The organism is Chryseobacterium sp. PvR013 (assembly GCF_017833095.1).
Taxonomy (GTDB): Bacteria; Bacteroidota; Bacteroidia; order Flavobacteriales; family Weeksellaceae; genus Chryseobacterium; species Chryseobacterium culicis_A.
This window is the reverse complement of sequence record NZ_JAFIBT010000001.1, coordinates 2,703,698-2,819,040: the sequence shown is the minus strand read 5'-3', so window position 1 is coordinate 2,819,040 and position 115,343 is coordinate 2,703,698. Positions and strand designations below refer to the sequence as shown.

107 protein-coding genes, 4 tRNA genes and 1 pseudogene (2 of these 112 running past the window's edge) are annotated in these 115,343 nt (G+C 35.8%); 60 read left to right on the top strand and 52 right to left on the bottom strand.

Annotation, left to right across the window (positions count from 1 at the left end; translation table 11 throughout):
• From JOE44_RS12725 to JOE44_RS12705, 5 genes are all read left to right on the top strand, one after another.
• Window positions 1-340, top strand: the 3' portion of a protein-coding gene (locus JOE44_RS12725) for a hypothetical protein (RefSeq protein ID WP_105684235.1). Its footprint begins 458 nt before the window's first position; the window shows 340 of its 798 coding nt (coding positions 459-798); the start codon falls outside the window, past its left edge; its stop codon occupies window positions 338-340.
• A 200-nt stretch (window positions 341-540) separates the two neighbouring features.
• Window positions 541-2,643 (top strand): T9SS type B sorting domain-containing protein, encoded by a 2,103-nt coding sequence (locus JOE44_RS12720; RefSeq protein ID WP_209785874.1) that lies wholly within the window; start codon window positions 541-543, stop codon window positions 2,641-2,643.
• Between the two features lie 88 nt (window positions 2,644-2,731).
• Window positions 2,732-3,322: a DUF1572 family protein gene (locus tag JOE44_RS12715; protein WP_209785873.1), complete on the top strand. Its 591-nt coding sequence runs from the start codon at window positions 2,732-2,734 to the stop codon at window positions 3,320-3,322.
• A gap of 66 nt (window positions 3,323-3,388) precedes the next feature.
• A complete protein-coding gene (mtaB, locus tag JOE44_RS12710; RefSeq protein WP_209785872.1) occupies window positions 3,389-4,735 on the top strand; it encodes a tRNA (N(6)-L-threonylcarbamoyladenosine(37)-C(2))-methylthiotransferase MtaB in 1,347 nt (448 codons plus the stop codon).
• A 54-nt stretch (window positions 4,736-4,789) separates the two neighbouring features.
• Window positions 4,790-6,307: an FMN-binding glutamate synthase family protein gene (locus JOE44_RS12705; RefSeq protein ID WP_105684231.1), complete on the top strand. Its 1,518-nt coding sequence runs from the start codon at window positions 4,790-4,792 to the stop codon at window positions 6,305-6,307.
• Between the two features lie 61 nt (window positions 6,308-6,368).
• Here JOE44_RS12705 and JOE44_RS12700 read toward each other — a convergent pair whose 3' ends face one another.
• Window positions 6,369-7,148 (bottom strand): hypothetical protein, encoded by a 780-nt coding sequence (locus JOE44_RS12700; protein WP_209785871.1) that lies wholly within the window; start codon window positions 7,146-7,148, stop codon window positions 6,369-6,371.
• Between the two features lie 55 nt (window positions 7,149-7,203).
• Here JOE44_RS12700 and JOE44_RS12695 point away from each other — a divergent pair, with 55 nt between their 5' ends.
• A complete protein-coding gene (locus tag JOE44_RS12695; protein WP_209785870.1) occupies window positions 7,204-7,650 on the top strand; it encodes an RNA-binding S4 domain-containing protein in 447 nt (148 codons plus the stop codon).
• A 16-nt stretch (window positions 7,651-7,666) separates the two neighbouring features.
• Here JOE44_RS12695 and JOE44_RS12690 read toward each other — a convergent pair whose 3' ends face one another.
• Window positions 7,667-8,182: a shikimate kinase gene (locus JOE44_RS12690; protein WP_105684228.1), complete on the bottom strand. Its 516-nt coding sequence runs from the start codon at window positions 8,180-8,182 to the stop codon at window positions 7,667-7,669.
• A gap of 115 nt (window positions 8,183-8,297) precedes the next feature.
• Here JOE44_RS12690 and JOE44_RS12685 point away from each other — a divergent pair.
• From JOE44_RS12685 to JOE44_RS12675, 3 genes are all read left to right on the top strand, one after another.
• A tRNA-Lys gene (locus tag JOE44_RS12685) sits at window positions 8,298-8,370 on the top strand.
• 35 nt (window positions 8,371-8,405) lie between these two features.
• Window positions 8,406-8,488, top strand: a tRNA-Leu gene (locus JOE44_RS12680).
• 55 nt (window positions 8,489-8,543) lie between these two features.
• A tRNA-Lys gene (locus JOE44_RS12675) sits at window positions 8,544-8,616 on the top strand.
• 186 nt (window positions 8,617-8,802) lie between these two features.
• On the opposite strand, the gene panC is transcribed toward JOE44_RS12675, so the two are convergent.
• A complete protein-coding gene (gene panC / locus JOE44_RS12670; protein WP_209785869.1) occupies window positions 8,803-9,651 on the bottom strand; it encodes a pantoate--beta-alanine ligase in 849 nt (282 codons plus the stop codon).
• A gap of 171 nt (window positions 9,652-9,822) precedes the next feature.
• On the opposite strand from panC, the gene JOE44_RS12665 reads away from it, so the two are divergent.
• The 9 genes from JOE44_RS12665 to JOE44_RS12625 all read left to right on the top strand — a co-directional run bounded on the left by JOE44_RS12665 (window position 9,823) and on the right by JOE44_RS12625 (window position 20,418).
• Window positions 9,823-10,593, top strand: coding sequence for a glycogen/starch synthase (locus tag JOE44_RS12665; RefSeq protein ID WP_105684721.1), 771 nt, complete (start codon window positions 9,823-9,825; stop codon window positions 10,591-10,593).
• A gap of 13 nt (window positions 10,594-10,606) precedes the next feature.
• Entirely contained in the window at window positions 10,607-12,253 is a 1,647-nt protein-coding gene (locus JOE44_RS12660) for a DUF4270 family protein (protein ID WP_209785868.1), read from the top strand.
• 29 nt (window positions 12,254-12,282) lie between these two features.
• Window positions 12,283-14,136, top strand: a complete 1,854-nt coding sequence (gene glmS / locus JOE44_RS12655) for a glutamine--fructose-6-phosphate transaminase (isomerizing) (protein ID WP_209785867.1) — start codon at window positions 12,283-12,285, stop codon at window positions 14,134-14,136.
• A gap of 108 nt (window positions 14,137-14,244) precedes the next feature.
• The gene (gene gldK / locus JOE44_RS12650) at window positions 14,245-15,666 is read left to right on the top strand and encodes a gliding motility lipoprotein GldK (RefSeq protein WP_105684724.1); all 1,422 of its coding nucleotides are present in this window, start codon (window positions 14,245-14,247) and stop codon (window positions 15,664-15,666) included.
• Window positions 15,667-15,726: 60 nt separating this feature from the next.
• The gene (gene gldL / locus JOE44_RS12645; protein WP_105684725.1) at window positions 15,727-16,425 is read left to right on the top strand and encodes a gliding motility protein GldL; all 699 of its coding nucleotides are present in this window, start codon (window positions 15,727-15,729) and stop codon (window positions 16,423-16,425) included.
• Window positions 16,426-16,477: 52 nt separating this feature from the next.
• Window positions 16,478-18,070 (top strand): GldM family protein, encoded by a 1,593-nt coding sequence (locus JOE44_RS12640; RefSeq protein ID WP_209785866.1) that lies wholly within the window; start codon window positions 16,478-16,480, stop codon window positions 18,068-18,070.
• Window positions 18,071-18,090: 20 nt separating this feature from the next.
• The gene (gene gldN, locus JOE44_RS12635) at window positions 18,091-19,029 is read left to right on the top strand and encodes a gliding motility protein GldN (protein WP_209785865.1); all 939 of its coding nucleotides are present in this window, start codon (window positions 18,091-18,093) and stop codon (window positions 19,027-19,029) included.
• A 54-nt stretch (window positions 19,030-19,083) separates the two neighbouring features.
• Entirely contained in the window at window positions 19,084-20,118 is a 1,035-nt protein-coding gene (locus JOE44_RS12630) for an FAD-dependent oxidoreductase (protein ID WP_209785864.1), read from the top strand.
• Window positions 20,119-20,154: 36 nt separating this feature from the next.
• A complete protein-coding gene (locus tag JOE44_RS12625; RefSeq protein ID WP_209785863.1) occupies window positions 20,155-20,418 on the top strand; it encodes a SemiSWEET transporter in 264 nt (87 codons plus the stop codon).
• Between the two features lie 62 nt (window positions 20,419-20,480).
• On the opposite strand, the gene JOE44_RS12620 is transcribed toward JOE44_RS12625, so the two are convergent.
• On the bottom strand, window positions 20,481-20,915 hold the full coding sequence (locus JOE44_RS12620; protein WP_209785862.1) for an META domain-containing protein: 435 nt from the start codon (window positions 20,913-20,915) through the stop codon (window positions 20,481-20,483).
• A gap of 37 nt (window positions 20,916-20,952) precedes the next feature.
• Window positions 20,953-21,345 carry a multicopper oxidase domain-containing protein gene (locus tag JOE44_RS12615; RefSeq protein WP_209785861.1) on the bottom strand — a complete coding sequence of 131 codons (393 nt, stop codon included), beginning with the start codon at window positions 21,343-21,345 and terminating at the stop codon, window positions 20,953-20,955.
• Between the two features lie 659 nt (window positions 21,346-22,004).
• Here JOE44_RS12615 and JOE44_RS12610 point away from each other — a divergent pair.
• From JOE44_RS12610 to map, 20 genes and pseudogenes are all read left to right on the top strand, one after another.
• Window positions 22,005-22,391: a hypothetical protein gene (locus JOE44_RS12610; RefSeq protein WP_105684730.1), complete on the top strand. Its 387-nt coding sequence runs from the start codon at window positions 22,005-22,007 to the stop codon at window positions 22,389-22,391.
• A gap of 147 nt (window positions 22,392-22,538) precedes the next feature.
• On the top strand, window positions 22,539-23,624 hold the full coding sequence (locus JOE44_RS12605; RefSeq protein ID WP_209785860.1) for an efflux RND transporter periplasmic adaptor subunit: 1,086 nt from the start codon (window positions 22,539-22,541) through the stop codon (window positions 23,622-23,624).
• 21 nt (window positions 23,625-23,645) lie between these two features.
• The gene (locus JOE44_RS12600; RefSeq protein WP_105684731.1) at window positions 23,646-26,837 is read left to right on the top strand and encodes an efflux RND transporter permease subunit; all 3,192 of its coding nucleotides are present in this window, start codon (window positions 23,646-23,648) and stop codon (window positions 26,835-26,837) included.
• Complete coding sequence (locus tag JOE44_RS12595) at window positions 26,809-28,266, top strand: efflux transporter outer membrane subunit (RefSeq protein ID WP_209785859.1); 1,458 nt, start codon at window positions 26,809-26,811, stop codon at window positions 28,264-28,266. Before JOE44_RS12600 ends, JOE44_RS12595 begins: the two co-directional genes overlap by 29 nt.
• Before the next feature lie 275 nt (window positions 28,267-28,541).
• The gene (locus JOE44_RS12590; RefSeq protein ID WP_245169780.1) at window positions 28,542-29,915 is read left to right on the top strand and encodes a T9SS C-terminal target domain-containing protein; all 1,374 of its coding nucleotides are present in this window, start codon (window positions 28,542-28,544) and stop codon (window positions 29,913-29,915) included.
• The gene (locus JOE44_RS25165; RefSeq protein ID WP_348635056.1) at window positions 29,866-30,180 is read left to right on the top strand and encodes a T9SS type A sorting domain-containing protein; all 315 of its coding nucleotides are present in this window, start codon (window positions 29,866-29,868) and stop codon (window positions 30,178-30,180) included. The genes JOE44_RS12590 and JOE44_RS25165 overlap by 50 nt, the downstream gene beginning before the upstream one ends.
• Before the next feature lie 7 nt (window positions 30,181-30,187).
• Window positions 30,188-33,349 (top strand): hypothetical protein, encoded by a 3,162-nt coding sequence (locus tag JOE44_RS12585; RefSeq protein ID WP_209785311.1) that lies wholly within the window; start codon window positions 30,188-30,190, stop codon window positions 33,347-33,349.
• 5 nt (window positions 33,350-33,354) lie between these two features.
• Window positions 33,355-36,840: a DUF6443 domain-containing protein gene (locus tag JOE44_RS12580; RefSeq protein ID WP_245169778.1), complete on the top strand. Its 3,486-nt coding sequence runs from the start codon at window positions 33,355-33,357 to the stop codon at window positions 36,838-36,840.
• Window positions 36,830-37,288, top strand: a complete 459-nt coding sequence (locus JOE44_RS12575) for a hypothetical protein (RefSeq protein ID WP_209785858.1) — start codon at window positions 36,830-36,832, stop codon at window positions 37,286-37,288. The genes JOE44_RS12580 and JOE44_RS12575 overlap by 11 nt, the downstream gene beginning before the upstream one ends.
• Before the next feature lie 114 nt (window positions 37,289-37,402).
• Window positions 37,403-38,395, top strand: a complete 993-nt coding sequence (locus JOE44_RS12570) for an RHS repeat-associated core domain-containing protein (protein ID WP_209789199.1) — start codon at window positions 37,403-37,405, stop codon at window positions 38,393-38,395.
• Window positions 38,376-38,669, top strand: coding sequence for a hypothetical protein (locus JOE44_RS12565; protein ID WP_209785857.1), 294 nt, complete (start codon window positions 38,376-38,378; stop codon window positions 38,667-38,669). The genes JOE44_RS12570 and JOE44_RS12565 overlap by 20 nt, the downstream gene beginning before the upstream one ends.
• Window positions 38,659-39,876, top strand: a complete 1,218-nt coding sequence (locus JOE44_RS12560) for an RHS repeat-associated core domain-containing protein (RefSeq protein WP_245169776.1) — start codon at window positions 38,659-38,661, stop codon at window positions 39,874-39,876. Before JOE44_RS12565 ends, JOE44_RS12560 begins: the two co-directional genes overlap by 11 nt.
• A gap of 15 nt (window positions 39,877-39,891) precedes the next feature.
• Window positions 39,892-40,584: a hypothetical protein gene (locus tag JOE44_RS12555; RefSeq protein WP_209785855.1), complete on the top strand. Its 693-nt coding sequence runs from the start codon at window positions 39,892-39,894 to the stop codon at window positions 40,582-40,584.
• A 142-nt stretch (window positions 40,585-40,726) separates the two neighbouring features.
• Window positions 40,727-41,092 (top strand): annotated as a pseudogene (locus JOE44_RS25160) (RHS repeat-associated core domain-containing protein); the annotation flags it as partial.
• A 673-nt stretch (window positions 41,093-41,765) separates the two neighbouring features.
• Window positions 41,766-42,224 carry a hypothetical protein gene (locus tag JOE44_RS12545; protein WP_209785854.1) on the top strand — a complete coding sequence of 153 codons (459 nt, stop codon included), beginning with the start codon at window positions 41,766-41,768 and terminating at the stop codon, window positions 42,222-42,224.
• Window positions 42,225-42,253: 29 nt separating this feature from the next.
• Complete coding sequence (locus JOE44_RS12540) at window positions 42,254-43,417, top strand: RHS repeat-associated core domain-containing protein (RefSeq protein WP_245169775.1); 1,164 nt, start codon at window positions 42,254-42,256, stop codon at window positions 43,415-43,417.
• Complete coding sequence (locus JOE44_RS12535) at window positions 43,414-43,905, top strand: hypothetical protein (RefSeq protein ID WP_209785853.1); 492 nt, start codon at window positions 43,414-43,416, stop codon at window positions 43,903-43,905. The genes JOE44_RS12540 and JOE44_RS12535 overlap by 4 nt, the downstream gene beginning before the upstream one ends.
• Window positions 43,906-44,090: 185 nt before the next feature.
• Entirely contained in the window at window positions 44,091-44,414 is a 324-nt protein-coding gene (locus JOE44_RS12530; RefSeq protein ID WP_209785852.1) for a hypothetical protein, read from the top strand.
• A gap of 1 nt (window position 44,415) precedes the next feature.
• Complete coding sequence (locus tag JOE44_RS12525) at window positions 44,416-44,787, top strand: hypothetical protein (protein WP_209785851.1); 372 nt, start codon at window positions 44,416-44,418, stop codon at window positions 44,785-44,787.
• 816 nt (window positions 44,788-45,603) lie between these two features.
• Window positions 45,604-46,368 carry a type I methionyl aminopeptidase gene (gene map / locus JOE44_RS12520; RefSeq protein ID WP_209785850.1) on the top strand — a complete coding sequence of 255 codons (765 nt, stop codon included), beginning with the start codon at window positions 45,604-45,606 and terminating at the stop codon, window positions 46,366-46,368.
• Window positions 46,369-46,634: 266 nt separating this feature from the next.
• On the opposite strand, the gene JOE44_RS12515 is transcribed toward map, so the two are convergent.
• Window positions 46,635-47,222, bottom strand: coding sequence for an NAD(P)H-dependent oxidoreductase (locus tag JOE44_RS12515; protein WP_209785849.1), 588 nt, complete (start codon window positions 47,220-47,222; stop codon window positions 46,635-46,637).
• 241 nt (window positions 47,223-47,463) lie between these two features.
• Between JOE44_RS12515 and JOE44_RS12510 the strand changes: the two genes are divergently transcribed.
• Together JOE44_RS12510 and JOE44_RS12505 are read left to right on the top strand one after the other, a co-directional pair.
• Window positions 47,464-48,996 carry a M20/M25/M40 family metallo-hydrolase gene (locus JOE44_RS12510; protein WP_209785848.1) on the top strand — a complete coding sequence of 511 codons (1,533 nt, stop codon included), beginning with the start codon at window positions 47,464-47,466 and terminating at the stop codon, window positions 48,994-48,996.
• Window positions 48,997-49,357: 361 nt separating this feature from the next.
• A complete protein-coding gene (locus JOE44_RS12505) occupies window positions 49,358-50,053 on the top strand; it encodes a hypothetical protein (protein ID WP_209785847.1) in 696 nt (231 codons plus the stop codon).
• Between the two features lie 120 nt (window positions 50,054-50,173).
• On the opposite strand, the gene JOE44_RS12500 is transcribed toward JOE44_RS12505, so the two are convergent.
• Window positions 50,174-50,965, bottom strand: coding sequence for a DUF2490 domain-containing protein (locus JOE44_RS12500; RefSeq protein ID WP_209785846.1), 792 nt, complete (start codon window positions 50,963-50,965; stop codon window positions 50,174-50,176).
• Window positions 50,966-51,456: 491 nt separating this feature from the next.
• On the opposite strand from JOE44_RS12500, the gene JOE44_RS12495 reads away from it, so the two are divergent.
• On the top strand, window positions 51,457-52,191 hold the full coding sequence (locus JOE44_RS12495) for a hypothetical protein (protein WP_209785845.1): 735 nt from the start codon (window positions 51,457-51,459) through the stop codon (window positions 52,189-52,191).
• A gap of 382 nt (window positions 52,192-52,573) precedes the next feature.
• Window positions 52,574-53,308, top strand: a complete 735-nt coding sequence (locus tag JOE44_RS12490; protein ID WP_209785844.1) for a hypothetical protein — start codon at window positions 52,574-52,576, stop codon at window positions 53,306-53,308.
• A gap of 113 nt (window positions 53,309-53,421) precedes the next feature.
• Here JOE44_RS12490 and JOE44_RS12485 read toward each other — a convergent pair whose 3' ends face one another.
• From JOE44_RS12485 to JOE44_RS12475, 3 genes are all read right to left on the bottom strand, one after another.
• A complete protein-coding gene (locus tag JOE44_RS12485) occupies window positions 53,422-53,835 on the bottom strand; it encodes a hypothetical protein (RefSeq protein ID WP_209785843.1) in 414 nt (137 codons plus the stop codon).
• Window positions 53,836-54,022: 187 nt separating this feature from the next.
• A tRNA-Ser gene (locus tag JOE44_RS12480) sits at window positions 54,023-54,109 on the bottom strand.
• Between the two features lie 55 nt (window positions 54,110-54,164).
• Window positions 54,165-55,181, bottom strand: coding sequence for an asparaginase (locus JOE44_RS12475; RefSeq protein WP_105684535.1), 1,017 nt, complete (start codon window positions 55,179-55,181; stop codon window positions 54,165-54,167).
• A 162-nt stretch (window positions 55,182-55,343) separates the two neighbouring features.
• On the opposite strand from JOE44_RS12475, the gene JOE44_RS12470 reads away from it, so the two are divergent.
• On the top strand, window positions 55,344-56,024 hold the full coding sequence (locus tag JOE44_RS12470) for an RNA methyltransferase (RefSeq protein ID WP_209789193.1): 681 nt from the start codon (window positions 55,344-55,346) through the stop codon (window positions 56,022-56,024).
• A gap of 49 nt (window positions 56,025-56,073) precedes the next feature.
• On the opposite strand, the gene JOE44_RS12465 is transcribed toward JOE44_RS12470, so the two are convergent.
• The 3 genes from JOE44_RS12465 to tsaD are packed head-to-tail and all read right to left on the bottom strand — an operon-like array spanning window position 56,074 to window position 58,174.
• A complete protein-coding gene (locus tag JOE44_RS12465) occupies window positions 56,074-56,769 on the bottom strand; it encodes an RsmE family RNA methyltransferase (RefSeq protein WP_209785842.1) in 696 nt (231 codons plus the stop codon).
• On the bottom strand, window positions 56,766-57,161 hold the full coding sequence (locus JOE44_RS12460) for a hypothetical protein (protein ID WP_209785841.1): 396 nt from the start codon (window positions 57,159-57,161) through the stop codon (window positions 56,766-56,768). Before JOE44_RS12460 ends, JOE44_RS12465 begins: the two co-directional genes overlap by 4 nt.
• Window positions 57,158-58,174, bottom strand: coding sequence for a tRNA (adenosine(37)-N6)-threonylcarbamoyltransferase complex transferase subunit TsaD (gene tsaD, locus JOE44_RS12455; protein ID WP_105684531.1), 1,017 nt, complete (start codon window positions 58,172-58,174; stop codon window positions 57,158-57,160). The genes JOE44_RS12460 and tsaD overlap by 4 nt, the downstream gene beginning before the upstream one ends.
• A 4-nt stretch (window positions 58,175-58,178) precedes the next feature.
• On the opposite strand from tsaD, the gene JOE44_RS12450 reads away from it, so the two are divergent.
• The 3 genes from JOE44_RS12450 to JOE44_RS12440 all read left to right on the top strand — a co-directional run bounded on the left by JOE44_RS12450 (window position 58,179) and on the right by JOE44_RS12440 (window position 64,021).
• The gene (locus JOE44_RS12450; protein WP_209785840.1) at window positions 58,179-62,969 is read left to right on the top strand and encodes a translocation/assembly module TamB; all 4,791 of its coding nucleotides are present in this window, start codon (window positions 58,179-58,181) and stop codon (window positions 62,967-62,969) included.
• A 134-nt stretch (window positions 62,970-63,103) separates the two neighbouring features.
• On the top strand, window positions 63,104-63,574 hold the full coding sequence (locus tag JOE44_RS12445) for an AsnC family transcriptional regulator (RefSeq protein WP_034696982.1): 471 nt from the start codon (window positions 63,104-63,106) through the stop codon (window positions 63,572-63,574).
• Window positions 63,575-63,643: 69 nt separating this feature from the next.
• Complete coding sequence (locus tag JOE44_RS12440) at window positions 63,644-64,021, top strand: hypothetical protein (RefSeq protein ID WP_209785839.1); 378 nt, start codon at window positions 63,644-63,646, stop codon at window positions 64,019-64,021.
• An 87-nt stretch (window positions 64,022-64,108) separates the two neighbouring features.
• On the opposite strand, the gene gwsS is transcribed toward JOE44_RS12440, so the two are convergent.
• From gwsS to JOE44_RS12370, 14 genes are all read right to left on the bottom strand, one after another.
• Window positions 64,109-65,176 (bottom strand): grasp-with-spasm system SPASM domain peptide maturase, encoded by a 1,068-nt coding sequence (gwsS, locus tag JOE44_RS12435; RefSeq protein WP_209785838.1) that lies wholly within the window; start codon window positions 65,174-65,176, stop codon window positions 64,109-64,111.
• Between the two features lie 44 nt (window positions 65,177-65,220).
• Complete coding sequence (locus JOE44_RS12430; protein ID WP_245169774.1) at window positions 65,221-65,958, bottom strand: hypothetical protein; 738 nt, start codon at window positions 65,956-65,958, stop codon at window positions 65,221-65,223.
• A gap of 146 nt (window positions 65,959-66,104) precedes the next feature.
• Window positions 66,105-66,284: a hypothetical protein gene (locus JOE44_RS12425; RefSeq protein WP_209785836.1), complete on the bottom strand. Its 180-nt coding sequence runs from the start codon at window positions 66,282-66,284 to the stop codon at window positions 66,105-66,107.
• Window positions 66,281-67,186: a grasp-with-spasm system ATP-grasp peptide maturase gene (gene gwsG / locus JOE44_RS12420; RefSeq protein ID WP_209785835.1), complete on the bottom strand. Its 906-nt coding sequence runs from the start codon at window positions 67,184-67,186 to the stop codon at window positions 66,281-66,283. The genes JOE44_RS12425 and gwsG (JOE44_RS12420) overlap by 4 nt, the downstream gene beginning before the upstream one ends.
• Entirely contained in the window at window positions 67,183-68,079 is an 897-nt protein-coding gene (locus JOE44_RS12415) for a hypothetical protein (protein WP_245169773.1), read from the bottom strand. The genes gwsG (JOE44_RS12420) and JOE44_RS12415 overlap by 4 nt, the downstream gene beginning before the upstream one ends.
• Window positions 68,080-68,254: 175 nt before the next feature.
• The gene (gene gwsG / locus JOE44_RS12410; protein WP_209785834.1) at window positions 68,255-69,157 is read right to left on the bottom strand and encodes a grasp-with-spasm system ATP-grasp peptide maturase; all 903 of its coding nucleotides are present in this window, start codon (window positions 69,155-69,157) and stop codon (window positions 68,255-68,257) included.
• Window positions 69,154-69,924: a hypothetical protein gene (locus JOE44_RS12405; RefSeq protein WP_209785833.1), complete on the bottom strand. Its 771-nt coding sequence runs from the start codon at window positions 69,922-69,924 to the stop codon at window positions 69,154-69,156. The genes gwsG (JOE44_RS12410) and JOE44_RS12405 overlap by 4 nt, the downstream gene beginning before the upstream one ends.
• A 240-nt stretch (window positions 69,925-70,164) precedes the next feature.
• Entirely contained in the window at window positions 70,165-70,359 is a 195-nt protein-coding gene (locus JOE44_RS12400; protein ID WP_209785832.1) for a grasp-with-spasm system A modified peptide, read from the bottom strand.
• Between the two features lie 247 nt (window positions 70,360-70,606).
• Window positions 70,607-71,500, bottom strand: coding sequence for a helix-turn-helix transcriptional regulator (locus tag JOE44_RS12395; RefSeq protein WP_209785831.1), 894 nt, complete (start codon window positions 71,498-71,500; stop codon window positions 70,607-70,609).
• Window positions 71,501-72,024: 524 nt separating this feature from the next.
• A complete protein-coding gene (locus JOE44_RS12390) occupies window positions 72,025-72,207 on the bottom strand; it encodes a hypothetical protein (RefSeq protein ID WP_209785830.1) in 183 nt (60 codons plus the stop codon).
• Entirely contained in the window at window positions 72,204-73,106 is a 903-nt protein-coding gene (gene gwsG / locus JOE44_RS12385) for a grasp-with-spasm system ATP-grasp peptide maturase (protein WP_209785829.1), read from the bottom strand. Before gwsG (JOE44_RS12385) ends, JOE44_RS12390 begins: the two co-directional genes overlap by 4 nt.
• Complete coding sequence (locus JOE44_RS12380) at window positions 73,103-74,008, bottom strand: hypothetical protein (protein WP_209785828.1); 906 nt, start codon at window positions 74,006-74,008, stop codon at window positions 73,103-73,105. Before JOE44_RS12380 ends, gwsG (JOE44_RS12385) begins: the two co-directional genes overlap by 4 nt.
• A 113-nt stretch (window positions 74,009-74,121) precedes the next feature.
• A complete protein-coding gene (locus tag JOE44_RS12375; protein WP_209785827.1) occupies window positions 74,122-74,322 on the bottom strand; it encodes a TIGR04139 family peptide modification target in 201 nt (66 codons plus the stop codon).
• Window positions 74,323-74,933: 611 nt separating this feature from the next.
• Complete coding sequence (locus JOE44_RS12370; RefSeq protein ID WP_209785826.1) at window positions 74,934-76,784, bottom strand: hypothetical protein; 1,851 nt, start codon at window positions 76,782-76,784, stop codon at window positions 74,934-74,936.
• Between the two features lie 238 nt (window positions 76,785-77,022).
• Here JOE44_RS12370 and JOE44_RS12365 point away from each other — a divergent pair, with 238 nt between their 5' ends.
• The 4 genes from JOE44_RS12365 to JOE44_RS12350 all read left to right on the top strand — a co-directional run bounded on the left by JOE44_RS12365 (window position 77,023) and on the right by JOE44_RS12350 (window position 79,214).
• Window positions 77,023-77,343 carry a DUF4870 domain-containing protein gene (locus tag JOE44_RS12365; protein ID WP_209785825.1) on the top strand — a complete coding sequence of 107 codons (321 nt, stop codon included), beginning with the start codon at window positions 77,023-77,025 and terminating at the stop codon, window positions 77,341-77,343.
• 205 nt (window positions 77,344-77,548) lie between these two features.
• Window positions 77,549-78,082 (top strand): DUF4303 domain-containing protein, encoded by a 534-nt coding sequence (locus JOE44_RS12360; protein ID WP_209785824.1) that lies wholly within the window; start codon window positions 77,549-77,551, stop codon window positions 78,080-78,082.
• Window positions 78,083-78,235: 153 nt separating this feature from the next.
• On the top strand, window positions 78,236-78,715 hold the full coding sequence (locus tag JOE44_RS12355) for a hypothetical protein (RefSeq protein WP_209785823.1): 480 nt from the start codon (window positions 78,236-78,238) through the stop codon (window positions 78,713-78,715).
• Window positions 78,693-79,214, top strand: a complete 522-nt coding sequence (locus tag JOE44_RS12350; protein ID WP_245169772.1) for a hypothetical protein — start codon at window positions 78,693-78,695, stop codon at window positions 79,212-79,214. Before JOE44_RS12355 ends, JOE44_RS12350 begins: the two co-directional genes overlap by 23 nt.
• A gap of 169 nt (window positions 79,215-79,383) precedes the next feature.
• Here JOE44_RS12350 and JOE44_RS12345 read toward each other — a convergent pair whose 3' ends face one another.
• From JOE44_RS12345 to JOE44_RS12335, 3 genes are all read right to left on the bottom strand, one after another.
• Window positions 79,384-80,328, bottom strand: a complete 945-nt coding sequence (locus JOE44_RS12345) for a transketolase family protein (protein ID WP_105684517.1) — start codon at window positions 80,326-80,328, stop codon at window positions 79,384-79,386.
• Window positions 80,329-80,426: 98 nt separating this feature from the next.
• Window positions 80,427-81,311: a transketolase gene (locus tag JOE44_RS12340; protein ID WP_309513422.1), complete on the bottom strand. Its 885-nt coding sequence runs from the start codon at window positions 81,309-81,311 to the stop codon at window positions 80,427-80,429.
• A 78-nt stretch (window positions 81,312-81,389) separates the two neighbouring features.
• The gene (locus JOE44_RS12335) at window positions 81,390-81,908 is read right to left on the bottom strand and encodes a hypothetical protein (protein ID WP_209785821.1); all 519 of its coding nucleotides are present in this window, start codon (window positions 81,906-81,908) and stop codon (window positions 81,390-81,392) included.
• Window positions 81,909-82,249: 341 nt separating this feature from the next.
• Between JOE44_RS12335 and JOE44_RS12330 the strand changes: the two genes are divergently transcribed.
• Together JOE44_RS12330 and JOE44_RS12325 are read left to right on the top strand one after the other, a co-directional pair.
• Window positions 82,250-84,487 (top strand): reprolysin-like metallopeptidase, encoded by a 2,238-nt coding sequence (locus JOE44_RS12330; RefSeq protein WP_209785820.1) that lies wholly within the window; start codon window positions 82,250-82,252, stop codon window positions 84,485-84,487.
• A 301-nt stretch (window positions 84,488-84,788) separates the two neighbouring features.
• A complete protein-coding gene (locus JOE44_RS12325) occupies window positions 84,789-87,023 on the top strand; it encodes a reprolysin-like metallopeptidase (RefSeq protein ID WP_209785819.1) in 2,235 nt (744 codons plus the stop codon).
• A gap of 66 nt (window positions 87,024-87,089) precedes the next feature.
• Here JOE44_RS12325 and JOE44_RS12320 read toward each other — a convergent pair whose 3' ends face one another.
• The 13 genes from JOE44_RS12320 to JOE44_RS12260 all read right to left on the bottom strand — a co-directional run bounded on the left by JOE44_RS12320 (window position 87,090) and on the right by JOE44_RS12260 (window position 99,730).
• Window positions 87,090-88,649: a sodium:solute symporter gene (locus JOE44_RS12320; RefSeq protein ID WP_209785818.1), complete on the bottom strand. Its 1,560-nt coding sequence runs from the start codon at window positions 88,647-88,649 to the stop codon at window positions 87,090-87,092.
• 171 nt (window positions 88,650-88,820) lie between these two features.
• Window positions 88,821-89,108, bottom strand: a complete 288-nt coding sequence (locus JOE44_RS12315) for a GNAT family N-acetyltransferase (protein ID WP_209785817.1) — start codon at window positions 89,106-89,108, stop codon at window positions 88,821-88,823.
• Between the two features lies 1 nt (window position 89,109).
• Window positions 89,110-89,505 (bottom strand): OsmC family protein, encoded by a 396-nt coding sequence (locus JOE44_RS12310; RefSeq protein WP_209785816.1) that lies wholly within the window; start codon window positions 89,503-89,505, stop codon window positions 89,110-89,112.
• On the bottom strand, window positions 89,505-89,723 hold the full coding sequence (locus tag JOE44_RS12305) for a (4Fe-4S)-binding protein (RefSeq protein WP_209785815.1): 219 nt from the start codon (window positions 89,721-89,723) through the stop codon (window positions 89,505-89,507). Before JOE44_RS12305 ends, JOE44_RS12310 begins: the two co-directional genes overlap by 1 nt.
• A gap of 1 nt (window position 89,724) precedes the next feature.
• Complete coding sequence (locus tag JOE44_RS12300; protein ID WP_209785814.1) at window positions 89,725-90,303, bottom strand: TMEM175 family protein; 579 nt, start codon at window positions 90,301-90,303, stop codon at window positions 89,725-89,727.
• Window positions 90,304-90,834, bottom strand: a complete 531-nt coding sequence (locus JOE44_RS12295) for an NAD(P)H-dependent oxidoreductase (RefSeq protein WP_209785813.1) — start codon at window positions 90,832-90,834, stop codon at window positions 90,304-90,306.
• Between the two features lie 21 nt (window positions 90,835-90,855).
• Entirely contained in the window at window positions 90,856-91,755 is a 900-nt protein-coding gene (locus JOE44_RS12290; RefSeq protein ID WP_209785812.1) for a pirin family protein, read from the bottom strand.
• A 59-nt stretch (window positions 91,756-91,814) separates the two neighbouring features.
• On the bottom strand, window positions 91,815-92,126 hold the full coding sequence (locus JOE44_RS12285) for a GNAT family N-acetyltransferase (protein WP_209785811.1): 312 nt from the start codon (window positions 92,124-92,126) through the stop codon (window positions 91,815-91,817).
• Window positions 92,127-92,273: 147 nt separating this feature from the next.
• Entirely contained in the window at window positions 92,274-93,149 is an 876-nt protein-coding gene (locus JOE44_RS12280; protein ID WP_209785810.1) for a pirin family protein, read from the bottom strand.
• 131 nt (window positions 93,150-93,280) lie between these two features.
• Window positions 93,281-94,684 carry an MFS transporter gene (locus tag JOE44_RS12275; protein ID WP_209785809.1) on the bottom strand — a complete coding sequence of 468 codons (1,404 nt, stop codon included), beginning with the start codon at window positions 94,682-94,684 and terminating at the stop codon, window positions 93,281-93,283.
• 139 nt (window positions 94,685-94,823) lie between these two features.
• Complete coding sequence (locus tag JOE44_RS12270; protein ID WP_245169771.1) at window positions 94,824-95,666, bottom strand: hypothetical protein; 843 nt, start codon at window positions 95,664-95,666, stop codon at window positions 94,824-94,826.
• Between the two features lie 408 nt (window positions 95,667-96,074).
• A complete protein-coding gene (gene asnB, locus JOE44_RS12265) occupies window positions 96,075-97,742 on the bottom strand; it encodes an asparagine synthase B (protein WP_209785808.1) in 1,668 nt (555 codons plus the stop codon).
• Window positions 97,743-98,062: 320 nt separating this feature from the next.
• The gene (locus JOE44_RS12260) at window positions 98,063-99,730 is read right to left on the bottom strand and encodes a GLPGLI family protein (protein ID WP_209785807.1); all 1,668 of its coding nucleotides are present in this window, start codon (window positions 99,728-99,730) and stop codon (window positions 98,063-98,065) included.
• A gap of 187 nt (window positions 99,731-99,917) precedes the next feature.
• On the opposite strand from JOE44_RS12260, the gene JOE44_RS12255 reads away from it, so the two are divergent.
• Complete coding sequence (locus tag JOE44_RS12255) at window positions 99,918-100,868, top strand: hypothetical protein (protein WP_209785806.1); 951 nt, start codon at window positions 99,918-99,920, stop codon at window positions 100,866-100,868.
• 27 nt (window positions 100,869-100,895) lie between these two features.
• Here JOE44_RS12255 and JOE44_RS12250 read toward each other — a convergent pair whose 3' ends face one another.
• Entirely contained in the window at window positions 100,896-102,101 is a 1,206-nt protein-coding gene (locus tag JOE44_RS12250; protein WP_209785805.1) for an RsmB/NOP family class I SAM-dependent RNA methyltransferase, read from the bottom strand.
• A gap of 459 nt (window positions 102,102-102,560) precedes the next feature.
• Between JOE44_RS12250 and JOE44_RS12245 the strand changes: the two genes are divergently transcribed.
• Entirely contained in the window at window positions 102,561-102,905 is a 345-nt protein-coding gene (locus JOE44_RS12245; RefSeq protein ID WP_209785804.1) for a zinc ribbon domain-containing protein YjdM, read from the top strand.
• Between the two features lie 306 nt (window positions 102,906-103,211).
• On the opposite strand, the gene JOE44_RS12240 is transcribed toward JOE44_RS12245, so the two are convergent.
• Window positions 103,212-104,147 carry an ABC transporter ATP-binding protein gene (locus JOE44_RS12240; protein ID WP_209785803.1) on the bottom strand — a complete coding sequence of 312 codons (936 nt, stop codon included), beginning with the start codon at window positions 104,145-104,147 and terminating at the stop codon, window positions 103,212-103,214.
• Between the two features lie 75 nt (window positions 104,148-104,222).
• Between JOE44_RS12240 and JOE44_RS12235 the strand changes: the two genes are divergently transcribed.
• Window positions 104,223-104,882, top strand: coding sequence for a YceI family protein (locus JOE44_RS12235; RefSeq protein WP_105684498.1), 660 nt, complete (start codon window positions 104,223-104,225; stop codon window positions 104,880-104,882).
• 127 nt (window positions 104,883-105,009) lie between these two features.
• On the top strand, window positions 105,010-106,020 hold the full coding sequence (gene pheS, locus JOE44_RS12230; RefSeq protein ID WP_047429302.1) for a phenylalanine--tRNA ligase subunit alpha: 1,011 nt from the start codon (window positions 105,010-105,012) through the stop codon (window positions 106,018-106,020).
• A 286-nt stretch (window positions 106,021-106,306) separates the two neighbouring features.
• On the opposite strand, the gene JOE44_RS12225 is transcribed toward pheS, so the two are convergent.
• Window positions 106,307-107,077: a DUF3108 domain-containing protein gene (locus JOE44_RS12225; RefSeq protein ID WP_209785802.1), complete on the bottom strand. Its 771-nt coding sequence runs from the start codon at window positions 107,075-107,077 to the stop codon at window positions 106,307-106,309.
• 153 nt (window positions 107,078-107,230) lie between these two features.
• Here JOE44_RS12225 and JOE44_RS12220 point away from each other — a divergent pair, with 153 nt between their 5' ends.
• Together JOE44_RS12220 and JOE44_RS12215 are read left to right on the top strand one after the other, a co-directional pair.
• Window positions 107,231-108,286 carry an NAD(P)/FAD-dependent oxidoreductase gene (locus JOE44_RS12220; RefSeq protein WP_034697025.1) on the top strand — a complete coding sequence of 352 codons (1,056 nt, stop codon included), beginning with the start codon at window positions 107,231-107,233 and terminating at the stop codon, window positions 108,284-108,286.
• Window positions 108,287-108,298: 12 nt separating this feature from the next.
• Window positions 108,299-108,628, top strand: coding sequence for a 2Fe-2S iron-sulfur cluster-binding protein (locus tag JOE44_RS12215; RefSeq protein ID WP_034697026.1), 330 nt, complete (start codon window positions 108,299-108,301; stop codon window positions 108,626-108,628).
• Window positions 108,629-108,686: 58 nt separating this feature from the next.
• Here the strand turns inward: JOE44_RS12215 and JOE44_RS12210 are convergent, their stop codons facing one another.
• The 4 genes from JOE44_RS12210 to JOE44_RS12195 form a co-directional block, all read right to left on the bottom strand.
• A complete protein-coding gene (locus JOE44_RS12210; protein WP_209785801.1) occupies window positions 108,687-109,268 on the bottom strand; it encodes a TIGR00730 family Rossman fold protein in 582 nt (193 codons plus the stop codon).
• 96 nt (window positions 109,269-109,364) lie between these two features.
• Window positions 109,365-110,807, bottom strand: a complete 1,443-nt coding sequence (locus JOE44_RS12205; protein ID WP_209785800.1) for an aminoacyl-histidine dipeptidase — start codon at window positions 110,805-110,807, stop codon at window positions 109,365-109,367.
• 84 nt (window positions 110,808-110,891) lie between these two features.
• Window positions 110,892-111,383 (bottom strand): hypothetical protein, encoded by a 492-nt coding sequence (locus JOE44_RS12200; RefSeq protein ID WP_209785799.1) that lies wholly within the window; start codon window positions 111,381-111,383, stop codon window positions 110,892-110,894.
• Between the two features lie 23 nt (window positions 111,384-111,406).
• Window positions 111,407-112,012, bottom strand: coding sequence for a hypothetical protein (locus JOE44_RS12195; protein ID WP_184559331.1), 606 nt, complete (start codon window positions 112,010-112,012; stop codon window positions 111,407-111,409).
• A 237-nt stretch (window positions 112,013-112,249) separates the two neighbouring features.
• Between JOE44_RS12195 and recR the strand changes: the two genes are divergently transcribed.
• Both recR and JOE44_RS12185 read left to right on the top strand, forming a co-directional pair.
• The gene (gene recR, locus JOE44_RS12190) at window positions 112,250-112,861 is read left to right on the top strand and encodes a recombination mediator RecR (protein WP_209785798.1); all 612 of its coding nucleotides are present in this window, start codon (window positions 112,250-112,252) and stop codon (window positions 112,859-112,861) included.
• 1 nt (window position 112,862) lies between these two features.
• Window positions 112,863-113,696, top strand: coding sequence for a glycosyltransferase family 2 protein (locus tag JOE44_RS12185; RefSeq protein WP_209785797.1), 834 nt, complete (start codon window positions 112,863-112,865; stop codon window positions 113,694-113,696).
• 50 nt (window positions 113,697-113,746) lie between these two features.
• On the opposite strand, the gene secG is transcribed toward JOE44_RS12185, so the two are convergent.
• Together secG and JOE44_RS12175 are read right to left on the bottom strand one after the other, a co-directional pair.
• Window positions 113,747-114,097, bottom strand: a complete 351-nt coding sequence (gene secG / locus JOE44_RS12180; RefSeq protein WP_209785796.1) for a preprotein translocase subunit SecG — start codon at window positions 114,095-114,097, stop codon at window positions 113,747-113,749.
• A gap of 133 nt (window positions 114,098-114,230) precedes the next feature.
• On the bottom strand, window positions 114,231-115,343 hold the 3' portion of the coding sequence (locus tag JOE44_RS12175) for a pitrilysin family protein (RefSeq protein WP_209785795.1). Its footprint extends 933 nt past the window's final position; only the last 1,113 of its 2,046 coding nucleotides appear in the window; its start codon lies beyond the right edge, outside the window; its stop codon occupies window positions 114,231-114,233.

Sequence of the window (115,343 nt, the reverse complement as noted above, 5' to 3'; positions counted from 1 at the left end):
TAAGACCATCAAAAAAAACAAACCGGTAGGCTGCATAAAAAGTGTAAGAAAATCTTTTCATCGCAGAAATGTATTTATCACCCACGAATACAGTATGAATCTGTTTGATGAACTCTGTTCGGAAAAAATTCTGGAACTCATTGAAAAGAAGAATGAAAAGTTTCCTTATTATGATACTTCTGTAGATGAATGCTGGCTGGTTATTGTTTCCGATATGAATTCTATTGCTTCAAGATATACTTTCATTCAGGATAAAGAACATTTGAAAGAAGTAAAAAGTCCTTTCCATAAAATATTTCATCTGGAAAATCTCTGTGGAAATATTACTAGTATAAAATAAAGCTGATATTTTATTGTGTTTGGTTATTTTACTCTTTAATTTGAGATAATGTGAATAATTTCAAATTATTTAATGTTTTAATTTGTAATAGTTTAAAATTATTTAGATTTTATTGTTTTTAATTAAAATAAGATTATATTTGATGTGCATTGAATATCAATACGATGTATAACTGATGTAACCATAAAAACATTAAATCTATGAGAAAACTTTTACTTTTCATACTTCTATGTCTCTCTCATACTTTCTATGCTCAGGCCGATTGTGCTACCGCACTTTCTGTTTGCGGAAACTCAAATATCACTTATAGTCCTACAGGATATGGTAATATAAAAGAATTGGTCAATTCGGGAAGCTGTATAGACTTTACTGGAGAGCACAACTCTATTTGGTATAAAATTACAATCGCTACAGGAGGAACTCTTACTTTTGATCTTGTTCCCAATAATCCGGATGCCGATTATGACTGGGCAATTTTTGGTCCTAATGTAACCTGCGGAAGTTTGGGGTCACCCATACGTTGTAATGCTGCAACGGTTATCGGGCCTGGGCCTGCTACAGGATTGAACATGACAAGTACGCTTTTAAGTGCTGCCGGAGGTTCTTTAACTCCGTATTGCAAATATCTTGATGTTTTACCAGGACAAACTTATTATTTGTTTATTGACAACTGGGTAAGCAGTACAAGTTCTACCACAGCTCCGTTTTCTTTGACATGGGGCGGAACTGCAACACTGGCTTCACCATTTACAGATCCGGCTATACAGACTCAGCCTTTTAATCCTCCCGGAATTCCGGCTGCAAATCCTGCAGACCCAAGAGAAGTGGTGATATGTTCTGCAACAGCTTTATTTGATTTTTCTACATTGTCCCCAGGAATTCTTAATGGAAATCAAAACTTTGGGGTAAGCTATCACCTGAGCCAGAATGATGCTCTTACAGGGAATAACCCTATTACAGCTCCTATCACGGTAAATACAACCACTGTCTATTATTACAGTATCAATTACACCGATCCTGCTAATGCGGCTAACCCTCTTAATAAATGCAAACAGGTCGGAACATTCAAATTCAAAGATGGATCTATTACCGCTAAAAATGCAACATTAACTCAGTGTAACAATAATAATGCGGGCACAGCTTTATTTGATTTAACCACGGCAGACGTTATTGGAAACCCGAATGTTACTAAGAAATATTATCCCACAATGGCGGATCTCAATGCCGGAACCAATGAGATTACCACTCCAATGGCATTTGTGTCCGCAGAAGGAATTATTTATGTGAAAGTAACCTCTGAGTTTGGATGTACTGCAGTAGCACAGATTACCTTGAAGTTTTATCCGGTTGTAGTTGTGAATGAGACCACTTTGAGATCATGCTTCATCGAAGCCAGCCCGTCTACAGCTTCTTTTAATCTGGTCAATGCTTCAGTAACTGGTCAAACTAATCCTACAAAAAAATATTATCCTTCACTCACTGATGCTGTTAGCCAGACCAATGAAATTCTGAATGCCAATAATTACATTGCACCTAATGGATTTGTATATGTGAGAGTTTCCAATTCCCAGGGATGTTATAATGTGGCTAAGGTGACTTTAGTGGTTATTCCCCCTGTATATTCTGATAAACTTAAAGATGTGACTATTTGTGCAGAAGATCAGACAACTCTGGATGCAGGACCTGGATTTAAAAGTTACGAGTGGAGTACAGGAGCCACTACCCAAACAATTAAAGCCGGAATAGGAACCTATTGGGTGAAACTTAAAACAGGAGAATGTGTTACAACACAAACAGTAAAAGTACTTCCTTCCGAACAGCCGGTTGTTTCCGGTATTGATATTTCGAATAATACAATCACAGTATCTGTAATAGGAGGAACTCCAGCTTACCAATATTCAATAGATAATATTATCTGGCAGGATTCCAATGTGTTCAATAATCTTTCAAGAGGAGATCATAAAGTCTATGTAAAAGATTCCTATGACTGTGATCCGATAGAGATAGGAATTGTAGTCCCTAATTTGATTAATGTGATTACCCCGAATGCCGATGGAATAAATGATGTAATTGATTATTCTGCATTGGCCAACAAACAAAATCTGATCATGAATGTTTTTGACCGATATGGAAATAAAATATTCCAGGCAGACAGATCAAATGGCTATAAGTGGGACGGCACCCAGGGCGGAAGAAGAGTTCCTACCGGAACCTATTGGTATTCTATTACTTGGAATGAAAATGATAAAAAGAATACCGCCATTAAATTTACCGGTTGGGTATTGGTGAAAAACAGAGAATAACAATAAATTTTATACATAGATAAAACCACTTCATTTGAAGTGGTTTTTATTTTTGAAAGTTATTAAATTAGATAGCAAAATAGAAAAAATGAAAGACCTCTTTGTAAAACGTTTTGAATACTATAAATCTCTTGGTGATAAGACATTCGTTCAGTTGACAGATGAGCAGATGTTCTGGCAGTACAATGAAGAAAGTAATTCTATTGCCATCATTGTGAAACATCTTGCCGGAAATATGCTGTCAAGATGGACAAATTTCCTGACTGAAGACGGAGAGAAATCCTGGCGTAACCGCGATGGAGAATTTGTCAATACCTTTACTACTAAAGAACAGGTTCTGGATTTTTGGGAACAGGGCTGGAAATGCTTTTTTGATGCTCTTGAGAAAATAAATGAGGATAATCTTTATGCAATAACCTATATCAGAGGAGAGGCACATCCGGTGATTGATGCGGTACTTCGTCAATTGGCTCATTATCCTTACCATATCGGGCAGATTGTTTATATTGCTAAAATGATAAAAAATGAAGACTGGAGCACACTGTCTATTGCCCGGAATCGGTCTCAAGAGTTTAATACAGAAATGAAAACCCAATTTTCAAATCAAGATACGGAAGCCAATTCTTCCCCCGTCTGTTTTCAAAACAGCCCTGAAGTAAGGGATGAATATAAACAATAGATTGAATCAATCTTGGATTCTTATTAAAATTACTATCTTTGCACCCATAAAATTCAGGAGTAACAAATGTCTACTTTTCACAGAACTGCCGCGTTTCATACACTTGGCTGCAAATTAAACTTTGCAGAAACATCTACTATTGCCCGTCAATTAACAGATGCAGGTTATGATAAGGTAAGTTTTGATGAAAAAGCAAACGTATATGTTATCAATACATGTTCTGTGACTGAAAATGCTGACCGTGAATGTAAACTTCATGTGAAAAGAGCAATGAAAGCCAATCCGGAAGGACTGGTCGTTATTGTAGGATGCTATGCACAGCTAAAGCCTGAAGAAATTTCACAGATTGAAGGTGTTGACCTGGTTTTAGGAGCAAAAGAAAAATTCAATATTCTGAGCTACCTTGATGATTTGGAGAAATCTGAAAGCGAAGGGGTAGTACATTCATGTGAAATTGAAGAAACCGATTTCTTTATCGGAAGCTATTCTATTGGAGACAGAACCAGAGCTTTCCTGAAAGTACAGGATGGCTGCGACTATAAATGTACCTATTGTACGATTCCGTTGGCCAGAGGAATTTCGCGTTCAGATACTATCGAAAACGTTCTCAAAAATGCTACAGAAATTGCGGCAAGAGATATCAAAGAAATTGTTCTTACAGGGGTGAATATCGGTGATTATGGTAAAGGAGAATTTGGAAACAAAAGACATGAACATACTTTCCTTGATCTTATTTCAGAACTGGATAAAGTAGATGGAATAGAAAGAATCCGTATATCCTCTATTGAACCCAATCTTTTAAAAGATGAAAGTATAGAGCTGGTTTCTAAAAGTAAAAGTTTTGTTCCGCATTTTCATATCCCGTTACAATCCGGAAGCGATGATCTTTTGAAAAAGATGAAACGTCGTTACCTGACCAAACTGTACAATGACAGAGTCAATAAGATCCGCGAGGTTATGCCTGATGCGGCTATTGGTGTGGATGTTATTGTAGGATTTCCTGGAGAAACAGAAGAGAGATTCATAGAAACCTATAATTTCCTGAATAATCTTCCTATTACTTACCTGCACGTATTTACTTATTCTGAAAGAGAAAATACGGAAGCAGTTGCTATGGATGGAGTAGTTCCTGTAGCAGAAAGAAAAAAACGTAATAAAATGCTGAGAATTCTTTCTGAAAAGAAGAAAATGGCATTTTATCAGACACAACTTGGTAAAACGCTTCCTGTTCTTTGGGAGCACGAAAATAAAGACGGGAAAATGTTTGGCTTCACAGAAAACTATGTGAGAGTTCAGAAAGATTTTGATCCTGCATCCGTAAACCAAATTGAATTTCTAAATTTAGAAAAAATCCTGTCAGATGGCACGGTTTCTGTGCAATCTTCTTACCAAAGTTTTTTAGCAAAAGCATAGGCTCTTTGCAAAAATTCTACTAAATTTATTTTTAAACTTTTAAATACTACATTCATGAGAGATAAGTTTTTATCTTGGGGAATTGTATTAGTAGCTGCTACATGGATTATAGCACTGCTGATCAGAGCGCATTATTGGATACCTACGCTGTTATCCGCAATTTATGCATTGGGTGTTTACAATGCTTACCAATCGAAACATGCTATTTTGAGGAACTTTCCTGTATTGGGATACTTCAGGTATTTTTTCGAGAGTATCTCACCCGAAATGCAGCAATACTTTATTGAAAGGGAAACAGACGGAAAACCGTTTCCAAGAAACCAGCGTTCTGCAGTATACAGACGTGCAAAAAATTTAAGTGATACTGTGGCTTTTGGTACACAGCTGGAAGTAAATCACAGAAAATATGAAGGGATCAAGCATTCTATTTATGCAAAATCACCATCAGAAGAGCTCCCAAGAGTATGGGTTGGAGGAGAACAGTGTACCCAGCCTTACCACGCTTCTTTATTCAATATCTCAGCAATGAGTTTCGGAGCATTAAGTGACAGAGCACAGATTTCCCTGAACAGAGGAGCAAAAAAAGGAAATTTCTATCATAATACCGGAGAAGGGGGAATTTCACCTTATCATATGGAAGGAGGAGATTTATGCTGGCAAATCGGAACAGGATATTTCGGATGTCGTGATGATGAAGGGAAATTTAATCCTGAATTATTCACAAAATATTCAACTCTTCCTAATGTGAAAATGATAGAAATCAAATTGTCACAGGGAGCAAAACCAGGACATGGAGGAGTACTTCCGGGAGTGAAAAATACACCTGAAATTGCAGCAATCCGTCACGTAACACCAGGTATGACTGTTATTTCACCACCCTCACATACTTCATTTTCTGATGCAGCAGGACTGTTGAGGTTCGTACAGCAATTAAGAGATCTTTCAGGCGGGAAACCTGTTGGTTTTAAACTGTGTATCGGAGATACCAGAGAATTTGAAGATATCTGTGTTCAGATGAATGTTCTGAAGATTTATCCGGACTTTATTACCATAGATGGGGCAGAAGGAGGAACTGGAGCAGCACCACCGGAATTTTCAGATGGAGTAGGAATGCCGTTAGAGCCAGCTTTGATATTTGTCAACAGAACACTTAATAATTATAACTTAAGAGATAAATTAAGAGTGATTGCCAGCGGTAAAGTGCTTACCAGTCTTGATATTCTGAGAGCAATTTCGATGGGTGCTGATATGTGTAACAATGCCAGAGGATTTATGTTTTCTTTAGGATGTATTCAGGCGTTGAGATGTAATACAAATAACTGCCCTACAGGAGTGGCTACACAGGATAAAATGCTTATCAAAGGACTTGAGGTGACGGATAAAGCAGAAAGAGTATATCACTTTCATAAAAATACCCTTCATACCTGCAATGAATTGATTGCGGCTGCAGGAAGAAGCTCTTATGAAGAAGTAGATGCCACCATGTTTATGAGAGGAGATGAGTTTGATCACCTTGCGGACCTTTACTTCCCTGATATTTTAGGAAATGTAAAGCAGAAGGCAAGATCATAATAACATACGATAAAATAAAAACACCGTCATTGAGACGGTGTTTTTTATGATGTGATTATTTTTATTGTTGTTGTTCAGAAGTTTGTTTTTGATCATCTGGTCTGTTATCTCGGCCATAAATCTGAAAGTTGAATACAAAAGATTTGTTTCTGTAAGAAGCATTTAAGTACGGATAATGAGGATTTCTTGCAAAAGCAGCTCTGGAAGGAACAATAATTACTCCCTGTAAGTTATAAGGTGTTTCACTGGAAAGATTATTGAATGCTTTGAATTTCTGCAAAGCTTCTCTGAAACCAGGGATTTGATAATACTTGGCTTTTTTTGCTGCATCAGTTGTACCAGCATCCAGTATTGATTTCTTTACGTAATAAAACATAGGGTCAATAGCAGGAATACCACTTCCGTCAATCGTATTTAAAAAGGTAGCTTTTGATGTAAATGAAGTGTTTCCGTCAGAATTAACTGCCAGATAAGAGTAAGCTCTTACCATGAACTTAATAATATCATCAGTTTTGACAGTCTGATCATAAACAGGATCAGGATTAACAGGAGGCTGAGCACCGTTTCTAACGATATAGATAGCTCCCGAAGGAAGTGTTACAGGTGCCAGTTCAGATAATTTTTTTTCGTTATCATCTGCTGTATCCGTAGAACTGAAGGCTTTTATATTACCCTGTGCATCCAGATAATTATCATCCATGAATTTCTTAATGGCCTGATCATCATAGGTGTTTTGTGTATTAATGTCTTCCGGCTCTACATAGGTTGACACATCATCATCTTTCTTACAAGCAGAAAAACACAAAGATCCTGCAAGGATATATAAAAATATTTTTTTCATTTCAAAAAACTTTAATTACTTTACAAATAATATAACGGCAAAAGTATAAAAAAATATGAGAATAGATAAATTTTTATGGAGCATTCGTTTTTATAAGACGAGAAGTATTGCAGCAGAGGAGATTAAAAAGAATAGAGTTTCTATAGGAACGTCTGCCGTAAAGTCATCTAAAGAGGTAAAAGAAGGAGATACTATTAAAATCCGTAAGAATCAAATTGATTATAAAATAAAAGTAATTCAGATTCCTAAAAGCAGAATAGGAGCCAAGCTGGTGCCTCTTCATATTAAAGATGTGACAGATAAAGAACAGTACGAACTGTTGAAGCTTCGTAAAATGTCACAAGATTATTACAGAAATAAAGGCGAGGGAAGACCAACCAAAAAAGACAGAAGAGAAATGGACGATTACGTAGGGGTAGGTAACGATATCGATTCTGACTTTACAGATTGGGATGATTTCTTTGGTGAGACGGGTGACGAAGCCGGTGATGAAGATCAATAAATAAAATAGAAAAGCTCTAGAGATAGAGCTTTTCTACTATTTCGTTAACAATGTCCTCCGGTTCTCTGGAATCTGTTCCTACAGTATACTGTGCTTTGCTGTAAAATTGATTTCTTTCAAATAAATGTTTTGCAATGAATTCCGGAAGGTCTTCATCCGAGATATTGGCAATCAATGGCCTTTTTTCTTTCTGTTTTGAAAGTCTTTCTACCAATGTTCCTACCGATGTTCTTAAGAAAAAACTTTTAGAATTGTGATTAATGATCTCCATGTTATTATAATACACAGGAGTTCCTCCGCCAAGGCTTAAAACTACATTTTCTTCCGAAGCCAATATCTCTTCCAAGGCTTCTCTTTCCAGTTTTCTAAAGTAAATCTCTCCCTTTTTTTCAAAAATTTCCGGGATGGTTAATTTGTTTCTTCTTGAAATCTCTTTATCGAGGTCAATTAATTTAAAATTGATTTTTTCGCTTAATATTTTGGAAATGTGAGATTTGCCACTTCCCATGTATCCGATCAATGAAATTACCATGAATTTTTTTAAAACAAATTTGCGAAAAAGTTTTGAGATAAAGAAAAAAGTTATATCTTTGCACCACTTAAAACAAGGGACATTACTTAAATGAAAACTTGTTGCATAAGTGGCCGACTCGGTAGCTCAGCTGGTAGAGCAATACACTTTTAATGTATGGGTCCTGGGTTCGAATCCCAGCCGGGTCACTAGCAATAAATATTACGAATTTTGTGATTTTATTGCCTGCGTGGTGAAATTGGTAGACACGCCATCTTGAGGGGGTGGTTTCCTAAGGATGTGCTGGTTCGAGTCCAGTCGCAGGCACTGCAAAGAAAATTTTATAATTAATATTGAAATTTATTTCATTTTAATTGTGGCCGACTCGGTAGCTCAGCTGGTAGAGCAATACACTTTTAATGTATGGGTCCTGGGTTCGAATCCCAGCCGGGTCACAAGTTTACTGAAAAGTAAATTTTTTTCATATTAATATTTTGTGATTTGGTGTTTCAAAGGCTTCCTTCAGGAGGCCTTTGATTTTTGTATGAAGTCTGATACTGAACTTCCTTTCTTTTTATTATACATTCAAAAAAAATCCCCAACCATAACAGTCAGGGATATTATATTTTAATTTGGAAAAATCAATCCAAATGCATATTGTCAATTAATCTTACTCCGTCTACAACGACTACGATAAACGCTCTGAAACTTCTATCTTTATAGAAAAAATCGGTTTCCTGTAATGTATTTTCATCAGCAATAAGGAAATATTCAAGTTTCATTCCCGGCTGGTCATCGAAAATATCAGCTACTCTTTCCTTGATTTCCGGAATAGTAACGGTTCTGAACCAGTCGTTTACCTTTTTTAAAGTCTCATAAATTACTTTAGAGGCTTCTTTTCGGTCTTCATGAAGTCTTTGGTTTCTTGAACTTAATGCCAGTCCGTTTTCTGCCCTGTAAATAGAAACTCCGGTTATTTTAACGGGAAGATGCTTTTTCTCTACCATTTTTTTTATAATAGCGAGCTGCTGGAAATCTTTTTCCCCAAAATAAGCATTGTCAGGCTGTATCTGTCTGAAAAGTTCCTCTACAACAGTTCCTACTCCGTCGAAATGTCCCGGTCTTGATTTTCCTTCCATCTCATTTTCCAATCCATCAAAATCATATTGCTGGCTTTCAGCTTTCTCAGGGTAAATATCGGCTACCTCAGGAATATAAACGGCATCTACAAGACCTGAATTCTGAAGAATAAGTATATCTCTGTTGACATCTCTTGGGTATTTTTCAAGATCCTCAGGATTGTTGAATTGGGTTGGATTTACAAAAATTGAAGAAATGACAAGATCATTCTCTTTTCTTGCCTCTTCATACAGAGAAAGATGACCATTGTGCAAGGCGCCCATAGTAGGAGCAAAGCCAATTCTTTTTCCCATTTCTTTCTGTCTTTCAATGAAATCCTGAAGGACTTTTCTGTTTTTTAGAACTTCCATAGTTTGTTTTAATACTATTTCAAAAATACTAAAAATATCGCATAATAATATGTACTTTTAATAATTTGGAAAAGGTAATTTTCGTAAAAAAATGTTAATTAAAATAATGTTGGATGTTTTTTTGTAATTTTGCACATTAAAGCATTTTTACAAAAATTAGATAGAAAGTTTATGCCGAATCAAAAAATACTGTACATTACTACAGAGATGTATCCATATCAGGAAGATACAAATATGGCTGCAGTGGTAAACAAAATGGCACTTAAGATGCACCAAGAAGGCAATGATGTAAGAGTTTTTATGCCAAGATTTGGACAAATAAGTGAGAGAAAGTTTCAGCTTCATGAGGTAATCCGTCTTTCAGGGATGAATATTATTATCAATGACCTGGACCAGCCTCTAATCATTAAAGTAGCGTCTCTTCCGGGGGAAAGACTTCAGGTTTACTTTATTGACAATGAAGAATACTTCAAAAGAAAACAATATTATTTCGACGATGAAGGAAACCCTTTCGAAGACAATGACGAAAGAGCGATTTTCTTTGCCAGAGGAGTTATTGAAACAATTAAGAAACTAAACTGGGTACCGGATGTTATCCATTTAAATGGATGGATGGCTTCTTTCGTTCCAATTTATCTTAAAACGTATTACGAATCAGATACTTATTTCAAAGACGCGAAAATTGTACTTTCTCTTTACAATGAGAAAGATGCTGACCTGGATAAAAAGATTGACGAAAAACTACAGTTTGATAATATTTCAGGATTAAAAGCGTTAGATAACCCAACTATTAAAAGTTTTGTTATCGAGAGTATGAACTATGTAGATGCCGTTGTGAAAGGAGACGAGTTTCTGGATGAAGACCTGGATAAGGCTTTCAATGAAACAGCAACCCAAAAATCGGAATATCTGGACATAGATTCTATAAATCAACTTTATTAAAAACACATTTTTAATGACTCATAATCTTAAAAAGACCTTCGCCATGCTTCTATTGGCGATTTTTGGAAGTACATTCCTTTATAACTGTGAACCTGATCCGGATTCTCTTGGTGAGCAGTTGTTCAATAATGATGCTGCGCAAGGTAATGAAATTTCATATCCCGTTATCGCATACAATTACAACAATAATGATTCCATCAGAAGTGATGCTGCCAGACTGATCAGTGGGGTGAGCGAATCTGGTGCTGCTTCTTATGTAGGTGTACTGGGAGCCTTTACTGAAGGTGAATTTGGAATGCAGAGAGCATCGTATGTTACCCAGCTAAGAATGCCGGTAGATAATTTCGACTTCAATGGGGCAAATCCGAAAGTGGATTCTGTAGTCCTTGTGGTAAGACCACCAGCCAATACAACTACGAATACTTACTTCTTTGAAAGCGATTCATTAAAAACAAATACATTTGAGAAAAGTGATTTCCCTGTAGACGGAGTTGCTACGGCTGTTTCAATTGAGAGAAAAACGTATCCTGTTCGTAAATACGGTAAAATAGGAGGGGCTTCAAAATCAATGAAAATCAATGTACATGAAGTTACTACATTTTTAGACTCGAATGACGATACTTTCAAACGTTCCAATAAGAATATAAGTACTGGTGAACTGTTAGGTTCAGGAGTATTTAACGGTAACATCAGTTCTTTATCTATTACTAAAAAATCTGATAACTCAGTTGTATTTACCGGAAACTTAGGATTCAGAATAAAACTGAGCAATACAAACTTTTTCCAGACTCATATCCTTGATAAAAAAGGAAAACCAGAGCTTCAGGATGCTTCAAACTTTATCAGATATTTCAAAGGAATAAAGATTTCTGTGGATGAAACAGATAAATACCTTTACCAGTTCTCTCCTGATGATTTACAGCTTGTCATGTATTATAAATATGATAAAACAGAGAATGGAGCAACTACAAGACCACAAACAACACTTAATTTCAACTTAGGAGGTTCTAATGCTCATATCGGATTGTATGAATACAGCAGATCAGGATCATCTGTAGCTAATGCATTGGCTGCAAGTAATCCTAATGAAGGTGATGAGAGACTTTTTGTTCAGGGAATGGGAGGTCCTTCTGTTGTCGTGAAAATTAAGGATGAAACAATTGCACAACTTAAAGATGTTTACAATAAAGAAAAAGCAGGTATTGTAAGTGCTAAAGTTAGAATATATCTGGATCCTTTAAGCTGGAAAAATAAAAATTCAACAGAAGATCGTAAGTTTTCAATTTTGACCAATACATTAAACAGTAATGGTACTATTGATTACTCAAAGCTAGGCTTTACATCAGATCTGACTTCAGGACTTGGCCTATATTATTATAAAGAAAATCCTGGGTACTATGATTTTGTAGTAACAAAAACCATCAAGGATCTTGTTGAAGGTAAAAAAGAAACTGTAAGTGGAGTTGAGCAGCCGGTAACGAATAAACCGTTGGTGATCAGTGCCGGAACATTTGCCGCAACTGCTACAGGAAGCCTTTTAGGAGTTCGTAATACGACAAGAGCAATCGATATGAACAGAATTATCCTGACAGGTATAGATAAAACAAATACGAATCCAAAAAGAATCCAGCTAATGGTGACTTACGGGACGAAAAAATAAACATTAAACAACACTAGACAAAATAAAATATGTGCGGAATAGTAGGATATACAGGTTTTCAAGACGCTTATGAAATCGTAATTAATGGTCTTAGAAGATTGGAATATAGAGGGTATGACAGTGCCGGAATTGTTTTAGAAGGTTCAGATAACAAGCTGGAAGTAGAAAAAACAAAAGGTAAGGTTGAGGATTTGGTGAATATTTCGAAAGAACTAAAAGGAAAGTCTAAAATTGGAATGGGACATACCCGTTGGGCAACCCACGGAGTTCCTAGTGACAGAAATTCCCACCCGCACTTGTCAAATAACGGCAAAATCGCAATCGTACATAACGGTATCATTGAAAATTATGATACTATTAAAACGATGCTTACTGAAAAAGGATTTACTTTCAAATCAGAAACAGATACAGAAGTACTGGTAAACCTTATCCAGTATTTTATGGATCTTAATCCTGAAACTGATTTCCCAACTGCGGTAAGATATGCATTGAATGAAGTATATGGAGCCTATGCAATCACTGTACTTCATGAAGATTATCCTGGAGTATTGGTGGTAGGAAGATTAGGTTCTCCTCTGGCAATCGGAATCGGAGATAAAGAATACTTTATTGCTTCTGATGCCTCTCCTTTCGTAGAATTTACAAAAGAAGCCATTTATCTTGAAGAAGGACATATGGCAACAATCTCTCTTGAAAATGGAGTAGATATCAGAACCATCAATGATAACTCTAAAATTGAGCCGGAAATTCAGGAGCTTAAATTAAGCCTTGAACAGATTGAAAAAGGTGGATATGAGCATTTCATGCTTAAAGAAATCTTTGAACAGCCTAAATCGGTACACGATACAATGAGAGGAAGACTTCTTGTAGATGAGGGTGTGATTAAAATGGCCGGAATCTGGGATCATGTGGAAAGATTCAAAAATGCTAACAGAATTATTATTATTGCCTGTGGTACTTCTTGGCATGCAGGTCTTATCGGAGAATATCTGATAGAAGAATATGCAAGAATTCCTGTTGAAGTAGAGTATGCATCAGAGTTCAGATACAGAAACCCTATCATTACAGATAAAGATGTGGTGATTGCAATTTCTCAGTCTGGAGAAACAGCTGATACAATGGCTGCTTTAAAATTAGCAAAAGAAAAAGGTGCATTTATATATGGTATATGTAATGTTGTGGATTCTTCAATCGCAAGAATTACCGATGCAGGTTCATATACACATGCCGGTCCTGAAATTGGGGTTGCTTCTACAAAAGCATTTACAGCGCAGCTTACAATTCTTACTTTAATTGCATTTAAACTAGGAAAACACAACGGAAACTTAGGAAACGCTGAATTTATGAGCTTAATCTCTGAGCTTGATGCTCTTCCTAAGAAAATTGAAGAAGTGTTAAATACCACTCATGAGCTTACTCAGAATATTGCAAAAGATTTTGTGAAAGCTACTAATTTCCTTTATTTAGGAAGAGGATACAATTATCCTGCTGCCTTAGAAGGAGCCTTAAAATTAAAAGAAATTTCTTATATCCATGCAGAAGGATACCCGGCTGCAGAAATGAAGCACGGTCCAATTGCCCTGATCGATGAAAACATGCCAATTGTAATCATAGCACCTAAAAAAGGACACTATGATAAAATTGTAAGTAACGTTCAGGAAATTAAAGCGAGAAAAGGAAAAATTATCGCTGTAGTTAATAAAGGAGACCGTCAGGTGAGTGAAATGGCTGATTATGTTATTGAAATCCCTGAAACTTCAGAATGTTTCTCTCCAATCGTTGCTTCCGTACCTCTGCAACTGCTTGCTTATTACATTGCAGTATATAGAGGAGCCAACGTAGATCAACCGAGAAACCTTGCAAAATCTGTTACCGTGGAATAAAAAGATGTTGTAAATAAAATAAATTTAGATTTATTCCGTTATTTCAAAAAAAATCTTAAAAGTTTCTTAAAAAAATTATATATTTACGGCTTAATTATAAAAATTAACATGAAAAGGATATTTCTTTTATTATTGTCTGCGTCGGTAGCATCGGTATCTTGTTCAGGTGGTGGCAGCTCTTCTGTAGGGAAGCCAGGAACAAAAGGAGAATTGATACCAAGAGAAAAAACTAAATCATTTGTTGCGGAAAGACCATACGGAATGGTCGCAATTCCTGCAGGTTCATTTGTTGCTGGTTTAGCAGACCAGGATCCAACAAATACTCCTGAAAAAGCATCATTGAAGACTGTTACTGTTTCTTCTTTCTTCATGGATGAAGCAGAAACTACCAACTCGGAGTACAGAGTATTTATCAATTATGTAAGAGACTCTATTGCGAGAACTTTACTAGCTGAAGCTGCCGGAGAAGGTGGTGATGAAGGCGGACGTAAAGGAGCAGCAATAGGTGATTATGCATATCTTGCTAAAAAAGAAGAAAATTTAACACCTTATCAAGAATATATGGAAGGCCAGGGTGGCCGAGAAGACGGAAGCTATGATGCCAGCAAAAGATTAGATTGGAAAATTCCTTTACACTGGAGCACATCAAAATATCCGGATGTAGAATACGCAGAGGTTTTAGAATCTATGTATCTACCTTCTTCTTCAAGAATCGGAAACGAAAGAATTTTAGATGTAAGTAAGCTGAAATATACATACCGTTGGGGAGATATGGACGCTGCTGTTGCAGATAACGAAAGAGGAGCTAATTACCTAAAAAGCGAAAGTATTGCGATTTATCCTGATACTACAGTTTGGGTAAAAGATTTCCACTTTGCTTACAATGAGCCATTGTTTGAACAGTATTTCTGGCACAAGGCTTATAAAGACTATCCTGTTGTTGGGGTAACCTGGGATCAGGCAAGGGCTTATTGTAACTTTAGATCTAAATTGAAAACTGATTACAACGAAAGTTTAAAAAGAAAAAAACAAAGACCATTAGAGTTCCGTCTTCCAACAGAAACTGAATGGGAATATGCTGCAAGAGGAGGTATGCAAAATGCTACTTACCCTTGGGGTGGTCCATATTTAATGGACGACAGAGGTTGTTATCTGGCTAACTTTAAGCCTAAAAGAGGTAACTACATGGAAGACGAGAAAAAAGGTACTTATACATATACAGCTCCAGTTAAGAAATTTAAGAAAAATGGGTTTGGGTTATTTGATATGGCTGGAAACGTTTCTGAGTGGACATTATCTGCGTACAACAATTCTTCATACGGATTCTCTTCTACATTAAATCCTTCTACTAAAGATAAAAAGGATACTAAGAAGTCTGTAAGAGGTGGATCTTGGAAAGATATAGGATATGCACTAATGACAGGTGCTAGAGATTGGGAAAGAAAAGATTCCGCAAGAAGCTATATCGGATTCAGAACTGTACAGGACATTCCTGAAGCAGCAGTTAAGCCAAGAAGAGTTAACAGATAACTAATCAGATAATTATTTTTCAATAACAATTTTATTTAACATTAAAAAAACTAACTCAATATGTTTAAGACTAAAGATGCTTGGATGAATTTCTTTTATTCATTCGGTGCTGCAATTGTAATTCTTGGAGCTTGGCTTAAAATTACTCACATTACCTTGGGACCTATTAACGGTAACATCGCTCTTACCGTAGGACTTATTACTGAGGCGATTATCTTTATCATTTTTGCATTTGACCCTCCGAAATCAGAAGAGTCTTATGCTTGGGAAAATGTTTATCCTGAGTTATTAGATAAACATGCTAATCCAAATCCACTACACTCTAATGTATCTTCTAGAAATAATAACGCAGCAGCTCAATTTGCAGAATTAGAAAACTCTCTTTCAACCAAATTGGATAAAATGCTTGAAGATGCTAGGCTAGATGTTCAATTATTTGAAAGACTAAGAACAGGAATTGATAAATTTTCAAACTCTGTTGATCAGATCAATCAAACGGTTGACGTATCTGCTTCTACACATAAATATAACGACCAATTAAATAAGGCTGCTCAGCACATGGAAAGCATGAATGCTCTTTATGTAATGCAACTTGAAAGCGGTAAAAGACAATCTGAATTTGCTAACAAGTATGTGGCAGATATGCAGAAGTCTGCAGAGCAATCTGAAAAATTCAATCAAGAGCTACAAGGTTTAACATCTAATCTTAATAACTTAAATAGAGTTTATGGTGGTATGCTAACTGCTATGAAGTCTTAATTCCTAACCATTTCTAAATTTAACTACTTAATCAAAAAACAAAGAAAAGAGAATGGCACAAGGAAAACAGACCCCTCGTCAGAAGATGATCAACCTGATGTATTTGGTGTTCATCGCGATGATGGCCCTAAATATTGATGCAGAAATCATCAGATCATATTATGATTCTACTAAAGCATTAAATGAAACCAGAACTTTAACAGAAAGAAAGAACGAGAAGATCTTTGAAAGAACATTGGAAGCTAAGGCTCAACAAGTTCCGGATACTTACGCACAGCCTTGGGGACAGTACAAAGTATTGAAATCCAAAATTGATCTGTTGGTAAAATCCTCTCAGGATATCAAAGATTTGTTAAAAAAACAATCTGAGTTTCATGATAAAGATCCTCAAACAGGAAAAGAAATTGATGTAAGCGAAAATTTTGCTGCATTGAACAATAATGAAGCAACTACTGAATATTTCTTTAAAGAAGGTGATGAAAATACTCCTTCGAAGAATGCATTAGATCTGAAAGCTAAAATTGATGATGTAAGAAATTACATTAACGCTACTTTTGGAAATAATGAGCAGTTAAAAGATCTAGTTGCCAGAGCAAATAAGTCTCTTATTGCGGAGTACCCTAAAGGAACATCTCCAAATGAAAAGACTTGGTTCCAGAATAAATTTTATCACCAGCCATTAATCGCTGCAATATCTAATCTGGAAATTATCCAAAATGATGCCAGAAACGTTCAGTCTGATGCATTGGCACTATTACTTCAGGAAAAAGTAGATGCGAGTATTAAATTCTCAAGCTACGAACCTATTGTTTCAGGTCCGGTAGATATCCAGGCAGGAAAACAGGCAGAAGTAAAAGTAATGTTGGGTACTTATTCTAACAGTAATAAGATCAGCATCTCTGGTGTAGGTAAAGTTGAAAATGGTAAAGGAACAATCGCAATTTCAGGTTCTGGAATTGGAGAGCATAAATTAGGAGGTACCATTACATTAACAGATGCTTCAGGTAAGCCACAATCTTTCCCATGGACGCATACTTATAATGTAATCGCAGGACCAAGAGAAGTAAAACTTGAAAAAGGATTATTACTTTCTGCAGATAAGATGAATGTAATGTATAGAGGACTTGAGAACCCTGTTTCAGGATCAATCTTAGGTGCTGACAATTCTAAACTTTCATTATCTGCTCCAGGTGCATCTGTAAGAAATACAGGCCCAGGAAAATGGATCGTAAAACCAACTTCAGGGAATACAGTTAAGTTGACATTATCAGGAATAGATCCTTATGGAAAATCTGTATCTCAGGTATTTGAATATAGAATTAAGAATGTTCCACCACCACAAGGTCAGATCAGAGGACAGAGTATAGTATCTATGCCTGCAACTTCTATCCAGAACCAAACGGTACAGGCAGCAATTCCTGACTTTGACTTCCCGGTTTCATTTACTGTAACTCAGTTTATGGTGAGAGTACCAGGTAGAGCAGCGTTACTGGTTCACGGAAATTCATTAAATGATGCCGCTGGATTAGTGAAAAATCTTAGATCCGGAGACGTAGTTTCTGTATTTGATATTAAAGTTACTGCTCAAGGTTTAGATGGTCAGGTTATTAAAAACATTACTCCTATAATCATTAACATTCCATAGGACTAAAATTGTAATTTATTATGAAAAAATATATTAGCACCCTTTTAGTATTAGTTTCGGGATTTGCTTTTTCCCAGACTATTCTGAACGCAGCTTCTCCGGAAGAGTTCAGACAGATGAGAGCAGAAAACAAACAAAAAGTTGGTGATACTATTGTAGATAAAACAGTAAAGCCTCTTGAATATGGTTTTGTAGAAGATAAAGATATCCTGAAGAGTATGTTTGTATGGGAGATCATTGATATGAATGATAAGATCAACCAGCCTTTCTACTATGACAATCCGGATGGTCTTCTTGCTACTCCTACAAGATCTTTATACCAGTTATTATTGGACGCTGCCTTAAGCGGAAAGATTGAGCAGGTATATGATGATGAAAACTTTACAGTAAAACTTTCTCCGGAAGGAATTCAGAAAAGATTAGAAAAAGTAATCATCAATGATGCTGCTATTGATATCTTAAACTCAGGAAGACAATTAACTGAGGCTGAAAAGAAACAATATACTGACGTTTTTAAGACGACTACTGACAAGGTAAAAGTTCTTAAGATCATGGGTATGTGGTTTATTGATAAAAGAGACGGACAGATGAAATACAGACCTCTTGGTATTGCTGCAATGGGACCAGATCCTGCAGTACAGGGAGTTATCGGTCCAGATGGTAAGCCTATCGCAAGTAATGATGAGCTTATTGACCTGTTCTGGATCTATTATCCAAGTGCAAGAGATATTTTAGCTAATAATTTTGTCTTCAACAGAAAGAATTCTTCTGCTGATCTATCTTTCGATGATGTTATCAATGCAAGAAGATTCTCTTCTATCATTTATAAATCTTCAAACGGTTTAGGAGACGGTACTATCAAGGACTATATCCCTAAAAATGCTGATGAGCAGTTGGAAGAAAGCGATAGAATCAAGGCACAGATTCTTGACATGGAAAATGATATGTGGAATTACTAGATTTCACTTGATATTTATAGAAAACCTGAGTATTTTTACTCAGGTTTTTTTATTATGAGAAATGTAGATTATATTATCGTAGGAGATGGATACGCAGGGCTTTTCCTGGCTCATCAGCTAATTAAGAATAACAAGTCCTTTGTGATCTTTTCTGAAGGAAGAAAAAGTGCTTCACAGGTGTCGGCCGGGATTATTAATCCTGTGGTCCTAAAAAAGTTTACCACATTCTGGAAAGCACAGGAACAAATAGATTTTCTTAAAGATAATTTGAAACAAATAGAATCGTATACTGGAGAAAACTATCTGATTGATGCTCCTATTCATAGAATCTTTCATGATGAAAATGAACAGAATTTATGGCTGAAAAAATCGGGAATTGAAGAATTATCGCATTTTCTTAACAAAAAATTTGATCGTTTAAATGTGGTAAAAAATGATTTTCTTACCGGAAAGGTGAATCAGTCTGCCAGACTCAATGTTAATGGATTTTTCAGTGGTTTATTCAGTTATTTCGAAAAAAATGATCATTGGGTAAAAGAAAAATTTGATTATACCCAATTGCATCCTTCAGAATCCACTTATAAAGATTTGAGTTTCAAAAATATTATCTTTTGTGAAGGAATGGGAGTGAAAGATAATCCCTACTTCTCAGAAATAGCGGTAATCCCCAATAAGGGACACCATATCAAAGTGAAACTTTCTCAACCTCTTTCTGAAAACATAACGATTAAGAAGAAACATTTTTTATTTCCAACCGGAAGTGATCTGTATTTTTATGGAGGAACTTATGACAGGGAACAGCTACATCATCACATTGATGAATCCGCAGTGGAACAACTGGTGAAAGGTCTTTCCGAATTTTATCCTTATGATTTTGAAGTGGAAGAAGTGCATTTTGGATTCCGCCCAACAGTAAAAGACAGAAGACCCATCATCGGAAGACATGAAACATTCCGTAATCTGTATGTTTTTAATGGACTTGGGGCCCGTGGAATCCTTAACGGATGCTATTTTTCCGGGGATTTGTTCCGTTTTATTGAAGAAGATATTCCATTGCATGAAGAAGTATCCCTGAACAGGTTTCAATAATGTATCTTAGTATAGATATTAAAAGCTGCAAAATTTATGAATGAAAATATATTAGGCATCGTTGCCGGAGTTCTTACTTCTGTTTCCATGATTCCACAGCTTGTAAAAGTAATCAGAGAAAAGAATGTAGAAGATATTTCTCTGCTCATGCTTTTAGTCCTCATTTCAGGGCTATCATTGTGGGTATGGTATGGTTTTGAAAAAGACGAGCTGCCTATTATCTTATCAAATGCTTTTGCTGTGATTGTGAATATAAGCCTTCTGGTATGCTATATAATCTACAATAAAAAAAGTAGATAAAGCACATAAAAAAGACGCCATACGAATATGGCGTCTTTTTATTTTTATGTAAGTGATATCAATTACTGAAGAACAAATTTTGCCAAAGGAGCCATTCTTGCTTTATTTAAAGTAAGAGTATTTCCATTTACAGAATAATTATCTGCGGCAAGGATTGCTTTGGTAAACTGATTTTCAATATCAAGATCTTCACAAGCCATCATGGTAGACATTCCCTGATTGAACTTAATTCTCATCATTTCAGGTTTGATCTCAAATGTTCCTCCTAAACCATTACATCCGGCATGTCCCTGGTATCTCATTCCATCCATTTCAAGTTTGAAATAAGGATTGTTTTTAGGGTTTTTCAGTTCAATCGGCTTCCCGTTAAGCTCCGTAAGTTTCCAGGTTTTTCCTGTAATATCACTCGTTGGCTTTTGTGCATTCTGTGTTTTACAAGAAACCACTAAAAATGTTGCGATAACAAGTGCCGATAAATAATAATATAAGCTTTTCATAATGTTTATTTTTTTAAGATGAATGCTAATCCCCATGCTAATACGATGCCATTTTTGCAGGACCAGACTCTTTTTTTGCCTGTTTAAGATGGAACAGAACCATATCTACATTCTTTTTCAGGAAAGTGATATTGCCTTTAATATCAGAGTATTGATACTCTTCATTGGAGGCCGTATATTCAGGTAAAGCATCACTTTTTTTAAGGTCAAAAGTTTTGCCGTTTAAATGGATTGTTGCTGTATTTTTGGTGTTGTTGATGGTTACTTCTATCTTTTCTCCATAGCTGTCCACATACACCTCTTTTGAGATGTCATCTGTATTTTCGGGAACAACAGCAGTGATGGTTTCAGCTTCTTTTCCGGGATGTTTACACGCTGTTAGGGAAATAATGGTCAATCCAAAAAGGACTGGTAATAATATTTTTTTCATAGTGATAAGTGATTTTAAAGTGTTTCATGAACTACGATGTTAATGCCTTATAAATTTACGAATATTTTTAATAAATATATGTTAATTTTTCATAAACTAACAGAAAGTTAAGATTTTAGCCAATTTAACTCACTGTTTTTTGAAACATTATTCACGAAACAGAAAGTAATAATTATGGTAGGAAATTGATGGGAGTCGTTGTTAATTCAGGTTTTTTAACGAACGTATTTTCAGAAGTATACTCTGTGTTTTTTTCATTTCTCATTTGTTGTTTGAATTTTCGGCAAAAATAATTCAAAAAGAAGAGAGTAACAATAAGTTAATGTTAATAATTCTAATTCATGATAAAGTTTAGGTTGAACTATTTTAACTTTCAGTTTTCAAATAAAAAGCTTCAAAAAAGAACAATTGTGCACTTCATGATGTTCAAAAAAGCAACAACACTATCATTAAATTTTCCTTAAATTGAAAAATATGGCTTGATTTTTGAAAATTGAAAACTGCGCAGATAGAATATCAAAATTGCTTGTATTGTGCTTGAATAGGCTAAAAGTTCACTATTTTTCAAACTTTTTTATTCAGGTATTTTAAAGGATAGTTAAATTTTGTTAATCTACTATGATAATATCATAATCTGGGTGTACATTTGCCACTTCAAAATGAGAAACTTTATAGTATACTTTTTAACGGGTCTTTTTCTGCTCTTTGTAGTAGAAAGTAGACTTGATGTTAAAACGCTAAGAAACGACTACAACGGTCATGTTTCTCATCATATGCCAAAAAGAGCCAACCGCCTGAACCAGACTTTTGAAAAACTCTCCGTTCAGCAGATGGCCGATAATGTAGACAATTCCACTTTAGAACTTGCCGAAAATGACTTTCAGCTGTCTGATGTATGGCAGGCTATTGTTGTCTTTGCCGGAGTTTTCAGCCTTGTCTATATTTTTGGATTAAAAAGCTACAAACGCTTTAGACAGGATATTCATGGCTTTGTTCTTGGATTAGCCACAAAAAGGTTTATTCTGATCCGCTCCATTAGAATTTAAAATTTTATCGATCTATTCTTTTTCTGCCTGATTTTCCGGGTGGAAATACTTTACGTTGTGTATATGTTGGTAATCAGCACATCGTACCCCTTTTATTACCGTTTATTTCTATTCAAAACATTAACGATTTATATAAACTCTAGAATTATGATAAAAAGAGTTGCTTCGGGAATTGCGCTGAGTGCCCTTCTGTTGGCTGTTGGCTGCAATAAGAAAAAAGAAGAAAAAGAAGAAGTTACCGTATATCCGGTGACATCCCCTGTAGTAATGGATACTGTAATCAACAAAGAATACGTAGCCCAGATTCAATCCGTAAAAAACATTGAAGTGAGAGCTCAGGAAAAAGGTTTCCTGGAAAAAATCTTTGTAGACGAAGGACAATACGTACAGGCAGGACAAACATTGTTCCGAATTATGCCTAAACTGTATCAGGCAGAATTATTAAAAGCAAAAGCAGAGGTAGAACAGGCTTCTATCGAGCTGAAAAATGCAAGTACATTGGCAGGAAATAATATTGTTTCCAAAAACGAAAAAGCAATGGCGAAAGCCAAGCTGGATGCCGCCAATGCAGAAATGAAACTGGCTCAGATCCACCTTTCATTTACAGATATTAAAGCACCATTCTCCGGTGTTATTAACAGAATTCCTTTAAAACTGGGAAGTCTTGTAGATGAAGGAGATTTGTTGACTTCATTATCAGACAATACAAGTATCTACACTTATTTCAATGTTTCAGAACCTGAATATTTGAGCTATCAGACCCATGCGGCTGACAGAGGCAGCAATCAGGTCGCTCTGATTACGGCAAATGGAGAAACGTATACCCAGAAAGGAGAAATCCAGACGATTGAAGGAGAATTTGATAATGAAACAGGAAATATTGCCTTCCGTGCAAAATTCCCAAATCCTGATAAACTTCTGAGAAACGGAGAAACGGGTAAAGTACAGATGTCAATGCCTGTTCATAATGCTTTGATTATTCCGCAGAAAGCCACTTATGAAATACAGGATCAGAAATATGTATTTGTTATTGATAAAAACGGAGTAGCAAAATCCAGAAATATCAAAGTAGCTTATGAACTTCAGGATCTTTATGTAGTAGGTTCAGGAATTTCAAAAGGAGATCAGATTCTTCTGGAAGGAGTTCAGAAAGTGAAGGATGACCAAAAGGTGAAAACAAAATTCCAGGATCCTAAGAAAGTTCTTCAATCATTGAAATTAAAAGCAGAGTAATGGTCTCTAAAGTGAAGCAGTATGTTTAAAAAATTCATTCGCAGACCAGTTCTGTCTATAGTAATCTCATTGATTATTGTATTTATGGGAATATTGTCATTGGTGAAACTTCCGGTGACCCAGTTCCCATCCATTTCTCCCCCTAAAGTAAATATCACCGCAGAATATCCCGGAGCGAACAACGAATTGTTGATTAAATCCGTAGTGATCCCCTTGGAAAGAGGATTAAATGGTGTTCCCGGAATGAAATATATGACCTCAGATGCAGGGAATGACGGGGAAGCTTCCATCCAGATTGTATTTGACCTGGGGACAGATCCCAATGTAGCCGCAGTTAACGTTCAGAACCGTGTATCTTCAGTAGTAAATAAGTTACCTCCTCTTGTAGTACGTGAAGGGGTGAAGATCACTCGTGAAGAGCCTAACATGTTGATGTATATTAACCTGTACAGTGATGATCCTAAAGCTGACCAGAAATTCCTCTTCAACTATGCAGATATCAATGTGATGTCTGAGTTGAGAAGGGTAAGTGGTGTTGGTTTTGCGGATATCCTGGGAACCCGTGAATATGCCATGCGTATCTGGCTTAAACCGGATAGATTAACCGCTTATAATATTTCAGCTGATGAAGTAATGGAATCTCTGAATGAGCAGAGTTTGGAAGCTTCCCCCGGGAAAACGGGAGAAAGTTCCGGAAAGCGCTCTCAGTCCTTCGAATATGTATTAAAATATCCTGGACGTTTTAATAATGAAAAAGATTACGGAAACATTATTCTAAAGGCAAAACCGAATGGAGAATCTGTAAGGCTGAAAGACGTTGCCGATATAGAATTTGGAAGTTCCATGTATGATATTTATTCCACATTGAACGGAAAACCTTCTGCGGCGATCACCGTAAAACAATCCTATGGTTCCAATGCAAGTGACGTTATCAAAAACGTGAAAGCATTAATGAAGGATCTGGAGAAAAATAACTTCCCGAAAGGAATGCACTACGATATCAGCTATGACGTTTCAAGATTCCTGGATGCATCCATGGAAAAAGTAATCCATACCTTGTTTGAAGCCTTTATTCTGGTAGCAATTGTGGTATTCCTGTTCTTGGGTGACTGGCGTTCTACATTGATTCCTGCACTGGCAGTTCCGGTTTCATTGGTAGGAACATTTGCCGTCATGTCCGCATTTGGAATTACCCTGAATATGATTTCCCTCTTTGCTTTGGTAATGGCAATCGGGGTAGTAGTAGATGACGCGATTGTAGTGATTGAAGCCGTTCACGCCAAGATGGAAGAGAAGCATCTTTCCCCTTTGAAAGCCACAGAAGAAGCAATGCATGAGATCAGTGGAGCAATTATCGCAATTACATTGGTAATGGCATCCGTATTTATTCCGATTGCATTTATGTCTGGTCCGGTTGGGGTATTTTACCGCCAGTTCTCCATTACAATGGCTTCATCCATTATCCTATCGGGAATTGTTGCCCTTACTTTGACACCGGCATTATGTGCGCTGATCTTGAAAAATAATCACGGAAAAGCTAAAAAGAAAACTCCGATTACTATCTTCCTTGATAAATTCAATAACCTGTTTACAAAAGGAGCAGGGAAATATGAGAAGATGCTGAATAAAACAGTGACAAAAAAGACAATAACATTACCATTGTTATTAGCATTTTGTGCCTGTACATTCTTCCTGAGTAACTCTTTGCCTTCAGGATTTATTCCTGCGGAAGATCAGGGAATGATTTACGCAATTATTCAGACACCTCCGGGATCTACTTTGGAAAGAACCAATCAGATTGCCAAAGAGCTTTTAAGAGAATCTGAAGATATTGATGGCGTGCAGTCCGTTTCCTCCCTTGCAGGATATGAGATCTTGACTGAAGGTACGGGATCCAACTCCGGAACCTGTCTGATCAACCTTAAAAGCTGGGAAGAACGTAAGGAATCTGCTGCTGAAATCATTGAAAAACTCGAAGAAAAAGCCAAAAATATTCCCGGAGCCAATATTGAATTCTTCCAGCCGCCTTCCGTTCCCGGATATGGAGCTGCAGGAGGTTTTGAACTTCGTTTGCTGGATAAAGCAGGAAGTGGAGATTATCATAAAATGGAGCAGGTAAGTAATGATTTTGTGAAGGAGCTTAAAAAACGTCCGGAACTTGGATCTGCATTTACATTCTATTCTGCGAGTTTCCCACAGTACATGCTTAAAATAGACAACGATCTTGCAGAGCAAAAAGGGGTAACCATTGAAAAAGCAATGGATAACTTATCTACATTGATCGGATCCAACTATGAGACGAGTTTCATCCGTTTCGACAGACCTTATAAAGTAATTGTTCAGGCCGGTCCTCAATACCGTGCTTTGCCAACAGATCTGTTGAAACTCTATGTTAAAAACGATAAAGATCAGATGGTTCCTTACTCGGATTTCATGAGATTGGAAAAAGTATACGGATTATCAGAGATCACAAGACACAATATGTATAACTCAGCAGAGGTGAGTGGAACTCCTGCGCCGGGATATAGTAGTGGACAGGCGATTAAGGCCATTCAGGAAGTAGCAGACAAAACACTTCCAAGAGGTTTTGGTATCGACTGGGCGGGGATTTCAAAAGATGAAGTAAGCCGTGGAAATGAAGCCGTATTTATCTTCCTGGTATGTTTAGGATTTGTTTATCTGATCCTTTCTGCACAGTATGAAAGCTTTATCCTTCCGCTGCCGGTAATTTTATCCCTTCCGGTAGGTATTTTCGGAGCCTTTTTATGTTTAAAACTTTTAGGGCTGGAAAATAATATCTATGCTCAGGTGGCCATGGTCATGCTTATTGGACTTTTAGGTAAAAACGCCGTGTTAATTGTTGAATTTGCCGTGCAGAAAAAGGCTGAAGAAGGAATTCCTGTGGCAAAAGCTGCTATTGAAGGAGCTGCCATCCGTTTCCGTCCGATCCTGATGACATCATTTGCATTTGTTGCCGGATTGATCCCATTGGTCATCGCAACAGGGCCGGGAGCTGTCGGTAACAGAACTATTGGTACTGCAGCCGCAGGAGGGATGTTAATCGGAACCATTTTCGGATTAATGATTATCCCGGGACTGTATTATATCTTCGGAACAATTGCAGATAAGTCGAGACTGGCGAGATATGAAGAAGAAAATCCTTTAACAGAACAAACTGAACCTTATGAACATGATGGAAAATTCGAAGACTAAAAATATATTTACAGCCATTGCCTTATCGCTTGTACTCGCAAGCTGTAAGGCGCCAATGGCGACTGTCATAAAAGATGAGGTAAAAGAAAATATTCCTCAGAACTTTAATCAGGAAGAGCAGCAGGATGCCAATAACAACAGCGGAACAACTCCCTGGAGACAGTTCTTTACAGATCCCAATCTGGTAACCCTGATTGAAACAGCTTTAAAAAATAATCAGGAACTGCTGATCACGCTTCAGGAGATTGAAATCGCGAAAAGTGGGGTCTTAGCTAAAAAAGGAAGACTTACTCCAACTGTTTCTGCCGGAATAGGAGCTGGGCTGAAAAAAGCCGGACGTTATACCAGTGAAGGAGCAGGGGATGCTACTACTGAAATAGAACCTGGAAAAGAAATGCCGGATCCGCTTGGAAACTTTGAAGCAGGATTAAACGCAAGCTGGGAGATTGATATCTGGAAAAAACTCAGAACAGAAAAGGAATCTGCAGTGGCACATTATCTTTCTACAGTGGAAGGGAAGAACTTTGTTTTATCTAATCTTATTGAAGAAGTTGCAGACAATTATTATGAATTGTTGGCTCTTGATAATCAATTAGACATTATACAACAATATATAAAGCTTCAGCAAAGAGCACTGGAGATTTCCAAAATTCAGAAAGAAGCTGCTGCTGCAACGGAACTTGCCGTGAAAAAGTTTGAAGCAGAATTGGCGAAATCCAAAGCTGCAGAATATACAATCCGCCAGCAGATCACTGAAAAGGAAAATGAAATTAATGCTTTATTGGGAAGATATCCACAGCCGATTGTGAGAACTAAGGAAAACTTTATGTCTACCATTCCACCGACTGTATATACGGGAATTCCGTCTCAGTTATTGGCTAACCGACCTGATATCAAGCGTGCAGAATTGGAATTAAAGGCTTCAAAGCTGGATGTAGAAGCGGCAAGAAAAGAATTTTATCCTTCCCTTGAAATTTCTGCAACATTAGGTCTTGAGGCGTTCAAACCTTCTTACCTTGTTAAATTGCCGGAATCCATTGCTTATAATCTGGCCGGTGAACTGGCAGGGCCGCTGATTAATAAAAGTGCGATAAAAGCAAACTTCCAGACCGCAGATGCAAAACAGGTTCAGGCACTATACGAATATGATAAAACCATTTTGAATGCCTATCTGGATGTTGCGAACCTGATGTCAAAAGTTAAAAATATAGATCAGTATTATCAACTGAAATCGCAGGAAACCAAAGCGCTGGATCAGTCTATTGATATTGCCAATCAATTGTTCCGTAATTCAAGAGCGGATTATCTTGAAGTTCTTTTAAACCAGAGAGATGCTCTGGATGCTAAAATGGAGCTCATCGAAGCAAAACAGAAACAGCTCAGCACCGTAGTCGATATCTATAAAAGTTTAGGTGGAGGCTGGAAATAAAACATCATAATTCTATCAATAAACAGTTAATGTTTTTTGGAGGGTCAATTCTTTTAGGATTGGCCCTTTTTATTTTTAATACGACAGGTTTTGTCGCTCCATATAAATAATTTTACATCAGAATAAGGCTGAATTTACTATAAATAAAGAAAAGTAAATAATAAATAGTATGATTTACAGGATACCACATTAAAGTAATTTTTGTGTCTTAAAAAGTATTAAATTCGCGAAGTTTTAAAAAACTAATTACTAACTCAAAAAACGACAACACGGGAATGAGAAAACTTTATCTCGGTGCATTCACTCTATGCACAATCCTGGGCGTATCTGCTCAGGAAGTGGTGTGGCAGAAAGACATCAAATCCTCTACCCAGGATTTCTTAAGCCAGATCACCACCACCATCGATCAGCAATATCTGATCACGGGAAGTTCTATTCAAAGCGATAAGCAGCAAGCTTTAGGCAGTAAGCAAAACAACGGTTACGATTTCCATCTGGTAAAACTCAACCAGCAGGGACAGGAAGTCTGGGAGAAATATTTTTCAGGATCCAATCATGATTATTTATCTGCAACCGTCACCACTCAGGATGGCGGATTTTTACTGGCTGGAACTTCTTATTCCGGTAAAGGATTAGATAAAAAAGAAGATTCCAAAGGAGGCTCCGATATCTGGCTGATCCGAATCAATGAATTTGGCGATGAATTATGGCAGAAAACTTTAGGAAGCACTTCCGATGAAGAAGCCAGAGCAGTCATTCAAACTACAGACCTAGGATTCTTTGTAGCCGGGAATGTACAGAGCTCATCAAAAGGCTACGGCTCCAAAGATGTCTGGATCACAAAATTGGATAAAAACGGAAAAGAATTATCCCAATTAATCTTAGGTGGAAAAGGCTTAGATGAAGTCGAAAAGATGATTCCCACGAAAGACGGCGGCGCATTGCTTGGAATTTATTCAAGAAGCACATCTGTTAAAACAAATAATCAGCAATCAACAACCAACACTAATATTCCGTCTGACAGAACTGCAACCCATAACCTGTTATCTGCAACCTCAAAGCAAAGCGACAACTTCGGTGAAGGCGATTACTGGATTGTCAAGTTAGACAAAAACGGAAAAGTAGAATGGGAAAAGAACTTTGGAGGCAAAGGTGATGACCACATCAGAACCCTGGCCTTAACTTCAACTGGCTTTATCATTGGTGGAGAATCCAGATCAGAAAGATCAGGCAATAAAACGGTAGGTCTGGAAGAAGGAACAGACCTTTGGCTGATTGCTTTAAATGAAAGAGGGGATGAACAGTGGCAGAAATCCTACAATTTCAAGAACCGGGATATTCTGATGGGTATGAGTGTGATTCAGAGCCAAGATACAAGAACCAAGAATCAAGACTTTACAAAAGGAATATTGTTGGGAGGTTATACCCAGGCTGAAGGAAGAATACAGACCGATGATGAAACCTTCTGGATGCTATACCTCGATCAGAACGGAAATGAGCAGTGGAGAAAACACGTGAAAGGAGAATCCAGACAAAAAGAGGAAAGGCTTTCCGACTTAAAACTGAACAGAGATGGCTCTATTATTTTGGCCGGAACCAGTGCAGAAGAATTGGGGGAAAGAAAACTGGAAGATCGTAAAACTGGGTGATAGACAGGTGGATCAGCTCATTGAAAAATATGATATCAAAATCTATCCAAACCCTGTATCAGATTATGCCTACGTAGAAATTGGTTTTGATTTCAAGGAAGCTGATATTCTTTTATATGACATGAGTGGCAGACAACTTCAGAGTATAAAAACCAAGAACAGAGTAACGAAAATCAATACCCAGGCTTTAATTCAGGGAGCCTATCTGGTGACGATAAAAACGGATACCAACAAAACGGCGAATGCTAAACTGATTAAAAAATAATAACACGATGAAAAAAATAATTGCAGCTTCTCTGATTATCTGCGGGTGTGCTTTGGGCTATTCCCAATCTGTAGATCCAAAGGAGAGTAAATACAATCTGACTATAAAATCACCTGATGCCAGCCAGCTATCAAAGCATACGGATATTCCGACATCTACGCATACCGGAACTATTGGTATTGATATTCCAATATATACCATACAAGTGGGAGATTTTAGTCTTCCGATTTCTTTGAAATATCACGCCTCAGGAGTCAAGGTAAAAGAAACCGCTTCTAAGGTAGGTCTTGGCTGGTCTTTATCTGTGGGCGGAATGTCGCTTTCTAAACAGGTTTTAGGGCGTGAAGATAAAGGTAAAATTCAGTATATCAACCCGGATAGTTTCAATCCTGTTCAAAGCAATCTTAACGATTATGATCTGGCAAAAAGTATCAAAGAGGAATTCTCAACACTTGATACCCAGCCTGATATTTATTCCTTCTCTTTGGGAAGTGCTTCAGGAGAGTTTTATTATGACAGTTCAGGGAAAATTATTCAGATTCCCTACAGTACTATAAAAATAGAAGATTCCTTCGTTTTCACTGATGATCAGGGCATCAAGTATTATTTCAAAGCAGGAAATCAAACCCAAACTGTGGGGGGAAGTGCTCCTGCCCCTAATGATTTTAGTAATACTGATTTTATTATTACCCGAATCCTTTTGCCAACAGGGAAAGAAATAAAGTTTAATTATCAGGCAAGTAACTATAGTTATTTGAATAACTTTTACAAAGGACTTAAAATTCCAAGAGCATGTGTATACCAGAATGGTACAACCTATGAAGAATTTGTAACCAAAACGAATGTACTTTCTGAAAGTGTATTACAGAGTATTCAATTTGAAGGCAATGAAGTAAAGTTCGTGTATGGTAATCGTGAGGATATCAATAATGGACTTTCTCTAAATAAAATAGAAGTTAGAAATCCCCAGCAGGCACTGGTATCAGAGTATAATCTGGTAAAAGAGTATTTTACAAGTACGGACTCTCCATCAGCTCCTGGATATGATTCTGAAATTCCATATCTGATGAAAAGACTGAAGTTAAAAGAAGTGGTAAATCTGAAAGATAATTCAAAATATAAACTTCAGTATTATGAAAATAATCCACTCCCTAACAGATTATCAGATCAGACGGATTTTGTAGGTTTTTATAATGGTAAATTAACCAATCATGGAATCCCTTTTGTTGCATATGGCGATAAAATTTACGGTTTTGGAGATGATAAAAATCCTGATATTAACTATGCTGTTTCCGGAAGTTTAAAAGAAATACAATATCCTACAGGTGGTAAAATGGGACTGCAATACGAACTGGATGACTTTTATTTTGAAGGGGCTGAAACCCAAATAGGAAAAAAAGACTTTCTTATTTCAAATCTTGAAACGCTGGGCGGAATATTTAATGTTAATACCAATGGAAATACCGTTGACTTCAAAATTACCTTTCAAAGTACAGCCAATCCAAATGAAGGTCCGGAAGGCTCTTTACCTGAGGGACCACATTTTGTAGGAGAACTTCTGGATAATAACAATACCGTTCTAAGAACATTTCTGATCAATAAAGAATATGAATTTATGGAAAACATAAAACCTTCCTATAAAATCAGAATCAGAAAGGTAGGAAATGTCAGCAGCAGCCACTATGCCACCCTGAATGCCCAATGGTACGAAAAAGTTTCAGAAACCAAGCAGTACAATAAATCTGTTGGGGGAATACGAATTCAGAAAATAACGAAAAATGAGGCAGGGATGCTGACGAATGAAACAGAATTTATTTACAGGGATGAAAACAATAGATCTACAGGAAGATATATGGCAGATGATATTGAATATTCTTATATCCAGGAGATCGCAGAGGATCAGGATATGGGATATACCTGTGAACAAATGGTCATCAGTAATTCGGGAAACTTTAATATTAGTACGATCAACGGGAAGCCTACGATTTATGATAAGGTCATTACCCGGAATAAAAATGTAAACAACAATGCGGAAAGCTATGAGATAATAGATGAATATATGAATCTGTCCCATACCAATCCTAAAAATGCAAGAAATCCAATCTTTACCTATGCCAATAATCAGTTTGCGCGTGGGGTATTAACTGATAGAAAATATTATGACTCTCAACATAGACTCGTTAAGAGGGATTCATACACCTACGAATTTGACAATCATTTCAATAATCTTTCGAATGATTATAGTACAGGATTCCCTAGTCTTACCATAAGACCTTATTATATCGGTGTGAAATCTGTTGCCTGTGCAATTCATAATGCCAACGGGGTTTGTATAGGACGTAATTATACTTTTACGGTTGACCGTTTTGAAATATCATCTGCCTGGGTAAAAAAGAAAACGATGACAACTACTGATTATTTTGATAATAATAACACTAGTCAAATTACCAGTTATACTTATGACAGTAGTTATAGGCATACCAATCCGGCAATTGTAAATGTGGATTTTTCTGATCATTCAACACAAAAAACGGCTTACCGCTATGCCCATGAAAAAAACAACCAAAAGCTGATCAATGCTAATATGATAGGAATTCCTTTAGAAACGGAAACCACTCAAACTATTGGAGCTGCCACCCAAACCCTTTCCAAAACGGAAACGAAATATGAAAATCCATCGAACTTACTTCCTAGCTCAGTATTGTCATATGATTTTCAGAATAATCCCTCTACAGAGGTTACTTACGATCAATATGATTCCAAAGGAAATTTACAACAATATACTGCAAAAAATGGGATCTCAACAGTAATTGTCTGGGGTTACAATCAAACTAAGCTTATTGCGAAAATAGAAGGCGCGAAATTAACAGATATCCAGCAGTCCTTAATTGATGCTATTGTTGCGGCTTCCAACACAGATGCTGCGGCGGGAGCCAATAATGATGAAGCCGCATTTTTATCTGCATTGAATACCTTCAGAATGAACGCTTCATTATCTGCTTATCAGGTGACCACCTATACCTACGATTCCTTGATTGGCGTAAGAAGCATTACGCCTTCTTCAGGAATCAGAGAAAACTATATCTATGATTTAGCAGGCCGACTTGAAAAAGTGATGAATGCAGACGGAAAAGTGTTGAAGGAGATGAAATACAACTATAAAAACTAAAACCGATGAAAAAGATATTAATTCCCATAGGAATACTCATCATAGGAACTGCCCAGGCGCAGCTGACCAATACAGAAAACTATGTGTATTCCAAGATGTATTTGTCAGATCCTACGCTTACTAATGCTAAAAGCTCAGAAACCGTTCAGTATTTTGATGGGTTGGGAAGACCCAAACAAATTGTCAATGTCAAAGCCTCTCCATTAGGAAAAGATGTTGTAACCCCTATTGTATATGATGGTTTCGGGAGACAGGTGTTGGACTATCTGCCCGTACCTCAGGGAGGAACGCTCAGTGGCGGTATTGTTGCCAATCCCTTAGCCAATGTAAGCAGTACCCCATATAGTACGGAGAAAATCTATTCAGAGAAAATTCTGGAAAGCTCTCCGTTAAACCGTGTTTTAGGACAAAAACAGGTGGGGAATGCGTGGGCTAACAAACCTGTACAATTTGGATATCAGGCTAATGCCACTGGAGAAGTTAAAAAATATACGGCTACTTTTAACTATACCAATTTTGAATCCAAATTACTCGCACCAGGCTCCTATGGAGCAGGAGAATTATATAAAAATACGATTACCGATGAAGACGGCAACCCAACTATTGAATTTAAAAATGGACAGGGACAGGTTTTGCTGGTAAGAAAAGTCATCAGTGCGACAGAAAATGCCGATACCTATTATGTTTATAATGACTATAACCAACTGGCTTTTGTCATCCCTCCCAAAGCAGCTGTAAAATCAGATCCTAATACCGTGATTAACAATTTATGCTACCAGTATAAATATGACAGCAGAAATCGTCTGGTAGAAAAGAAACTACCCGGGAAAGGCTGGGAATATATGATCTACAACAACGCTGATCAATTGGTGATGAACCAGGATACCAATCTTAAGGCTCAGGGTAAATGGCTTGTCACCAAATATGACCAGTTTGGAAGAGTGGTGTTTACGGCTATTACCAACAATGCGGCTACCAGAGAATCTCTGCAGACAACTATTGCAGGAGCTGCCTATACTTTTGAGATCAGAAGTGCCAGCTCCTTTACCGTAAGCGGAATGCCAATTTATTACACGAACAGGGCACTTCCGGGAAGTCTGGCGCAGGTTTTAACAGTTAATTATTATGATACCTATCCGCCAGGATCTTCAGCGGTTACCAATGTATTTGCCCAGCCTCTTCTTACGGATAATCCGGCTCAGGAAAGAACCACCAAGGGATTGCTTACCGCTTCCTATATCAAAAATATAGAAGATGACCAATGGACGCGTAACTTTATCTGGTATGATACCCAAGGAAGAAATATCGGTTCGAGAAGCAATAACCATTTGGGAGGTTATACGGTAGTCAACAATAAACTTGACTTTACAGGAGTTGTCCTTCAGACCAATACCTATCATAAAAGACTTGCTGCAGATCCTGAAAAGGCTATTGTAGAAAAGTTCACTTATGACTCCCAGAACAGGCTTCTTTCCCATACCCATCAGGTGGGCAGCAATCCTGTTGAATATCTGGCTCAGAATAAATACAATGAAATTTCCCAGCTGGAATCCAAGAAAGTTGGAGGAACAGCTGCCGCATCCCCATTACAGACTATAGATTATCAATACAATATCCGGGGGTGGATGACCAGGATCAATAATCCTGCGAATCTTAATGGGAAACTTTTTGGGTATGAGATAAAATACAATAATCCTGTGTATTCTACAGTTTCTACAGGGAAATACAATGGAAATATTGCAGAAATAGATTGGAAAAATTCTTCACAGGATATTCTGAAAAGGTACAATTATACCTACGATAAACTGAATAGATTAACTGATGCCGAATATGCAGAACCGGAGACAACAAATCCGCATAACAAGAATTTTGATGAACGCTTGACCTATGATGTCAACGGAAACATTACATTTTTAAAAAGAAATGCGATTCCTGTTTTTGGGGCCACCTCTACGCTGGTAGATGATCTTGCCTATAAATATACAGGAAACCGTCTGAACCAGATTATTGAAAGCTCATTAAATGATACAGGCTATGAAGGAGGAAATAATACCATTGATTATGACCTGAACGGGAATATGATTAATATGAAGGATAAAGGAATTCAGACGATACAGTACAACTATTTGAATTTACCGGATTCCTATGCCATTACCCAGGCTAATCCTTCAGGGCTTTTTATGAACAGCGGGCTGGATTATCTCTACCGTGCAGATGGGGTAAAACTTCGCAAAACCTATTCCAGTGCTCCGCCACGCGGGCAGACAAGCATTACGATGACCGATTACCTGGATGGCTTCCAGTATACCTATCGTGAAGGTGGCGGAATCTGCCTTGAATGCCGAACGGAAACAGCTTTTGAAGAACAGGCCTATAAAAATATCAATACCCTTTCCGGTATTGTTATAACACCGGAATGGAAGCTTGATTTTGTACCCACCGCTGAAGGATTTTACAGTTTCACAGAAAACCGCTATATTTACCAGTACAGAGATCACCTTGGCAATGCCAGAGTAAGCTTTGCAAAAAACAGCGAAGGCGCTCTTGAAATAACCGATACCAACAACTACTATCCATTTGGATTAAACCATATTGAAGGAATGCTTAGTACTTCTAATTTTGGAGGGTATTATAGTTACAAGTACAATGGGAAGGAGCTTCAGGAAACAGGAATGTATGATTATGGAGCGAGATTCTATATGCCGGATATTGGTAGATGGGGCGTCGTAGATCCGTTGGCGGAGAAAATGACTCGTCATAGTCCTTACAATTATGCGTTTAATAATCCAATTAGGTTTATTGATCCAGATGGAAGAGATCCTATTGATTATGTAGATGAAAAAGGAAAAAAGATTGGAACAGATGGAACAACTGATCCAGGAGTTTTAATGATTACTAATAAAAAGGATAAATCAGCAATAAAGGCGGCGGAAAAAAAAGGAGGAAATATTGCTTTAAATCAATTAAATGAATTAAATGGAGATATGATTGTTCCTGATGATGGTGCATTACAAGAATCTTTAAACGTTTTGGCTAGAGGAGATGCAAATGGTGGGTTTAGAGAAGAAAGTTCTTCAATTTCGGAAGACAACGTAATATTAAGAGGGGAAACCGGGCCATTACCTACGATCGATGCAAATGATGTTGGAACAGCTCCTGCCTTAGTACCAACTACGGCTACTACTCATACAACAATACATCTTCATCCTGCAGGTATTTTTGTTGGAAGTAATGGATTGATTTATCCTTTTGACGCTTTAACTCCTACAAAAGGAGTTGATGATAAAACTTTTTCAGGTAAGGGAACAAATATTATTGTAGGTAGACTGCAAAAATACGACGGAACTAATGTGATAAAAAATTCTGATGGTACGTATAAAGATTACAGAGATGTAGGAGCTGCGGTTTATAGAGGAAGTAATATATCTAAACCTATAATGACATTAACTAAACAAGTAATTACAAACATCCTTAATAGAAATGCAAAATAAATTTTTTAAAAAATATACTTTACTATTGTTTATATTCTTTTCAAGTTATTTTTTTTCTCAAATTAAAAAAATTAATTTTTTAATTATGATTGATGAAAAACCTTGTTTGATAGTAAATGATCTAAGACTTAGTTCTTCTTCTGTGGGCTTACTTGATGCGAATTATATTGTTGGTACGATTAATCTATCTGATGAAAATTATAATAAACTTATAAATGATAAATCATCAAATTTTGATGTTAATTTTGAAACGATTTTACCTAAACTTCCACTAGCGCAAAAGTATATATTTTCTTTACCCAAAGAATTTCTAAATCAGAAATATATTATTATCAATATATTTAATAAAAGTAGTAAAATTTACAAAAAGAGATATTCAGGAGGAAATAAAAATAATAAAGAATATTATGTCGTAATTACAAGTCCAGATTTTTCAAAACTTGAATAATAATATGAAATGTAACTCCTGCTGCACAAAGTCTCCCGACTTTGAGCTGGCCAAATAAAAACAAAACCACTGCAATTGCGGTGGTTTTATTCTTTTATCCTGTAAAACCGCTATATTTACCAGTACAGAGATCACCTTGGCAATGCCAGAGTAAGCTTTGCAAAAAACAGCGAAGGCGCTCTTGAGATTACAGACACCAACAACTACTATCCATTTGGTTTAAACCATATTGAAGGAATGCTTAGTACTTCTAATTTTGGAGGGTATTACAGCTACAAGTACAACGGAAAGGAGCTTCAGGAAACTGGAATGTATGATTATGGGGCAAGGATGTATATGCCTGATGTGGGTAGATGGGGTGTAATAGATCCAAGAAGCCAATATACGCATGAAGCTTATAGCTACGTGTGGAATAATCCGATAAGTTTTTGGGATCCTACAGGAATGCAGGGAGAATTGGCTTATCCTGATCGGGATGGTAGGAAAGATGGAGAATTTTGGAAAGATTCAGATGGAGAGTTTTATTGGGACGCAAAAAATAGTGTATGGAAAGATTTTAATAGTGGAGAATCTTTAATTTCGCAGGTAAATTTATTAGGCAAATCTAAGGATAATAATAGTGGCTATGCAGCAGCAACTACTCTTGGAGCGATGACTTCGGAAAGTGGTGTTGGCTTGATTATTCTCGGAGTAGTGGGGCTTGCTTACATTGTAGATCAGGCTACAAAACCTCCTTTACAATGGTATACTCCTGTTCATACAACAATTGCAGATCCTGGTATAGGTTACGGAAGTATGAATGCCGAAAGTAGTGATGAAGATAAAGATGTAAATGGGGTTGATGTTCCTAATGATTCTATTTCTGGGAATGAGAACAGAAAAGGTGGTGGAAAGAATGGACAACATAAAAATCTTAAAGCTAAGCAGAGTGCTGGGGAAAAATATCAAGAAGCGAAAGCTGAATATGAAAAATTAAGAACAAAACCTAATAAATCAAAAGAAGAATCAAAAATGGTTGAAAAATTAAAGAAGCAAGCAGAACACTGGAAAAGAAAAGCAGACGAAACAGGAGAAAATCATAGTAGAAATGCAAAAGGGACTAGATAACAACCTATATACTGTAATCATGTATTACCAAGGAGGAACATATATAAGTCAAGTAATGGCTAAAGGAATTAAAGATGCTCTAATTGTGTGGACTCGTGAATTAGATATATCTATAATTAAAGAGCTTAATGACAATAATAAAAAATTATTGCAAGAATTAGCAGTAGAAGAAATGCCTTCTTTAATTGATGGAATGACAAATATTTGGTATACGGATTTTTTATTATCTGATAATTATATGCATGCTCATATTATTAAAACAAATGAGTTTTAATGATGTAATATTATGTTTAAAGTTGCCCCCGTTGGCGCGAGTGTCTCACTGGTGTCCACAAATAAAACAAAACCACTGCAATGGCGGTGGTTTTTGTTCTTTTATCCTGCAAAACCGCTATATTTACCAGTACAGAGATCACCTTGGCAATGCCAGAGTAAGCTTTGCAAAAAACAGCGAAGGCGCTCTTGAGATTACAGACACCAACAACTATTATCCATTTGGTTTAAACCATATTGAAGGAATGCTTAGTACTTCTAATTTTGGAGGGTATTACAGCTATAAGTACAATGGCAAGGAGCTTCAGGAGACTGGAATGTATGATTATGGTGCGAGAATGTATATGCCAGATATTGGAAGGTGGGGTGTATTAGACAATTACAGTGAAAAGTATTTTTCTATTTCTCCATATACTTACGTAGCTAATAACGCTGTTAGATTTATTGATATAAATGGGGAATGGATATATATTAATGATCAGGATGGAACTCAGTACAGATATCATAATAATGCAACACAACATAAAGTAGATGGGAAATGGACAAATGTAGATGCAAATACAAATTTGTCAGATTATGTTGTACAGACTGTCGCAGGGTTAAGTCATTTAGACAAAAATACCTCTATAGGAAATACAATGATTGATTATTTTGATCAGGCACAAGGTACAGATGGAAAAGTAAGAGATATACACTTTAATTATACAACTGGAGAATCACAAATTAAACATGGTGTTAGTAATATTGTTGAACTAAATACATCTCCACATGGTTTATGGACAACATCAGGAATAAATACTGAAAATTCACCTTTATATGCAACTATTGCACATGAAATGGGACATGTTTATGGATATTTTGCTTTAGGAGAAAGGGCAGTCCCAGATGAAAGGTTTGGAAATACAACTGCTGAAATTTATGGGACACATGTCGAAAATATTGTGAGAGCTGAAACAGGGCTTCCGCTGAGAACTCACTATAAAACAATTATAGATGGGGTTGGGAAAAAATTTCCTAGTGAAGGTAGTAGATTAATTGATAGCGCTGGAAGCAGTATATACTATGATTCAAATAGAAGTCAAATAACTCCTATTCCAAGTGTTGATAACGTGCTTAAGGCCAATAAAAAAATATTACAAAACAGGTATAATTATTATGGAGCAGCTGCATACTTTCACTATCAAAGATTTAGAAATAGATCACATTAATATAAATCATAACCAATGAAAAACTATATTTTATTGTGCATAATGCTATTTACTAGCTGTTTATCACAAAGTAAAAGCTCGTTAAAAGAAATAAATCAAAATTTACTCAATAATAACGATGTTTCTTTTAATAGTTCTTATTTAAATTCCAAAGAAAATGAGGGAATGAAAAATGCTTTAACAAAATTTAGATTGTTAGGAATAGAATCTTGTAATATAAATCCTGAAAAAAAATATTCACGTATTTATATTGAAGATGGATTTCATTATGAAGAAGGATTTTACAACGGGATTATTATTTTCGATAATAAAGATGTTTGTGAGATAACAAATAGCCCTTACAAATTGGGAATTGATAGTCTTTCGTACAAAAAAGTTAAAAATGGCAATTTTATATTTTATACGAAAAAAAAATCAATAGAAGACTTTAAAAAGAACAATTTGAATGAATATTATAGATATCAATTAGTAATAGAAAATAAGGTAGATGAATTGAAAAAATGTTTGGAAGTTGATGAGCTTACCCCAAAACCAATTATTTTCACCAAAAATTATTATATCATTGGTAAACAGATTAATAGCTATGGAGCTGTCAAGATAAATTATAATGATATTAAAGATGGTGTAAAAGATATTCCTTATTTTAAAAAAGAAAATCAAAAAAAATTTATGGACTGTATTGGAAATCTAAATATTAAGTTTGAGTAAATATTTTTGTTAGCATACCCCGGTGCGAGCATGCTGTTCGTGTCCACTCTAGTATATAAACAACCCTTGGATTCCCCTGCTGCTCAAAGTCGGGAGACTTTGAGCTAGCCAAATAAAAACAAAACCACTGCAATTGCGGTGGTTTTATTCTTTTATCCTGCAAAACCATTATATTTACCAGTACAGAGATCACCTTGGCAATGCCAGAGTAAGCTTTGCAAAAAATAGCGAAGGCGCTCTTGAAATAACCGATACCAACAACTACTATCCATTTGGATTAAACCATATTGAAGGAATGTTTAGTACTTCTAATTTTGGAGGGTATTATAGTTATAAGTACAATGGAAAAGAATTACAAGAAACTGGAATGTATGATTATGGAGCAAGGATGTATATGAGTGATATTGGAAGATGGGGAGTTGTTGATCCGTTGGCGGAGAAGATGAGAAGATGGTCTCCGTATAATTATGCTTTTAACAATCCAATCAGGTTTATTGATCCTGATGGAAGAGCACCTTTTGGAGATTTCTTTGGTTCTAATGGTAAATATTTGGGAAGTGACGGAGTTAAAGATGGTAAAGTTTACATTAGCCAAGGGAATAAAAGTAATTTTTTAACAGCAAGTAAGCAAGAAGTTCCTGGAGGAATTCAGACTTTAGGAGCAATTTCTACCACTTTAAAACTCACTAATTCTCCTTCAAGCCATCGAATTAGTCCTGATTCCAAAGGGGGAGATCATGAAGTGAGAGTAGATATAGACTTAGCAGGAGGAAGATCTACATATACAGTAGGAGGAAAAACTTCTATAAGCAATAACGTTGCTGGAGCAGAGGTCAATTGGTTGGATAGAGTAACTCAGCACGGTATTGGAAACGAAATAAAATCTGATATTGTAGGACATTCACATCCTACAGCAACAACAGTTGAAAGTACAGAAATTGAAGGAGATTTTAAAGCTTATACTTTAACTGCTACAGAACCTTCTCCTCCTGATATTGCTGATTTTGGTAAGCGTGATACAAGTTTTGTAGTAGGTAATTTAGAACAAAATTCAATACAAGTAAACAAAGATGGTACTTTCCAAAACCCGAATAACAAGCAAGGTGCAGTTTTCTATAATAGACTTGGCACTGAAACTATGAGAATTGAATCCAGTACAGTTAATAAAATATTATCCAATTATGAGAACGGTCAAATTAAGCCTTAATAAAATAATAGTTTTACTAATATTTTTTATCTCCTTTACAGTTTACAGTCAAAAAATTAATTTAATATTTTTCATAAATGATGAACTTCTTACAAGTCCTTTGGATTTAGAATTTTATAATAAAACTTCTAATGATAAGTATGATTTCATTTATTCTCCAGGAAAAGAGATTGATATTAATGCTAATCCTATTTTAAAAGAAGATATGATATTGAAATTTGATGCATATGGAGATAGAGAGAATTTAACTAAACGTTACAGTTACAATATCCCTCTCGAAGCAGGTTTGTTAAAAGATACACTATTTTTAATAATAAAACTTTACAATTTGGATAAAAAAGAGTATAGAAAGAGGTATTGTAAAGCAAAAGCATCTTACGTAGTTGAGTTTCACAAAAGCGGTCTCAATATAAATGCTGCCAGATGTAAATAACAACCTCGTTTCTGCATAATTACATTGTATTGCAAGTAGAAAACCCTGCTGCGCAAAGTCTCCCGACTTTGAGCTGTCCAAATAAAAACAAAACCCCCGCTGGCGCGAGCGTCTCGCTCGTGTCCACAAATAAAAACAAAACCACTGCAATTGCAGTGGTTTTGTTTTTTATCCTGCAAAACCGCTATATTTACCAGTACAGAGATCACCTTGGCAATGCCAGAGTAAGCTTTGCAAAAAACAGCGAAGGCGCTCTTGAGATTACAGACACCAACAACTACTATCCATTTGGTTTAAACCATATTGAAGGAATGCTTAGTACTTCTAATTTTGGAGGGTATTACAGCTATAAGTACAATGGGAAAGAGTTGCAGGAAACGGGTATGTATGATTATGGCGCGAGATTTTACATGCCGGATATTGGACGGTTTGGAACAATAGACCCAAGAAGTCAATACACTCACGAAGCCTACAGTTATGTTTGGAATAATCCAATTAGTTTTAACGATCCTACAGGTATGGAAGGAGAATTAGCAACGTGTCCTACTTGTCCAAATACACCGCAATTTCAATCATACGTTAATGATCCAAAAAATATGTATGTTTATGAACCTGAAACGAACACCGCTGTAAAAGAAATACAAATTGAAGAAGTTACTTTTACTGGAAAAGCTAAAAGCGGTGATTCTGGTCCCGGTAGTTTGGCTATGGCTGCTTTACTAGTTTCGCAGGCTGATTCTCCAGTACCAGGTCCAGCAGATATTGTAGCTGGTGCAATGTTAATAGGAGCTGGAGTTTGGTGGACATATAACCAATTTGCACCGCCTAGTACAGGATATACTACCATTGCAGATCCCGGTGCTGGTTACAGAAGTATGAATACCGAAGATAGTGCAGAAGAAGATAAGGATGTTAATGGCGTAGATGTTCCAAAGGAGAAAAAAGTACCTGCTAGTGGTAAAACAGGAAAAGAAGCCGCTAAAGATGTTCCATCATGGGCAAAAGAGCAAGGAGAGGCCCCCTATGTGGATGAAGATGGGAAAACTTTTGCGGAGAGAGTATTAGATGGTCAGTATGGTAAAGGAGAATGGAATAAAGGTAAAGCAAGTAAAGGACCTGGTTCTGAATTTAATAAAATAAAGAAATGGGGAGATAGAGGATTCGAATTACCAAAGAAAAATAAATTTAAATGAAAAATTTTATATACACTCTTGAACATATTTATACAGACGAATCACATACGAATTGTAAACTTTTAGGTTTTTTTGATGATTTAAAAGAATTAGAAAGAATAAAAAATATTGCATCAAAATTTTCTGGATTCAAAGATTATCCTGATGGTTTTACAATTAAAAAAAATGAATTAAATAAAGTACATTGGAATACAGGATTTCATAATGTAGCAGGCGAAATAGGAAGAGATTATTTACCTGAAGAAGATTTAATTACTGAAGATACTTATATAGTGCAAAATTTAAAATCTATCTTTAATGTTAGCCATGTATATACTGTAGATACTTTCACGGATGATGAAAGAATTATAGGTGTTTTTTCAAATTTAGCCATGGTTCAAAATATTGTCGAACAATTAAAAGAGCAACCTGGATTTAGAGATCATTCAGAAAATTTTATTATAGATGAAGTGGAATTAAATCAACTTTTATGGACTTCTGGATTTTAAAAGACTAGCTCTCCCGCACGATTGCCCCCGCTGTCGCGAGCGTCTCGCTCGTGCCCAAAGTTAAATAAATAACAACCCTTGCACTCTTGCAAGGGTTTGTTTATACTATAAGTTTTCCTACTTTTAAACTTTGGATGGTAACCAGCTTTGTACCAATCTGTAGAGCCTTAATGTTTAATTGAATTTTGCTAGAAGTAGGGAAATCTTATACTATTACAGCAACAGAGCCTTCAGCTGATGATATAAAAGCATTCGCAAATTATGAAACTAATATTATTGTTGGTAATTTGGAACGTAACCCATTGAACTTAAATTCAAATGGTTCTATGGTAGATCCTAACAATAAACAAGGAGCTGTATTTTATGATAATACAGGTAAACAAACAATGGATTTAAATATTAAGGCAATAAATAGCATTTTATCAAATTATGAAAATGACGGAATTAAAAAATATAGTAACGTTTTTTTTATTAATGTTTTGCTCATTATTATGTTTTTCTCAAAGTAAAATGAATTTAATAATTGTCATTGATGATAATATTATTATTGACAGATTACCTATAAGTTTTATTAATAAAAAACAAAATAATAGTGTAAGAAATTTTACATATACTGTAGGTAAAGAAATTCAATTGGATGAAAAGTTTATTGAAGGTGACGAATTTATTTTAAAATTTAAATACTCAAATTATATTGATAAAGACTACAATTATAATATAAATATTATGGGCGGATTAATATTAGACACGCCGTATTTAATTGTTAGAATTTATAATTTAGATAAAAAGAAGTTTAAGAAAAAATATTGTCATTCAAATGAAGATTATGTTGTAGAGTTACAAAATAGTACATTGTATGGACAAATTCCTGTTTGTAGATAAATATTCCCACGTTGGCACGAGCGTCTCGCTCGTGTCCACAAATAAAACAAAACCACTGCAATGGCGGTGGTTTTTGTTCTTTTATCCTGCAAAACCGCTATATTTACCAGTACAGGATCACTATGAATATGCTGAGAAAAATAGAATCATAATGAAGAGTAGAAATATTATAAGAGCAATTATATATTTATTACAGTTTTGTGGAGTTATAATAATAATTGATTTTCTTTTTAGTAAACTAGACCCTCATAAAGCAAATTCATTTAACCTCCTATTCGATATTGTTTTTGGTTGTCTATTTTGGATATTATTTATATTTTCTGGGAGACTTCAAAAATAATATATTGAGATCTGAGCCTTCTTCTTGTCTAGAATAAAAACCACTATAATTCTAGTGGCTAAAGTACCACGAACTACTTTATAAACCGTCTCCAGCCCCTTCGAAACTGCCTTTAGGCACTATGGTAAGTATCTCGAGCCCCTTCACCAAGTGTCGGGAACCACTTTATAAACCCTCTCTACACCCTTCAGAAGTCCCTTCAGCCACTTCCATAACCCTCTACACCCACTTCATCAAGGGGCTATAGCCTGTTCCTTACCGGTCCCCAGCCCCTTATTGAACACCCTTTACCCCCTTGTCGAACAGGGTATACCCCCTTACCTAAGGGGGTAGAGGGGGTTGGTGAAGGGGGTATCAGATCATAGGAAAGGGTCTATATCATGTTTTTTCAATCATCAATGAGGATAATATTCTGCTGATGGGTATAATCCTCCTACAATTTCCTAACTTTGTAGTTCTCAATAACAAACAAAACTATGTCAATCACCAACGAAGATCAGTTGATCGGAATGCAAAAAGTAAGTGAAGCCGTTGCCTATACTTTGAAAAAGATGATAGAGTATGCTGAACCCGGCATGACTACAAAAGATCTTGATGAGTATGGAGCGGGAATACTGGAGGGTTTCGGAGCAAAATCAGCGCCTTATATTACGTATGGATTCCCGGGTTGGACGTGTATCAGTGTGGATAATGAATTCTGCCATGGTATACCTACGGATCAGAGGGTTTTGCAGGAAGGTGACCTGATTAATATTGACGTTTCTGCAGAACTGGATGGATATTGGGCTGATAACGGAGGTTCTTTTGTGATTGGAAAAGATATTCACGGACATCAGAAACTGGTAGAGGCCTCTAAAGATATTCTGAGAAAAGCCATCGATAATATCAAAGGCGGTGTGAAAATAGCAGACATTGGACATTTAATGGAGACGGAAGCCAAGAAACGAGGGCTAAAAGTGATTAAGAATCTTGGCGGCCATGGAGTAGGACGAAGCTTACATGAGCAGCCTGACGAATTGCTGAACTACAGGAACCGTTATGACACGAGACGTTTTAAGAAAAACTCTGTCGTTGCTATTGAAACATTTATCGCAACCTCTTCCCATCTTGCTGTAGAATTAAAGGATGGATGGACCATGGTAGGCAACAAGGGCGGCTATATGGCTCAGCACGAGCATACCATTGTAGTGACCGATGGAAAACCCATCATCTTAACCCAAATGAACGAAATCCTGAATTAAACCAAAGGTTGCTCATTGTATCTTTGATAAATTGTAAAGGCGCCAAGATTTTATCCTCATTTCCTTACTGAAAATCTTTGATTTTCTTGCGCCTTACAAGATACATCAGAATAAAAATCTTTGCGCCCTTGCGTTAAAAACAAAACCATAAGCACCATTCAACCACAAGCTTCATCCAATCAACTTGTTGATTCCTTCTTTACTCCCTTAAATTCAGATTTAATAATTAAAAACTTTGCGTTTACAATAATTAAGACAGTCGGTTATCAAAAATCTTTCAGAACACTTTCATAATTCGCTATAAAACCATGCTCCATAGTTCCTTCCATGCGGTACGTTTCAACATCCGTAATTCCCGTATAACTTCTGAAGACATCTTTGAGATAATCAGAAATATAATCCGGAGCCCCTTCAACACTTCTTCCGCCGGAAGCAATTGCGAGATACACTTTTTTGTCTTTAAACTGTCCCACACGAGTCCACTGCTCATCAAAAACATAAGTAACTCCGGCCCGGATCAGCTGATCCAGCCATGCTTTCAAGGGAGTTGAAATTCCAAGATTAAACATAGGTGTCCCAATGACAATGATGTCGGCTTCACGGATTTCGTCCACAATTGTATTCGCATACGAAAGAAGCTGTTTACTGTGTTCATCATATAATCCTGGATGTTTATAAAACTCGTGGATAGACACTTCATCAGCAAACGGTGGCTGATCCTTCACCAAGTCCCGTACAACAACTTTATTGATTTTGTTCCTTTGTAAAAGCTTTTCCAGAAGGGCTGAACTCAACCTGTTGCTGTAAGATAAATCTCCTCTTGCGCTGGAAATAATATGCAGAATATTTTTCATAATAAACTATTTTGTCTTCATGACGATCATCCCTTCTTTAAGGGGACAAAAAAATTGTTGAAGAGGAGTTTTTTTAATAATTCTGGATTGATGAATAAATTTTTGATGACATGATCAGGACCGTTTCTTCAGAGACGGTCTTTTTAGTTTCACACAGAAGGGAGGTATCTTGGGTAAAATTGTTAAAGACCAAATACTTTGCTATATTTATAGAATAAAATCACTTCACAAACTATCTGCTATGAAAAAATTTCTTTTAATCCTTTTGGGAATCATTGTTGTTTTGGCTGCTGTTGTATTGATCAAAACCTATACTTACCCGTTTAAGAAAAATAATCTCGGAACAGGTGATGGATGGAAACCTGTAAAAAATGATTCTTCAGTCATGAGGCTTTCCGGAGGAATAAAAGTTCCAACCGTTTCTACAGGCAGTTTGGGAGAATTTGATTATGCACCGTTTGATCAGTTCAAAACCTATTTAAGAGCCTCTTACCCATTAGTATATCAGAATACGGAAAATGTTGAAGTCAACCAATATGGATTGGTATTCAGGCTTAAAGGAAGCAATCCTGCGTTGGAACCTATTTTATTCCTTTCCCATATGGATGTGGTGCCTCCCGGAGATGCAGACATTAAAAATAATGAAGAAAATATATTCCGTCCCAATGACAAACCGTTGGAGCCTGTTTCAAAGGTTGCGGAAGACTGGGATTTTGCACCTTTCTCAGGTGCTGTTGCCAACGGAAGAATCTATGGAAGAGGTGCCATAGATATGAAAGGAATGCTGTTCTCCTTAATGGAATCCATGAATTCTATGATTAAAAATAAACAGATTCCACAACGTGATATTTACCTGGCTTTTGGTTTTGATGAAGAAGTAGGCGGGCAAAAAGGAGCGATACAGATTGCGGATTATTTTAAGAAGAAAGGATTGAAGTTTGATGCCGTTTACGACGAGGGCGGACTGATTATGAGAAAAGGAAATGTCGCAGGAATAGATACTGACGTAGCTGTGGTAGGCTGTGCAGAAAAAGGATTTCTTTCTGCAAAAATAAAAGTAAAAGGACTGGGTGGGCATTCCTCAATGCCTCCTATGGAAAGTGCCATTGGAAAAGCAGCGGTTATCATGCAGCGTCTGGAAGATCATCAGATGAAACCTGTTATCACGCCCTTAATCAAAGAATTCTTTAATAATATTGGAGGTGAAATGCCTTTTACCACAAGAATGGCACTCGCTAATCAATGGCTGTTAAAACCTGTATTGATTTCACAGCTCACCAAAAACAATACAACCAATGCTTTGGTAAGAACAACTACTGCATTAACCATGATGAAAGGAAGTGACGGTACCAACGTACTTTCTCCTGAAGTGGAATTTGTGGTGAACTTCAGACTGCTTCCCGGAAATTCCATAAAAGATGTCCGTGACCATATTGCTAAAGCGACTGAAGGCTTTGATGTTGAGGTAGAAGAAATTGACAATACAAGAGAAGCTTCGGCTATTTCTTCCACCAATACAAAAGCTTTTAAAATGATAGAAGCGGGAGTTAAAGAAATTCATCCCGGAGCGATTGTTACCCCTTATCTTACCATGGCAGGGACGGATGCTGCCAAATATGAGATTGTAAGCAAGAATGTCTACAGATTTATGCCTATTAAAATCAACAGCGCTGAACAGCAAAGTATTCACAGTACCAATGAGTACCTTAGCATTGAAAATTATCTGAAAATGATCCACTACTTTGAGTATGTGATGAAGAATTATGACAAATAAATGTCAATAGTGACTGATGAATTTGCTTCGATTGTAAATTTTAATATAAGTTCGCATATTATTAAACGCAGCGTTCGCAAAGTTTTTTATGATGTTTAATTTCTTTCGATCGCAGAGGCGTTTCACTCAGCAATGTATACACTAAGGTCCTGGCTGAACGAAGTGCCTTTGCGAACAAAATATAAAACGTTGCTAATAAACCTTGCGAAGCTTAGCGCTAATAATGATTGACGATTGACTTTGCGAAGCAAAAATTGACCATTGACTTAACCACCTCCCAAATCTTTTTCACAAAAAAATATATTGCGTCAAGTTTTGTCGCTTTACGAATATAGCTTTGTCATATCAAAATTACAGAGCTATGGAATTGCCATTTTACTTAAACTTTAACGACTTTGAAAGCAACTATTACGATACCCTTGAAAAATGGTTTGAAGAATATCATAATACCAGCGAAACAGATTATCTGAACGCCCTAGCAGATCTTTACAGTCCGTATGTCTATTACAGTTTTGGAGATAACAGGCTGAAGCCGGATGCTTCCATTGAAGTGAAAGACTGCTTTTTTCCCTATCATGAAAAAATAGGGATTTCTTTCTGCATTGATTGTGAAAACGCAACTTCACCGTCCAACGGAATGAACCAGGTCTTTGAATTTAAAAACATTTCCATGATGGAGTATGCCCAGCATATTCTGGATAAGATCAATAAGTTTTGTTCAAAAAATGCTCAGGCACTGGATGGCAGCAAAAATATTCAGGATTATATTAATAACTATACGATTATTACCTCAATGGAAGGAGTGGGGTATTGTATCAGCTACAACCGCCATCAGAAAGCAATTCCTTTTTTAAAGGCATATCTTCCCTATTATGGTCAGACCGTGAATATGGCGGTATACAGAGATTTTCTTTTTTCTGTGGTGCAAATTGCAGAATTCATAGACCAGAAACTGAAAACAGTACATGCTTTTAAAAATACGATTTATGCACGCTCAAGAGCAGAAGCAAAATTCAGCGTACAGATGAGCCGCCAGTTTTTGACGTTGTGCAACTAAAACTTTACACCAAACATTCATACTTAATTATATTGCGGAAAAACTTATGTTTTTCAATCAAAAATCCCAGTCAGTAATGACTGGGATTTTGTATCTGAAGAGGTGGGATGACTCTTTTTGTTATCTTTTTCTGTAAGGAATATTCCAGATCAGGTCTGCTGCCAGATAGTGAACACCTCCGTGATGAATACTTCTGCTGTCCCTGATCAGATCATCCATATATCCTATATCTACGGTAAAAGGAGAATTAGGAATCGTAAACATATAATAAGCGGCAATACGCATTTCACGATATCCAAATGAGCTCCACTCAGCATCCGGCTCATTGAGATGGCTTATGGAAAACAATGCTTCTGCACTCAAAGCCAGCTTCTGATTGTTTTTAGGAGATAAATTATAGGTAAGCTGACTCTTAATACGGGTTCTCAACTGAAAATCTTCTTCTACTTTATGAAAGCCTGCGTCATAAAACTTTCTGAATTCCTGTCGTACTGTATTCTTTAGCTTCCATTTTTTTCCAAGATCAAAAGTGTAGGCATATCTTCCGTAAACTCTGAATTCCTGTTCCGTATTTTCTTTATCATAAGGGGCTGTACTTTCATACTGGGGCTGCCTGCGGTAGCTCAAAGCATAACTATACTGCTGGTGGGGAGCAAAGGAATGGTAGGCTTCATGATTCAACACAATGATCGCTTGTTTTGAAAATAAATGATGATCATCCGGATTGCTTTTTCTCCCGATGGCAACATAGCTCAAAGCCTGCTTCTTGCCCAGAGAATCAAGCTGTTGCTTCACTCCAAAAGCTCCCCAGAATGCATTGTTGGCATCTCCCAGTCCAGGTGGACTGATCTGTGCTTTAACCGATGTTCCTATACATCCCAATAAAAATAATCCTGCAAAAAATTTCTTCATGCTCAATAGTGTGGATAACTGTTTTCCTGTTAATTTCAAATGACTGCGAAACCATAAGATGGAAATGAATACCGTTGATACGCAGAGAGAATACTTCGTGGTCACAAAATTAGAGGCTTTATTCATAGGATGTTTATTCAAAATCTTGTAATACTGTTTAAAAACAAGACAAAATAAACACTTGATTTAGGATAGATTTGGGAATGAAGTAAAGGAAAGCCCATATTAGAAAAAAATACAATCAGAATAAGTTGAAAGAAAGAATGTTATATGGCTATTGAAGTTGAGATAAAATCGTATAACGGATGAATTGTGGTATTGTTTGCTTTACTTGGTATTTTTAAGTTGATTTTTTTAAAAATGATGTATATGAGATGTATGTAAATTTTATTATGCTGTATATCAGATGTATGTAGTTTTATAATGAAACTAAGGGTCATGATTAATTTTGTAAGGTAATATAGAATATTAACCTTCTAACAAGATTTACCATGAAAGAAAAAAAATTTACTTACAAAAGTATCAGACATTTATTGTCGATAGGTTTAACGTTTTGTTCCGGATTTGCCTTTTCGCAGGCTGGTAATGTTGGAATTAATACACCAACCCCTCAAAAGACGCTGCATGTTAACGGATCACTTCAGGTGACCAATGAATTTAATCTGGGAGGTACAGCTAGCACAGCCGGATCACCCGGACTCACTAATCAGGTTTTGGTATCTCAAGGAGCAGGAAATCCAGTCATATGGAAGAATGTGAGTGATTTAATACCATCTAACACTTATACGTTGAAATTATTTAAGGATGCTGTAACCACTTACAATTATTTGACTTCAAGTCAAGTTAATGTAAGTGTCCTTTTAGGAACAGTGGCTGGGGTGACCATCTCTAAACCAGTTAATACTGTTGTTGTTTACTTGGATGTAGATGCCTACTCTTATCAGCTTTACGATCAATCTGCTATAGCTTATTTTCTTAAAACGAGTATAACACAAGGTGCTACGGAAATATCCGTGCAAAGTTCCCAGCTTTTAATATTAAGTGGAACGCTTTTTGCTGATAGTAGAAATCCTAATTTTAAATCATTTGTATACAAAAATCTGCCGGTAGGGACTTACAATGTTAATCTTTTTGGTAATAGACAAAATTCTGCAGGACCAAATGCAAGTAAGAATTTAGAGTTTATACCTGGAAATATACATGTTTATTTGTATGAGTCTAACTAATATTCTAAAATATTGAAAGATATAGATGTATTTTGAAAAATAGTAAATGTATCTCCTGGTGGTGTTTCTTAACTGAAAATCTTCCCATACTTTATGAATGTCACTCACTCCCATATTAGAAAAAAATAAACTCAGGATATGATGAAATAAAAAATGGTATATAGTCTTTTGGGTTGTGATAAAGCCATATAATGGATGATATTGTGGTATTGTTTGCTTCATTTGATGTTTTTAAGTTGATGTTTTTTAAAATGATGTACATGAGGTGTATGTAAATTTTATTATGCTGTATATCAGATGTATGTAATTTTATAATAAAACTAAGGGTCATGATTAATTTTGTAAGGTAATATCGAATATTAACCTTCTAACAAGATTTACGATGAAAGAAAAAAAATTTACTTACAGAAATATCAGACATTTACTGTTGATAGGTTTGACGCTTTGTTCCGGGTCGGCCTTTTCGCAGGCTGGTAATGTTGGGATTAGCACACCAACCCCTCAAAAGACGCTGCATGTTAACGGATCACTTCAGGTGACTAGGGAAATTAACCTTGGAGGGACTGCAAGTACAGCCGGATCATCCGGACTCAGTAATCAGATTTTAGTGTCACAGGGTACCGGAAACCCGGCGGTCTGGAAAAATCTGGGAGATATAGTAGGACCCAGCAGTACATTGAGGTCATTTAATGAACTTGTAACGAATCAAGTTCTAATGAATGTAAGTAATGAAAATGGCGCTTCTCTTGTACTGGGTGTTAAAAGTGGAATAACGGTAAGTAACCCCAATAATATTGTGGTAGTATATATTGATATAGATAGTTATTGTACTGTGTTTTCCTCTACATCTTCAATATCCTATTCCTTTTTGGCCAATATCGTAATTCCATCGGGAGAATTTGGTGTTATTGATTCTGGAGTTCTAGCATTAGATGGAAGTAATTTTTCTAATGCCAGACAAGGTAATTTCAGATCTTTTGTCTTTAGAAATGTACCTGTCGGGAATTTTAATGTAGGAATATATGCCAAAAGATTAGCTCATGTAGGCCCGAATGGAACGAGTGACCTGTTTTTTTTACCAGGAAATGTACATATTTATGTATATGAGAAAAACTAGATTTTATTAATAAATACTACAGTATCTTTTGCGGCTGGCAAATAATGGGTTTCATCTGCCAGCCGCAAATACTGCAGTAATAGAATGGTATAAATTTGTTAAGGCTCTTGAGGTTATACTCCTGTTTTACACATAGCATCCCATGTTGTCCAGAAATGGGCATTAATAGCTCCGATAGGAGGATTTATACTGTCTGCAACAATTCCTACCATAGAAGCACAGTTGGAATTGCAGCCTATTTCATTATGACTCCCTTGTTGAGGAGGAATCTGACGCCATGTACCGGTAGATCCGCTTAATAATTCTACCTTGATTTCAAAGATTCCGGAAAGATGAGGAGTCTGGATCTGTTGGGTAGGATTTTCACTGGAAATGGTATCGCTCCAGTTTCCCTGGGAAAAAGTTACTCGCCATGTAGAGATCATTTTAGAGGTGTCATTTTGTGGGGAAAGATATACCCAGAACTGTGCTCCGTTTCCAAGTATTACCTGACCGGAAGAATTTGCATTTACACTTGTTGATGTCATATTAGTTTGGTTTTTAGGTGATTAGATTATACTTCAAAGTAACGAAGGGCAAAGCACATAAGGTAACGTATAAATGACCAATTATCAGACTGGGTAGAAATACCTATCGTGAATATAGGTAAATAATCATAGAATATGAATTACAAAAAAGCCTGTGCTAATCATTAGCACAGGCTTTAATTTCTTGCAGAAAGGAAGGGATTCGAACCCTCGATACAGTTACCCGTATACTACCTTTCCAGGGTAGCTCCTTCAACCACTCGGACACCTTTCTTTTTGAGATTGCAAAAATAGTGTATTTTCTGGAATATCCAAATTATTCTTACAAATTAATCTGTAATTTCTCCACAAAGGCTTCTGGTGAAATTATCGGCAAAGCTTCCGGTGTAGCTTGGGTTATCAATAAGATGCATGGCTTTGGTAATGGCTGTTTCTGCCGTCATATCCCTTCCGCTGATGGCTCCGATTCTGGAGAAGATATTACTGTTTTCATATTTTCCAAATGAGATGCCTCCTGAAATACACTGGCTTACCACCACAATTTCCGTTCCGTTATCTCTGATTTCCTGAAGCGTTTCCTGGGTTTTTGCACTGCTGAAAATAGTTCCTGAGCCGAAAACCTGAAGAATAAGAACCTTCATTTTAGGGATTTCTCTGAAGTGGCTCAGATGCATTCCCGGAAAAATTCTCCAGAATAAAATATCTTCAGAAATATGTTCATCCACATGAAATTCTACTTTCGGGTCACAACGGAATAAGTTGTCTTTAAGAATATTTAAATGAACTCCGGACTGTCCAAGGATTGGGTAATTCGGACTTGAATAGGCATCAAAATACTCTGCAGAATATTTCAATGTTCTGTTTCCTCTTAATAATTTGTATTCAAAATAAATGGCAACCTCCTGAATCACTGCTTCATCATTTTCATAAAGGCTTGCGTAATAAAGGCTTGTCAGAAGATTTTCCTTGGCATCCGTTCTCAGGTCACCAATGGGAAGCTGAGAACCCGTCATGATGACCGGTTTTCTTAATCCTTTTAGCATGAAGCTTAATGCTGATGCGGTGTAAGACATGGTGTCTGTTCCGTGAAGAATCAGGAAACCGTCATAATCATCATAATTTTTGTGAATATAATTGGCGATTACTCTCCATTCTTCAGGTCCCATATCCGAAGAATCCAGTGGTTTGGCAAAAGGATGAACAAAGACTTCACATTCCATGAGTCTCATTTCAGGCATCTTTTCAAATATATTTCCAAAATCAAAGGCACGGAGACTTCCGGTTTCATAATCTTTTTCCATTCCGATGGTTCCACCGGTATAGATGAGCAGGACTTTTCGCTTCATGTACTAATTTTAATTAAGAATTGGAGCCCGATGAGGGTTCATAGGTCAAAATTACGTTAATTTGCAAAGATTTGAAAATGAATGAAACGCTTAGGGTAAAATTTTATGAAAATAAGAGGATTATCATGGGAATTTCATCAGGCTATTGAAATAAATAACGAAATGCAGATGAGTGATTTAGCACAGACTTATGAATATTTAAAACAGTTTTTAACCGAAGAAAGATTGGCAAAAATTGAACATTTCTCTCAGGAGAGTTCAGACTTTGTGCTTCCGGTAGTAGAAGATGTCTATCAGTTTAGAAATGCAGCTGCTATTGTACGCTCTGTAGAGGCTTGTGGCTTTCATAAAGTGGTGGCTTTGCAGGAAGAATATAGTTTTGAACCGAATCTTCGCGTAACCAAAGGGGCGGATACATGGGTTGAGGTTGAAAAACTTCCCAGAAATATGGAATCCTTTCAGAGTATTAAAGACAGAGGATATAAAATTGTAGTGGTTTCGCTGGAAAACAATGCTAAAATGCTTCCTGAATATGAAATTACAGAACCCATTGCTTTGGTTTTTGGAACGGAGATGGAAGGTGTTTCCCAGGAAATTTTAGATTTTGCGGATGAAACACTGGCTATTCCGATGTATGGATTTACAAGAAGTTTTAATGTTTCTGTAGCGGCTTCAATTTGTATGTATGAACTGAAACAAAAGCTGATAAAATCTGATATTGATTATAAATTAAATGAAGAAAAGCTTTTAAGGATGAAAATCCTTTGGGCTGTAAATTCTATGAGAAGCGGGCAGCAGATTTTTGAAAAATATCTGAGAGAGAATAATATTGACTGGAAATAATGAATCGGAAATAAAAAAAGAGAAGTTTTTAAGCTTCTCTTTTTGTTATTTATATCATATTATAATAATTCCATGCGGCGACAAAAACTCCGGCAGTTTCTGTTCTGAGTCTTTGGTTTCCAAGGGATACTGCCTTTACTTTATTTTCTGCCAGAAATGCAATCTCCTTTTCAGAAAAATCGCCTTCCGGACCTATGAGAAAGGTAAGCTGTTCCAGCTGAGGAATATTTTTAAGATCTATTCTTTCCAGATTTTCATGGCAGTGGGCTACAAAAGTATGTTCCGGATCAGTGTTTTTCAGAAAGTCAGTAAGTTTTACCGCGTCATTAATCACCGGAAAATGGAATCTCAAACTTTGCTTTGATGCGGCAATAGCCTGTTTTCTGATTTTATCAATATTGATGTTTTTACGTTCTGTTTTCTCTGTGATGATAATGCTTATTTCTGAAGTCCCCATCTCCACGGCTTTTTCCACAAAGAATTCAATTCGGTCAATATTTTTAGTAGGCGCAATCGCAATATGAAGTTTAGGATTGAATTCTGGCAGGTTTTCTTTGATCTCAGAAACTTCAATACCAGCTTTCTTCCCTTCTATAATCAGTTTTCCGGATGCCAGCTTTCCTTTTCCGTCTGTCACATGAATATCTTCGCCATCCCTCATTCGCAGAACTTTCACGATATGCTGCTGTTCATCATCATTGATGACAACTTTTTGATCCGTTATTTCTCCGTAAAATAATTTCATATATCCTGACTTATAAAGGCAACTCCTGTTTTGATGGTTGTATAAATATCTGTATCACATTCCCGGTAAGAACACATGTATATTTCTTCAATCCAGGTATTATTAATGAAAATCAAATTCAGGTATTCCTGTTTTCTCAAATTGTTTTTGATTGATAAATAATCTCCTTCCTTTGGAGTGTATGGGAAACTGAAAAGATGTTCAGAATTGATTAATTTTAAAACTTCATCTTTTATGTCCTGAATATATCCCGTCTCAGAACTTGATGGGAAATCATCTAAAGAATTCTCCGGGTTGTCATTTTTTCCTGTAATTGTTTCCAGTATCCAGTAATATTTCGAATTCTTTTTAGAATGTGTTCCCAGTACTTTTTCTTCTAAGAGTATTTTCATAAATCGTATTTTGCCGTTGCAGAAGTCCTTAAATCTGTAAATTCTCCACGTTCAAATTTCAACTTCGCTACCATGGCAATCATAGCAGCATTGTCTGTTGTATATTCAAATTTGGGAATGTAGATATTCCAGCCCAGTCTTTCTTTATTGTCTTCCATTGTTTTTCTCAGAGCAGAATTGGCAGAAACACCGCCTGCAATGGCCACTTCATTCACCTTAAGATCTTTGGCCGCTTTTTCAAGCTTATTCATTAAGATTTCAATAATAGATTTCTGTACGGAAGCACAAAGGTCATTCAGATTTTCTTTAATGAAATCCGGATTTTTTCTGACTTCTTTCTGGATGAAGTATAACACAGAAGTTTTAATTCCGCTGAAAGAATAATCGTAATTCTCCAGCTTTGGTTTGTTGAATTTAAAAGCATCAGGATTTCCCTCCTTGGCAAGTCTGTCGATGATAGGCCCTGCCGGGTAATCAAGGTCAAAGATTTTTCCTATTTTATCAAAAGCTTCTCCTGCGGCATCATCGATGGTTTTTCCAATGATTTCCATGTCGAAATAGTCTTTCACCAATACAATCATGGTATGTCCGCCACTTACGGTAAGACATAAGAAAGGAAAGGCAGGCGGCACAGGATTTGCATCTTCGATGAAATGGGCCAAAATGTGGGCTTGAAGGTGATTTACTTCAATTAATGGAACGTTTAAGCTCATAGCCAAAGACTTAGCAAATGATGTTCCTACAAGAAGAGATCCTAAAAGTCCGGGTCCGCGTGTAAATCCTATAGCTGAGATAGCATTTTGTTGTATATTTGCTTTGGAAAAAGATTTTTCAACAACGGGGATAATATTTTGCTGATGGGCCCGTGAAGCCAATTCAGGAACAACACCACCATATTCTTTGTGGATGGCCTGATTCGCGGCAATGTTTGAAAGAATAGAATTTCCCTTGATGATAGCTGCTGAGGTGTCGTCGCAGGACGATTCAATACCTAAAATTATAGAGTCGCTCATAATAATGGCAAAGTTAGAGAATAATAACGAGAATGAGAATAAAAAATCAGTAGCTGAAAACCTAGGTGATCAGGTACAGAAAACTGTCGAAAATGTAGAGGGAAAAGTTCGGGAGACAGTGAAGGAAGCATCTGAGCTGGCTTCAGATGCCCTGCATCATCCTGTGGAAACCGCTGAAGAGTTTGGGAAGCAGGCTGTGAAAGATGTTACCAGCTATACCTGGTGGGCAAAACTGCTCTTGATTCTCTTTTGGCTGGGCATTGTTCTCGTTGGAGGAGTACTGATTGCGATCAATCTTCCTGTGACAAAGAAATGGGCAGCTGATCAAGCATTGAAACTGGTTAATAATGATTTTAAATCCGATTTTTCTACTGAAAGTGTAGATGTAAACTATTTCGGAGATGTAACCATAAAAGGGTTAAAGGTAAAAGATTACAAAGGTTTTAATTTTATCACAGCCCGTGAGTTTCGTGCAGATTCCGACTGGATATCTCTGGCAGTAAATGCCATTTCAGGAAGCAGCAATTCTTTAAGTTTCAATTCTCTTGCTCTTGTTAATGCCGATGTGAAGGTAATTACTTATAAAGGCGACAGTATTTCCAATTTTGTAAGATTCGTAGACCTTTTTGATAACGGAAAGAAAAGAGATCCGAAAAAACCTCCTTTTCAGCTGAATTCCAGAATCCAGATTATTGATTCCAAAGTTTCTATTGTTAATGAAAATTCTCCCGGTGAACAGGGAAAATGGCTTACTGCTACAAAATTCAACTTAAAAGCCCCGAATGTAAAAGTCAATGGCCCGAATGTTTCGGCATTGATTAATAATATGTCTTTTGTAACTTCAAGATGGGGAAAAGCCCATATCGTAGATACATTTTCAACCGAACTGTCTTTAACGAAGCAGTTTTTATCATTAAAAGATCTTACCCTTAATACAGATCATACTTTACTTCAGGGAGATATTAAATTCAACCTTCACGACGGATCCTGGGCAGATTTTGCTGACAGGGTACGATGGGATATGAATATCAAACAGGGAAGTCAGTTAAGTGGTTATGATATCAGTTATTTTGTAACCAATTGGGATAATATCAAACCGTTCAATCTTTCGGGGATAATGACAGGACCTTTAAACAAATTTCATCTGGAAAACTTCCTGATCAGAAATCCTGATGTCAATATTGCTACCAAAACAATGAAGGTTGATAACCTGCTGAAAGGACATTTTGCTATTGAAACGAAAGAACTTTCCACGGATTTTACTTACAAGGATTTAAAAGCAATGATGCCTTCTTTTATCTCCAAAAAGATGAAAAATTTTGCCGATGATTTTGGAAAACTGAAATACAATGGAACGGCAAAAGTAAATCCTGATCAGATCTATGTAGACAGTGGAAACTTAATGACCGGAATTGGGCAGGCGAAAATTTCCAAACTTACCTTAACGGGGTACAGTACTGCCATGCCAAAATATTCCGGGTATCTTGACGTGAAAGATCTTAATACCTCTGTGATCACAAAGAATAAAACGGTAGGTTTGATTTCCGGTAAATTTGATCTTAACGGGCAAAGCTTTGATGTGAATACCATGCGTCTGACAACGAAATCCCAGATTGCAAGTATTGAAATTATGGATAAAACGATCAATAATCTGTATCTGGACGGATTATTGGATCATAAAAAATATAACGGACTGATTACTGTTAATGATGAACAGGCGAAAGCTACCATCAAAGGATTAATAGATTTCAGTACTCCAAGAATAGCAATGGACGTGAACGCAGATGTCACGTACCTGAATATGAATTATTTCACCAATAAACCTGGTACTCAGGTAGTCAGTGGACAGGTGGATGGAAAGATGGCCATGTCATCTATTAATGACCTTACGCTGGATGTGAATGCTAATAATCTTTATTTTGCTACAGCTACCCAAAAATATAATATTCCGAATGCCAAGCTAAAAACATTTATAGAAGCAGGCAGCCGTGTGATTGATGTAGATGCTCCGGGAGCTGCTACAGGTAAAATTTCAGGAAAATATAGTCTTGCAGATCTTGCCGGAATGGTAGAAAACGGACTAGGGAAAATATTAGTGGGGCCACCGCCAAGAAAATTATACCGTGGACAGAATTTTGCGCTGAAATTTGATGTTCAGCAAGGATTGGTTAATTATTTCCTACCTGAATTGAGATTGCCACAGGGAGCTCTTGTGGAAGGCGAATATGACGGAAACTCAAATAACCTGATCCTGAATCTTGATGCAGCTTCTTTAAAATATATGATGACGAAGGAGGAAGAAATTACAGATGCCGATAATGCACTGGCTGCTTCCAGTCCTGATTACAAAGTGAATGACAGGAAGAATATCAACAGAGACAGTGCTATGGTGGATAGTGTTAAGGTGAGAATTAACACGGCAGATCTTAATCAGCAATTGTATGCTAAGATCAACAGAGTCCTCTATAATAAAAATGTGATCAAAGATTTTGAGCTTAAAGGAAATAATGAGAATGGGAATACCCTTCATTTAGCAACTGTATTCAAACATGGAAGTCCTGATGATGAATTGAATGAAAAGCTTAAAGAATATGCCATTAACGTAGATCAGTCTACCGATGCTGCAGGTGATTATGTATTCAGGTTTGAACCTACGGAAGTGAAATTCAATGAAGTTACCTGGGCTATAGATACAAGTCCTGAACTGAATCATTCCATTACTTACAGGAAGAAAACAGGAGATTTTGATATCCGGAATTTAAGAGTGTATTCTGATAAGAGTGCTTTGTTTATTAAAGAAGCACAATTTAAATCCGCAAAAGATTTTTATGTAGACGCTGATATCAATGATTTTGCTGTAGAAAAGCTTCTGGATATGCAGTCCGGAGGAAATACAATGGATATTAAAGGTCTTGCCAACGGAAGTGTTAAGATCAAAATGGATAAAAGTACCCTTCAGCCACTGGTAGATCTTAATATTGATGATATCAAGATGAATGGCAATGATATGGGAGATATCTCTATCTCTGCTACCAATGGGTTCTCACTGAATGTGTATGATATTGATGTAAAAGTTCATTCTGCAGGAGTACTGGGAAATAACAGTCTTAATCTTACAGGAACCGTTAATAATAATACTTCTTCTCCGATCATTGATCTTACAGCAGAAATGCGTGATTTTGATCTTTCATTTACGCAGCAGTTTGTGCAGACTATTTTCGGAAATTTACGTGGGAAAGCGACAGGAGATCTTAAAATTAACGGAAAGCTGAGCAACCTTGATTATAGTGGAGATATTGCATTAAAAGATTTTGGATTGAAACTTCTGTTTACCGGGGTAGATTATTCATTTGATGATACAGTAATTCAGCTGACCAAAGGACTTGCGATTCTCAATAATATTGAAGTACACGACGGAAGAACCAATTCTAAAGGGAATATTTCCGGTGCAATCCAGTTTGAAACCCTTTCTTCAATGGGGGTATCTCTCGTAATGAGAGCGGATAACCTATTGATGCTGAATACCACACAAAAAGATTTTGACCTGTTCTGGGGAAGAGTGTATGGACAGGGAGATCTGTACGTAGACGGACCTGTTTCAGGATTGAGTATAACGACTCCTAATATGAAGGCTCTTAATGGAAGTACCTTTACCTTTAACTCCAGTTCTACTTCCAATGTTGAAGAATTTAAAATGCTGAGGTTCCTGAAAGAAGGGAAAGACGGTCTGATTACACTGGAAGAGAAGAAAAAAACTGGGGCCAACATGAATATTGATTTCAATCTGGCTGTAGATAAAGGAACTACTGTGAATGTATTGGTAGGAGATGATGTAGGTAATATTACCGTAAAAGGATCAGCTGATCCTTTGAGGTTTCACATGAACAGACAGGGGAATATTGCCATGAGCGGCACCTATAAAGTGGATAACGGAACATTTGTTTCTAAAGCCATCCTTAACAAAACATTCCAGATTGAAAGAAACAGCAGCATCAGATGGGATGGGGATGCTATGAAGCCTGCATTAGATATTAATGCCAATTATATAAGAATGGTTTCCAATGCCGGAGAATATCTTAGTATGGGGAAACTACAGCCTATCAGTATCTTGCTGCAGGCCCATATTACCCAGTCGTTGGTAGATCCTCAGATTGATCTTAATGTGACGGCAATGGATGTATCCAGTCAGGTAAGAGAGACCTTAGCTGCGAAAATGAGCCAGGAAGGAGAAAAAGTTCTTCAGTTCGGATCTGTACTCCTATTGAGTACCTTCAACGTCTCGAACTCTGGTGGATTTGATGTGAACGTAGGAAATGTTGCGGAATCTTCGGGATATAATATGCTTCTGAAACAGCTGGGATCTGTTCTTAATACCATGAGTAATGAATTCCAGATCGACCTTAATTATGTAAAAGGAGACCAGAACTCCAATTTTGGAGACAGGGCCAATGCAGGAGTAAGTGTAGCCCTTTCCCCAAGAGTTAATATCAAGACCGGGCTAGGTATTCCTTTATCAAAAACAGATGGTGCCCAAAACAATTATCTATCCACCGAAGGGTCTGTAGAATATGATTTGTCTAAGAAAAATGATGGTTCTTTAGTTATACGCGCTTATTCCAAGCCTACAAACATCGGAATGGTGAGTACAAACGGTTCTGCTAATCAAGCCTATGGAGGAGGGGTAGTGTGGAGTAAAAGCTTCAATTCTTTGTTTAAAAAGAAGAAAAAAGACAAAAAAACTTCAGACGCAAAAGGTGAAATAAAAACAGATTCTATAAAATCAAATGCTAAATAATTAGAATATTTTAATGATTTTTATCATCTGTGTTAATTATTGTTAATATTTGATATATATTTTTTAGTTAAATTATTTTTCGTAAATTTGCAAAAAATACATAGATTTTTTAAAGAAATTGTAATTTAACTAATATGAACTATCAACTGGACGAAATAGACAAGAAGATTCTTGATTTCTTAGTAGAAAACACAAGAATGCCTTTTACTGAAATTGCAAAGCAGATGGATGTTTCTGCTGGAACAATTCACGTAAGAGTGAAAAAGATGGAAGATGCAGGTATTATTTTGGGATCATCTCTTAACATCGATTATGGTAAGCTGGATTATCACTTTACAGCTTTCATAGGTATCCTTTTGACAAAATCAAACCGTACTCAGGAAGTATTGAAAGAATTGTCAACTTTACCTAACGTAATCGAAGCTAGCGTTATTTCCGGGAAATATAATATTTTCTGTAAAGTAAGAGCTAAGAATACGGATGATGCTAAAAGAATTATTTACCAGATCGATGACATTCAGGATGTAATGAGAACTGAAAGTATGATCTCTATGGAGGAATTCTTAAGTGACAAAAACAGACTGATCAACGCAATCTCTGTGTAAGTCAAATTTTAAACGAATAATTATAAAAGAACTTATGAAATCTCTCATAAGTTCTTTATTTTTGTAGGTATGGAAGAATACAGCTATTTTGACGAAGACCCGAAGAAAGGATGGGGATTCATACTGGCATTTGCTGCCTTGATGTTGTTTACCGTAATGGGACTTGGAATAGATGTGGATGAATATCTGCAGCACGAATATCTGGAGATTCCGAGGTGGTACTTTTATGTGATATTTTCTATTGATGTACTGATGGTAATCGGGCTGGTGCTGATGTTCTTCTACAGAAAAGCAGGAATTTTTATGTTCCCCGCTTTACTGGTGCTGCATTTCTTTATGCACAATTATTACCTGTCTACATTCCTGTATACAGATGTAACCAATCTTTTCCTGTTTACAGGATTCGGAATGCTTGCCATTATCCCGAAATGGAAGTTTTTTAAATAAGGATTAAATCAAATACAACAAGATAACAAACCGCTTTTAAATCAAATTTAAAAGCGGTTTTTGATTAACAAGAGGAAAAAACATTATCTACGATCCCAATGAATGGAAAATTTCTTGCTTTAAAGGATTACTGTTCCAATCCTCCCATTCTCCTGTATAGGGATTATAGCCACATTTGAGAGGTTTTGATACATTGATGCCTTTTTTGTTTTTTAGAGCATTTTCGGTATAAGCCCGGCAGTCTGTGCAGACATAACGGAACTCACAGTCTTTACAGATTTCAATACTGTCTTTAGTGAGGTTCCAGTATTTTTTGAAATCATGTTGATTGACTGCCTCTTCAAGACTCTGTGTATTGATGTTTCCAAAGCTTTCTTTCATAAGAGGACAGTTTTTGATATTGCCGTTTCGATCAATACCCATCTTTTTATACAGGCAGGAATTATGGTTAATCGCTTCAATAACTTTAGGAATATTGGTATTGAAGTACTTCAGTTCCACTTTTCCACAGGCAGAGAGTTGCAGATCATCTTTCAGAAAATGCAGCGAGAATCTGTATTCATCTTTAGCTTTGAAAGGAGGTTTCGAACAATTGTAGAAAATGAGACTGTATATTCTGACTGTATTTTTTTGGAGAGCCTGTATAAAAGATAGGTTAATTTTCTGATGAAACGGAGAAAAAATTTCTATTCCTGATAAGACTGAGGTGGTAAAAGTTTTATCAATTTCTATAAAATCCTTTGAGGTTAAAGGTTTCGGACTATAAATAACCAAATGTCTAATTCCCAGGTTTTCTACCGATGATTTTATTTTTTTTAGGATCTTAATATCTTCCATCTCCAGGAAAAGATTGGTTATTGTACTAGGTTCATGATATTCATAGGAGAGAGGAGGGAAATTCCTGTCCCAATCATTTTCTGTTATAAATCCATACTCTTTTTCTAACAAAAGGCTGAGATATTCCTGAACGATTTCTCTGGACTCCTCATCATAATTCTTCAACAAATCTTCAATGGAATATTTTTTCAGTTCCATAATAACCTCATGCAGCTCCAGTGGATACAATTCTGATATATTCCTTTGGAGATCTGAAATAAGAATTCTGGTGGCGCCTTTGGTGATGAGGATGGTTGAGAATAAGTTGAAATAATTCATAAGTTAGGTAAAGTTTTTTTCATTATTTTGATACATGTGGGTTGTCAATTTTTCTTAATTTTATCTTTTCTGATTTTAGATGAATGTTTAATACTGGGTAGGCCAATACTTTTACGGTTGCGGTTAATCCGGACAGAATCCTGATTATTGTTCCGTAAACTGTATCGTACAGCAGTATTTCTATAGTAATCATAGGTATCAGACATTAAGGCATATTCCTGTGGAGAACAATGACCTGATTTTACATATTCGAATAATTTTTTTCTGAATTCAGGGTATTTTTTTGAACCAATCATATGGCTTAATAATGTGGGCATAGCAATGAAAACGTCATTGTTTCCTAATCTACCTATTTTTTGTCCATCAGGAAATCCGTAATGTCCAAATGTCCAGAAAAAAAGATCTGCATTTTTTTCAATGTTCTTATATACAAGGGGGATATTCTTAGGCCGCCCTTCCTGGTCACGGATCATCGCTATAGTAAAGGAGTCCACAAGCCTTTTATTCAGTTTTTTTTTCCAGTCGGCTACTTTTTGGTTGATTTCCAGACTGTCTATTCCATATTTCTTGCAGAGAGGATAAAGTTTTTTATATTCATTACCATAGGGAGCTATTAGTGTAATAAGCTTGTATAGGCTCTTTTTCCCGCCAAAGTTTTTATGGTACTGATCAGCAAGTTTAATATAAGTTTTGTATTCTTCAGTAAGCTCTTGGTTTTTTGGTTCATACTTCTGAAATAGTTTTTTGAATTTTTTTATGGCTTTTTCAGGTTTATTAGCCATTCGGTAAATACTGTCAATCTCGTTTACCTTGTTATAGTATAAGAGGTAATTTCGGTTTTTACAGGCATAAAGAAATAGACAAAGAATCAAATAAGTTATATACTTAAAATTAATATCTGGTTTTTGGGGTTTTATATTAAAATGTTTCATAATAACCGATTCAGTGATTTGATGGGTCTTTCTCTGATATAGAAATTGGTCTGATATTTTTCACATTCTAAAATGTAGATTACATCATTAGGCTTTTTAAGTTTCTGATCATTGAAAGGCTCAATATGCTTGAAGGTAAGCGGAAGCTTGTTTTTTTCTTTAACTTTAATTTTCATAAGTAATTGGCAATTTCTTTGTCGATCGAATAGTTGCATACATGAGATAATCCTAAAAACTGTCCGATAGTGTTAACCTCTAAGAAATAAAAAGTACCATCTTTTCCTTTGATGAAATCCAGTGAACCACTATTAAGATCTAATGTCTGCATCAGAAGATGAATTTTTTCCTCAATGTCAATGCTAAGTGTGTAAGGGATATTTCTGTTAGGTTTTTCTAAATTATATTTTCTGAAATCTGTCTTGGTCAGCTCGTCATTTTGAGAAAAAATCGCCATTGAATAGCACTTTCCATTAAGGTAAAATACTCTGATTTCAAATTCCTTATCAATCTTATTCTGAAAGAATGTAGTGAAGAACTTTCCTTTTTCTCTTTTTTGTATTGTTGAAGTATACATTATACCATTTAAATCTTCATCAATATTATCTAAGATGGGATTTCCACCAATGGTTTTCACAATGGTTTTATCTAAAGAGACCAAATCCGTATTATCTGCCAGAAAATATTCAGGAATTTCCAGCCCAACTTTTTTAGCCTTTTCGAGCACTAGAAGTTTATTAACATCACTGTTGCTTTCTTTATTAATATGCTTTTTGGACTCAAGTGTTGCCCTTACATAATCTTCCAGCCAATGCTGCACTTCATTCATATGAGCGTTTACGGAAGGGTTTGTATAGCTGAGGCGTTTAATGTTTAATCCACCTCTTCTGTACCATACACTATTGATTTCGTCCAGAAAAAAAGTATTTCTGTCGCTTTTTAAGAATATTTTCTTGTTCTCCGTTTTAATTTCAAAAATTTCGTCCTCATGTATACGGATAAATTTCTTGTTCATTTGAAGGAGCCATTTTATAATTTTATTAGTGGTTCTTTCGTTGTTATTGGAAATAATAAGGATCATTTTTTAAAGTAATCTTTTGTGATTTTAGAAGAATGTTGAATACTGGGTATGCCTATTTTTTTTCTTTCCTGATTGGCTTTTATAGTATCCACAATAGCATCATAGGTTAGGTACATACCATATAAGATTCCCTCCTTGCTGATTTGCAGATTGTGCCGGTCTACCATATTAGCGTAGTCTTTTGGGATACAGTCTCCGGATTTTATATATTCCAGCATTTTTGCTTTGAAATAGGGATATTCTTTTTCACCTGCCATATGACTGAATAAGGGATGCATGGGCATAAATACACCATCATTTCCAATGAGACCGATTTTTTGTACCGAAGGGTAACCATAGTTTTCAAAGGTCCATTTTAACAACTGTGCATTTATCCTGTCATTTTTTTTCATGAGTTGAAAGTTTCTTCTACCTTCAGCCTGATCACGCGTGAAAGCAATACTGAAGGAGTCTACGAGTATCTTATTTAAACCTTTTTTCCAATCTGCAATTCTCTGTTTTACCTCGGTGCTATCTATACCATACCTTTGAAACAACCCGAAATAACTTCCATATGATCCTTCATAAGGAGCAATTAAAGGGACAAGCTTATATAGACCTTTCTTTCCTCCGAAATTCTTATGATGCTGATCTGCCAGCTTGATATAGGTCTCATATTCTTTAATTCTTTCCTGATTTTTTGGGTGGTATTTTCGGAATAATTTTCGGTACTGTTTTATAGTTTCTTCCGGTTGATGTGTTGTGCGGTAAATACTGTCAATTTCATTTACCTTATTGTAATATAAAATATAGTTTCGATTTTTGCAGGCAGAAATAAATAGACAAAGAATAGGGAAAACTATATACGTTAAATTAATGTCTTTGTTTTGTGTTTTTATATTAAAATATCTCATAGTAGCCTTGTAAGTGGTTTAAAGGGTTTTTCACGAATGTAAAAATCAGAGTTGTATTTTTTAGATTCCAGAAAATATACAGTATTACTGGTAAGTTTTGCATTAGCTTTACTACCAAATTTCGTAATATTTTTAAATGTTAATGGGAGTTTATGCTTTTCTCCAAATCTATTTCTCATAAGTATTCTGCTATTTCTTTTTCTAATGAGTAATTACATATATTTGATAAATATCCAAATTGCCCTATTGGATTTACCTCTAAAAAATAAAACTTATCTCCACTTTTCATAAAATCCAAAGAACCACAATTCAGATCAAGAAGCTCCATCAGCTGATGAACTTTTTCTTCGATCTCGAGTGGAAGATTATATCTTATATTTCTATTACGCTTTTTATAGTTGTAATTTCTAAAATCAACTTTTGTCTGCTCGTCATTTTGTGAAAAAATACCTATGGACCAACATTTCCCATTTAAATAGAAAGTCCTTACCTCAAAATCCTTTTCAATTTTTTCCTGAAAGAAAGTAGGAAAGAAGTTTTCTTTTTCATATTCTTCAACTACTGAAGTAAACATCATCCCATTTGAATTTTTATAGAAAAATTCTAACATAGGGTTTCCTGCTATGGTTTTTACTATTGTTTTTCCCAAAATAACATCATCAGTATTTTCAGATATAAAGTATGGCGGAACATCTAACCCTACTTTTTCAGCTTCTTCTAATACCAAAAGTTTATTTACCAAACTATTGCTTTCTTTATTGATATGCTTTACAGATTCAAGTTTTTTCTTCACATAATCTTCTAGCCAGTGTTGTGTTTCATTCATGTTGATATTTATAGCCTTATTTTTATATCGAAGACGTTTAAAATTCAAACCTCCCCTTCTATACCAGACACTATGAATATCATCAAGAAAAAAAAGGCTACGGGCACTTTCTAAAAAAAAAGATTTATTCCGAATTTTGATTTCAAATATTTCGTCCTCATGTACTCGGATAAATTTTTTCTCCATTACCAAAAGCCATTTGATAACTTCTGTAGTTGAAATATCATTATTATCAGAAATTATTAATATCATTTTTTCTTTGAATTATTCTTTAAAAATTCTTTTGTTATTTTTCTCCTAGCTTTGAGACTTTGCAGCCCGATAAGTTTTCTATTGTAATTAATATTCACAGAATCTTTTATAATTTCTTCATCAGTACTTTTTACACCATATACAGGTTTTAAATGATTAACCTGAACATGTCTTTCTATCATTTCTACATAATCTCTTGGGGGTAGATCACCAGATTTCACATAGTCTAATAGTTTGGTTTTGAAATATGTATAGTCTTCTATTTGCGCCATATGATTTAAGTAAATCAACATTGGCATAAAAACGCCATCCTCTGTTTCAAGTCCTATTTTTTGCATTGATGGGTAGCCATAGTTTGCTAATGTCCACTTTAGCAATGCAGCATTTTTTCTAAAATTATTTAGTGATTGTTGACCCGTCATTGAATCCTTCGCCTGATCTCTGATAAATGCGATCCTAAAAGAATCAATAAGTTGCTTGTTTAACGAATTTTTCCATTCAAGGACCTTCTGCTCTACTGTAATACTATCAATACCATATTTTTTATATAGTTTAAAAAAATCTGTATCTTCTCGTTTGAACTTCCAATAGGGAGCAACTAAGGGTATAAGTTTATATAGGCTTTTTTTTCCTCCAAAATTTTTATTGTATTTATCTGAAAACTTAATATAGTTTTCGTATTCTTCCATTCTTTCATCATTTCTTGGCTCAAAATTTCGGAATACTCTTTTAAATTTTTTTATAGCAGTAAGAGTATCATTTTTCATTCTGTAGATACTATCAATTGAATTTACACGGTTGTAATATGCAATGTAATCAAGCTTATTATTTCGACACGAAGTTAAAATAAGGTAACTGGCAACAAGGAAAACGCTACTAATTTTAAAATATTTTTTTGTACAATTATACATTTTGAAAAATTTTTAATTGATACTCTAATTTCGTATAAAATCAAAAGAACTAAAGAGAAATTCTCTCTTTAGCTCCTAATAGTTTAAATTTAATGCTTAGGCAGGCTCTGTGATAACAGCTACTAATTTATTGTCTCTGTATACACCTGTATCAGAACCGCTTCCAGTTTCATGTGTCCATTGCATGGTTGTTTCAGCCATCATTAGACCTCCGTTGATTTTTGATAAATCATTTAGTTTCTTGTTTTCCAAAGAAGAGAAGTCTCTCTTCATTCCATTTAATTTTTTCATGTTTGTAATTTTTTGAAATTTTGAAATTTAATTTTGTCATATAATCCCTGACATGGGTTTTTGCTGATCAGCTTTTATTTTTTGTTGTGCGCATCAACAAAAAACATCACTTGTGTTTTCTTCTGTAAACATAGAGTGAACAACTATTAAAACTTTCATTTTTTACCCTTAAACTTTTACTTAAATTACTAAGGGTACAAAATAAGGGTTGTTAATATGCTGATTATTAGATTTTTAAAAAAAATATTCAGGTTGATGAATACTTATATACTTTACTCATTTCCTGTATTTCTTTTTTACCTTTGATTTCAGTTTTCTTATAAATATTTGATAAATGAGTCGATAATGTTTTTTCAGAGATATTCAATCTTTGACTTATTTCTGGATATTTCAAATTCGGGTTCTCTAAAAGTATCATTAAAACTTCAGCTTCTCTTACTGAAAGTTTTTCAAATGGTATACTCTTTTTAATTTCCTTCTTACGAATAGGGTATAGAAAATAATCTATGGAAACAATAAAGAATCCCAAAGTATAAAAAGTTTGAACTATAAATTGATTTCCAGATGAAGCAAGAATTGTAAATACAAATAATACAATACTTATAAATCCAACAGCACCATTAATTGAATGGACTTTTGAAAAAATTTCCTTATTTGATTTAAACTTTAAATATTGATTTTTTAGAATTGATATAATGTTTACTAATAATATGATTAAAACGATCGATAAGAAGATATATCTAGAAATATTTATTGATTTAGTGAGAGTAAGTGGAATAATAAAAGAACAAATAAAAATGAAAAAAATAATTGCTCCTAGCATAAATAAATCGACTCTTCTGACCAATGTAACTTCATATTCTCTTATTAAATAAAAGACAAAATAAATCGCAGATGCCAATCCTGATGTATAAGAAATAATATACTGTGTAATTAAATCAAGTGGAGAATTTTTATCCGGAAATAATTCTTCAACAATATTGTAAATTAGACCTGCTATTAACAACAGAAGAAATCTAATATAATATGCTTTATCTTTCTGATTTAACTTAATAAGTAAATTAGTTGCAGCTATAACTATAAGAATCAGAAGTATTAAAACATAGATAATTGTGCTTAGATGAACCCCAAAAACAAACATAATTTTAAATTTGTTTTAAAAATTAATACAACATTCTTCACACCAAAGTTTATAGAGTTGGGGATAAGAATATCAGTAAAAGCCTGACATAATATATCAACGGCCTTTTCTCTATCCCGATAAGTAGCTTTTTTCATACATTTTGTTTTTCCCAAAAATATGAATAATTATATAGAATTGTAGTTTTATTTGTTGGTATTCAGTTGATTGTGTTGTTTTTTTTAGACTTGTGTAACTGAAATAAATTATATTTTAATATTGTTTTGTGGTATTTATTTCTGCATTTTACAGGATGTCCTAAACTGGATGCTTTACTTTATTCTTAAAATAAAAATTATTTCTCTGAGATTCTCTTAACAACATCTTTCACTGCAGCCGCAATTTTATACTTCTTCATCAGTTTGGCTGGTGTTGTTGTATCGTTTACTGCTGGCTTAGCAATGTAGGCATGGCGATGAAAATATCATTGTTTCCTAATCTGCCTATTTTTGTCCACCAAGACACCCATAATATAGTAAGATATTTTATATCAATCTTGTCAGAAACTTGTAAGGATTAAGTTTTGCATAGGCATCAGTATCATATTTTTTACAAGGAATCACGATGCTAAAATGTTTTTTCTCACGATTTTTACTTTTTACAATATCAATATGTTTAAAGGTAAGTGGTAGTTTATTCTTTTCTTTGTTGGTAAAGTCTTTTTTCATAAATATTCTGCTATTTCTTTTTCTAATAAATAATTACAAAGGATTGACATTCCCAAAAACTGGCCTACAGAATTGACTTCTAAAAAATAGTATTGACTATCACTCTTAATGAAATCAAGAGAACCGGAATTGAGGTCTAAAGACTGCATGAGTTGATGTATTTTTTGCTCAATATTTTTCGGAAGATTATAAGGTACTTTTCTGTTGGGTTTTTCATCATTATATTTCCTGAAATCAACCTTAGTTTGGTCATCATTTTGTGAAAAAATAGCAATAGACCAAACTTTGCCATTTAGATAGAAACTTCTTATTTCAAAATCTTTTTCAATTTTCTCTTGAAAGAAAGTGATAAAAAAATTTTCATTTTCATTTTGTTTGATAACCGTTGTATACATCATACCACTGGAATCTTTGAGTATGCCTTCCATTCTTGGATTTCCACCAATGGTTTTGATGATTGTTTTTTTTAAAATGACATCATTTGTGTTGTCAGCTAGAAAATAAGGAGGAATATCTAGTCCTGCCTTTTGAGCCTCCTCAAGTACAATAAGCTTGTTGATATCACTATTGCTCTGCTTATTGATATGTTTTTTTGACTCTAAAACCTTTATTACATAATCTTCCAACCAATGCTGATATTCATTCATATTAAGATGAATTGCTTCATTTTTATAATGCAGACGATTAAACTTCAAGCCTCCTCTTCTATACCATACACTGGTAATTTCATCAATAAAAAAACAATTTCTAGGGCTTTCTATATAAATCCGTTTTTCATTGATCTTAATATCAAAAATTTCATCTTCATGTACCCGTATGAAGCTTTTCCCTAATTTTAGCAGCCATTTAATAACTTCTGTAGTGGTTATTTCGTTATTTTGAGAAATGATAAGTATCAATTTTTATTTTTTATTTTTTTGAAAAAATCTTTTGTGATCAATTGAGCGTGTTTTAAACTTGGTAGTCCTATCCTTTTACGATTACGGTTTACGTTTGCAGAATCTTTTATATTTTCATATCCTTGATAAACAGCATAAGTGTAAGGTATTTTATTATGTAAATTATTTCGATCTATCATCGCAGCATAATCACGAGGTGGACAGTCACCAGACTTTACATACTCTAATATTTTGGTTTTAAAATATTGGTGATATTCTTCGTAATCGGCCATATGAAGTAACAGCGGCCCTGATGGCATAAAAAAGTCCCCTTTCCATAAACCTATTTTTTGCATACTTGGAAATCCATAATTATCAAACATCCATTTTAGAAGTTCAGCATTCTTTTTATCATTTTTAGTAATGTCCTGATAATTTGTCTCAATACGGCTACTTTGATCACGTTTAAATGCAACAGCAAAAGAATCTATGAGTTTTTGATTAAGGCTTTTTCTCCATTCTTCAACTTTAAATTCTATTTCCAGTTTGCCTATTCCGTATTTGTGATATAGTTGTATGAAACTTGTGTCTTTTTGTTTATACTTCCAATTAGGGGCAATTAATAGAATAAGTTTATAAAGACTTTTCTTTCCACCGAAATTTTTATGATGTTGATCTGAAAATCTTATGTAATTTTCATATTCATTTATTCGTTCCTGGTTTTTGGGAGAATATTGTCTGAATATCTTTTTGTATTGTTTAATAGCATATACAGTATCTTTTTTTAAACGATATATACTGTCAATATCATAGATTTTATTATAATAATTTATATAATTTAAATTTCTATTCTTACAAGCTGTATGAATAAAAAGCAAAACCAATAAAACATATGATCTACAGTTCCAAATATTTTTTTTCATAGACATTGTAAAAAAGTGTAATTGATTAGGTTATTCATGTAAATGCTTGAAGAATGTTATAGAAATTGATAATAATAGATAGAGGATTTTAACCCTCTATCTGTTGATTAACCTTAATTAGCACCAGTATCTATTTGTAAAGTATTGATACGAACTCCATCTTTCCATGTCTCTTTATCATAACAGGTAGAACCACAATCTGTTTCTACGTATTTGTAATCATCTCCACCTAAAATAGATTTTAAATCTTTTCTTTGTAATTTTTTGTTTTCTGTTGAAGAGAAGTTGCTCTTCATTCCAATTAACTTTTTCATGTTTGTAATTTTTGTGTTGTTGAAAATTATTGATGTCAGATAAACCCTGACTTTAGGGTGAAATATTCTGTTCATTTATCATGCACTGTACACATGCAGTTTAAATGTGGAGAATGTATTTCGTCAACGTTGATGGGATAAAACTATAAATATTCAGTTCACTTTACTGGGATAAAATGTGTAAATGATTTGTATTTTGCTTTATGCACAAATGCAAGTTTTCCTCTTGATGATGGCTGATGTTTGGTGAAATATTTGAAATTTGAAAAACTATAAAGTAAATCCTCATCAACCAAAGAAAATTCCCGACTTTAATAAGATGTTGTATGGGAATATTTTCTATTGTACAATATGGGAAAATATATAATATTGGATTGCAAATCAGATTGAAATTAATGGGTGTTAATCAAAATTTGTATGCTTTCAAATGTTGTTGTTTGTATTAAAATCTTATTTTTTACTCCATAAAAGAGCGTAATATCCTGTGAATTTTGATTAGAAAACTATGATTTTAAAAAAATCAAGATCAAGACCAACGAATTTGGACAATAGGAATGAAGCTTTTCAACCTGAAGTTAAAAAGCTTTTATTATTTATTTAAAAATTGCTGGTTACTCAGAGAATACTCCCTGAAAAAAAGATTCTAAAGCGGTATGTTCATCCAGGCCGAACTTCTTTTTAAGGCGGTATTTGGTCATTCTTACACTTTTGGGTTCTACGCTGAGGAGATTGGCAATCTGTTTCGTATCCATCCCCAGATAAATATAGGCGCAGTATTTCAAATCCAGGGCGGTCAATTTTTGTTTGGCTCTTTCATTGATATTTTTAAAAAAATCCGGATGCAGTTCCTGAATGGTGAATCTTATCTTTTCAAAATCATTATCCACACGGTTTTCTCCCTTTACCACCTGTTGAATATTAATATCAGTATCAGAAAGCTGGGTCTGAAGCTGTTGCAGAACTTCATTCTTATGCTGAATATGCAGCTGGCTTGCCAATACCTCACTTTGAAGTTTTTGCTGTTGAAGCGTAAGAAGTTCCTGCTCAGCCTTTAATCTGGCCTGTTCTTCCTTTTGAAGCTTAATCTGCATTTCTGCTTCATGTTTTTCCGTATCAAGTGTATTTTCTCTTTCTATAGAATACCGCAGTTTAAAATGATAAGAACGGAACATGAAAAAAGCACCCATCAGTCCAATGATTCCCAACCCAATGTATAGCAGTTTTTCTTTTTTCAGACTGGCTGTTTTTTCGGTAAGAGACCTAAGTTCAGATTCTTTTTTTTGAGATTGATATTGGGCTTCCAGTCTTTTGGCAGTTTCAGCCTGACCTTCATCAAAGAGAAGGTTACTGTATTTTGTTACTCTTGATTCGTATTGATAGGCTTTCTGATAATTTTTTTGCTTTGCGTACAATTGAGCAAGACCTTCTACAACATTGATCATCACATGGTAATACACCGGTTTTTGAGTAAGAAGAATCTGTTCAGCTTTCAGAAGATATTGTTCTGATAAAGCATCATTCTGATCCCTTGATGCAAGATTGCTCAATACTCCAAGTGCTCCTGCCTGAATGCCCTGATTAAGGGTTGTATGCTGAGTAAGAGCCAATATTTCGTTGGCATTATTCTGAATTTCCGAACGGATTTCCGGAGTCATGACAGGATAATTCAGATAATAATTGATAAGGTTCAGTAATGCCATAGCCTGTACATGAGCCGAAACATGTCCCGGAAACTGATGATACAGGGCTGCTGCCTTTTTACGCATTTCTATGACAGGTTTCAGATCTTTTAAATCTCCCGTTTTTTCATATCGAAAAGAATAACATACGGCCAAAGCAGAGTAGGCTGAACTCAACAGGTTTTTATTTCCTGATTTTTCAGCAAGCTCAATGGATTTTTTGGCGTATTTGGAAGCATTTTCAGCATCATTCCATTCTGTATAGACTCCATAGAGAAGATAATTAAGCTTTGCATTCAGCATGGTCTCTGAAGGCTGTTTTTCAACCAGTGGAAGAGCTTTCTGAATGAGTTTTATGGTGTTTTCAGGTTCGCCAAGGGTATTGTTGTAATAGATATTCAGATAATGGGCATATAATGCTGCTGTTTTATTATTACTCTTTTGAACAATTATATTCGCTGCATCTATGATAGGAGGAACCTTATCATACTGAGACTGATTGAGCTTAATAATTCCTTTTTGGGTAAGCGCTTTTACTTCTTCAGCATAGTTTTGTTCCTTTTTAGCCAGTTCAAGCTGTTGCTGAACATATTTTTCGGCTGTCTCATATTGATCACTGACTCTGTAATATTCTGTAAGCTCATTGTAAATTTTGAACTTTTCTGCAGTTGAAATATGGTCTTCCCTCAATTGAATTTTAAGACCATCAATAAATGTATTCTGTGCGGGATATAAGGTGCAGATAAAAAGTATACAATATAAAAGTGAGTACTTTAATTTCATAGGGTGAAAGTACAAAAATTGTAGACACCTGTCAATTTCCGAATTAAAAAATCAGAAATAATGATTGTTTTTATTTTGTTGATAATCAATATTTTATTTGTTTTTGTAGACGTTTTGTAGTCGTCTTCCATTTAAGTTGAAGATGTTTTGTAGTTGCAGAAATAACTGTGGGGACATTTTTCTGCTGCAATTTTGGGTCGGAAAAAATCAAAGAATATTAATTAAAAATTTTACCGCTATGAACAACAAAACCTTATCTATTGTCTCTTACATTACGCTTTTCGGATGGCTGATTTCCTTCATCATCGGAAAAGAAAAATCGAGCAGCTTTCTAAAGTATCATCTGAAGCAGTCGTTGGGACTGATTATTTTTTCAATTGTATTGTTCATCATTCTTAATATCCTGTTGATGGTGACCAAAATTGGAATTCTTGGGATCTTTGGATGTATTCCTTTAGTATTGATGATTATCGGAATCATTAATGCAGCCAATGATGTTGAAAAACCTTTACCACTGATTGGGAAAATGATTGAAGATAAATTTTCATTTATCGGATAATATTTGAGATTTCTATATCTGGGGTTATAATACTTTTACGATGGATCAACAAGAGATATTTCATGAATAATAAAACAGTTTATCATAAAATGATGGAAATAGGATAGCTATAATCATGAATTTGACCAGCCCTTTTAAAAATATAATGAGCTGATTTGACAGGATAAAGGTAATTTTACCGCCCATTTTAAAAAAGAAAAGAAGTATGGATTTTGAAATTTTGAAACAGCAGATTGAAGACGCTGCTAAGAAAGCTTTTTTAGAAGTGTATGAAAAGCATGGTGCAGAGGAGATTTATAGTTTCGCACTGTATAGTGATGAGGGAGCAATGACGGTATGTCCTGCTGCCAATACAATGAAAGCAATAGAAAATGCAGATGAAGAAGATGCTCTTTATTATAAATATGAACCAGCAGAATGGACCTATGAAATGGAAGGAGCCGATAAAGAATTTGGTGAAATCTGTACTCAGTTGAGAGAGGAACTTACTAAACATGATGATGACGATCAATGGTTTGATAGTTTTCAGAATAAGTTATATTTCACCTGCATTGAAGTACTGGAAAAACTTAAAAATGAAAACTTTTTCACAAAAATAACTGACAAAGATATTTTCCTGACTTTCACGGTTTCAGATTATGAGTTTGAGGAAAAAGACCTGAAAGATCTTATTATTAGGCTTAATGATAATGAATACAAAAGTGAATATCTGAACTGGATGGCTACCTGGGGCAATTAAAAGTATGACGAATTAAAAAAACACTTTAAATATATACATATGAAGCCCGATAAAATAATTGTCTCAGAAGCCTCTTATCAACTGCAATCTCTATAACTGCTTTTTATAGTAACTAGATCTTTAACCAAAATATAAATAACAATTACATTAATTATGAACAACTATCAATTTTATAAACAAGAAGGAAACCAATATATTTTTAAAAATCAGCCGGTATTTATAACGGTGCTTTGTATTATTTTTCTAATTATTGCAGGACTTATTTTTAACAGTGCAAGAACTGTCAGTTATGTCATTATTGCTGTGGTAGCCCTTATTATGATTAATTTCTTTACCAAGAAATTCATTATTGATATGGATCAAATGACTATTACAGGCAAGCATACGATTTTTGTTCCTGCAAGAACATATCCTTTAGAAAACTTCAGGAATTTCCATGTACTGGCTACAAAATATCTGGGTTTTATCACAACTAATGTGGTGTTGTCCATTTATTTTGAAGTTGATGGTAAAGAAAAACACCTTACGATTGGACAGGCTCTTACCCAAAAAGGGATACAGAAAATGGTGAATGAGACAGAGGATATTATGAACATTAATAATCCTGAAAATGGACATCAGAGACCGTTATAAGTTTGAAGAAAACGGAAGTGAAATAAGCTTTATGCCCAATTATAATTTCCTGCGCATCTTAATAGTGTGGCTGGTATTGGGAGTGATAGCACTTCCTGTGATTATCTACTATTTTATGGGTAAGATGTCCGGTGACTCATTTAAAATTGCAATGGGATTATGGAGTATTTATATGATCTATTTCCTGTTTGATCTTTTCTTCAGAATTCCTGTGAAATATATTTTTGATAAATCTGAGAAGTGTATCTACAGAAAGCTTTTACTCTCTAAAAAACTGATGAATTTTGATGAAATGACCTATTTTGTCAATGATGAAAGAGGTGGATATTACTATTCCATCGTTAAAAAGAGAAATCAGTTTGTGAAAAACTACAGAATCAGTAATTATTTTTCTGGTTCGAAAGCCTCACAGAGAAGAGAAGATGAATATATAGAAAAAATCTTATGTCCTGTTTTAATCACTGTTGGAATTCCTCTGAATCAGCAATCGGAACAATAATAATGAAGGGTAAAAACTAATACAATGAAAAATGGAAGTATAACCATTTTCTTCCTCTGGAGAGATGTTAAAAACTCAAAGTACTTTTTACAGGGTGGTTAATCTTCAAAATAAAAATCCGGCGGTTTCGAAGAAACCGCCGGATTTTATCTATATAGAATAGCTTAGATTAAGCTAAAATTCTCTTTACAGCTTCTTTTACTGCAGTAGAATCAATTTTATACTTCTTCATCAGTTCAGCAGGAGTTGCAGACTCTCCGAAAGTATCGTTTACTGCTACAAATTCCTGTCTTGTAGGTCTTTTTCTTGCAAGCATCCCTGCAACAGATTCTCCTAAACCACCAAGGTAGTTGTGCTCTTCAGCAGTTACAATTTTACCTGTTTTTTCAACAGATTTTAAAATGATCTCTTCATCAAGAGGCTTGATAGTGTGGATATTGATTACCTCACAAGAAATACCTTCCTTCTCAAGCTCATCAGCAGCCACAAGAGATTCCCATACAAGGTGTCCTGTTGCAACAATGGTTACATCAGTTCCTTCCTGAAGTAAAATTCCTTTTCCGATTTCGAAAGGCATATCCTCAGGGATAAATACAGGAACTACAGGTCTTCCGAATCTTAAATATACAGGACCTTCAAAATCTGCAATGGCTAATGTAGCTGCTTTTGTCTGGTTGTAATCACAAGTATTGATCACTGTCATTCCAGGAAGCATTTTCATCATCCCAATATCTTCAAGAACCTGGTGAGTTGCTCCGTCTTCTCCTAAAGTAAGACCTGCGTGAGATGCACAGATTTTTACATTCTTGTTAGAATAAGCGATAGACTGACGAATCTGGTCATATACTCTTGAAGTAGAGAAGTTAGCAAAAGTTCCGGTGAAAGGTATTTTTCCTGTGATACTAAGACCAGCAGCAATTCCCATCATGTTCGCTTCTGCAATCCCAATCTGAAAGAATCTTTCAGGAGCCTTCTCAATGAATTTTTCCATCTTCAAAGAACCGATAAGGTCTGCACAAAGTGCTACTACATTAGGATTTTTGTCAGCTAGTTCCGCTAATCCTGCTCCGAATCCTGAACGAGTGTCCTTTTTTTCTGTATATGTATATTTCATTTTTACTAAAGTTTTTGATCATTGATAGATGATAGCAGATTAACAATATTTTAAAGTTCTACGGGCATCATTTATCAATAATAATTTATCATTTATAATTAATAATCAGCTGGAGCTTCTAGGTACAATTGCTTGAATGCTGTGTCTAGCTGCTCATCATTAGGAGCTTTACCATGCCAAGCATGAGATCCCATCATATAATCAACTCCGTACCCCATTTCTGTATGAAGAAGGATAGCTACAGGTTTTCCTTTTCCAGTTTCTGTTTTTGCTTTCTCAAGGATTGCAATCACAGCTTCAAGATCATTCCCGTTCTTTTCTTCCAAAACAATCCATCCGAATGCCTCCAATTTAGCATGAAGATTTCCTAAGCTTAATACATCATCTGTATCTCCGTCAATCTGACGTCCGTTGTAATCAATAGTAGAAATGATATTATCTACTTTTTTAGCAGCAGCATACATCAATGCTTCCCAGATCTGACCTTCCTGAAGCTCACCATCTCCGTGAAGAGAGTAAACAAGAGATGGATCACCATCTAGTTTTTTACCGTCAGCTACACCTAATGCTACAGAAAGTCCTTGCCCAAGAGAACCGGAAGCAATTCTGATTCCTGGTAGTCCTTCATGAGTAGTAGGGTGTCCCTGTAATCTTGAATCTAATTTTCTGAAAGTTTTAAGTTCTTCTACAGGGAAGAAACCAAATCTTGCTAAAGTAGAGTAGAATACCGGAGAAATGTGTCCGTTTGATAGATAAAAATGATCTTCATTTTTGCCTTCCATGGTGAAAGGAAGTTTATAGTTCATTACCTTTCCATAAAGTGCTGTAAAGAACTCTGTACAACCTAAGCTCCCACCTGGGTGTCCTGAATTTACAGCGTGAACCATTCTTAAAATGTCTCTTCTGATCTGCGTAGTAAGAGTTTTTAACTCTTCGATACTTTTACTCATTATATCTGATTTATTTGCATGCGAATTTACAATTTTTTACCGGCTTATGGAAATGCAAAAATCCGGATTATGAAAACCCGGATTTCGACTGAATTGAATATTTTTCTGCCTTTAACAGCCTTCATTGAGGTAAACGGAGATTTCGGTAACGATATTGTTAACAAATTTAAAGCTTAATAAGGTTCCTGCCTGGCTGTCTTCAATATTGAAATAACCGGAATCTTTAATTGTTTTATCATTTTTATCCCAATCCGGACGTACGCTGAAGTTGGGATAATTTCTGTAGGCATTGATAAGATCATCTCGGGTACTTCCAACTCCGATTCCGCTTTTGGTTTTAAATTTTTTACTGGTGGTCGTCATGTAAGTAATAGAGGGAACACTCGGATTGGCTTCATTGATGTAGTTGTCAAAAAGATCAATCTGGATGGTTTCGCCATTATAATTTACCCTGTTTTTTTTCTCTCCACCTGAGTTCGTAAGTTTTGTTCCCGCAATTTTTTCGGCTTCAACCTTGGGCATAAAGACTTTAAACGGCCCGATTCTTAATGTGGATACTTCAAAATTTTCCTGAGCATTCATAAAATTGAATGTTAATAGAAGTACGAAAATTGTAATAACTTTTTTCATTGTTTTTTAAATTTTGTTTTTTTTATTCTGTTAAATTTTGCATTTGGTTAATATCGTCCGGATCAAAGATAATTAAAATAGAAAAGTCTATAAAATCAGTTATTTTAATGAAGGAAAAAAAATGAAAAATATTTATTGAGGAGAATGCTTTGTAATAGCTGGATTGTTGATTTTTCGTAAGCAAACATTGATTTTTTTTGAATTTTCATATGTGATAATTAGATTAATTTAACTAATTTTATAATTCAAATAATCTTGAATTATAAACCTTTAACTAATTATTCTTTGGTTTTTGGTCTGAATGTTTGAGTTAATAAAAATTACATACCATTATATTATATATGAAAATTAAACAATTATTTTATTTGGGGATATTTGTGATATCCATTTCCTCAGGGAAAGCCCAGGACTTTTTTACAGTAATCAGTGAAAGATCCATCAAAGCAGATCCTAAAAACAGAACAGTACAGCCGGAAAAGTCATTGACTTATACACTGGATGTAGCGGGAATGAAAAGTTATTTTAATTCAGTTCCTGAACTAAAAGACAGTGACCGTAAAGACAATGCTCCAATCATTGTATTGCCAATGCCTGACGGTACGAAAGCAAAATTCAGAATCTGGAAATCTTCAGTGATGTCTCCCGGATTAGCCAGCCAGTTTCCTCAGATTGTCACTTTTACCGGACAGGGAATTGATGACAAATATGCAACCCTAAAACTTGATTTTACAGAACTTGGATTCCATGCTCAGATCAAATCTGTAGTAGAAGGAGATACTTATATTGATCCTTATGCAAAATTAGATATCAACAATTATATCATTTACAAGAAAAGTGATTTGATTGATAAAAACCCAAGATCATGCGGAGTAAAGGATGAAGATGATACTCCGCTAGGAAAAAAAAACGCTCAAAAAACCACAGCTCCAAGCGTAGGAACTCAAATTAGAGTTTTCAGGTTTGCAGTTGCATGTACTGGAGAATATGCGGTAGCGGCAACGGGTACAGCTACTCCTACAGTGGCACAAACCCTTTCAGCCATTGTAACTTCTGTAAACAGAGTGAATGGAGTATATGAGCAGGAAGTTGCTTCAAGGCTCGTATTAGTGGATAGTGAAGCCAATGTAGTCTTTACAAATGCAACGACAGATCCATTTAACGGAAATAATAACGCCAGTACATTAATCAATGAAAGCCAGACTCAGATCGATTTACTGATAGGAAATGCCAATTATGATATCGGACATACCTTCAGTACCGGAGGTGGCGGATTAGCCGGATTAGGGGTAATCTGTAACAACTCCAATAAAGGAAGAGGAATTACCGGTTCACCTAACCCCGTAGGAGATCCTTATGATATTGATTATGTGGCGCATGAAGTAGGGCATCAGTTTGGAGGCCCACATACTTTTAATGCAACTACCGGAAGCTGTGGCGGAGGAAACCGCAGTGCAGCCAATGCTGTAGAACCTGGAAGCGGAATTACCATCATGGCTTATGCAGGAATTTGTGGAAGCACAAATAATTTAGCTCCTAACAGTATTCCTACTTTCCATACCAAATCCTACCAGTCTATCACAACGAAAGTTCAGTCAACAACATGCCAGGTTACCCTTCCAACCAATAATTTCGCTCCTACTGTAAATGCAGGAGGTGATTATACCATCCCTAAGAGTACTCCGTTCAGGTTAGAAGGATCTGCTTCAGATATAGATAACAATCCACTTACTTACAGCTGGGAACAAAATGATGTAGGCCCGGCAAGTGACTGGAATGCACCTACAGGAAATGCTGCTATATTCAGATCATATGTGCCGGTAACTGTTCCTTACAGATATTTTCCGAAACTTACCGATGTAATTAACGGTACGGTTTCCAAAGGAGAAGTCAGACCGGCTTATGCAAGAACGATGGAGTTCAGATTGACTGTAAGAGATAATAATGCAGGTTGTGCAGGAGTAGCCAACGATGATGCTATTATTACTGTTGATGGAAATTCCGGACCGTTTAACGTAACCGCACCTACAACAGCGGTAAGCTGGGCTGGTAATTCTACCCAAACGATAACATGGGATGTGGCCAATACAACTGCTTTCCCTGTGAATGCGGCTACTGTAAATATTTACCTTTCAACAGATGGAGGTCTTACTTATCCTACACTGATCCTGGGGTCTACTCCGAACGACGGTTCTGAAACCATTACCCTTCCTAACGTAAGTACTACACAGGCTAGAATTATGGTTGCTGCAGAGACTAATGTTTTCTACAATATTAATCCTATCAACTTTACCATTACCCAGACATTGGGTGTGAGTGAAACGGCTGCAAACAAAGATGTATTTGTAGTATACCCTAATCCAAGCAAAGGACTTCTGAATATTAAATTTACCAACTCAAACGAAGTATATGATATGACCGTATATGACGTAAGCGGAAAATTAGTATTCACACAGACTAACAACAAATTGAATCATGATAAAACAGGTACTTTTGACTTGTCTCACCTGGTTACAGGAGATTATCTGATTAAAGTTAAATCTAAGAATACAGAGAAAACCATCAAATGGGTTAAAGAATAATTACTTCGCTCCATTAATTACAATAAAAATGCTGTCTTCATCTTGAGGACAGCATTTTTTTATTGTAATAATTCGAAAATCTCAATATTCAATGGGTAATTTGGTTTTTTCTATCGGTTCTCAGGAAATAAAAGTTTAAACAATTTTAATAATTATTATGGATTAATAGATGATTATTTTTCGAATGTAAATATTTGATTTATTTTATGTTGGTTATGATGGTTGTTTGATGTAAAATACTGTTTTTCATTGTGTTGTGGTTTTTATTTTTATATTTGAAACTCTTAAAAAACATCATTGTATGAAAATTAAACAACTATTTTATTTAGGGATATTCATTTTATCAATTTCTCTAGGAAAAGCTCAGGATTTCTTTACTGAAATCAGTGAACGAACAATTAAAGCTGAATCTAAAAGCAGAACAGTACAGCCTGAAAAATCTCTTACTTATAAGTTGGATGTGAGTGGTTTGAAGAACTATTTTGCCTCAGTTCCGGAGCTGAGAGATAATGAACGTAAAGATAATGCCCCAATTATTGTTTTACCAATGTCTGATGGAACGAAAGCTAAATTCAGAATCTGGAAATCCTCAGTAATGGCTCCGGAGTTAGCCGGTAAGTTTCCCCAAATTATTACTTTGACAGGGCAGGGTGTAGATGATCAATATGCTACCATAAAACTCGATTTTACAGAGTTAGGATTCCACGCTCAAATAAAATCAATAGTATCGGGAGATACTTATATTGATCCTTATGCAAAACAGGATATCAATAATTATATCATTTACAAAAAAGATGATTTAATTGATAAAAAGCAAAGAGGCTGTGGATCAAAAGATGAGAATTTTAAATCAGGAAAAAAAAATGCTCAAAAAACCGTAGCTCCAAGCATAGGAAGTCAAATTAGTATTTTTCGGTTAGCGGTTGCATGCACACATCAGTATGCATCGGCAGCAACAGGATCAGGATCAGCTTCACCTACCGTAGCCCAAACTTTGTCTGCTATTGTAACTACTGTAAATAGGGTAAATGGAGTATATGAACAAGAGGTTGCTGTAAGATTGATCCTCATTCCTACTGAAAACAATATTATATTTGTGAGTGATACTAATGACCCTTTCACAGGAAATGATGATGGAAGTGTATTAATTAATGAAAGTCAAACGGTCATTGACTCAATAATTGGAACAGCTAATTATGACATAGGACATACCTTTAGTACCGGAGGTGGTGGATTAGCTGATTCAGGTATATGTGATTCTTCATACAAAGGAAAAGGAATTACCGGTTCTTCTAATCCTGTAGGAGATCCTTACGATATTGATTATGTAGCTCATGAAATGGGACACCAGTTTAGTGCTCAACATACCTTTAATGCAACTACCGGAAGCTGTGGAGGAAACCGAAGCGCAGATGATGCTGTAGAACCGGGAAGTGGAATTACCATCATGGCTTACGCTGGTATTTGTGAAAGTATCAATAATTTAGACGCTCACAGTATTCCTATTTTTCATACGAATTCATTTCAAACAATTACTTCAGAAGTTGAATCTCTCCCATGTCAGGTAACAACAGCAGTGGCTAATACAGCACCTACTGTAAATGCAGGAAATGACTATACAATCCCAAAGGGAACACCATTTAAGTTAACAGGTTCTGCAACTGATACTGAAAATAATCCACTTACTTATTGCTGGGAACAGAATGATGCAGGGCCAGCGGGTGACTGGAATGTACCTACAGGAAATGCGGCTATATTCAGATCATTTATGCCTGTAGCTGTTCCTTACAGATATTTTCCGAAACTTACAGATGTAATCAATGGTACGGTTTCCAAAGGAGAAGTTAGGCCGGCTTATGCAAGAACGATGGAGTTCAGGCTGACTGTAAGAGATAATAATGCAGGTTGCGCAGGAGTAGCCAACGATGATGCTATCATTACTGTTGATGGAAATTCCGGACCTTTTAATGTAACTGCACCTACAACAGCGGTAACCTGGGTAGCTAATTCTAATCAAACAATAACCTGGAATGTGGCCAATACAACAGCTTCCCCTGTGAATGCAGCTACTGTAAATATTTACCTATCAACAGATGGAGGCCTTACTTACCCTATACTGATCCTGGGGTCTACTCCGAACGACGGTTCTGAAACCATTACCCTTCCTAACGTAAGTACTACACAGGCTAGAATTATGGTTGCAGCAGAGACTAATGTTTTTTACAATATTAATCCTATCAACTTTACCATTACCCAGACATTGGGTGTGAGTGAAACGGCTGCAAACAAAGATGTATTCGTAGTATATCCTAATCCAAGCAAAGGACTTCTGAATATTAAATTTACCAACTCAAACGAAGTATATGATATGACCGTATATGACGTAAGCGGAAAATTAGTATTCACACAAACTAACAACAAACTGAATCATGATAAAACAGGTACTTTTGACTTGTCTCACCTGGTTACAGGAGATTATCTGATTAAAGTTAAATTTAAGAATACAGAGAAAACCATCAAGTGGGTTAAAGAATAATTACTTCCCTCCATTGATTAAAATAAAAAGGCTGTCTTCATCTTGAGGACAGCATTTTTTATGAGATTAAACAACCCTTAAATGTTGTTTGTTTTTTACCAGCCACAAACCAATGAAGGTGAGTAATCCGTTCAGAACAATCAGCTCTACACCGATTTTATAATCTGTATAAGTGGTAACAGCCAGATTGATGAAATAGGTAAGTACAGGTGCTAAAAGAGTAACGGTAAGAATTGAATATTTTCTGGAAATCTGAAACTTCGTGAAAATTCCAAAGGCGAAAAGACCTAAAAGTGGTCCGTAAGTATATCCTGCAATTTCCATGATCAGATAAACGATAGATTTGTCATTCAACGCTTTGAAGACCATAATCAGGATAAAGAAAACTACCGTGAAAATCAAATGTACTTTCATACGAAGACGTTTCTTTTCTTTTTCAGTTTTGGTTTTATCTTCATTAAGGTTGAGTAAATCTACACAATACGAACTCGTTACAGCAGTTAAGGCTCCATCCGCAGACGGGAATAATGCTGAAATTAATCCAATGATGAAAATAACGGAAATAGCCATCGGGAAATATCCCTGAAGTGATAAAGCCGGGAAAAGGTCGTCTCCCATTACATTTTTAATATTTCCTGCTGCATCTTTGAATCCGAAAATATTCGTTACTGTTTCAGCTTTTATCGTTCCATATTCAGCACCGTGCTGCAATGCAAAAAGGTATAATAATCCACCCAGGAACAAGAATGCAAGGTTCACAATAAGAAGTGTTCCTGCAAAGGTCAGCATATTTTTCTTTGAATTTTTAAGATTATCTACAGAGATATTTTTCTGCATCATTTCCTGATCCAGCCCAGTCATGGCAATCGTAATAAAGATTCCTCCCAGAATGGTTTTCAGGAAAAAGGTTTTGGAATTGGGATCAAAATTAATGAAGTGAGTATAGTTTTTCTGTTCCAGAATGGTATAGGCTTCACCAAATGATAAATTCAGGTTGGATAAAATAAAAACAATGCAGGCCACAAGACTGATAATCATAAAAGAAGTCTGCAGGGTATCGGTAATGACAATCGTTTTTACTCCGCCTTCAAAAGTATATAGAAGTACCATCAGCAAAAGAACAAGTGAAGTTACCCAGAACGGAACTCCTAATCCTTCAAGTAAGAATATCTGTAAAACGTTTACTACCAGATATAACCTTGCCGTAGCACCAATTGCCCTTGAAATAATAAAAAATATAGAACCAATTTTATGGGCTTCCACATTGAATCTTTTTCCCAGGTAGGTATAGATTGAAGTCAGATTCATCTTATAATAAAGAGGAAGCAGTATTGCGGCAACGATAAAATATCCGATGAAAAACCCGATCACCATCATATAGTATTCAAAGCCTCCGTAAATATATTCGGAACCGGTCATCTTCCCCACAGTTCCCGGAACTGAAATAAAAGTAACCCCGCTTAAGCTGGTTCCTATCATGCCGAATGCTACGAGCCACCATTTACTCTTTTTGTTACCAATAAAAAATGACTGGTTATCAGAATTCCGGCTGGTAAAATAAGAAATTACCAAAAGGCCGATAAAATAGACGAAAACAAATAACAAAAGGATAGTTCCTGGATTCATTCTTGATTTTTAAATTTTAGCAAATATATAAAAAAGATCAGTCGGGAATCATGAATTTGAAATACTGTTATTTTCAAAGCAAATTCCGGTTATTGAATATTTTTAAATCAAAATAAAAACCCTTCCAGAAATCTCTCTGAAAGGGTTGTATTGTAAGGGTGGAAACAGTGACTAATTTACTAAAACATCCTGAAGTTCCTCACTTTTCTGGAAACTTGCCTTAGCGAAAGGACAGAGAGGAATGATCTTCTTCTCGTTTTTTCTGGCAAAATCCACTGCAGCCAGAAGCATTTCCTTGCCTACTCCTTTTCCGTTGTAAGCTTCTTCCACCTCGGTGTGGTCTATAATAAATCTTTCTTCTCCGGCCCAGGTATACGTCATCATTCCTGCGCGACTTCCATCTATGAAAGCTTCAAAACTTCCGTGTTTTTCGTCGTTGTTTTGTTTTACTTCGATCATGTTATGAGAATTTAGTTAGTATTTCTATATCGTTGGTTAATATTTTATGAACAGGGCATGCATCTGCGATGGTGTGCAGTCTTTTTCGCTGCTCATCATCCAGAATACCTTCAAAGCTGATGTCTCTTTTGAAAACTGCTCTTTTTGTTAAGGGGAAATTTTCAAGCTCTACTTCTACATTGATGTTTTCTACCTCCCATTCTTTTCTTTCAATATACATTCTCAATGTAGCTGCTGTACAGCTTGCCAGTGATGTTGCCAGAATTTCCATGGGATTAAGACCTTTGTTCTGTCCGCCTTTATCAATCGGTTCATCCGTAATGATCTTATTTTCACCGGCAGTGACTTCTGTATAATATTTTGTTTTTCCTAAACTTGCTTTTACCGTTACCGCCATTATTTTTCTGTATTGAATTTATAACTTAATGCACCTGATGGGCATAGATCTATCTGATTTTTAAGTTCTTCAGGACTTGCGTTTTCTGCTTTTATCCAAGGTCTTTCTTTAGGATTATAGACTTTTGGAAGTGTTTTTACACATATGGCAGAGTGGATACATTTTTGAGGCTGCCAGATGACAGTAATGTTTCCGTTAGGATATTCGTGTGTTTCCATATCAATTTTCTTTTAATGTTTTTTCGATTCTTCTGTCCGGAATCAGCCATATAAGAGCCACGATATAATAAAAACCTATGGCAATATAAGGATAAAAAAATGAAGTAGCGATTCCCAGGACATAAAATACAATAGAGATATATTCTTTATATTTTGAATGAATGGCTTCTTTCAGCTTTGATTCTTCGCCTTCACACCGGATAATAACATGCTCCAGAATGGTGTAAGCAATGGCTGACATAATGAGGCCAATTCCATAGACTGCAACAGGGTTTTTGGCAAAACTTGTAGTCCCGATCCATTCTGTTGCAACAGGCATCAGAGAAAGCCAGAACAAAAGGTGAAGATTGGCCCAAAGAATGCTGCCATTTACTTTCTTTACGGTCTGAAACAAATGATGATGATTGTTCCAGTAGATTCCTACATAGATAAAACTGAAAATATAGGCTAAAAATTTAGGAAGAAGAGGTTTGAGACTGCTCCAGCTATTTCCCTCCGGTACTTTCAGCTCAAGTACCATAATGGTGATGATAATAGCAAGAACACCGTCACTGAATGCCTCCAGTCTTCCCTTATTCATTTACTTTACCTGATTTTTAAAGTTTTGTATCTTCCCTTTCAGATCATTCAGCATATCCGGATTGATGACTCCGCTTTCCATATCAAAGTTTTCATAAAATTTAGGTAATGAAAAAGTATCCTTAATGTCTGCTGCAAACTGTGGGAAAAATGTTTTCGCGGTATTCATTACATTTCCTCCGCCATAACCTCCCGGAGAAGTACTCATCAGAAGCATGGGTTTATTCTGAAATACTTTTACATTAATCCTTGAAGACCAGTCAAAAACATTTTTAAAAGCCGAGCTGTAAGAACGGTTGTGTTCTGCAAGAGAGCAGATGATGACATCACATTCTTCAATGACTTTTAAAAACTTGTGGGCTTCATCCGGAAACCCTTTCTTTTCAAGATCTACAGAGAAAACAGGCATGGTGAAATCGTTGAGGTCAATCAGATTGATTTCCTCATCCTGAAAATCTTTCAGAACAAACTTTACAAGTTCTCTGTTGATTGAAGTGGAAGATGTACTTCCGGCAAAAGCTAATATTTTCATGATAGATAATCTGAACTGAAATTATTTTCTGTTTAAAATCGCCTTAGGAAGCGGAACATATTCTTTGTCATCACCCGGAACCAAAGGGAAGGCCTCGTGATTCTGATCATTCCAGTTTACTTTGGCCTGATCAAGTAATTCTTTATCAGAGTTAACGAAATTCCAGAATATAAAACGCTCTTCATCGAAGGGCTCGCCACCAAAAAGATAAACTGTTCCGTTTTCGCTCATATCAAATTCGCAAAGCTTTGTATCTTTAGCGATCATCAGCTGTTTTGAACCATAAGAATTTCCTTCTGTGCTCACGGTTCCATCCAGAACATACATGGCAGCTTCTCCATAAAGATCTTTTCCGATACTTATTTTCTTAGCCTCTTTTGTTTTGATTTCAAGAAAAAATAATTTGCTGTGTACCGGAACCGGGGAAGTTCTTCCAAATGCTTCACCGGCAATTAATTTATACTGAATGCCATCTTCTTCCCAAACCGGAATATCATCAGCTTCAATATGATGAAAAGTAGGCTCCGACTGCTCAAGATGTTTTGGAAGTCCTACCCAGATCTGGAATCCGTGAAGTCTCTTATCACTGTGTCTTAAATATTCTGGGGTTCTTTCTGAGTGTACAACTCCTTTTCCCGCAGTCATCCAATTCACGGCACCCGGTTTTATTTCTATAGCACTTCCGCTACTGTCTCTATGGAAAATAGAACCTTCCAAAAGATAAGTTAATGTAGATAAACCGATATGCGGATGCGGCGGAACATCAAGATTCTGATAATCTTTTAATTCTGAAGGTCCCATGTGATCAATAAAAACGAAAGGGCCAACTGCTCTTTTTTCACGGAAAGGAAGGAGTCTTCCTACCAGGAAATTTCCGATATCTGCTGCTTTTTCTTCAATAATAAGTCCGATATTTGACATGATAGTGTGTGATGCTGTTTAAAAGTTATTTAAAATAAATTGAGTGGTTCTGCTGAAATTTAAAGTTTGTCATATCCTTCAAATTTCTCATCCACGATACGTTTCCATTCCGGATGCTTCTTGATAAAAGCAAAAACATACGGACAGAATGGAAGAAGCCTTTTTCCGCTTTCTTCAATGTAGTTCAATGTTTTCTCTACTACGGCAGCCGCGGCACCTGTTCCCGCCAGTTCAGGCTCTGCTTCAGTATGTACCAAAGCAATCTGATGCGTTGTCTCACGGTAATCAATGAGTGCGTAATGTCCGTTGACTTCTATTTCAAATCTTTTTTCCGCTTTTACAAGAGGTATATTTTCGAATTCTGGTTTCATAATATTTTGTGTTAAAAGGATTCTGTTTTCTACAGTAAAACAGAATGAAAAGCTAAACCTTACAGATTTCTACAACCTATAAGGTTTGCCATTATATAAAGTTAATAAAAAAAGGAATAATTGAAGGTTAAGATAAATTTAAATCTTCTAGTCTTCCAGATATCCGAATTTTCCGGTATTAAAATCCTCAAAAGCCTGCATGATTTCTTCTCTGGAATTCATCACAAAAGGACCATGAGGGTAAATTGGCTCATTGATAGGCTCACCGCTGATGATTAAAACAACAGCATCTTCTTTTGCTTCGATAGTGAATGTTTCACCTTCGTTTTTAAATAATGCAAAATGATCTGCTTTAACGGTTTCTTCCCCATTAATGGTAATGCTTCCTTCAATCACCAAAGCAGCAGTATTAAAATGGGCAGGGAAATTAAATTCCGCTGTTCCTCCTGCTTTAAGTTTTGCATTCATCATATGAACCGGAGTGAAAGTACTGGCAGGTCCTTTATGACCGTTATACTCTCCGGCAATTACTTCTACATAACCATTTTCACCTATATCCACTCTTTCCATTGTAGAGTTTTCAATAGCCTGATATTTCGGGCAGCTCATTTTATCTTTTGCCGGAAGATTTACCCAAAGCTGAACCATCTGAAAAATTCCTCCTTCTTTTGCCCACTCTGTTTCATGATATTCTTTATGAAGAACACCTTTGGCAGCAGTCATCCACTGAACGTCACCTTCTCCAATCACGCCACCACCGCCGGCACTGTCATGATGCTCTACTTTTCCGCTATAGGCTATGGTTACTGTTTCGAAACCTCTGTGTGGATGAACGCCCACACCTCTTGGTCTTTCTGATCCATTGAAATGAAATTTCGAATTGTAATCCAGCATAATGAACGGATCCATTCTTTTCATATCCAATCCAGGTACTCCCGGAATAAAATTGTGAACTCTGAATCCATCGCCTACAAAGTGTGCAGGTCTTGGAGATACTACGATTTCTATTTTTTTAGTTGCCATCACATTGTTGATTTGTGTAAACAAAATTACCATACTTATATACGATAAGCATTGATCTGTGTTAAGTTCGTAGCAAGGATGATGGATGGAAAATTAAACGGATAAAATAGCAGTTTTGCTTTTGTCCTTAACTATTCTTCCTTCGATTTCATGTTTTTACCATCTGAGATATGCAGTCTTCTGAAAACAAATCCTGATAAAATAGTTAATATTCCAACTGTGAGAAATGTCAATCGAAAGGCATTGTGGATTTCACCATTAATAAGATCCGTATTTTCAAACAGCTTTAAAACAATCAGTCCAAATGCAATACCAAAACCGATGGCTAGCTGTTGATTCACGGAGATTAAAGAATTTCCGCTGCTGGTCTGGAAGTTCCGGAGATCAGCAATAGAAATGGTGTTCATGGAGGTGAACTGTATCGAGTTGAAAAAACCTAGTACTGCAATAATCGGAATGAACCAATACAGGGAAGTGTGTATATCAGGAATGGCAAGCAGGCATATCAAGGTTCCGATAATGAATGTATTAACCATTAAAGTCTGCCGATAGCCATATTTATCCAGAATTTTAATGACGGATGATTTCCCGAAGATTGCTGTGAGTGCCATAGGAGCAATAATCCAGCCCGAAGTTACAGCAGACTGTTTGTAGGCAATCTGAATCATCAGCGGCAGCAATAACGGAACAGAACTGATTCCTAGTCTTGTAGCCAGATTACCTACAATACCTACACGGAAAGTTCTTACCTGAAACAGATTTAACGGGAAGATAGGATTTCCTCCTCTTTTTGCATGTTTGTAATAATAGTATAAAAACAGGAAACCCATGATAAATACAAGCAAAACAGGAGTAATATTCTGCATATCTCCAAAAAGTTCCAATGAAACAGAAAGCAGGAGAGAGGCGGCTGCAAAGATTAAGAAACCTTTTAAATCAAAATCAACATCATCGGATTTATAATTGGGCATGAATTTTAATCCTAAAAGTATTCCCAGAACACCGATCGGAATATTGATCAGAAATATCCAGTGCCATGAAAGATAATCTACCATATAGCCTCCGACTAATGGTCCCAGTACAGGCCCGATAAGCGCTGGAATAATGGCAAAGTTCATGGCTTTAAGCAGTTCATTCTTATCAAAGGTTTTAATGAGTGCCAATTTTCCGACTGGAGTCATCAAACTTCCTCCAACACCCTGAATAACTCTTGAAATAACAAGATGAGTAAGATTTTGAGACAGGGAACAAAACAGTGAACCTAAGCTGAACAGTACCAATGAAAAAATAAATATTTTTTTTGTCCCGAACCGGTCTGCCAGAAATCCGCTGGCGGGCATAAAAACGGCTAATGTCAAAACATAACTGATGATGGCGTTCTGCATATTAAGCGGAGACTCTTTCAGATCTTTTGCAATAGAGGGCAGGGAAGTATTCAGAATGGTAGAATCCAGCATCTGCATGAAAATAGCAGTAGCCAGAATAAGTGGTAGTATTTTTTTTATGGATGTCTGTTGTATGTTTGCTTCTGTCATTGGGTATAGGCTGGATAGAAGAACTTCCAGACTTATTTTTATTTGAAGAACCTGCCTGCTTTAAGCGGGATCAATCTTTAGATAAAGAAATCCATATAAAATTAAAAAAGTCCTGTGAGATTTCACAGGACTTTTTGATTTATTTTCTAGGTTTTTCTACTCCTTTCCATTCATCACCAGCTTTTCTGTACTGGCTTAAAATGAAAGTTTTGAAATCTTTTGTTTTGTATTCGATGTTATCGGTATTCTGCTCAAATGGCATGATGTAATAATATTCGATGTCTGTTTTATCAGATTTGTTTCCTTTTTTTACAGAAGGAACATATTTCGAAAACTTATAACTTGGAAGATATTGTTTTAGTCTTGCATAGAAAGCTTTGTCTTCTTTTTCATTAGGGATGATGTCTACAATGTTCAGATCATCTTTTTTCTTATCTACCCAAAGATAATATGTTTTTTCCTCTCCCATATTTCTGTTGAATGAGTTGAAAGCAAACAATTCTTTCGGTACCAGTTCTTTAATCTTTTCAGGATCTACCTTTGTGTAATATAATCCTTTAGAAGGATCTACATAGGTTTCAAGGTTGTACATTAAAACAGAATTGTTTTCAAAATTCTTGTTTTTAAAATACTGATTCAAAGATAATTCTGCAGTTGCTCTAAGCTCCTTACCTCTGGCATCCAGTTTTTTTGTCGGATTCTGAGGGTTTACGTACTTTACAAATTCATATAAAACGATAGGTTTGATATCCTTTAGGTGAGGATAAGTTTTCAGCTGCTCTGCTTTTACAAGCCAATAGTATTGTTGGTAGTAGTCATCTTTATCCTGATCTTTCACACTCTTATAAGTCAAAGCAAGCTTCTTTGAATTCAGATATTTGCCGTATTTTCCTTGTCCAAAAGCAAAACTTATGGATAATAAGACAAATAAAACAGTAAGGTTTCTTCTCATTTTTTTATAATTGATATTTTCGTTTTCCAAATATAATTATTTATTAGATATTATTTTGGATTGTGAGTTAAATTATGCCATATTGTTATTGTTAATTCAAGAAAAAATCCTGTATTGCTACAGGATTGATAAATTATAACTGAGGGAGTTAGATGTTTGAATGAGAAAAGTATAAATGTCAATAGCGAATTATTATGGTAAATAATTGAAAAACAAACGCAATGAACGCAAGGTTTATATTTGATCTTATATATTTTGTTCGCAAAGGCACTTCGTTCAGCTAGGAAATCGACTTGTCTATTGCTGAGTGAAACGCCCTTGCGATCATTTTTAAATATTAGAAATATCTTAGTGTACTCCGCGTTAAAATATCCCTAATAATGTAAAAAATTCACAAGCGCAGCGGATTGACAATTGACCATTCATCAGTATTCCCCTCTAGTACGAAGTTTCATGCACTTTCACTGCTCTTCCGCTTGGATCATTCATTTTTTTGAAGGCTTCATCCCATTCTAAGGCAATAGGAGTGGAGCAGGCTACAGACGGTACAGATGGAACGGTAGCAGCTGCTGTTTCGCTTGGGAAATGCTCTTCAAAAATAGTTCTGTATCGGTATTCTTCTTTGTTCTGAGGCGTATTTAGCGGGAATCTGAATCTGGCGTTTGCCATCATCTCATCTGTTACTTCTTTTTCAGCAACCTCTTTTAAGGTGTCAATCCATGAATATCCTACACCATCCGAGAACTGTTCTTTCTGTCTCCATACAATAGAATCCGGAAGAAGATCTTCAAAAGCTTTTCTTAAAACCCACTTTTCAATTTTCCCTTCAGCAGTATTGATCATTTTATCTTGCGGATTAAGAGTCATGGCAATATCCATAAATTCTTTATCAAGGAAAGGTACTCTGCCTTCGATACCCCAGCTCATCAACGCTTTGTTGGCTCTTAAGCAGTCATAAAGATGGAGTTTACCCAGTTTTCTTACCGTCTCATCGTGGAATTCTTTTGCATTGGGAGCTTTGTGGAAGTATAAATAGCCACCGAACAATTCATCAGACCCTTCTCCGGAAAGTACCATTTTAATTCCCATAGACTTAATCACTCGTGCCAGAAGATACATTGGAGTGGATGCTCTGATAGTCGTTACATCATAGGTTTCCAGATGGTAAATCACGTCACGTACTGCATCCAGACCTTCCTGAACGGTAAAGTTAACTTCATGATGAACAGATCCGATGTGTTCCGCAGCTTTTTGAGCGGCTGCAAGATCAGGAGAACCCACAAGTCCTACGGCAAAACTATGCAGTCTTGGATACCATGCTTCCTGGGTGTCACCGCTTTCAATTCTCTGACGGGCAAACTTTGCAGTGATCGCTGAAATTACTGATGAATCTAAACCTCCGGAAAGGAGCACTCCATACGGAACATCACTCATCAATTGTCTGTGTACGGCATCTTCAAGACCTTTTCTCAGTTTTGAGATATCAGTTTCGTTTTCTTTTACGTGATCAAAGCTGTCCCATTCTCTTGTATACCATTGCTGAAGCTCGGTTCCGTCTGGGCTGTAAAGGAAATGCCCCGGCAGGAAGGTTTCTATTTTTTTACAGATGCCTTCCAGAGCTTTCAGTTCAGAAGCAACATAGTAGTTTCCGTTTTTATCCCAACCCTGGTAAAGTGGGCAGATTCCCATATGATCGCGGGCGATAAGATAAATGTCGTTTTCAGTGTCGTATAATGCGAATGCAAAAATTCCATTCAGTTTTTCAACGAAATCCTTTCCGTATTTTCTGTAAAGTGCAAGGATGACTTCACAGTCAGACTGAGTCTGAAACTCATAATCCGGAAATTCTTCTTTTAGTTCTCTATGGTTATAGATTTCACCGTTTACCGCTAATACTACTTTTCCGTCTTTTGTAAATAGAGGTTGTTTTCCAGAGGTAGGATCTACGATGGCAAGTCTTTCGTGAGAAAAAATTACTTTCTCATCCTGAAAAACTCCACTCCAATCCGGTCCTCTGTGACGGATTTTTTTTGACATTTCCAATACCTGAGGTCTTAATACTTCAGTTTTTTGCTTGGCGTCGAATAAACATACAATTCCACACATGATTTTTATTATTTATGGAACAAAAGTAGAAGGGATGTTTATAAATAACAATGAAAAATATTTAAAAGCGAAAATTTTTAATCAATTTGTATTTTGAAGTTAAAAATTTTAACTATTTGTTGAAATTGACATGTTTTTGATTAATTTTTTTCGTTGAGCCGGAATTGATGAAATTTACATACGAAATAAAAATGACATATTTATTAATCTATGGTAATTAATTATATGAATTTTACCCCTTACTTTGTGGCTCGAAATAATTTTTTTTCATCATTTGTGTTTTTACCTTCTTGCAATTCTCATGCAAGAAGGTTTTGTTTTTATTGAACTCCAAGTAATGCTCCCGAAACATTCCATGAACTGAAACTTGTTCCTTCTGTAGGGCCTTGCGGAATTTTTATCTGTATGGTATGCTTTCCTGCCTTCAGATCTCCAAGAGGGATAAAGTTAGGATTGGTTACCGTTCCCGGACACCAGTTTGATCTGCTGAGGTCTGATGATGAAAGCCCGTCCTGAAAATTTCCTGAAGCAGGGTTGTATAGGCGGTAAGAACCACAGTCTGTTCTCCAGGGTACAAATGAAAACACCGGATTTCCATCCACAACAATAGAATTGGCTTTAGGAACAAATTCATCTCCGTTTTCCCAACCGCCATGTCCTGTTGTGGTATATCTTAGCTGTGCGTTTTTCAGATCTTTATTTAAAGTGAAACTAACCATAAGTCCTTTCTCCTGATTGAACATCGTGGAGTAGTCCTGTCCGGCCATTTCCATAATATTTAAAGTATTGAACAAAGGAATAGCTATATTGTTTTTATGAACGGTCTGATCACTTTTATGAATGGTGATATCAAGGCTTACTTTATGGCCGCCTTTATCATAGTTGCCAATAAATGTTCCAACCCAAAGTTCTTTTCCTGATAAAGAAGGTTTCAATTCTGTAATGTCCTGTCGGTAAGGACTGATGGTTTGCCAGGTTTTTCCTTTCAGCTGAATATGATTGAACTTCTGAATACCAAATGCAGTAAAGAATCGCATCATTTCCATAGCAGGGCTATAGGTATCAGTGGAAGTTACTCCGTAATATTGTTTTCCGTTTCCGTTTTCGTAGACAGGAAGCGTTTTTGCTCCTTTTTCCAATCCATCAAAAAAAGACTTTTCTTTATCCTGCGGAATGAAGAATACGGTTCCGGTTCTGTCATAGGCATCTCCATTGGATTGCTGTTTCAGTTCTACAAAAATATTTTCTCCTTCTGTAATGGCTGGAAATTTTATTTTTTTCAGAATGATCGTTCCATTGGCATATCTTTTTATCTGTTCATCTGATTTTGAAGCATCAGAGAAGTTGATGGTTTCATTTTCAAAAACAGTCAGTATGGTAAATCTGCTTTTCCAAAGCAGGTCTTTATATCCTAACTGATCTGTTGCCTGTATGTTTCCTTTTAAAATATTTTCAATGCCGTTATTCTTGATTTTTTTGATGGAGCCTGCGGTAATTAAAGAGTTTTTATTTCTCTCCACTTCCAGAACCAATCCCAAATTTTGCCCCAAAACAGAAGGTCCGCCTTTCAGTTTCAGATCATGAGTGTACCAGACTTCAATCGTGTTTGAATTGACCTTTGTAACTGCTTTCTTACAGGTATAGCCCAGGATTTTTTTGGTTTCACTGGTGAGTTCAAAATCCTGTTTTCCTACTGATTCAGCATCTGATGTCGAGATAATAGATCCGGGTTTTAGAAAAGCATAAGAAAAAATGGTGTTTGATGGTTTTTCTACCTTAGTGATCTCATAGGGATAGCTGCTCTTTTGTTCTTTAATCGCACTGTTGAGAATGAAATTTTCTTTTTCATTGACCCAAACTATTGTTGAGGGTTGATCACCTGTTGTTTTTCCGTTGTATGAACTTGTGTACTGAATTTCGTATGTCTGTGCAGAAAACAGACAATATAAGAAAACAGCCAGAAAATTGAGCGCAGTTTTTTTATGCATAAATAAGCGAGTTTACTGCAAAGTTATTTTAAACTTTCTACAGCATCAAACAGTTTTAATCTATACAATTAGTAGACAATTGGGGTGAAATGTTACAAAAATTGTTACATTTTTTTGAAAAGGGTTTAAACAATACTCAGCTTGAAATAAATTGGTATATCTTACGTTCAATCAAAAAATAATACCATTGAAAAACTTTTTTCTCCTTTTTATATTTCTATTGTTGTCAAATTCTGTAGAAGCACATAAACCTAAAGTAAGGATAGAAAACTTCGGAAATATAAAGACTTATTTTAAGTCAGGGTTTAATTTTAATCAGAAAACAATTGAATCTGAAGAGCTAAAAATACAGGTTATTGGTAGGCTATCCAGAATCATTGCTGAAAAATTAAGATGTTCTGATACGATTATGATTGAAAGAACAACTTATTATGCTCATAATCCTACTCAAAGTTTTTTTATTCTGGAAAATAATAATTCTCACTATAAGCTTGCTGTTTTGGATCAAGGAGTTTTACTGAAAACTAATAACAGTGGTCTGGCAATTAGAGTGCTGAGTGAAAATGTAAATGTTGTTGATGTTTTAAAACTTGTGGAATATTCTATTCTGAATCGCAAGAAAATTAATAAGAAACTTATTACGAAAAGCTACTTTTATGGAGAAGAAAAGTTGATGATATTAGCAAATTCTGAAGATTTTATTCGAAAAATATGTAAAATGCAATCCAAATTAGTCGATGAAGTTATTAATAACAATATTGAATTATTGGACAATGGATTTTTAAGAACTAAAATTTCATGGAAAAACGGGAAATTCATGTTTGGAATTAACCGTAAATATCCTACAGGTGAGACTTATTCAGATTTTGTAATGTATAATTATGAGATTGAGGATTTCAAATATTATGTAGATTCTGCTTATTCAGATTTCTTCGTGATTTTTCTTACTCCCAATACATTTACATATTTTGACGGTGATAATAACAATACACCAGATAAAATAGAAGTAGAAAAAAGTTCGTGGTATCCGTTTCAACTTTCAAGAGATAATTTTGGTGATAAAATAGTTCTATTTGATACGAATACTTATTTCTATGTTTATAATTTCAAAAAAAAACTACTCCAAAGAATAGAGTAGTTGTATGTATTGTTAATTGGGTTTGGATTAAGAAATTCTCTCAATCAAAGCCATATAGAATCCGTCATAACCTTCACTAGGCATTACTTTTTCATCTTTAATCATTTTGAATCCAGGATTGTTTTTGATGAATTCATCTACCTGAAGGTTGTTTTCAGAAGGAAGAATAGAACATGTAGCATATACCATTTTTCCTCCTTTTTTAAGCATTTTAGAATAGTCCTGAAGGATTTGTTGCTGCTCCTTTTTAATTCTGTCAATAAAGTCCTGATCGATTTTCCATTTACTGTCCGGGTTTCTTTTTAAAACTCCAAGACCTGAACATGGAGCATCAATCAAAAGTCTGTCTGCTTTTTCATGAAGACGTTTGATCACCTTGTTGTCAGAAATCATACGGGTTTCAATATTGTGAGCTCCGGCTCTCTTTGCACGGCGCTTCAATTCAGCTAATTTCCATTCAAAGATATCCAGTGCTATAATCTGACCTTTGTTTTTCATGATGGCTGCTAAGTGAAGAGTTTTTCCTCCCGCACCCGCACATGCATCTACAACCCTTTGTCCTTCTTTAACATCAAGGAAATATCCAATCTTCTGAGAAGAGGCATCCTGAACTTCAAATAATCCTTCTTTAAAAGCTGTCGTCAGGAAAACATTTTTCTTTTCTTCCAACTGAACAGCATCAGGATAATTTTTAATAGGAAAAGAAACAACCCCTTCATCCGAAAGATCAGAAATAAGTTCTTTGGTGGTTGTTCTTAAAGAATTGGCTCTTAAAACTGTTGGAGCCTGCTCATTTAAAGCAAGCATTTCTCTTTCCCATTTGGCACCCAGCTCTTTTTCAAGAGTTTCAGCCAGCCAATCAGGAATAGAATGTTCTATTGCTTTTGTAGGAACAGTATTCTTTTTAAGTTTGGTAAGAATGTCGGCAATTTTGATTCCGTCAAATTCTTCAAATTTTTTATAATTGGTTTTACTCCAAAGTAAATACGCAATAATCAATTTGTAAATATTGTTGGGTTTTACCCCTTCACCCATATAGTATTCAAGGCGTTTTTTCCAACGGATAATATTGTAAAAAATTTCAGAAACAACGGCTCTGTCCTGGCTTCCCCATTTTCTGTTTGCCTTCAAAAGTCTTTCAATAACTTTATCGGCATATTTGTTTTTCTCAAAAAATGTTTCGTGTAAGGCATCGTGAATCCCGATTGCCAAGTTTCTGTGAATAAGTTCCATAAATTTGCTTCGCTGTTTGAATCTGCAAAAATACGACTTTTAATTGAGAGTTGAAGATTGACTTGTTAGTTTGGGAATTGGAGCAGTTTTTGAGTAAAGAGTAATGTGATCTGATATTATTGATCCCAGGTCAATCTGTTTATTGATTTTTTTAGGGATAGAACTCAATTTTAATGTTGAATTTGTAAAGATTTTCAGAATATTTATATTTTTTTATTTGTTGATAGTAACCTTTCACTTTAAAACGAATAAACCTGTGTTTTTGCTTAATGAAAAATTTTTGCTGACAAAACATACACTGTTCATTATTATCCTTTATTTTCTTTGCGGCAAGTTTATTTAATTTATATTAATTCACTATGTTGTGCAATGTTAACGTATGCTTATTATCTACTATACTGAACTTTATCTCTTGACTTCAACCTCTAAAAAGCTCTACCTTTGCAAAAAAATAAAAATATGAGTGATACGATACTTTGTCCAAAATGCAGTTCTGAGTTTACCTACCCAAGCGATAATTTGATGGTATGTTCCCAGTGTTTCTACGAGTGGGATCCTGCAGAGGCAGCTTCTGAAGCAGCAAACGAAGGAAAGATATTGGATTCGAATGGAAATGAACTTCAGGATGGGGATTCTGTAGTGGTGGTAAAAGATCTTCCTGTAAAAGGAGCGCCAAAACCGGTAAAGGCTGGAACTAAAGTGAAGAATATCCGTCTTAGACCAGGAAGTGATCACAATATTGACTGTAAAATTGACGGTTTCGGGGCAATGGCTCTTAAGTCAGAGTTTGTAAAGAAAGCGTAAAAAAACTGTGCTTTTTTATGGCCTAAAAATAAGAAAAGGAAAAAATTGGACAGTGTAATCTTTCATAAGACTTAATTGCAAGATTGCTAATGTCCGTCTGGAAGGCAGAAAGAGAAATAACCAAAAATTTCCTTATACTTTGGAAATACAAATGTAAGAAAAAGTTTTATAACAGATTCTTATGTTTGTATTTTTTTTGTTGATAAGTGTAAGTGAATGTATACGTTATGTGTAGAATAACGAAAAGGTGTAATGGCGGATTTGATGATGATTTACCTTGCTGTTTTACCTTTTGCACTTTAGTTTTTAGGTAAACGAAATATTTACAAATCCTGATATTTTCTCATCAGTATACATAAAAACTTCCTTTCCTTTTACGCTCAATTTATTCCAATAATAATTTCCTGCAAATCTGCTTTCCAGAACTTCGGCTTCAAGACCCATTTCGGTGATTTTTATTTCTTTGGGATAGTAGGAAAATTTGGAAAGCTGGAAATCTTCAGCTTCATTTTCACTGAAAATATTCACTTCTCCAAATAATTTTGCCACATAAGAATTATAAGGATTTCTGTAGGTCTCCTCCGGACTGTCATTCTGAATGAGTCTTCCATCCTGCAAAATGACAATCTGATCCAGCCATGGCATGATATCCTGAAGTTCATGCGTGGAGATAATTAAAGAAACTCCATGCTGCTTCACATATCTGAAAAGTCTTTCTCTGAGCTCAATTTTTCTCGGAAAATCCAGATTACTGAATGGTTCATCTAAAATCAGGAGCTTTGGAAGTACAGAAAGGGCTCTGGCAATAGCTACCCGCTGCTGCTGTCCGCCACTTAAATATTTAGGAAGTACATGGGCAAATTCCTGAAGGCCTACCACCTCAAGAAGTTCTGTTACCGTTTCTTTTTTTTGTTTTAAATTGATATTTGAAATGAATTTTCCTACGTTTTCAGCAACTGTAGCGTAAGGCATAAGATCAAAATTCTGGGCTACGAATTTCATTTCGGGCTCTCCGGGAACAAGATTTCCTTTAGGGCCTGAAAGCTTTGTACCGTTAAAAATAATTTCTCCGCTTTCCCAATCCAGAAGACCATAAATCAGGTTGAGAAGAGTAGATTTTCCACATCCACTTTCTCCGGCAAGAGCTATAATTCTGTTTTCTTCAAACCTTAGGTTAAGGTTCTGAAACAGGGGATTTTCTTTGTTGTGAGAGAAAAATAAATTGTTTATTTCTAATAGCATATTACAAATGTAAGGTTTTTATGAAAACACAATTTTTTTTATTATATTAGCGGAACTAATAAAAATAAATCAAAAATGAGAAAAAAACTGTTTTCGATAGCTATCCCTGCATTATTTGTTGCTGCTGTAATGGTTTCTTGTAAAAAAGATAAACCGCTTACCAGTGAGAGTAATGAGGTGACGACTACTAAAGAAGGTAGCCAGTTCACTTTGGATACGCTAAACAGTAAGGTTGAATGGAAGGGATATAAAGTATTTAAATCTGAAAATACGAGCCATTTTGGAACCATCAGGTTTGAAAGTGGAGATGTGACGGTGAAAGACGGAAAACTGGAAAGCGGAAAATTCGTTGCTGATATGAACTCTTTAACTTCTGTGGATTTAAAAGACAGCCCGGAAGATTTAGGAAAATTAAATGGCCACCTGAAGAGCGGTGATTTCTTTGAAGTTGAAAAATTCCCAACAGCTTCTTATGAGATCACAAAGGTTACTCCGGCTACAGAAGGTGATTATAATACTCTTTTGGATGGTAATTTAACGATTAAAGGAATTACAAAACCTGTTCAGTTTAAAGCTAATGTTTCTGTAAAAGATGGAGAAGTAAGTGTAGCTACTGAACCGAAAGATATCAAGAGAGAAGAGTTTGGCGTAAAGTTCCAGGCTCCTGCTGAAAACGGCGTGATTAAAGACGAGGTAACTCTTCAGATCAGCGTTAAAGCTTTAGAAAAGAAATAATTTTTTTATTTAAGTGAAATAAGTGATTGAAGTCTGCCTCCCGAAAAAGAGGCAGATTTTTTTATGACGGACTTAATATTCAACTTAAAAGTCGTATTTTTGCAAAACATTTTGAAAGGGTAAAATAATGATAGAAAAGATAGAAGAACTACTGGTCGAAGTAAACGGCTTCAATGCTACCTCTAAGGAAGATATCGAAAACTTCCGAATCAAGTACAACGGTAAAAAAGGGGTTCTGAATGATTTTTTTGAAAAATTTAAAGAAGTTCCTAACGACCAAAAGAAAGAATTCGGACAGAAGATCAATACTTTGAAACAGGCAGTGGCTGTAAAACTGGAGGATTTGAAAAATGCTTCCACATCTTCTGTGGTGGTAGAAAAAGAAGATCTTACAAGACCTGCTTTTCCATTGGAATTGGGTTCCAGACATCCGATCAATCTGGTAAAAAACAGAATTATTGAAATCTTCAAATCGATTGGCTTTGCTGTAGCAGATGGTCCTGAGATTGAAGATGACTGGCATAACTTTACGGCACTTAACCTTCCGGAATACCACCCGGCAAGAGATATGCAGGATACGTTCTTTATTGAGCAGAATCCGGATATTCTTTTAAGAACACATACTTCTTCTGTACAAACCCGTTATATGGAAGAAAACCAGCCGCCAATCAGAATTTTATCTCCGGGAAGAGTGTTCAGAAATGAGGCTATCTCTTCACGTTCTCACTGTATTTTCCATCAGATTGAAGGATTATATATTGATGAGAATGTAAGCTTTGCAGACTTAAAGCAAACCATTCAGTTCTTTACGACAGAGCTTTTCGGAAAATCTAAAATCAGAATGAGACCTTCTTTCTTCCCTTTCACAGAGCCAAGTGCTGAAATTGATGTGTATTGGGGATTAAACTCTGAAACGGATTACAGAATCACAAAAGGAACAGGATGGCTGGAAATCATGGGATGTGGAATGGTAGATCCTGCTGTACTGAAAAATGTGAATATCGATTCTGAGAAATATTCGGGATATGCATTCGGAATGGGAATTGAAAGAATTACGATGCTTCTTTACCAGATGAGTGACATCAGAATGTTCTTTGAAAATGATATCAGAACATTGGAACAGTTCAAAACACTATAAAAAATCAAACCTCCGGAGCTCCGGAGGTTTTTTGTTTTTAATTACTGACCTAAGAAACAAAACGTAACTAAAAACTGATCTTATTGAAAATTTACACGTGTCTGTTTCTTATGCCCATACTTCGGTTCGAATCCGCTAGGTACCTCAATGAAGTATTGACATGCTGCAGCTTCATTATTGCTGCCTCTATAATAAAGACAACAGGTGTCAGGGATTTATTACATTAGAAATAAAAAAAAGCCTGTAAATGTTACAGGCTTGTATCTTTTAAAAAAACTGATCGTTGTTATTTACTGAACTTTAAAGGATATTTTACATTCTTGTAATCATCAATACTTGCTTTCAATGCGCCTACTGCCAGTTCCGCCTTCAATAGCATAGGAACATGGTTAGCATCATTGGAAACCCACATCGTTACTCCTTCTTTTTCTTTAAATACTCTTCCGCTCTTCACAGATGGAATAATCTTCAAACAGTTAATCGTACCGAATTTTGTTTTTAAATTTTCTGTCCCCACTACTTTAAGCTGGAAAGGAAACATTTCATCATCAATCCATACATTCATATTGATGATGGTTCCCACCTTCAATTCGTCCGGGCTTTTACTTCTCAAATAATAAAAACATGAAAGCATATCCTGAACCCCTTTTACGGATTTTAAAACCTTAGAACCATTGGCCGGAGTTTTTTTATCTGTTAAAATCAACGTGTTATTATCATGATTGAAAACGGTTTCAAAATGCTGGCGATAGCTTCCTTCACGTACATTTCTGACATAGAAGCTTGGTAATCCTGTCTGCGTATTGATGAAGCTTTCATATAAATCTTCCACTTTGAAGAATGCTTTTACGGCACCAGTAGTCTCTCCTGTGCCTTTTACATAAAGATGAGGTACCCCTTTGTAATTGGTTTGTTTGGTAGTAAGATTCGCTGTTCCTGCATTAAGGAAGCCGTAGTGGATTCTAAGTGTGATAGATTCACCGTCTGCGATGTTGTCAATCTGGGCTGAGCCTAAAAAGAATATTAATACTGCAAAAAGGTTTAAAATTTTCTTCATAACAAGACATTTACAAAAACATTGCCAAATTTAAAATCTTAAATGATAGATATTTGACAAATCTCAGGTTTTTATTTAGAATCAATTAAATATGCTTCGCATTAAAATTAGTAAATTTGCAGTTACATGTATAATTAAATTATCTTAAAGATTATGATAACCACTGATATATTGATCATAGGTGCGGGACCTACAGGACTTTTTGCAGTTTTTGAAGCTGGTTTATTAAAAATGAAGTGTCATATTATTGATGCGCTTCCACAGCCGGGAGGGCAGTTGGCGGAACTTTATCCTAAAAAACCTATCTTCGATATTCCAGGTTATCCTTCAGTAAATGCTGGAGAATTGGTGGATAATTTGATGGAGCAGATCAAACAGTTTCAACCTGGATTTACTTTAGGGGAAACTGCGGTTTCTTATACAAAGGTTGATGATGAGTGGTTTGAAGTAATCACAAATAAAGGAACGGTTCACAGATGTAAAGCAATTGCTATTGCAGGTGGATTGGGAACTTTTGAACCTAGAAAGCCTACTTTTGATAATCTTGCTGATTATGAAGAAAAGGGTCTTGAATATTTCGTGAAAGAGCCTGAGCATTTCAGAAACAAAAAAGTAGTAATTGCCGGAGGAGGAGATTCTGCACTGGACTGGAGTGTTTTCCTTTCTAATGTTGCCAGTGAAGTGACTTTGATTCACAGAAGAAATGAGTTCAGAGGAGCTTTGGATTCTGTAGAGAAAGTTCAAGATCTGAAAAACCAGGGGAAAATTAAATTAATTACGCCTGCTGAAGTTACCGGTATTAAAGGTGACGGAAAAGTAGAAGCTATCACGGTAGAAGTGGAAGGGCAGGAAGCTTACGATATTGAAACAGATTATTTCATTCCTTTATTCGGATTGACGCCGAAATTGGGTGAGATCGGAAACTGGGGACTGAACATCGAGAAAAATGCAATTGTTGTAAACAATGCACTTGATTATCAAACCAACATTGACGGAATCTACGCAATTGGAGATATCAATACATATCCTGGAAAACTAAAGTTGATTCTTTGTGGTTTCCACGAAGCGACTTTAATGTGCCAGAGTGTTTATAACAGATTGAATCCTGGTAAAAAATTCGTATTAAAATATACAACCGTAAGTGGTGTAGACGGATTTGACGGAAGCCGTAAGGAAGCAGAGAAGGCAGTTGTGAAAAAAATTGACTAATTTTGTAGAATTATGTCAGACGTTAATATTAAAATCACCGACAGAGAAGGTGTAACCCACGATGTCGTAGCTCCTACGGATATGTCCATGAACTTAATGGAAATTATCCGTTCCTATGAATTGGCAGAAGAAGGTACTATTGGAGTATGTGGAGGAATGGCGATGTGTGCTTCATGCCAGGTATATGTAATCAATGATCCCGGTCTGGAACCGATGGGAGATGAAGAAGATGCCATGCTGGCTGAGGCTTTCCATGTGAAAGACAACAGCAGATTGGGATGCCAGTTACATATTGCCGATGCCATGGAAGGGCTCGAAGTGGAGATTGCTCCTTATCCTTAGAAAATATTTTTTAATCTTAATAAGAAACCCGTCCGGATTTTCCGGACGGGTTTTTTCTTTATATTTCATCCTTACTGATCACTTTCCAAACTGTAGGAGCCTCATAATTTCTCATTTGGTCCAACAAATCATCAATACTTTCACTAATCAGCACCATATCCTTATTGACTTGTTTTAAAAATCCCTTATCTACCATGGTTTGAATAAGTTTGATAAGATCATCATAAAATCCATCAATATTCAGAATTCCGATCGGTTTTTTGTGGAGCCCGAGCTGTGCCCAGGTGATCATCTCGAAAAACTCTTCCAGCGTTCCGTAGCCACCAGGAAGAACGATGACTCCGTCGCAGAGTTCATTCATTTTGGTTTTTCTTTCATGCATGGTTTCCACGATGATAAGCTCGGTAAGATTTTTATGGGCAATTTCTTTGGTTTGTAAAAATTTGGGAAGAACTCCGATTACCTTACCATTTTCACTTAAAGCCCCATTGGCTACCGTTCCCATTAAGCCCGTTTCCGAACCGCCATAAACAAGCTGTATATCTTGTCTGGCTAAGGTCTTACCAAGTAAAAATGTCTGTTCTTTATAAATATCATGCGAGCCAAAACTTGAGCCGCAGAATACGGTGATACTTTTCATTGTATAAGGTTTTATTTCAATAAATATATTTAGATTAAAACTAAAAATATCCAAAATCATAAGACTTTGGATATTTAATATAGTAATTTTACTATTCTATTTCTGAGGAATGTTTGCTAAAATATCTTTCAGGAAGCTCCAGAATTTCTGTGTAGAAGGGATATTGGCTCTTTCGTCAGGTGAGTGTGCTCCTCTGATGGTTGGTCCAAAGCTTACCATTTCCATTTCAGGATAGTTGGCTCCTATGATTCCACATTCAAGACCTGCATGGCAAGCTACTACATGAGGTTTTTCACTGAACTTTTCAGTATAAAGCTTCTCCATCAGCTGTACAATCTCAGAACCTGGTTTTGGCTTCCATCCCGGATATGATCCCTTGAATTCAACATTCATTCCAGCTAATTCTGCTACAGATTTTAATTGCTCTGCTACTGAATATTTAGAAGAATCTACAGAAGATCTTGTAAGGTTTAAAATCTTAAGTTCTCCACCTTTCAGTTCTACTCTGGCTATGTTGTTGGAAGCTTCTACAAGGTCAGCTACATCCGGGCTCATTCTGTATACTCCGTTATGAAGAGCTTTTAAAGTAAGAATCACTTTTTTAGAATCTCCTTCTGAAATCGTTTTGTCAGAAGAGGTAGAGTTCTCAATATTGATTTGAATTCCCGGCTCTACCGTAGCAAATTCTTCTAAGATATCTTTTTTAAGAACAGTGGCATTTTCTATAAATTCCTGAGCATTTCTCACAGAAATTATAGCAGAGCCTTCTCTTGGAATAGCATTTCTTAAACCTCCGCTGTCGATAGAAATCAGTTCAATATTTTGATTTTCTAAACCGCTGTAAAGAAGTCTTCCCAAAATAATATTGGCGTTTCCGAAACCTTTATGAATATCCATTCCGGAGTGTCCACCCTGAAGTCCTTTTACTTCAATTCTTACAATTTGTCCTTTTGAAGTTTCTGTGGCATAAGTTTGAGTGATCGTCACATCTATACCTCCGGCACAGCCGATATCAATTTCATCATCTTCTTCAGTGTCAAGGTTCAATAGAATTTGTCCTGTCAGCTGTCCTGGTTTTAATCCTAAAGCACCGGTCATTCCTGTCTCTTCATCAATGGTAAAAAGAGCTTCCAGTGCAGGGTGTGGAATATCCGAGCTTTCAAGGATAGACATGATTGTTGCTACTCCTAAACCGTTATCAGCACCTAAAGTAGTTCCCTTTGCCTTTACCCAGTCGCCATCGATTTCCATTTTAATTCCTTCTGTTTCAAAATCGAAATTAACGTCATTGTTTTTCTGACAAACCATATCAAGGTGCGATTGAAGCACGATAGATTTGCGATTTTCCATGCCTGCTGTGGCAGGTTTCTTAATAATAACGTTTCCTACTTCATCTACCGTAGTTTCCAGTCCTAAATTTTCACCAAATCCTTTGATAAAAGCGATTACTTTCTCTTCTTTTTTTGAAGGCCTTGGAACAGCATTTAATTTGGAGAAATTTTTCCAGATAATCTGCGGTTCTATATTAGATAATTCCATTGAAATTTATTTTTCTCAAATTTACAAAATAAAAAATGCTTCTGTGAGATACAGAAGCATTTTTGTTGTATGATTTCGCTTTTATTAACATCCGCATTCTCCATAGATCGGAGTAGTAAATGTAGTTCCGTCTGGTTTCTCTATTGTCAGAGTTCCTTCGAACAGTAAAGCTTCTTCGCCTTTTATTTTTTTACCCTTTACAGAAATTTTATAATCATCATTTTCTATTTCTTTGGTAAGCAATTCATCTACTTCCATATCACTTGATGAGATAAGATTCATGGCCAGCCTTTTACCATCCAGCATCATATAAGCTGTTTTTCCGGCATCATCTGCATAGATATATCTCTCATTTTCAAAATCAGTTTTGCTTGCTGCAAAATAGCAGGAACATTCTTTGATTTCTTTAGGAAACGGAATGGTTCCCACCAGAATATTTCCTGACGAAGGACTAATAGAAGCAGTGTCTTTTGTAACATGCAAAGAATCGGCAGGAGTAGAGCCTGAAACCGTTTCTTTTTCCTTTTTACAAGCTGCCAATAGAAATGCGGAAAATAAAATGATTAAATATTTCATGTGTTTGTGGTTTTATTATTTGTTTATCCTCTTGCTCTTTCAAGAAGTGTCATCATTAATAAAGAAAGGATTACCAGGCTTTCTTCTTCGTCATCAATATCGATCAGTCTGTCCAGCTGGAATCTTCTTCCAAAGAATGAAGGCATTTTTTTCAGCTTAAAATAAGCTTTCCCATCAATACCAGTTACCGTATAAGATGGATTAAGGAAATACCCTGTGAACATTCCGATGATAGGAAGTTCCCCTACAAAGCTGTCCCAGAATCTTACCCATGCACTGTCTTCCTGAACCTTAAACTTAGGCTGATCGTGAGCATCCAGAATATCATAACTCGCTTTCCAGATAGAACGCATTCCTTTTCTGGCTAATCTACCGAAGTTTTTATTGTCAATAAGATCATTTAAAGAATACGAGGCGTTGAAGTCAATCCATTTATTTGCTCTGATCCTGAAAAGTTCTTTAGACTTGCTTTCATCATTGAAAACGACAACATCTTCTTTTAACTTGAACATTTTCTGACGAACATACGCTACATAATTACCGTTTTTGTCAGTAATGTTAAAGTCACTTGCTAAAGTAGTGATTTTGAATTTGAAATCCAGAGGATAATTAAGATTGTTAAGTACCATGTTAGTTTATTTTTTTCATATTTAATTTAAGCCGCAAATATAGAGGTTTTTTTAGAGTTCTCAGGTATGGGAGAAATTTAAAATATCATATTGAGACATTGAATTCCTGGTCAATTGTCAATTTTTGCTGCGCAAAGTCAATTATCAATAATCACTTTATACAAATTCACAAACGAAGTGAATTGACCATTCACGATTCACTATTAATTATCAACTTTAATCCTTATTTTTGTACCTATGGATTACCCTAGTAAAGTGTTGGCAAAGGCAGTTGATGAGATTTCAGGACTGCCCGGAATTGGTAGGAAAACGGCCTTGAGGTTAGCATTACATTTATTGAAGCAACCCAATTCCAGAGCTGTAAGTCTTGGAAACTCCCTGATTAATCTTGTCAACGAAATAAAATACTGTAAAGAATGTCATAATTTCTCAGATTTTGAGATCTGTGAAATATGCAGCAATGAAAAGAGAAATGGTGAACTGATCTGTATCGTTGAAGATGTGCGTGATGTAATTGCTATTGAAAATACAGGCAAGTACACAGGGAAATATCTGATTCTTGGCGGAAAAATCTCTCCGATGGAAGGAGTAGGGCCTGGCCAGTTAAATATCCCAAGTATAGAAAAGAAACTGAATGATGGAAAGGTAAAGGAATTTATTTTTGCATTGAGCGCCACCATGGAAGGAGATACCACCGCTTATTATATTTATAAGAAATTTAAAAATTTCAATGTGAATTTTTCAAGCATTGCAAGAGGAATTTCAGTAGGTGATGAATTGGAATATGCTGATGAAATCTCTTTAGGAAGATCTATTATCAACAGGTTGCCATACAACGAAAAAGACTAATATGAAGCTGTCTGTTATTATTGTTAATTATAATGTGACCCAATTGCTCAGAAGCTGTCTCGTGTCTCTTCAGAAATACGTACAGGAGATAGAATATGAAGCCATTGTCATTGATAATGCTTCTACGGATAGTTCCTGGGGAGATCTTATTCCGGAATTTCCCAATGTACATTTTATCTCTTCTGAAACGAATGGTGGTTTTTCAAAAGCTAATAATCAGGCTATAAAAACGGCAAAAGGAGAATATGTATTGCTTTTGAATCCTGATACTGAATTTGAAGGGTTTTATATGAAAGAACTTCTGGATTTTGCAGACTTACAGCCTTCTTTCGGATGTCTTGGAGTGAGAATGCATGATACACAAAGGAATTTTCTTCCTGAAAGTAAGCGTTCGGTTCCGGATATGTTCAATTCTTTTGAAAAGCTGTTTACGAATTTTAAAAAAAACAGCTCCAAATCCTATTACAGAGACGACATAGAAGAAAATGCTGTTGCAGAAGTGGAAGTGATTACCGGAGCATTTTTATTGGCTAAAAAAGAAGTTTATGAGAAAATAGGGGGGCTTGATGAAGCTTACTTCATGTATGGCGAAGATATTGATCTCTGTTATACATTTTTAAGAAACGGATATAAGAACTTCTATTACGGGAAAGTTTCTATTCTTCATCACAAGGGCGAAAGCACGGTTAAAGATGAGGTATACCTCAACAGATTTTATGGAGCTATGCAGATCTTTATTGATAAATATTATAAAGAATCAAAACCTGTGCAGTATTCATTTTTAAAGGCTGGGTTGAAGCTCCGCCATCAGATTGAAAAGATCAAGTTAAAATAAAAAAGCAACTCAATTTGAGTTGCTTTTTTGTATGTAAGATAATACTCTTTTTATTTTGCCGGAGCAACAGGTGTCTGTGCCGGAGTTGTTGTAGAAGAAGCAGGTGCTGACTGTTTTGCCGGCGCTTCTTTCTTTACTGGCTGTTGTGCAGGAAGTGCCTGAGAGGGCTTACCTGTAATAACAACGCTTAAAAGGATAAGAACGATGATAGTTCCGCCTAGAGTCCATGTTGCTTTTTCCATGAAATCATTGGTTCTTTGTACCCCGAACTGTGCTGATGATGCACCTCCGAATGTACTGGAAAGGCCTCCTCCTTTTGGATTTTGTGCCATAACGATAATTACCAATAAAACGCTGGCAACCATAACAAGAACCATCAATAGTGTAAATATAGTATCCATTAATTCTGATATCTTTTTGAATGGGCAAATTTAATCTTTTTTTACTGAATGACAAAGAAAGATGTCGCCAAATGTTGATAAAAATAAAAACGGCAACAATTGTTGCCGTTTTTTCTATAAAAACAGGATGTTATTATTTAAAATCAGCATCAGTAGCCTTATTGATCTCATAAGACTTCACGGCCATAGTCATATCCATTCCCATTTGGCTTACAGAGATGGTGTAAGGCATTTTCACACCGTTTACCTCTTTGTAATTAGAAAATGTTGTTGGAATAGTCATTTCCTGACCTTTAGCTTTCACTTTTTTAGTTTCCCCGGTTTTTAATCCAGTTGCAACACTGTAGTAATAGGTAGTATCTCCGCCTTTAATTGCATAAGAATCTTCACCCGCAATTTTCTCAATTCCGCCTAATTTATAATCAGCAGATTTTGCAAAACCTAATTCTTCGAAGAGTTCAGGATTCTTTTGTTTTTCAGCAACTTCTTCCGGTGTGATATCCACTTTTTGGCCCATTTGCATTGAATAGCCTGTCTTTCCGTCGAATACCTGTTTCTGAACAACCTGTCCCATTGCAGTTACTGTAGTAAGCTCCTTTCCACCTTGTGCCCTAACGATTTTAAAATCGATGCTTTGTCCTTGCATAGACATGGACGCATTCGTTGTATAAGAAGTGATTTTTGCCAGATTAGCTTTTCCTCCGATAGCATTGATGTATTTGTCAACAACAGAAGCTACTGTTACGTTTGCGTCTACTTTTTGTACTGTTGGCTTTGCAGCCGGGTTAGCTTCTTTATCGAAATATTTTACAGGATAACCTAGTTTTTCAAGACCTTCAGAAATATCAGACGCTTTACCAGCGATGAAAATTCTGCTTTGGTTTGGTAAAATAGTAGCTTTTACTGCATTGGAAACATCTGCTGCAGTTACTTTATCAATAGATTTTAAGTAATTGGTATAGAAATCAGCAGGCAGATCCTGAACTTTTTGATTTAAAGCAAATCTTGCGATGGTTGCTGGCTGCTCTAAAGACATGATGAAAGATCCTTTCAGTTTAGCCTTCGCATTAGCCAGCTCTTCAGGTTTTACTGTAGAAATAGCATTCAGCTCATTCATGAACTCTTTAACCGCTTTGTCGGTAACTTCATTTCTTACACTTGCACTGGCAGAAAATTCAGGAGAGTATTTGCTGGCAACCATATTGGAGTAAGCCCCATACGTAAATCCGTTCTTCTCTCTAAGGTT

What these genes read in the sequence shown, in the direction of transcription:
- JOE44_RS12720 (WP_209785874.1), top strand. Translation starts at nt 541, where the DNA reads ATGAGAAAACTTTTACTTTTCATACTTCTATGTCTCTCTCATACTTTC.
- JOE44_RS12715 (WP_209785873.1), top strand. Translation starts at nt 2,732, where the DNA reads ATGAAAGACCTCTTTGTAAAACGTTTTGAATACTATAAATCTCTTGGT.
- mtaB (WP_209785872.1), top strand. Translation starts at nt 3,389, where the DNA reads ATGTCTACTTTTCACAGAACTGCCGCGTTTCATACACTTGGCTGCAAA.
- JOE44_RS12705 (WP_105684231.1), top strand. Translation starts at nt 4,790, where the DNA reads ATGAGAGATAAGTTTTTATCTTGGGGAATTGTATTAGTAGCTGCTACA.
- JOE44_RS12700 (WP_209785871.1), bottom strand. Translation starts at nt 7,148, where the DNA reads ATGAAAAAAATATTTTTATATATCCTTGCAGGATCTTTGTGTTTTTCT.
- JOE44_RS12695 (WP_209785870.1), top strand. Translation starts at nt 7,204, where the DNA reads ATGAGAATAGATAAATTTTTATGGAGCATTCGTTTTTATAAGACGAGA.
- JOE44_RS12690 (WP_105684228.1), bottom strand. Translation starts at nt 8,182, where the DNA reads ATGGTAATTTCATTGATCGGATACATGGGAAGTGGCAAATCTCACATT.
- panC (WP_209785869.1), bottom strand. Translation starts at nt 9,651, where the DNA reads ATGGAAGTTCTAAAAAACAGAAAAGTCCTTCAGGATTTCATTGAAAGA.
- JOE44_RS12665 (WP_105684721.1), top strand. Translation starts at nt 9,823, where the DNA reads ATGCCGAATCAAAAAATACTGTACATTACTACAGAGATGTATCCATAT.
- JOE44_RS12660 (WP_209785868.1), top strand. Translation starts at nt 10,607, where the DNA reads ATGACTCATAATCTTAAAAAGACCTTCGCCATGCTTCTATTGGCGATT.
- glmS (WP_209785867.1), top strand. Translation starts at nt 12,283, where the DNA reads ATGTGCGGAATAGTAGGATATACAGGTTTTCAAGACGCTTATGAAATC.
- gldK (WP_105684724.1), top strand. Translation starts at nt 14,245, where the DNA reads ATGAAAAGGATATTTCTTTTATTATTGTCTGCGTCGGTAGCATCGGTA.
- gldL (WP_105684725.1), top strand. Translation starts at nt 15,727, where the DNA reads ATGTTTAAGACTAAAGATGCTTGGATGAATTTCTTTTATTCATTCGGT.
- JOE44_RS12640 (WP_209785866.1), top strand. Translation starts at nt 16,478, where the DNA reads ATGGCACAAGGAAAACAGACCCCTCGTCAGAAGATGATCAACCTGATG.
- gldN (WP_209785865.1), top strand. Translation starts at nt 18,091, where the DNA reads ATGAAAAAATATATTAGCACCCTTTTAGTATTAGTTTCGGGATTTGCT.
- JOE44_RS12630 (WP_209785864.1), top strand. Translation starts at nt 19,084, where the DNA reads ATGAGAAATGTAGATTATATTATCGTAGGAGATGGATACGCAGGGCTT.
- JOE44_RS12625 (WP_209785863.1), top strand. Translation starts at nt 20,155, where the DNA reads ATGAATGAAAATATATTAGGCATCGTTGCCGGAGTTCTTACTTCTGTT.
- JOE44_RS12620 (WP_209785862.1), bottom strand. Translation starts at nt 20,915, where the DNA reads ATGAAAAGCTTATATTATTATTTATCGGCACTTGTTATCGCAACATTT.
- JOE44_RS12615 (WP_209785861.1), bottom strand. Translation starts at nt 21,345, where the DNA reads ATGAAAAAAATATTATTACCAGTCCTTTTTGGATTGACCATTATTTCC.
- JOE44_RS12610 (WP_105684730.1), top strand. Translation starts at nt 22,005, where the DNA reads ATGAGAAACTTTATAGTATACTTTTTAACGGGTCTTTTTCTGCTCTTT.
- JOE44_RS12605 (WP_209785860.1), top strand. Translation starts at nt 22,539, where the DNA reads ATGATAAAAAGAGTTGCTTCGGGAATTGCGCTGAGTGCCCTTCTGTTG.
- JOE44_RS12600 (WP_105684731.1), top strand. Translation starts at nt 23,646, where the DNA reads ATGTTTAAAAAATTCATTCGCAGACCAGTTCTGTCTATAGTAATCTCA.
- JOE44_RS12595 (WP_209785859.1), top strand. Translation starts at nt 26,809, where the DNA reads ATGAACATGATGGAAAATTCGAAGACTAAAAATATATTTACAGCCATT.
- JOE44_RS12590 (WP_245169780.1), top strand. Translation starts at nt 28,542, where the DNA reads ATGAGAAAACTTTATCTCGGTGCATTCACTCTATGCACAATCCTGGGC.
- JOE44_RS12585 (WP_209785311.1), top strand. Translation starts at nt 30,188, where the DNA reads ATGAAAAAAATAATTGCAGCTTCTCTGATTATCTGCGGGTGTGCTTTG.
- JOE44_RS12580 (WP_245169778.1), top strand. Translation starts at nt 33,355, where the DNA reads ATGAAAAAGATATTAATTCCCATAGGAATACTCATCATAGGAACTGCC.
- JOE44_RS12575 (WP_209785858.1), top strand. Translation starts at nt 36,830, where the DNA reads ATGCAAAATAAATTTTTTAAAAAATATACTTTACTATTGTTTATATTC.
- JOE44_RS12565 (WP_209785857.1), top strand. Translation starts at nt 38,376, where the DNA reads ATGCAAAAGGGACTAGATAACAACCTATATACTGTAATCATGTATTAC.
- JOE44_RS12560 (WP_245169776.1), top strand. Translation starts at nt 38,659, where the DNA reads ATGAGTTTTAATGATGTAATATTATGTTTAAAGTTGCCCCCGTTGGCG.
- JOE44_RS12555 (WP_209785855.1), top strand. Translation starts at nt 39,892, where the DNA reads ATGAAAAACTATATTTTATTGTGCATAATGCTATTTACTAGCTGTTTA.
- JOE44_RS12545 (WP_209785854.1), top strand. Translation starts at nt 41,766, where the DNA reads ATGAGAACGGTCAAATTAAGCCTTAATAAAATAATAGTTTTACTAATA.
- JOE44_RS12535 (WP_209785853.1), top strand. Translation starts at nt 43,414, where the DNA reads ATGAAAAATTTTATATACACTCTTGAACATATTTATACAGACGAATCA.
- JOE44_RS12525 (WP_209785851.1), top strand. Translation starts at nt 44,416, where the DNA reads ATGAATTTAATAATTGTCATTGATGATAATATTATTATTGACAGATTA.
- map (WP_209785850.1), top strand. Translation starts at nt 45,604, where the DNA reads ATGTCAATCACCAACGAAGATCAGTTGATCGGAATGCAAAAAGTAAGT.
- JOE44_RS12515 (WP_209785849.1), bottom strand. Translation starts at nt 47,222, where the DNA reads ATGAAAAATATTCTGCATATTATTTCCAGCGCAAGAGGAGATTTATCT.
- JOE44_RS12510 (WP_209785848.1), top strand. Translation starts at nt 47,464, where the DNA reads ATGAAAAAATTTCTTTTAATCCTTTTGGGAATCATTGTTGTTTTGGCT.
- JOE44_RS12505 (WP_209785847.1), top strand. Translation starts at nt 49,358, where the DNA reads ATGGAATTGCCATTTTACTTAAACTTTAACGACTTTGAAAGCAACTAT.
- JOE44_RS12500 (WP_209785846.1), bottom strand. Translation starts at nt 50,965, where the DNA reads ATGAAGAAATTTTTTGCAGGATTATTTTTATTGGGATGTATAGGAACA.
- JOE44_RS12495 (WP_209785845.1), top strand. Translation starts at nt 51,457, where the DNA reads ATGAAAGAAAAAAAATTTACTTACAAAAGTATCAGACATTTATTGTCG.
- JOE44_RS12490 (WP_209785844.1), top strand. Translation starts at nt 52,574, where the DNA reads ATGAAAGAAAAAAAATTTACTTACAGAAATATCAGACATTTACTGTTG.
- JOE44_RS12485 (WP_209785843.1), bottom strand. Translation starts at nt 53,835, where the DNA reads ATGACATCAACAAGTGTAAATGCAAATTCTTCCGGTCAGGTAATACTT.
- JOE44_RS12475 (WP_105684535.1), bottom strand. Translation starts at nt 55,181, where the DNA reads ATGAAGCGAAAAGTCCTGCTCATCTATACCGGTGGAACCATCGGAATG.
- JOE44_RS12470 (WP_209789193.1), top strand. Translation starts at nt 55,344, where the DNA reads ATGCAGATGAGTGATTTAGCACAGACTTATGAATATTTAAAACAGTTT.
- JOE44_RS12465 (WP_209785842.1), bottom strand. Translation starts at nt 56,769, where the DNA reads ATGAAATTATTTTACGGAGAAATAACGGATCAAAAAGTTGTCATCAAT.
- JOE44_RS12460 (WP_209785841.1), bottom strand. Translation starts at nt 57,161, where the DNA reads ATGAAAATACTCTTAGAAGAAAAAGTACTGGGAACACATTCTAAAAAG.
- tsaD (WP_105684531.1), bottom strand. Translation starts at nt 58,174, where the DNA reads ATGAGCGACTCTATAATTTTAGGTATTGAATCGTCCTGCGACGACACC.
- JOE44_RS12450 (WP_209785840.1), top strand. Translation starts at nt 58,179, where the DNA reads ATGGCAAAGTTAGAGAATAATAACGAGAATGAGAATAAAAAATCAGTA.
- JOE44_RS12445 (WP_034696982.1), top strand. Translation starts at nt 63,104, where the DNA reads ATGAACTATCAACTGGACGAAATAGACAAGAAGATTCTTGATTTCTTA.
- JOE44_RS12440 (WP_209785839.1), top strand. Translation starts at nt 63,644, where the DNA reads ATGGAAGAATACAGCTATTTTGACGAAGACCCGAAGAAAGGATGGGGA.
- gwsS (WP_209785838.1), bottom strand. Translation starts at nt 65,176, where the DNA reads ATGAATTATTTCAACTTATTCTCAACCATCCTCATCACCAAAGGCGCC.
- JOE44_RS12430 (WP_245169774.1), bottom strand. Translation starts at nt 65,958, where the DNA reads ATGGCTAATAAACCTGAAAAAGCCATAAAAAAATTCAAAAAACTATTT.
- JOE44_RS12425 (WP_209785836.1), bottom strand. Translation starts at nt 66,284, where the DNA reads ATGAAAATTAAAGTTAAAGAAAAAAACAAGCTTCCGCTTACCTTCAAG.
- gwsG (WP_209785835.1), bottom strand. Translation starts at nt 67,186, where the DNA reads ATGATCCTTATTATTTCCAATAACAACGAAAGAACCACTAATAAAATT.
- JOE44_RS12415 (WP_245169773.1), bottom strand. Translation starts at nt 68,079, where the DNA reads ATGAGATATTTTAATATAAAAACACAAAACAAAGACATTAATTTAACG.
- gwsG (WP_209785834.1), bottom strand. Translation starts at nt 69,157, where the DNA reads ATGATATTAATAATTTCTGATAATAATGATATTTCAACTACAGAAGTT.
- JOE44_RS12405 (WP_209785833.1), bottom strand. Translation starts at nt 69,924, where the DNA reads ATGAAAAATGATACTCTTACTGCTATAAAAAAATTTAAAAGAGTATTC.
- JOE44_RS12400 (WP_209785832.1), bottom strand. Translation starts at nt 70,359, where the DNA reads ATGAAAAAATTAAATGGAATGAAGAGAGACTTCTCTTCTTTGGAAAAC.
- JOE44_RS12395 (WP_209785831.1), bottom strand. Translation starts at nt 71,500, where the DNA reads ATGTTTGTTTTTGGGGTTCATCTAAGCACAATTATCTATGTTTTAATA.
- JOE44_RS12390 (WP_209785830.1), bottom strand. Translation starts at nt 72,207, where the DNA reads ATGAAAAAAGACTTTACCAACAAAGAAAAGAATAAACTACCACTTACC.
- JOE44_RS12380 (WP_209785828.1), bottom strand. Translation starts at nt 74,008, where the DNA reads ATGAAAAAAAATATTTGGAACTGTAGATCATATGTTTTATTGGTTTTG.
- JOE44_RS12375 (WP_209785827.1), bottom strand. Translation starts at nt 74,322, where the DNA reads ATGAAAAAGTTAATTGGAATGAAGAGCAACTTCTCTTCAACAGAAAAC.
- JOE44_RS12370 (WP_209785826.1), bottom strand. Translation starts at nt 76,784, where the DNA reads ATGAAATTAAAGTACTCACTTTTATATTGTATACTTTTTATCTGCACC.
- JOE44_RS12365 (WP_209785825.1), top strand. Translation starts at nt 77,023, where the DNA reads ATGAACAACAAAACCTTATCTATTGTCTCTTACATTACGCTTTTCGGA.
- JOE44_RS12360 (WP_209785824.1), top strand. Translation starts at nt 77,549, where the DNA reads ATGGATTTTGAAATTTTGAAACAGCAGATTGAAGACGCTGCTAAGAAA.
- JOE44_RS12355 (WP_209785823.1), top strand. Translation starts at nt 78,236, where the DNA reads ATGAACAACTATCAATTTTATAAACAAGAAGGAAACCAATATATTTTT.
- JOE44_RS12350 (WP_245169772.1), top strand. Translation starts at nt 78,693, where the DNA reads ATGGACATCAGAGACCGTTATAAGTTTGAAGAAAACGGAAGTGAAATA.
- JOE44_RS12345 (WP_105684517.1), bottom strand. Translation starts at nt 80,328, where the DNA reads ATGAAATATACATATACAGAAAAAAAGGACACTCGTTCAGGATTCGGA.
- JOE44_RS12335 (WP_209785821.1), bottom strand. Translation starts at nt 81,908, where the DNA reads ATGAAAAAAGTTATTACAATTTTCGTACTTCTATTAACATTCAATTTT.
- JOE44_RS12330 (WP_209785820.1), top strand. Translation starts at nt 82,250, where the DNA reads ATGAAAATTAAACAATTATTTTATTTGGGGATATTTGTGATATCCATT.
- JOE44_RS12325 (WP_209785819.1), top strand. Translation starts at nt 84,789, where the DNA reads ATGAAAATTAAACAACTATTTTATTTAGGGATATTCATTTTATCAATT.
- JOE44_RS12320 (WP_209785818.1), bottom strand. Translation starts at nt 88,649, where the DNA reads ATGAATCCAGGAACTATCCTTTTGTTATTTGTTTTCGTCTATTTTATC.
- JOE44_RS12315 (WP_209785817.1), bottom strand. Translation starts at nt 89,108, where the DNA reads ATGATCGAAGTAAAACAAAACAACGACGAAAAACACGGAAGTTTTGAA.
- JOE44_RS12310 (WP_209785816.1), bottom strand. Translation starts at nt 89,505, where the DNA reads ATGGCGGTAACGGTAAAAGCAAGTTTAGGAAAAACAAAATATTATACA.
- JOE44_RS12305 (WP_209785815.1), bottom strand. Translation starts at nt 89,723, where the DNA reads ATGGAAACACACGAATATCCTAACGGAAACATTACTGTCATCTGGCAG.
- JOE44_RS12300 (WP_209785814.1), bottom strand. Translation starts at nt 90,303, where the DNA reads ATGAATAAGGGAAGACTGGAGGCATTCAGTGACGGTGTTCTTGCTATT.
- JOE44_RS12295 (WP_209785813.1), bottom strand. Translation starts at nt 90,834, where the DNA reads ATGAAAATATTAGCTTTTGCCGGAAGTACATCTTCCACTTCAATCAAC.
- JOE44_RS12290 (WP_209785812.1), bottom strand. Translation starts at nt 91,755, where the DNA reads ATGTCAAATATCGGACTTATTATTGAAGAAAAAGCAGCAGATATCGGA.
- JOE44_RS12285 (WP_209785811.1), bottom strand. Translation starts at nt 92,126, where the DNA reads ATGAAACCAGAATTCGAAAATATACCTCTTGTAAAAGCGGAAAAAAGA.
- JOE44_RS12280 (WP_209785810.1), bottom strand. Translation starts at nt 93,149, where the DNA reads ATGGCAACTAAAAAAATAGAAATCGTAGTATCTCCAAGACCTGCACAC.
- JOE44_RS12275 (WP_209785809.1), bottom strand. Translation starts at nt 94,684, where the DNA reads ATGACAGAAGCAAACATACAACAGACATCCATAAAAAAAATACTACCA.
- asnB (WP_209785808.1), bottom strand. Translation starts at nt 97,742, where the DNA reads ATGTGTGGAATTGTATGTTTATTCGACGCCAAGCAAAAAACTGAAGTA.
- JOE44_RS12260 (WP_209785807.1), bottom strand. Translation starts at nt 99,730, where the DNA reads ATGCATAAAAAAACTGCGCTCAATTTTCTGGCTGTTTTCTTATATTGT.
- JOE44_RS12250 (WP_209785805.1), bottom strand. Translation starts at nt 102,101, where the DNA reads ATGGAACTTATTCACAGAAACTTGGCAATCGGGATTCACGATGCCTTA.
- JOE44_RS12245 (WP_209785804.1), top strand. Translation starts at nt 102,561, where the DNA reads ATGAGTGATACGATACTTTGTCCAAAATGCAGTTCTGAGTTTACCTAC.
- JOE44_RS12240 (WP_209785803.1), bottom strand. Translation starts at nt 104,147, where the DNA reads ATGCTATTAGAAATAAACAATTTATTTTTCTCTCACAACAAAGAAAAT.
- JOE44_RS12235 (WP_105684498.1), top strand. Translation starts at nt 104,223, where the DNA reads ATGAGAAAAAAACTGTTTTCGATAGCTATCCCTGCATTATTTGTTGCT.
- pheS (WP_047429302.1), top strand. Translation starts at nt 105,010, where the DNA reads ATGATAGAAAAGATAGAAGAACTACTGGTCGAAGTAAACGGCTTCAAT.
- JOE44_RS12225 (WP_209785802.1), bottom strand. Translation starts at nt 107,077, where the DNA reads ATGAAGAAAATTTTAAACCTTTTTGCAGTATTAATATTCTTTTTAGGC.
- JOE44_RS12220 (WP_034697025.1), top strand. Translation starts at nt 107,231, where the DNA reads ATGATAACCACTGATATATTGATCATAGGTGCGGGACCTACAGGACTT.
- JOE44_RS12215 (WP_034697026.1), top strand. Translation starts at nt 108,299, where the DNA reads ATGTCAGACGTTAATATTAAAATCACCGACAGAGAAGGTGTAACCCAC.
- JOE44_RS12210 (WP_209785801.1), bottom strand. Translation starts at nt 109,268, where the DNA reads ATGAAAAGTATCACCGTATTCTGCGGCTCAAGTTTTGGCTCGCATGAT.
- JOE44_RS12205 (WP_209785800.1), bottom strand. Translation starts at nt 110,807, where the DNA reads ATGGAATTATCTAATATAGAACCGCAGATTATCTGGAAAAATTTCTCC.
- JOE44_RS12200 (WP_209785799.1), bottom strand. Translation starts at nt 111,383, where the DNA reads ATGAAATATTTAATCATTTTATTTTCCGCATTTCTATTGGCAGCTTGT.
- JOE44_RS12195 (WP_184559331.1), bottom strand. Translation starts at nt 112,012, where the DNA reads ATGGTACTTAACAATCTTAATTATCCTCTGGATTTCAAATTCAAAATC.
- recR (WP_209785798.1), top strand. Translation starts at nt 112,250, where the DNA reads ATGGATTACCCTAGTAAAGTGTTGGCAAAGGCAGTTGATGAGATTTCA.
- JOE44_RS12185 (WP_209785797.1), top strand. Translation starts at nt 112,863, where the DNA reads ATGAAGCTGTCTGTTATTATTGTTAATTATAATGTGACCCAATTGCTC.
- secG (WP_209785796.1), bottom strand. Translation starts at nt 114,097, where the DNA reads ATGGATACTATATTTACACTATTGATGGTTCTTGTTATGGTTGCCAGC.